Annotated in this window: 94 protein-coding genes and 1 riboswitch (1 of these 95 running past the window's edge); of the genes, 53 read left to right on the top strand and 41 right to left on the bottom strand. The window is 40.6% G+C overall.

What is annotated here, in order from left to right:
* A protein-coding gene (locus ACWICE_RS19090; protein WP_454299018.1) for a family 20 glycosylhydrolase crosses the window boundary here: on the top strand, positions 1 to 734 show its 3' end. 1,753 nt of this gene lie to the left of the window's left edge; the window shows 734 of its 2,487 coding nt (coding positions 1,754-2,487); its start codon lies off the left edge, out of view; its stop codon occupies positions 732 to 734.
* A 68-nt stretch (positions 735 to 802) separates the two neighbouring features.
* Here ACWICE_RS19090 and ACWICE_RS19085 read toward each other — a convergent pair whose 3' ends face one another.
* A complete protein-coding gene (locus ACWICE_RS19085) occupies positions 803 to 1,570 on the bottom strand; it encodes a class I SAM-dependent methyltransferase (protein ID WP_093101115.1) in 768 nt (255 codons plus the stop codon).
* Positions 1,571 to 1,658: 88 nt separating this feature from the next.
* Here ACWICE_RS19085 and ACWICE_RS19080 point away from each other — a divergent pair, with 88 nt between their 5' ends.
* Positions 1,659 to 2,531: a LysR family transcriptional regulator gene (locus ACWICE_RS19080; RefSeq protein ID WP_093101113.1), complete on the top strand. Its 873-nt coding sequence runs from the start codon at positions 1,659 to 1,661 to the stop codon at positions 2,529 to 2,531.
* A 50-nt stretch (positions 2,532 to 2,581) separates the two neighbouring features.
* Here the strand turns inward: ACWICE_RS19080 and ACWICE_RS19075 are convergent, their stop codons facing one another.
* The 4 genes from ACWICE_RS19075 to ACWICE_RS19060 all read right to left on the bottom strand — a co-directional run bounded on the left by ACWICE_RS19075 (position 2,582) and on the right by ACWICE_RS19060 (position 6,773).
* Positions 2,582 to 3,301 (bottom strand): hypothetical protein, encoded by a 720-nt coding sequence (locus ACWICE_RS19075; RefSeq protein ID WP_139185534.1) that lies wholly within the window; start codon positions 3,299 to 3,301, stop codon positions 2,582 to 2,584.
* A 142-nt stretch (positions 3,302 to 3,443) separates the two neighbouring features.
* Entirely contained in the window at positions 3,444 to 3,932 is a 489-nt protein-coding gene (gene ribH / locus ACWICE_RS19070) for a 6,7-dimethyl-8-ribityllumazine synthase (protein ID WP_093101110.1), read from the bottom strand.
* A gap of 155 nt (positions 3,933 to 4,087) precedes the next feature.
* A complete protein-coding gene (locus ACWICE_RS19065) occupies positions 4,088 to 4,765 on the bottom strand; it encodes a tetratricopeptide repeat protein (protein WP_093101109.1) in 678 nt (225 codons plus the stop codon).
* Positions 4,766 to 4,847: 82 nt separating this feature from the next.
* Positions 4,848 to 6,773, bottom strand: coding sequence for a polysaccharide biosynthesis protein (locus ACWICE_RS19060; RefSeq protein ID WP_093101107.1), 1,926 nt, complete (start codon positions 6,771 to 6,773; stop codon positions 4,848 to 4,850).
* A 129-nt stretch (positions 6,774 to 6,902) separates the two neighbouring features.
* On the opposite strand from ACWICE_RS19060, the gene ACWICE_RS19055 reads away from it, so the two are divergent.
* Positions 6,903 to 8,114 carry an alanine dehydrogenase gene (locus ACWICE_RS19055; RefSeq protein ID WP_093101106.1) on the top strand — a complete coding sequence of 404 codons (1,212 nt, stop codon included), beginning with the start codon at positions 6,903 to 6,905 and terminating at the stop codon, positions 8,112 to 8,114.
* 3 nt (positions 8,115 to 8,117) lie between these two features.
* Positions 8,118 to 8,984, top strand: a complete 867-nt coding sequence (locus tag ACWICE_RS19050) for an alpha/beta hydrolase (protein WP_093101104.1) — start codon at positions 8,118 to 8,120, stop codon at positions 8,982 to 8,984.
* 9 nt (positions 8,985 to 8,993) lie between these two features.
* Here the strand turns inward: ACWICE_RS19050 and ACWICE_RS19045 are convergent, their stop codons facing one another.
* The 6 genes from ACWICE_RS19045 to porX form a co-directional block, all read right to left on the bottom strand.
* Entirely contained in the window at positions 8,994 to 10,040 is a 1,047-nt protein-coding gene (locus ACWICE_RS19045; protein WP_093101103.1) for an ABC transporter ATP-binding protein, read from the bottom strand.
* 60 nt (positions 10,041 to 10,100) lie between these two features.
* Positions 10,101 to 10,910, bottom strand: coding sequence for an outer membrane beta-barrel protein (locus tag ACWICE_RS19040; RefSeq protein ID WP_093101101.1), 810 nt, complete (start codon positions 10,908 to 10,910; stop codon positions 10,101 to 10,103).
* 1 nt (position 10,911) lies between these two features.
* The gene (locus ACWICE_RS19035; protein WP_454299017.1) at positions 10,912 to 11,673 is read right to left on the bottom strand and encodes a hypothetical protein; all 762 of its coding nucleotides are present in this window, start codon (positions 11,671 to 11,673) and stop codon (positions 10,912 to 10,914) included.
* On the bottom strand, positions 11,670 to 12,218 hold the full coding sequence (locus ACWICE_RS19030) for an RNA polymerase sigma factor (RefSeq protein ID WP_093101098.1): 549 nt from the start codon (positions 12,216 to 12,218) through the stop codon (positions 11,670 to 11,672). The genes ACWICE_RS19035 and ACWICE_RS19030 overlap by 4 nt, the downstream gene beginning before the upstream one ends.
* Positions 12,219 to 12,281: 63 nt before the next feature.
* Positions 12,282 to 12,692, bottom strand: a complete 411-nt coding sequence (gene tsaE, locus ACWICE_RS19025; protein ID WP_093101096.1) for a tRNA (adenosine(37)-N6)-threonylcarbamoyltransferase complex ATPase subunit type 1 TsaE — start codon at positions 12,690 to 12,692, stop codon at positions 12,282 to 12,284.
* 13 nt (positions 12,693 to 12,705) lie between these two features.
* On the bottom strand, positions 12,706 to 14,259 hold the full coding sequence (gene porX / locus ACWICE_RS19020) for a T9SS response regulator signal transducer PorX (RefSeq protein ID WP_093101095.1): 1,554 nt from the start codon (positions 14,257 to 14,259) through the stop codon (positions 12,706 to 12,708).
* A 655-nt stretch (positions 14,260 to 14,914) separates the two neighbouring features.
* On the opposite strand from porX, the gene ACWICE_RS19015 reads away from it, so the two are divergent.
* From ACWICE_RS19015 to ACWICE_RS18985, 7 genes are all read left to right on the top strand, one after another.
* Positions 14,915 to 16,177, top strand: coding sequence for an HD domain-containing protein (locus tag ACWICE_RS19015; RefSeq protein ID WP_454299016.1), 1,263 nt, complete (start codon positions 14,915 to 14,917; stop codon positions 16,175 to 16,177).
* Positions 16,178 to 16,198: 21 nt separating this feature from the next.
* On the top strand, positions 16,199 to 17,236 hold the full coding sequence (gene lpxD / locus ACWICE_RS19010; RefSeq protein ID WP_185213897.1) for a UDP-3-O-(3-hydroxymyristoyl)glucosamine N-acyltransferase: 1,038 nt from the start codon (positions 16,199 to 16,201) through the stop codon (positions 17,234 to 17,236).
* Between the two features lie 40 nt (positions 17,237 to 17,276).
* Positions 17,277 to 18,671: a bifunctional UDP-3-O-[3-hydroxymyristoyl] N-acetylglucosamine deacetylase/3-hydroxyacyl-ACP dehydratase gene (locus ACWICE_RS19005; RefSeq protein ID WP_185213898.1), complete on the top strand. Its 1,395-nt coding sequence runs from the start codon at positions 17,277 to 17,279 to the stop codon at positions 18,669 to 18,671.
* Between the two features lie 10 nt (positions 18,672 to 18,681).
* Positions 18,682 to 19,476, top strand: coding sequence for an acyl-ACP--UDP-N-acetylglucosamine O-acyltransferase (lpxA, locus tag ACWICE_RS19000; RefSeq protein WP_185213899.1), 795 nt, complete (start codon positions 18,682 to 18,684; stop codon positions 19,474 to 19,476).
* A 19-nt stretch (positions 19,477 to 19,495) separates the two neighbouring features.
* The gene (locus ACWICE_RS18995; protein ID WP_454299015.1) at positions 19,496 to 20,116 is read left to right on the top strand and encodes an ABC transporter ATP-binding protein; all 621 of its coding nucleotides are present in this window, start codon (positions 19,496 to 19,498) and stop codon (positions 20,114 to 20,116) included.
* Positions 20,117 to 20,185: 69 nt separating this feature from the next.
* Positions 20,186 to 20,746 (top strand): elongation factor P, encoded by a 561-nt coding sequence (gene efp / locus ACWICE_RS18990; protein ID WP_185213901.1) that lies wholly within the window; start codon positions 20,186 to 20,188, stop codon positions 20,744 to 20,746.
* Between the two features lie 71 nt (positions 20,747 to 20,817).
* Positions 20,818 to 21,387: a 5-formyltetrahydrofolate cyclo-ligase gene (locus ACWICE_RS18985; RefSeq protein WP_454299014.1), complete on the top strand. Its 570-nt coding sequence runs from the start codon at positions 20,818 to 20,820 to the stop codon at positions 21,385 to 21,387.
* A gap of 300 nt (positions 21,388 to 21,687) precedes the next feature.
* Here the strand turns inward: ACWICE_RS18985 and ACWICE_RS18980 are convergent, their stop codons facing one another.
* A complete protein-coding gene (locus ACWICE_RS18980; protein ID WP_185213903.1) occupies positions 21,688 to 22,983 on the bottom strand; it encodes an HAD-IB family phosphatase in 1,296 nt (431 codons plus the stop codon).
* Positions 22,984 to 23,006: 23 nt separating this feature from the next.
* Positions 23,007 to 23,972, bottom strand: coding sequence for an NAD-dependent epimerase/dehydratase family protein (locus ACWICE_RS18975; protein ID WP_454299013.1), 966 nt, complete (start codon positions 23,970 to 23,972; stop codon positions 23,007 to 23,009).
* A 111-nt stretch (positions 23,973 to 24,083) separates the two neighbouring features.
* Between ACWICE_RS18975 and ACWICE_RS18970 the strand changes: the two genes are divergently transcribed.
* From ACWICE_RS18970 to cydB, 4 genes are all read left to right on the top strand, one after another.
* The gene (locus tag ACWICE_RS18970; RefSeq protein WP_454299012.1) at positions 24,084 to 25,271 is read left to right on the top strand and encodes a formimidoylglutamase; all 1,188 of its coding nucleotides are present in this window, start codon (positions 24,084 to 24,086) and stop codon (positions 25,269 to 25,271) included.
* 26 nt (positions 25,272 to 25,297) lie between these two features.
* Complete coding sequence (locus tag ACWICE_RS18965) at positions 25,298 to 26,620, top strand: DNA recombination protein RmuC (RefSeq protein ID WP_454299011.1); 1,323 nt, start codon at positions 25,298 to 25,300, stop codon at positions 26,618 to 26,620.
* A 151-nt stretch (positions 26,621 to 26,771) separates the two neighbouring features.
* Entirely contained in the window at positions 26,772 to 28,112 is a 1,341-nt protein-coding gene (locus tag ACWICE_RS18960; protein ID WP_185217358.1) for a cytochrome ubiquinol oxidase subunit I, read from the top strand.
* A 3-nt stretch (positions 28,113 to 28,115) separates the two neighbouring features.
* Positions 28,116 to 29,186, top strand: coding sequence for a cytochrome d ubiquinol oxidase subunit II (gene cydB, locus ACWICE_RS18955; protein ID WP_454299010.1), 1,071 nt, complete (start codon positions 28,116 to 28,118; stop codon positions 29,184 to 29,186).
* 106 nt (positions 29,187 to 29,292) lie between these two features.
* Here cydB and ggt read toward each other — a convergent pair whose 3' ends face one another.
* Positions 29,293 to 30,987 carry a gamma-glutamyltransferase gene (gene ggt, locus ACWICE_RS18950; RefSeq protein WP_454299009.1) on the bottom strand — a complete coding sequence of 565 codons (1,695 nt, stop codon included), beginning with the start codon at positions 30,985 to 30,987 and terminating at the stop codon, positions 29,293 to 29,295.
* A gap of 64 nt (positions 30,988 to 31,051) precedes the next feature.
* On the opposite strand from ggt, the gene ACWICE_RS18945 reads away from it, so the two are divergent.
* Positions 31,052 to 31,807, top strand: coding sequence for an endonuclease/exonuclease/phosphatase family protein (locus ACWICE_RS18945; protein WP_454299008.1), 756 nt, complete (start codon positions 31,052 to 31,054; stop codon positions 31,805 to 31,807).
* 130 nt (positions 31,808 to 31,937) lie between these two features.
* Here the strand turns inward: ACWICE_RS18945 and ACWICE_RS18940 are convergent, their stop codons facing one another.
* From ACWICE_RS18940 to ACWICE_RS18930, 3 genes are all read right to left on the bottom strand, one after another.
* Positions 31,938 to 32,267 carry a nucleotide pyrophosphohydrolase gene (locus tag ACWICE_RS18940; RefSeq protein WP_185217354.1) on the bottom strand — a complete coding sequence of 110 codons (330 nt, stop codon included), beginning with the start codon at positions 32,265 to 32,267 and terminating at the stop codon, positions 31,938 to 31,940.
* 12 nt (positions 32,268 to 32,279) lie between these two features.
* Positions 32,280 to 32,738, bottom strand: coding sequence for a D-aminoacyl-tRNA deacylase (gene dtd, locus ACWICE_RS18935; RefSeq protein WP_454299007.1), 459 nt, complete (start codon positions 32,736 to 32,738; stop codon positions 32,280 to 32,282).
* A 126-nt stretch (positions 32,739 to 32,864) separates the two neighbouring features.
* Entirely contained in the window at positions 32,865 to 35,318 is a 2,454-nt protein-coding gene (locus ACWICE_RS18930; protein WP_454299006.1) for a TonB-dependent receptor, read from the bottom strand.
* A gap of 355 nt (positions 35,319 to 35,673) precedes the next feature.
* On the opposite strand from ACWICE_RS18930, the gene ACWICE_RS18925 reads away from it, so the two are divergent.
* The 3 genes from ACWICE_RS18925 to ACWICE_RS18915 are packed head-to-tail and all read left to right on the top strand — an operon-like array spanning position 35,674 to position 38,644.
* Positions 35,674 to 36,837 carry an amidohydrolase family protein gene (locus tag ACWICE_RS18925; RefSeq protein ID WP_185213914.1) on the top strand — a complete coding sequence of 388 codons (1,164 nt, stop codon included), beginning with the start codon at positions 35,674 to 35,676 and terminating at the stop codon, positions 36,835 to 36,837.
* 35 nt (positions 36,838 to 36,872) lie between these two features.
* Positions 36,873 to 37,154 (top strand): acylphosphatase, encoded by a 282-nt coding sequence (locus tag ACWICE_RS18920; protein ID WP_185213915.1) that lies wholly within the window; start codon positions 36,873 to 36,875, stop codon positions 37,152 to 37,154.
* 2 nt (positions 37,155 to 37,156) lie between these two features.
* Complete coding sequence (locus ACWICE_RS18915; RefSeq protein ID WP_254529019.1) at positions 37,157 to 38,644, top strand: lipopolysaccharide biosynthesis protein; 1,488 nt, start codon at positions 37,157 to 37,159, stop codon at positions 38,642 to 38,644.
* 33 nt (positions 38,645 to 38,677) lie between these two features.
* On the opposite strand, the gene dusB is transcribed toward ACWICE_RS18915, so the two are convergent.
* The 5 genes from dusB to trmD all read right to left on the bottom strand — a co-directional run bounded on the left by dusB (position 38,678) and on the right by trmD (position 43,493).
* The gene (gene dusB, locus ACWICE_RS18910; protein WP_185213916.1) at positions 38,678 to 39,673 is read right to left on the bottom strand and encodes a tRNA dihydrouridine synthase DusB; all 996 of its coding nucleotides are present in this window, start codon (positions 39,671 to 39,673) and stop codon (positions 38,678 to 38,680) included.
* A 113-nt stretch (positions 39,674 to 39,786) separates the two neighbouring features.
* Positions 39,787 to 40,569: an indole-3-glycerol phosphate synthase TrpC gene (gene trpC, locus ACWICE_RS18905; protein ID WP_254529021.1), complete on the bottom strand. Its 783-nt coding sequence runs from the start codon at positions 40,567 to 40,569 to the stop codon at positions 39,787 to 39,789.
* A gap of 21 nt (positions 40,570 to 40,590) precedes the next feature.
* The gene (locus tag ACWICE_RS18900; protein ID WP_454299005.1) at positions 40,591 to 41,169 is read right to left on the bottom strand and encodes an anthranilate synthase component II; all 579 of its coding nucleotides are present in this window, start codon (positions 41,167 to 41,169) and stop codon (positions 40,591 to 40,593) included.
* A gap of 1 nt (position 41,170) precedes the next feature.
* Positions 41,171 to 42,574: an anthranilate synthase component I family protein gene (locus ACWICE_RS18895; RefSeq protein WP_454299004.1), complete on the bottom strand. Its 1,404-nt coding sequence runs from the start codon at positions 42,572 to 42,574 to the stop codon at positions 41,171 to 41,173.
* A gap of 241 nt (positions 42,575 to 42,815) precedes the next feature.
* Entirely contained in the window at positions 42,816 to 43,493 is a 678-nt protein-coding gene (trmD, locus tag ACWICE_RS18890; protein WP_185213920.1) for a tRNA (guanosine(37)-N1)-methyltransferase TrmD, read from the bottom strand.
* A gap of 401 nt (positions 43,494 to 43,894) precedes the next feature.
* Here trmD and ACWICE_RS18885 point away from each other — a divergent pair, with 401 nt between their 5' ends.
* The 7 genes from ACWICE_RS18885 (at position 43,895) to ACWICE_RS18855 (ending at position 60,005) form a co-directional block, all read left to right on the top strand.
* Entirely contained in the window at positions 43,895 to 47,065 is a 3,171-nt protein-coding gene (locus ACWICE_RS18885) for a SusC/RagA family TonB-linked outer membrane protein (protein ID WP_185213921.1), read from the top strand.
* A 13-nt stretch (positions 47,066 to 47,078) separates the two neighbouring features.
* A complete protein-coding gene (locus ACWICE_RS18880) occupies positions 47,079 to 48,527 on the top strand; it encodes a SusD/RagB family nutrient-binding outer membrane lipoprotein (protein ID WP_454299003.1) in 1,449 nt (482 codons plus the stop codon).
* A gap of 1,001 nt (positions 48,528 to 49,528) precedes the next feature.
* Entirely contained in the window at positions 49,529 to 52,690 is a 3,162-nt protein-coding gene (locus tag ACWICE_RS18875; protein ID WP_214656437.1) for a SusC/RagA family TonB-linked outer membrane protein, read from the top strand.
* 14 nt (positions 52,691 to 52,704) lie between these two features.
* Positions 52,705 to 54,216, top strand: coding sequence for a RagB/SusD family nutrient uptake outer membrane protein (locus ACWICE_RS18870; RefSeq protein WP_454299002.1), 1,512 nt, complete (start codon positions 52,705 to 52,707; stop codon positions 54,214 to 54,216).
* A 639-nt stretch (positions 54,217 to 54,855) separates the two neighbouring features.
* A complete protein-coding gene (locus tag ACWICE_RS18865; protein ID WP_454299001.1) occupies positions 54,856 to 58,002 on the top strand; it encodes a SusC/RagA family TonB-linked outer membrane protein in 3,147 nt (1,048 codons plus the stop codon).
* Between the two features lie 10 nt (positions 58,003 to 58,012).
* A complete protein-coding gene (locus ACWICE_RS18860; protein WP_454299000.1) occupies positions 58,013 to 59,488 on the top strand; it encodes a SusD/RagB family nutrient-binding outer membrane lipoprotein in 1,476 nt (491 codons plus the stop codon).
* 10 nt (positions 59,489 to 59,498) lie between these two features.
* Complete coding sequence (locus ACWICE_RS18855) at positions 59,499 to 60,005, top strand: hypothetical protein (protein ID WP_185213927.1); 507 nt, start codon at positions 59,499 to 59,501, stop codon at positions 60,003 to 60,005.
* A gap of 78 nt (positions 60,006 to 60,083) precedes the next feature.
* Here ACWICE_RS18855 and ACWICE_RS18850 read toward each other — a convergent pair whose 3' ends face one another.
* Positions 60,084 to 61,145, bottom strand: coding sequence for an Mrp/NBP35 family ATP-binding protein (locus tag ACWICE_RS18850; protein WP_454298999.1), 1,062 nt, complete (start codon positions 61,143 to 61,145; stop codon positions 60,084 to 60,086).
* A 113-nt stretch (positions 61,146 to 61,258) separates the two neighbouring features.
* On the opposite strand from ACWICE_RS18850, the gene ACWICE_RS18845 reads away from it, so the two are divergent.
* Both ACWICE_RS18845 and ACWICE_RS18840 read left to right on the top strand, forming a co-directional pair.
* Positions 61,259 to 63,337: a transglycosylase domain-containing protein gene (locus ACWICE_RS18845; protein WP_454298998.1), complete on the top strand. Its 2,079-nt coding sequence runs from the start codon at positions 61,259 to 61,261 to the stop codon at positions 63,335 to 63,337.
* A 2-nt stretch (positions 63,338 to 63,339) separates the two neighbouring features.
* Entirely contained in the window at positions 63,340 to 63,891 is a 552-nt protein-coding gene (locus ACWICE_RS18840) for a phosphoribosyltransferase (RefSeq protein ID WP_185213930.1), read from the top strand.
* Here the strand turns inward: ACWICE_RS18840 and ACWICE_RS18835 are convergent.
* Positions 63,884 to 64,450: a DNA-3-methyladenine glycosylase I gene (locus ACWICE_RS18835; protein WP_185213931.1), complete on the bottom strand. Its 567-nt coding sequence runs from the start codon at positions 64,448 to 64,450 to the stop codon at positions 63,884 to 63,886. The genes ACWICE_RS18840 and ACWICE_RS18835 overlap by 8 nt on opposite strands.
* 71 nt (positions 64,451 to 64,521) lie before the next feature.
* Here ACWICE_RS18835 and ACWICE_RS18830 point away from each other — a divergent pair, with 71 nt between their 5' ends.
* The 3 genes from ACWICE_RS18830 to ACWICE_RS18820 all read left to right on the top strand — a co-directional run bounded on the left by ACWICE_RS18830 (position 64,522) and on the right by ACWICE_RS18820 (position 67,397).
* Positions 64,522 to 65,472: a DUF4271 domain-containing protein gene (locus ACWICE_RS18830; RefSeq protein WP_313260408.1), complete on the top strand. Its 951-nt coding sequence runs from the start codon at positions 64,522 to 64,524 to the stop codon at positions 65,470 to 65,472.
* 10 nt (positions 65,473 to 65,482) lie between these two features.
* Positions 65,483 to 66,250, top strand: coding sequence for a uroporphyrinogen-III synthase (locus ACWICE_RS18825; RefSeq protein ID WP_185213933.1), 768 nt, complete (start codon positions 65,483 to 65,485; stop codon positions 66,248 to 66,250).
* Positions 66,251 to 66,527: 277 nt separating this feature from the next.
* Positions 66,528 to 67,397, top strand: coding sequence for a cupin-like domain-containing protein (locus ACWICE_RS18820; protein WP_093101040.1), 870 nt, complete (start codon positions 66,528 to 66,530; stop codon positions 67,395 to 67,397).
* Between the two features lie 68 nt (positions 67,398 to 67,465).
* On the opposite strand, the gene ACWICE_RS18815 is transcribed toward ACWICE_RS18820, so the two are convergent.
* From ACWICE_RS18815 to ACWICE_RS18790, 6 genes are all read right to left on the bottom strand, one after another.
* Positions 67,466 to 68,383, bottom strand: a complete 918-nt coding sequence (locus tag ACWICE_RS18815) for a molybdate ABC transporter substrate-binding protein (RefSeq protein WP_454298997.1) — start codon at positions 68,381 to 68,383, stop codon at positions 67,466 to 67,468.
* 33 nt (positions 68,384 to 68,416) lie between these two features.
* Positions 68,417 to 68,890 carry a DsrE family protein gene (locus ACWICE_RS18810; protein WP_185213935.1) on the bottom strand — a complete coding sequence of 158 codons (474 nt, stop codon included), beginning with the start codon at positions 68,888 to 68,890 and terminating at the stop codon, positions 68,417 to 68,419.
* Between the two features lie 5 nt (positions 68,891 to 68,895).
* Positions 68,896 to 69,939, bottom strand: coding sequence for a c-type cytochrome (locus ACWICE_RS18805; RefSeq protein ID WP_454298996.1), 1,044 nt, complete (start codon positions 69,937 to 69,939; stop codon positions 68,896 to 68,898).
* 72 nt (positions 69,940 to 70,011) lie between these two features.
* Positions 70,012 to 70,911: a LysR substrate-binding domain-containing protein gene (locus ACWICE_RS18800; RefSeq protein ID WP_185213937.1), complete on the bottom strand. Its 900-nt coding sequence runs from the start codon at positions 70,909 to 70,911 to the stop codon at positions 70,012 to 70,014.
* Positions 70,912 to 70,943: 32 nt separating this feature from the next.
* Positions 70,944 to 73,841 carry a PD-(D/E)XK nuclease family protein gene (locus ACWICE_RS18795; RefSeq protein WP_454298995.1) on the bottom strand — a complete coding sequence of 966 codons (2,898 nt, stop codon included), beginning with the start codon at positions 73,839 to 73,841 and terminating at the stop codon, positions 70,944 to 70,946.
* A gap of 9 nt (positions 73,842 to 73,850) precedes the next feature.
* Positions 73,851 to 77,222 (bottom strand): UvrD-helicase domain-containing protein, encoded by a 3,372-nt coding sequence (locus ACWICE_RS18790; protein ID WP_454298994.1) that lies wholly within the window; start codon positions 77,220 to 77,222, stop codon positions 73,851 to 73,853.
* 211 nt (positions 77,223 to 77,433) lie between these two features.
* On the opposite strand from ACWICE_RS18790, the gene ACWICE_RS18785 reads away from it, so the two are divergent.
* The 4 genes from ACWICE_RS18785 (at position 77,434) to ACWICE_RS18770 (ending at position 83,256) form a co-directional block, all read left to right on the top strand.
* Entirely contained in the window at positions 77,434 to 77,970 is a 537-nt protein-coding gene (locus tag ACWICE_RS18785; protein WP_454298993.1) for a 30S ribosomal protein S16, read from the top strand.
* A 134-nt stretch (positions 77,971 to 78,104) separates the two neighbouring features.
* Entirely contained in the window at positions 78,105 to 78,632 is a 528-nt protein-coding gene (gene rimM / locus ACWICE_RS18780; protein WP_185213941.1) for a ribosome maturation factor RimM, read from the top strand.
* A 179-nt stretch (positions 78,633 to 78,811) separates the two neighbouring features.
* Positions 78,812 to 78,912, top strand: a riboswitch (SAM riboswitch).
* Positions 78,913 to 78,959: 47 nt separating this feature from the next.
* Positions 78,960 to 79,916: a methylenetetrahydrofolate reductase gene (locus ACWICE_RS18775; RefSeq protein ID WP_185213942.1), complete on the top strand. Its 957-nt coding sequence runs from the start codon at positions 78,960 to 78,962 to the stop codon at positions 79,914 to 79,916.
* Between the two features lie 331 nt (positions 79,917 to 80,247).
* The gene (locus ACWICE_RS18770) at positions 80,248 to 83,256 is read left to right on the top strand and encodes a glycosyltransferase family 117 protein (protein ID WP_454298992.1); all 3,009 of its coding nucleotides are present in this window, start codon (positions 80,248 to 80,250) and stop codon (positions 83,254 to 83,256) included.
* Between the two features lie 65 nt (positions 83,257 to 83,321).
* Here ACWICE_RS18770 and ACWICE_RS18765 read toward each other — a convergent pair whose 3' ends face one another.
* The gene (locus tag ACWICE_RS18765) at positions 83,322 to 84,992 is read right to left on the bottom strand and encodes a glutamine--tRNA ligase/YqeY domain fusion protein (RefSeq protein ID WP_185217333.1); all 1,671 of its coding nucleotides are present in this window, start codon (positions 84,990 to 84,992) and stop codon (positions 83,322 to 83,324) included.
* A gap of 93 nt (positions 84,993 to 85,085) precedes the next feature.
* Here ACWICE_RS18765 and ACWICE_RS18760 point away from each other — a divergent pair, with 93 nt between their 5' ends.
* A complete protein-coding gene (locus ACWICE_RS18760) occupies positions 85,086 to 86,360 on the top strand; it encodes an FAD-dependent oxidoreductase (protein WP_454298991.1) in 1,275 nt (424 codons plus the stop codon).
* Positions 86,361 to 86,444: 84 nt separating this feature from the next.
* On the opposite strand, the gene ACWICE_RS18755 is transcribed toward ACWICE_RS18760, so the two are convergent.
* The 3 genes from ACWICE_RS18755 to ACWICE_RS18745 all read right to left on the bottom strand — a co-directional run bounded on the left by ACWICE_RS18755 (position 86,445) and on the right by ACWICE_RS18745 (position 89,199).
* Complete coding sequence (locus ACWICE_RS18755; RefSeq protein WP_313260392.1) at positions 86,445 to 87,092, bottom strand: carbonic anhydrase; 648 nt, start codon at positions 87,090 to 87,092, stop codon at positions 86,445 to 86,447.
* Between the two features lie 72 nt (positions 87,093 to 87,164).
* Positions 87,165 to 88,745: a SulP family inorganic anion transporter gene (locus ACWICE_RS18750; protein WP_185213947.1), complete on the bottom strand. Its 1,581-nt coding sequence runs from the start codon at positions 88,743 to 88,745 to the stop codon at positions 87,165 to 87,167.
* A 109-nt stretch (positions 88,746 to 88,854) separates the two neighbouring features.
* Positions 88,855 to 89,199 (bottom strand): hypothetical protein, encoded by a 345-nt coding sequence (locus ACWICE_RS18745; RefSeq protein ID WP_237219504.1) that lies wholly within the window; start codon positions 89,197 to 89,199, stop codon positions 88,855 to 88,857.
* A gap of 207 nt (positions 89,200 to 89,406) precedes the next feature.
* Between ACWICE_RS18745 and ACWICE_RS18740 the strand changes: the two genes are divergently transcribed.
* From ACWICE_RS18740 to ACWICE_RS18730, 3 genes are all read left to right on the top strand, one after another.
* Positions 89,407 to 90,954: a helicase HerA-like domain-containing protein gene (locus ACWICE_RS18740; protein WP_454298990.1), complete on the top strand. Its 1,548-nt coding sequence runs from the start codon at positions 89,407 to 89,409 to the stop codon at positions 90,952 to 90,954.
* Positions 90,955 to 91,010: 56 nt separating this feature from the next.
* Positions 91,011 to 91,922, top strand: coding sequence for a nucleotidyltransferase family protein (locus ACWICE_RS18735; protein ID WP_454298989.1), 912 nt, complete (start codon positions 91,011 to 91,013; stop codon positions 91,920 to 91,922).
* Between the two features lie 90 nt (positions 91,923 to 92,012).
* Positions 92,013 to 92,699 (top strand): TIGR02117 family protein, encoded by a 687-nt coding sequence (locus tag ACWICE_RS18730; protein ID WP_454298988.1) that lies wholly within the window; start codon positions 92,013 to 92,015, stop codon positions 92,697 to 92,699.
* A gap of 52 nt (positions 92,700 to 92,751) precedes the next feature.
* Here ACWICE_RS18730 and ACWICE_RS18725 read toward each other — a convergent pair whose 3' ends face one another.
* Positions 92,752 to 93,309 (bottom strand): thioredoxin family protein, encoded by a 558-nt coding sequence (locus tag ACWICE_RS18725; RefSeq protein WP_185213950.1) that lies wholly within the window; start codon positions 93,307 to 93,309, stop codon positions 92,752 to 92,754.
* 192 nt (positions 93,310 to 93,501) lie between these two features.
* On the opposite strand from ACWICE_RS18725, the gene dnaK reads away from it, so the two are divergent.
* Both dnaK and ACWICE_RS18715 read left to right on the top strand, forming a co-directional pair.
* Positions 93,502 to 95,421, top strand: a complete 1,920-nt coding sequence (gene dnaK / locus ACWICE_RS18720) for a molecular chaperone DnaK (protein ID WP_454298987.1) — start codon at positions 93,502 to 93,504, stop codon at positions 95,419 to 95,421.
* Positions 95,422 to 95,603: 182 nt separating this feature from the next.
* Positions 95,604 to 95,960, top strand: coding sequence for an MmcQ/YjbR family DNA-binding protein (locus ACWICE_RS18715; RefSeq protein WP_254529058.1), 357 nt, complete (start codon positions 95,604 to 95,606; stop codon positions 95,958 to 95,960).
* Here ACWICE_RS18715 and ACWICE_RS18710 read toward each other — a convergent pair.
* The 3 genes from ACWICE_RS18710 to ACWICE_RS18700 are packed head-to-tail and all read right to left on the bottom strand — an operon-like array spanning position 95,957 to position 97,981.
* Positions 95,957 to 96,640: a LytR/AlgR family response regulator transcription factor gene (locus tag ACWICE_RS18710; RefSeq protein ID WP_454298986.1), complete on the bottom strand. Its 684-nt coding sequence runs from the start codon at positions 96,638 to 96,640 to the stop codon at positions 95,957 to 95,959. The genes ACWICE_RS18715 and ACWICE_RS18710 overlap by 4 nt on opposite strands.
* Positions 96,633 to 97,703, bottom strand: coding sequence for a sensor histidine kinase (locus ACWICE_RS18705; protein WP_454298985.1), 1,071 nt, complete (start codon positions 97,701 to 97,703; stop codon positions 96,633 to 96,635). Before ACWICE_RS18705 ends, ACWICE_RS18710 begins: the two co-directional genes overlap by 8 nt.
* A 35-nt stretch (positions 97,704 to 97,738) precedes the next feature.
* Complete coding sequence (locus ACWICE_RS18700) at positions 97,739 to 97,981, bottom strand: hypothetical protein (protein ID WP_454298984.1); 243 nt, start codon at positions 97,979 to 97,981, stop codon at positions 97,739 to 97,741.
* 240 nt (positions 97,982 to 98,221) lie between these two features.
* Between ACWICE_RS18700 and ACWICE_RS18695 the strand changes: the two genes are divergently transcribed.
* Both ACWICE_RS18695 and ACWICE_RS18690 read left to right on the top strand, forming a co-directional pair.
* Positions 98,222 to 99,352, top strand: a complete 1,131-nt coding sequence (locus tag ACWICE_RS18695; RefSeq protein WP_454298983.1) for a PCMD domain-containing protein — start codon at positions 98,222 to 98,224, stop codon at positions 99,350 to 99,352.
* A 35-nt stretch (positions 99,353 to 99,387) separates the two neighbouring features.
* On the top strand, positions 99,388 to 100,119 hold the full coding sequence (locus tag ACWICE_RS18690) for a porin family protein (RefSeq protein ID WP_454298982.1): 732 nt from the start codon (positions 99,388 to 99,390) through the stop codon (positions 100,117 to 100,119).
* 112 nt (positions 100,120 to 100,231) lie between these two features.
* Here the strand turns inward: ACWICE_RS18690 and ACWICE_RS18685 are convergent, their stop codons facing one another.
* A complete protein-coding gene (locus tag ACWICE_RS18685) occupies positions 100,232 to 101,194 on the bottom strand; it encodes an isopenicillin N synthase family dioxygenase (protein ID WP_454298981.1) in 963 nt (320 codons plus the stop codon).
* Between the two features lie 268 nt (positions 101,195 to 101,462).
* Here ACWICE_RS18685 and ACWICE_RS18680 point away from each other — a divergent pair, with 268 nt between their 5' ends.
* The 10 genes from ACWICE_RS18680 to ACWICE_RS18635 all read left to right on the top strand — a co-directional run bounded on the left by ACWICE_RS18680 (position 101,463) and on the right by ACWICE_RS18635 (position 112,965).
* Entirely contained in the window at positions 101,463 to 101,909 is a 447-nt protein-coding gene (locus ACWICE_RS18680; RefSeq protein ID WP_185213959.1) for a MarR family winged helix-turn-helix transcriptional regulator, read from the top strand.
* 22 nt (positions 101,910 to 101,931) lie between these two features.
* Positions 101,932 to 104,358, top strand: a complete 2,427-nt coding sequence (locus ACWICE_RS18675; RefSeq protein WP_185213960.1) for a 3-hydroxyacyl-CoA dehydrogenase/enoyl-CoA hydratase family protein — start codon at positions 101,932 to 101,934, stop codon at positions 104,356 to 104,358.
* A 137-nt stretch (positions 104,359 to 104,495) separates the two neighbouring features.
* Positions 104,496 to 104,852 carry a four helix bundle protein gene (locus ACWICE_RS18670; protein ID WP_313260377.1) on the top strand — a complete coding sequence of 119 codons (357 nt, stop codon included), beginning with the start codon at positions 104,496 to 104,498 and terminating at the stop codon, positions 104,850 to 104,852.
* 37 nt (positions 104,853 to 104,889) lie between these two features.
* A complete protein-coding gene (locus ACWICE_RS18665) occupies positions 104,890 to 106,062 on the top strand; it encodes an acetyl-CoA C-acyltransferase (protein WP_185213962.1) in 1,173 nt (390 codons plus the stop codon).
* A gap of 71 nt (positions 106,063 to 106,133) precedes the next feature.
* Positions 106,134 to 107,927, top strand: a complete 1,794-nt coding sequence (locus ACWICE_RS18660; RefSeq protein ID WP_454298980.1) for an acyl-CoA dehydrogenase family protein — start codon at positions 106,134 to 106,136, stop codon at positions 107,925 to 107,927.
* Positions 107,928 to 108,042: 115 nt separating this feature from the next.
* Complete coding sequence (locus ACWICE_RS18655) at positions 108,043 to 109,476, top strand: phytoene desaturase family protein (protein ID WP_454298979.1); 1,434 nt, start codon at positions 108,043 to 108,045, stop codon at positions 109,474 to 109,476.
* A 2-nt stretch (positions 109,477 to 109,478) separates the two neighbouring features.
* Positions 109,479 to 110,399 (top strand): TIGR01777 family oxidoreductase, encoded by a 921-nt coding sequence (locus ACWICE_RS18650; RefSeq protein ID WP_454298978.1) that lies wholly within the window; start codon positions 109,479 to 109,481, stop codon positions 110,397 to 110,399.
* 7 nt (positions 110,400 to 110,406) lie between these two features.
* A complete protein-coding gene (locus tag ACWICE_RS18645; protein ID WP_185213966.1) occupies positions 110,407 to 111,660 on the top strand; it encodes a YeiH family protein in 1,254 nt (417 codons plus the stop codon).
* Positions 111,661 to 111,796: 136 nt separating this feature from the next.
* Complete coding sequence (locus tag ACWICE_RS18640; protein WP_454298977.1) at positions 111,797 to 112,333, top strand: RNA polymerase sigma factor; 537 nt, start codon at positions 111,797 to 111,799, stop codon at positions 112,331 to 112,333.
* A gap of 50 nt (positions 112,334 to 112,383) precedes the next feature.
* Complete coding sequence (locus ACWICE_RS18635) at positions 112,384 to 112,965, top strand: energy transducer TonB (protein WP_185213968.1); 582 nt, start codon at positions 112,384 to 112,386, stop codon at positions 112,963 to 112,965.
* Positions 112,966 to 113,022: 57 nt separating this feature from the next.
* On the opposite strand, the gene ACWICE_RS18630 is transcribed toward ACWICE_RS18635, so the two are convergent.
* Both ACWICE_RS18630 and pepT read right to left on the bottom strand, forming a co-directional pair.
* A complete protein-coding gene (locus ACWICE_RS18630; RefSeq protein WP_185213969.1) occupies positions 113,023 to 113,589 on the bottom strand; it encodes a nitroreductase family protein in 567 nt (188 codons plus the stop codon).
* A 31-nt stretch (positions 113,590 to 113,620) separates the two neighbouring features.
* A complete protein-coding gene (gene pepT, locus ACWICE_RS18625) occupies positions 113,621 to 114,874 on the bottom strand; it encodes a peptidase T (RefSeq protein WP_454298976.1) in 1,254 nt (417 codons plus the stop codon).
* Between the last annotated feature and the right edge of the window lie 469 nt (positions 114,875 to 115,343).

Here is a 115,343-nt window from a genome sequence, read left to right as displayed (position 1 = left end):
GAGGTCATGAAGACCTGGTCTATAAATTGGCCAATGCAGGATACAAGACCATCTTCATCAGTGCTGCAAACCTCTACTTGGATATGGTTTGGGATCGCGACTTCAGTGAACCCGGATTAAAATGGGCTGCTATTTCCGATCTTTATCATTCCTTCTCGCTATTACCCGAAAACTTTTTCTCCAATATGGAAATTACAGAGCCGGGCAAGAAATTGGAACCGAAATACCTGGCATCCAAAGTTCGTTTGACCGAAAAAGGAAAATCTAATCTATTAGGCATTAAAGCCGCTCTTTGGGCAGAAACCGTATTGACCCCAGAACGTATGGACTATATGTTGTTCCCAAGGTTGTATGCCTTGTCTGAGCGTGCTTGGGCGCCTAAAAGAGCTTGGGAAGAAGATTCAAAGTTTGATAAAAATGCCTTTGCTCAAAGCTACTCCGAATTTGTCAATAAAGTAGGTAAAAAGGAACTTCCAAAACTTGAACTGATTGCCGATGGTTTCAATTATAGATTGCCGTCTGTAGGCGTTATCCAAAAAGGAAACAAACTACAAGCAAATATAGAATATCCTGGCTTTACTATCTTTTATACCACCGATGGGACAGAACCCAAAGTGGGATCGCAAAGATTCCCTAAAGAAGGTATAAACATCAAAAAAGGAGATAAAGTCAATTTAGCCGTGGTAGACGATAAAGGTAGAGTAGGAAGGGTATCAACCTACATAGCCCAATAAAACACCTCCCAATAAGCAGAACATCCAAGGCTATGATTCCCATAACCTTGGAAGTTCCCTTTTCTTATCTAAAAAAGCCTTTCCACTGTCTCACATCTCAAATCACACATCTCATATCTATCCCCTTTAAACCCCAAAAAAGAAGCAAAGCATAAATGCTTATGCAATATATCCACTTTTTTGAAGCCTACTTTCTCCAATAAGTGCAGTTGATAAAGCAAAGGTCTAGGCGAATCCTCTTTTTCTATATAACTAAATACATGTTCTTGATAGTCTTTGTCCTTCAATCCCACTAAAAACTCGCCATAGCGATCAGTAAACATGAACTTTTGGATCTCAGGACTATTTTGCTCCACCATATCAAAGATCCAGATGCTTCCACCTTCATTTAGCAATCCATATAATTTCTTGAAGGCGTTTTCCCAATCTTGATCGTCCCGTAAATGATGCACAACCATAGTGGCGATGACTACATCATATTTCCCTTCAGGTAAATCTACAGACCTAAAATCTCCCTTAAATACTTGAACATCGCCTTCCGTTAATTCTTGAACCCTTTGTTTTGCCCTATCCAACATCGGTTGACTTAAGTCTACTAAATCCACATTCACCTTGTTGTTGCTTTTCATTAAGGTCTTGATGGCGTAGTTGCCTGCACCACAGCCGATGTCCAATATATTTTTCAGATTTGGATAGATATCCCGGATACCGTCAGTAATCAATTCCATGTTCAATACCGCATCGATGGTATTTGCCTGACTGGTTTCCAAATTGGCAAAGCGCTCCACATCGGCGTCAAAGCGCTGTTCTATTTCTTCTAATGTTGATTTTTCCATAATCTATTTTTTCTATATCCAAATTTATTGGATTCAGTTATACCTAAAAAATACTATTTTTATCATGGTATAATACTTATTAGGTATCATGGAACTACGACATCTGCTCTATTTCAAGACCCTTGCAGAGGAACTTCATTTTGGCAATGCAGCCAAAAAGCTCTTTATTTCACAGCCACCGCTGAGCAGACAGATCAAAGAACTCGAGAATGAACTGCAGGTCGATCTCTTTCACAGGAACAATAAAAAGGTTGAACTTACCGAAGCAGGGCAATATTTCTATTCCCAAATCAATGAACTGATCGATCACTTGGAACAAGTTAAAAATACGACCCGATTGATACATGAACAGGTCTCAGGCGAACTGCGTTTAGGCTATATCAGTTCGACACCAAAAGGACTTATCGCAAGAATCTTAGAAGACCTGAAACATAGTTTTCCAAATCTGCAGGTCAATCTTATAGAAGCATCTAGCCAATCTCAAATAAAAGCTTTGGAAAATGGAAGGTTAGATCTTGCCATTATTCGAAGCAGCATCCCCAATCCAATTATTGTCAAGAAGCTGCTTTTCAAAGATGAATTATGTTTAGTAGGGCATAAGGATAGTTTCGGTCAACAATCCATGGATCAAATCAGTAAAATGGATTATATCTCTTTCAATCAAGACTATGCGCCAGAATATTCAAGGCTTAGCGAAGAGTTTTGCAATACAATAGGCTTTGAACCCAAAATAAAACATCAATGCAATAATATGAATGCTATCCTTGAACTGGTGAGATTGAAGGTAGGCTATGCCATTGCGCCATTAAGTATGGTGAAGGATATCCCAGATTTCTCAATAATTAGTTCATCCGGTTTGAAGAAGAAGTTGGATAGTAACGTGTATTTAGCCTTTCATCAAGATAATTCCAGAACTGGTTTGATCCAGATCATGGAAAGGATCATGAAGATTCAAAAATAAAGGCCATTCAAAATATTGAATGGCCTTTTTATTTCTTAAGGATTTTAGACTTAGAATGCTTTAAACTTCTCTGGTTCCATTTCGGTAAAGGAAGCTACCTTTTGATAGGTAATGCTATCCGAAGATCCCTTAAAGGTTGTCGGCAGGATCAGACCATTACCGATATCCTTATAGCCATTTACCAAATAGCTCTTGTTATCAATATCCAAGCGTTTCACCAAACCAGACTCCTCGCTTACATAGAAACTACCCGAATTACCTAAGAAATTCGAAAAGTCCAACTTCTGTAGCTTCTCCGCATTGATGATCTTGCTACTGGTCTGCGAACTGATATTGGAAGCCATAATGGTGATCGGTAAGGAAAGTACCTTCAAGTCAATATTGTATTGCGCGATCAAATCAGGCAGTAATTCTTTAAAGGTTTGCAGGGCCATTTCAGCTCCATTTTCATCATAAACATGATTTAATTTTTGGTTCTGAACATTTAACAGAGCAACTACGTTCTCATTGTTCAAAGTACCTTCAAAACGAACATTTCCTGTTTGTTTATCCAATAAGAATTTTCTGTTTCCGCTGATTGAAGGGTATTTGCTATTCCCAGATACGGTAAACATGATATATTTTGTGGTTTCCCATTTGTTTTTACCACCTACTGCATTCCAGATTTTATCTACAATGCCATTGGACTGCGCCAAGAGGATTGCTGGAGAAATAGTGATGGCAGCAAATATTAAATAGATATAGAAAACTATATTCTTCTTTTGTTTCATAATACTGAATTTTGTGATAATATGAGAGGAATTCACTACGTGCATAAAGCTGCAACCCCAGAATCAAATTGGGAATGATTGGGTTGCTTTGTCCGTATGTGTATTTTGTTTCATAACCTCCTAGATATCAAAAACAATACCATTAATGGTTTTTATGGATTAGGCCCATTTGGATTGCCGTTATGGCAGCTTCTTCACCTTTATTTCCGTGCTTGCCACCAGCTCTATCCAAAGCCTGTTCTTGGTTGTCTGTAGTTAATACGCCAAAAATTACCGGTTTATTATATTTGATCCCCACTTGTGCAATACCATTTGCTACGGCATCACAAATAAAGTCAAAATGTCTCGTTTCACCTTGGATAACACAACCTAGGGTAATTACCGCATCCAATTCTTTATTTCGCAAAGCAATGTCACTTCCTGAAATCAATTCATAGCTTCCAGGTACCTCAATTAGCTCAATATTCTCTTCCTTCGCGCCATTCTCTAATAACCCTTTGTATGCGCCATTCAATAAAGCTCCAGTGATTTGAGCATTCCATTGAGATACAACAATTGCAAATTTTAGATGCTCAGCATTGCCCACCTGTAAATGGGAAAAATCAGATAGATTTTTTAAAGTACTCGACATAGATATAAATTAAAATAAAAAGGCTACCATAGGTAGCCCTCAAAGTTAATTAAAATATTTTTGGTATTCGGCCAATGCTTATTGACCTCCTGGTATTAATTCCTTTAATTAATAGTACTCCAGTCTAAATACTAAATACTTAGTACTTAATACTATTACTGTTGTTTTGCTTGAACGCGAGCGATAAAGCTATCTACTGTTGTAGATTCTGCGCTTTCAGGATACTCATCTCTGATTTTTTGGTAAGAAGCCTCAGCGTTTTTGTAATCCTGTAGTTCCTCGTATACCAAACCTAATTTCTTTAAGAAAATTGGAGTTGTATATGCATTAGCACTTTTTTCAGCTGCTTTTTTGTAATAGTTGGCAGCCTTGTCATAGATTTTCTCTTCTGAATAAGCATCACCTAAAAGACCGATCACCAATGGATCCAATACTTGACTACCAGTCTCTGTATATTGCTCTAGGTATTTGATCGCTTCTTTAAAGTTCTTCTGACGTAAGTATAGACCACCTAAGTATGCATTCGCTACGTTTGCAGATTTAGTGTTAGAATATTCGTCAGCAATTTCTTTGAAACCTGGGAATGAACCGTCGCCATCGATTGCCTTTTTCTGAAGCGAATCAATAGTAGCGTAATATTCCGCTTGGTACATTTGGTTAGCAGCTTTCTCTGCTCTTGGTGCTAAATATAATTTTTGGTATCCAAAATATAGAAGGATCAATACGACGATACCTGCTACAATAAAGATGATACTCTTTTCATTTTCTTGGAAAAATGATTTCTTCGGCCCTGATTTTACCGCTGAAGAACCGTTTTGTTTATTTTGTGACATTCTTAGTTTTAATAGATTACGGAACGCAAAAATACACTTTTAAAGAATACTTGCAATAATTTAGGAAAAATATTTAAAGGCATTAGGGGTTCACGTTGACCATTGTTTCCTTATCCAATTGTTCGTAAATGGAATTCTGGCTTTTGAATTCGGGAACCATGACTTTCATTTGCCTTACAATATTTAGGTTGTTGTTGCTGTCCAATTGTTTGGAAAGCATGTGTATTTCATTTTTTACTAACTCAAAGTCGTTCTCACGGACCTTTGCAATCATGATTTTTTCATGATGGGTAGGCATCGTGTTTTCAAGATCGTTCAATAGCTCCTCATAGAGCTTTTCACCCGGCCTTAACCCCGTGAATTTAATGTCTATATCCTTGAAAGGGGTTAAGCCTGATAAACGGATCATCTTTTTGGCCAAATCGACAATCTTTACCGATTTTCCCATGTCAAAAACAAAGATCTCACCGCCATTACCCATATTTCCTGCTTCAATTACCAATTGACAAGCCTCAGGAATGGTCATGAAATACCTGGTGATATCAGGATGGGTCACCGTTACTGGTCCACCTTTCTCTATTTGGTCCTTGAATCTTGGAATCACTGAACCGTTCGATCCCAGAACATTTCCAAAACGTGTCGTGATAAACCTAGTCCCTTTAATGCCATTCACCGAGGTCAGGAAGTTGTTCAGGGATTGGACATATTTTTCAGCAATCCTTTTGGTGGCACCCATCACATTCGTTGGGTTAACCGCCTTGTCTGTTGAAACAAAAACAAATTTCTGGACATCAAACTCTACTGCCAGATTGGACAATAAGTAGGTTCCAAAAACATTTGTTTTCACACCTTCACTGGGATGGTTTTCCATCATAGGGACATGTTTATAGGCCGCAGCATGATAAACGTAATGCGGTTTAAAAGTCTCGAAGAGCAAACGCATACGTTCCTCGCTTCGGATATCAGCAATATAGGTATGGTAAATTTGGTTCTTGAACTGATCTTGAAGGTCCAATTGCAGATTGTGCAAAGGAGATTCCGCCTGATCACAAAGAATGATCATCTGCGGTTCATACTTGCCCAACTGCTTTGAGATTTCACTTCCTATAGATCCAGCTGCACCAGTAACCAAAACACGCTTACCACGTAATTGATCCATCAGCTTCTCGTTGGAAATCTGGATCGGAGCGCGCTCTAGCAGGTCCTCGATTTTGATCTGTTTGATCTGCGCCGGAGATAGATCACCATTGATAATCCTATTTACCGGAGGTAGGGTCAATACCGTAATATTATGCTCCAATGCTTGATCGATGATATTGTTCTTGATGTCAATATCAATATTGGAAGAAGCAATGATCAATTCATCCACACCGAATTTATCAACCGCCCTGGTAAAATCCTTCGATCCATAGATCTTCAGTCCATCAATGGACTTGCCAATTTTTTCATCATTATCGTCTATATAGGCTACAATGGTCTTTTCAGAACGAAAGTCATGTTCAAAGGTTCTCTTCACAGCTATCCCTAAATCACCGGCACCATATACGATAGCATTCTTTCGGCCATTCCTAGTGGATTTGGTGTATTGAAAGAAGATCTTGATACAGGTACGATAGGTTGTAAGGCCTGTAAATGCAAACAAAGCATAGATGATAATCAGGTTTGTGGGGATTTTGATATGTATTTGTAACGCAATGAAGATCAACTTCGCCAAAAACATGATGATCGACGTGAAGACAATCGTCGATAGAATTCGGATAGAATCTACCGCCGATGTATACCTTACGATACCACTATATAACTTAAATACCAAGAAGGAAATGGCAGTTAAAGTCATGCAAAATAAGAACTCAATTGAGAAATCAGTTTTTGAGAAAGAATCGACGTTGAAGTTGTTGTATAGGGTAAATGCAAGTAGAAAGGCACAAGCTGAAACGGCTATGTCAAACATAAAAATAATCCATCTCGGAACTATCTTGATGTGATTCAACGGCTTAATTATTTTCATCGTAACGGGTTAGTTTGTAAACTTAAGATTATTAAAGTTTATTATTTTAATTTTAACCAAATATAGTCGTTTAAGCTTTATTTGTTGAAATATTATTGCGTATTTTTAACTTGCATTATATTTACGTAAATGATAAATGTATCTAAATTAGCTCAAGAAGGAGTACTACAACCTAAGGAAGCTTTGCTTTCGAAAGACAGAAAAAAAGGCAGTTTAACTATCGGTATCCCTAAAGAAAATACCTTCCAAGAAAATAGAATTGCACTGACGCCACTCTCTGTTGGGTTGTTGGTAGAAAATGGTCATGAAATCATTATTGAAACTGGAGCGGGTGATGCCTCCAATTTCCAAGACCATCATTATAGCGAGCAAGGAGCCCGTATCGTATACGATAAAAAAGAAGTCTATAAAGCAGACTTAATCATTAAGATTTCCAGTCCTACCTTGAAAGAGGTGGAACTGATGAAGAACAGGCAGGTTTTGTTCAGTTCCCAACAACCTTCCTTGATGAAGATTGAAGTCCTGAAAGCCTTAATGAAAAAACAGATCACCGCGCTTTCCTTCGAATATTTACAAGATGAGGGTGGACATCTATCTGTTGTCCGTGCCATGAGTGAAATCGTCGGAGCGACTTCCGTATTGATCGCCGCTGAATACCTTTCCAATGTTTTTGATGGCAAGGGCTTGATGTTAGGAGGGGTTACTGGTGTTCCGCCAACAGAAATGGTCATTATTGGAGCTGGTACCGTTGGGGAGTTTGCTGCAAGGACTGCCATTGCACTTGGTGCACAGGTCAAGGTCTTTGACAGCTCGGTATATAGGTTGAGACGTCTACAGAGCAATGTAGGCAGCCGCGTCTTCACTTCCGTAGTCCAACCGATTGTCCTCAATAAAGCTGTTCGAACCTGTGATGTGGTGATTGGAGCAGTAAGAGCAAGGAACGGTCGCACACCATGTTTGATTTCTGAGGACACCGTTTCCAAGATGAAACCTAATTCTGTTCTGATAGACGTAAGTATTGATCAAGGTGGGGTAATTGAAACCTCTGAAGTGACCAATCATGATAAACCTACCTTCAGGAAATATGATGTCATCCACTATTGTGTTCCCAATATTGCATCTAGAGTTGCTAGGACCGCCACTTATGCCCTGACCAATATCTTCACTCCGATCTTGATCGAGATTGGCGAGGCAGGAGGAATGAACAATATGATCTGGGCTAATCAAGGCATACGAAGTGCCATCTATTTATATCACGGAAATCTAACTAACAAAGACATGAGCGAGAAGTTCCAGTTGCCTTGCAAGGACCTGAACCTGATCGTCATGGCGAACTTATAAACGATGAGAAAATACCTAATCCTTTTTATTTTAAGCATGATTGCATGGCATACCAAAGCCCAAGATACTGGGCAAATGAGATATTTGTATGGAAACGAGGAAATTCCAAAGTCTAAATTAATAGTTGATTCCCTCGACGAATTGGATAAACCTAAATTATACGTCCATAAAGCCAATCAAAAAAAAGAGGATCTGGTATTCTTGGTAATTCCAGGTGGTGGATATGCCGGTGTGGCCATCAACCACGAAGGTCATGATGTAGCAAAAAGGCTAAACGACTTGGGCTACTCTGCCTATGTGCTTTTTTATAGGCTTCCAAAAGTGGAAACTATGGAAGACAAACGTTTTGGACCACTTCAAGACGCCCAATATGCCATGGCACAGATCAGAGCGGAAAACCCGAATAAAAAGGTTGTAGTCATTGGCTTCTCCGCAGGAGGACATTTAGCAGCTACACTTTCCAACCTTTATGACCGACCCCAAACGGAATTTCTTGAACAAGCAAATTTGAAACCTGATTTCTCGGTGCTGTGTTACCCCGTTATCTCCATGGATTCTACCATCACCCATCAAGGTTCCAAAAACAACCTGCTAGGTCCTGATTTTACGGCTGAAGATGTTGAACTGTTCTCCATGGAAAAGCAAGTGGATAAAAACAACCAACCTACTTTCCTGATGAGTGCCAAGGATGATAAGGTCGTGCCTATTGAAAATAGTTACAGGTACCAAGATTCTTTAGGACTTTATAATATTCCAAATCCGATCTTTACCTACGAAGAAGGAGGGCATGGATTCGGATTGGTCAATAAAACCGATAATAGAGATTGGTTTGCAGCCATGATGGAATGGTTGCAGAACGTAAATCGATAAAAGATATTTCTATTGAAATTGATGATAGGAAGATACGAGGATATTGATTCTCGTATTTTTTTTGATTTCAACTTTTGGAAATTGAACCATGTGCAAGGTTAATTCGTCATTTCCGAGAATAACCTCATTATAGAAGCCTCTGAATTTAATATCCTTGATCCAGAACTTTCCGTCCGCATTGATTTCATAGCTGACGTTTTCCTGCAGGATAGAAATTAATGAGCGGGTTTCTATATCCAAGATTTTGGCAGCGACGGGGGTCAATACATTGCTCTTCGCCAATAATCTAGCTGTATAGGGTGTGTTTGGCGTAGCATATAAAACCGATGGATTCCCGTAATCGGCTATTTCTCCTGCTTTCATCACCAATAGAAAGTCTGCCATGGCCAATACTTCCGCTGGATCATGTGAAACCAAAATAACGGTCAAGCCTGTGTTTTTGACAATATTTTGGATATCCTGTTGCAATTCATCCCTAAAGGCAGCATCTACTTGGTTGAAGGGCTCATCCATTAATAATACCTCTGGATCATTGATCAATGCTCTGGAAATAGCGACACGTTGCTTTTCGCCTCCACTTAAATCGGCAACTCTTTTTTGTGCCAGATGATCGATGCGCAATTGTTCCAGGACTTCCTGTGTTCTCCTAGCTTTCAGCTCCAGGTTGGTGTTGGAGAGTTGGGAGGCCACATTATCCCATACCTTGGCGTAAAGGTTTAAATCATCAAATCCTTGGGAGACTAATTTCATGGCATCATGTCCCGGGATCAATTTGTCTTTTCGGGTGGGAACCAGCCAACCTCTATATCTAATCTCTCCCGTATGGGGTTCCAATAGGCCGTAAATCAACTTCAGCAAGGTGCTTTTGCCACTTCCTGATTCGCCGATGATCGCCGTAATCTTGCCTTCCTCAATACCAAAATTTACCTGATTTACCGCAGTCACGATAAGGTTGCCTTCAAAAACTGCAGACACATTTTCCCCATGGATTAAGGGAAGGTTAGGTTTTTGAACATCAGAAAAAATATATTGACAAGAGTTAGATTGTTGCGCCATAAAAAATGTCGGATCTTTTGAACCCGACACAAAAATACAGTTTACGAATCGTTTTTACTATTAAAAACCTAGAGTCAATCCAAAAGCAATGTTTTTAACACCCTCTTGGGCTGGGCTCTTTTCAAAAAGATTATTCATATAATACTTGGCAAATAAGCCAAAATCGTCATAGCCAATGCGGATAAATGGACCATATTGAAATGTCTGCAAGTTATAGGTATCCTTGAACTTCTGCTTTCCATTGTCATCGCTCTTCAAGCGTTGTGTTCCTTTCAGTAATATGCCTGTCATTGCTCCAAAAGCAAGTTTTACCCTTTTTCCATTGTTCAGTTGTCTACTTCTCAATTCAAATGAAAGCGGAAGTCGCAAGTAAGTGGAAGTAAAAACATTTTTCGAATAGTTTGCATCATCATCCAAAGGCTCGTAGGTCAATGGCGTCACATTTTCCAGCAGCAGGACATTTTGTTTCAGGCGCCAATAATTCCATTCAAAACCAGCAGAAAGGTAAACCTTAAAGTTATCATTGAACCTTAAACCAAACTGTGCGATATCAAAGCCAAAATTAGAAGCCTTTTTATAGCTCAAGAATTGATTTTGCTCAGACAGTGTAAAACTACCGTCGTCTGAAAGCCTTGAAAATCCCCAATCTATCCTTGTAAAGGTTAAACCACCATACGCTCTAGGGTATTGGATCTCTTTGCTGTCCTTTTCCCCATTGTCCTTGTCTTCCTTGCCAAGGGTAAAAGAGAAATCATGGCTACTGCTATTGGTGCTGTCTTTCTTCTCTTTTTCGTTGTTTTCTTGAGCAGATGCAGAAAAGCTAATCAAGCCTAATGCAAGGATGAGTGTTGGAAAAAGTCTAATTTTCATGTTATCTTCTGGTTTTTGCAATGCTGTTAAATAAATCTACCGTAATGGTCCCTTCCTCGTCCGAACTGAATTTTACAGCCTTATTCGAAGGGTTCAAGTTCTCGGATAGCGTGTTCAGGATATTCGTGAATATGGTTTGTTTTTTCTTAGGTTCTTTTTTTGCCTCGGCATACATGACCTCTTCATGTTCGATTATATTGACCAAGGGTTGGATAGGTGCTACTTCTACTGCAACTAGGTCTGCCGGTTTCTCGTCAATATCATCCATATCTATTGTGGTCACTACATTCAAAGCAGGAGTAGGTAATATGATATTTTCTCGCTCTGGGTTTTCAACCTTTGCTATGACCAGGTTTTTCGCTGGCCTTCTTGGAGTTTGATCAAGAAGAACCTCATTATTCTGGTTTTCTGCTTTTGATGCTACTGGTGTAGGTGCTTCAGCTATCTCTTTTTCGACTGGAATTGGGGCCTGTGCAATTGCTTTGGTCATGACTTCTTCCATCGGATCCTCATGTTGCGCTAGGGTTGGAGTGCTTTCAACCGATGTGTTCTCCTGGAACAGGTACATTTTTATGGAAAATCCTAAAGCTAAGACCAGGCAGGCTGCAATCATCCAAATGTAAACATTGTTTTTCTTTCTCAATGGAACGATTTTTTCCTCATCAAGTTTGGCTTCAATGCCTTGCCAGATGGATGCTTCCGGTATTATTTCTTGATCCCGGAGACCATCTGAAAACAATTTGTCTATTTCTTGATCTTTCATATTCCTAATTCCTCCATTTTTTGAATGCGCTCTTTCAGCCAAACTCTTGCTCTTGAAAGTTGAGATTTCGAACTGCCTTCGCTGATGTCCAGCATATCCGCTATCTCCTTATGGTTGTAGCCTTCGATGGCATACAGGTTGAAAACCGTACGGTAGCCCATGGGTAGCTTTTTGATCAATGCCAATAAATCCTTGTAGTCCAAATGATTTAATGAAAAAGTCCCAGCTTGTTCCAATTCCTTCCCGCTAAGTTCATCCGTTGAAAGAAAATGCACCTTGTTCTTGCGGTGACTTTCAATCGCTGTATTGACCATGACCCGGCGAATCCATCCTTCCAAAGAACCTTTGCCCTCATAGAGCTCACATTTATTGAAAACCTTAATGAAACCGTTCTGTAAAATATCAGCTGCTTCATCTTGATTCTTGGCGTACCTTAAACATAAAGCATACATTTTCGGTGAAAAGTATTGGTACAGTTCCGATTGAGCTTGTCTCTCTCTGGACTTGCACCTCTCCCATATATGTATAACTTTATTAGGCTCCAATTTGTGATCTGGTTTGTTGTAAAGACGCCCTTCAGCCTAGAAGGGTTGCAACGGAAATAAAAATTATTTCAAAAAGATAGTTCTGCTCTGATCTTCAGTAACTTCTATTTTAACGATCGCGGCATCTTCCGGAATCAGATTCGGGATTTTCTCCGGCCATTCGATAAAACAATAGTCCCCGGAATAGAAATATTCCTCATAACCTAGATCATAAGCCTCTTGTTCGCTTTTCAATCGATAGAAATCAAAATGATAGATTGGACCATTCTCCGTGTGATACTCGTTGACAATAGAGAAGGTGGGACTTGATGTGCTGTCTTCTACATTTAAGTAGGCACAGATCGCTTTAATAAAAGTCGTTTTTCCGGCTCCCATAGGTGCTTGAAAAACAAATACTCTTTTTTCACCTGCGTTTTCAATGAGCCATGCTGCTGCAGCCGCTAAGCCTTCTGTGTTCGCAACTCTATATTCCATTTTTACTGCTTTATTATTTTGGACTGTAGGTGATGAATGGAATGATCATTTCTTCCAAGGATATCCCCCCATGCTGGAAGGTGCCATTGAAATAATGTACAAACTGATTATAATTGTTTGGATAGACAAAATAGGTGTCTTCCTTGGCAAAAACATAGGTGGAGCTCATGTGAACACGTGGTAACTGAGCTTCCAGTGGGTTTTTGATCACAAAAACATCTTTGTCAATATAGTTTAGGTTCTTGCCCTGCTTATACCTTAAGTTCGTGTTAGTATTCCTGTCTCCAATGATCTTGCTAGGTTTCTTGACACGGATAGTGCCATGGTCTGTTGTGATGATGACCCGAACATTCTTTTGGGCAAGCCATTTCAGAACATCCAATAATGGGGAGTGCTCAAACCAAGATAAGGTCAAGGAACGGTATGCCGCTTCATCATTAGCCAACTCCCTGATCATGGCCATATCCGTTCGGGCATGAGATAACATGTCCACAAAGTTATAGACCAGTACGTTCAGGTCATTATGCATATACTTGTTGATGTTTTCCAAGACATCCTTGCCTTGTCCCATCGTTATGACCTTGGTATAGCTGTGTCGGATATCTTTTCGATAGACCCTTTTAATTTGGTCCGCCAAGAATAAATCCTCGTAGAGGTTCTTGCCGCCTTCATCATCATCGTTCTGCCATTCTTTTGGAAAGCGCTTTTCCATCTCTAGAGGGGTCAGACCACTAAAAATGGCATTCCTGGCATATTGAGTTGCGGTAGGTAAGATGCTGTAATAGCTATCCTCTTCCTCCACGCGGTAATAATCAGTCATCACTTCATTGATGACTTTCCATTGATCGTACCTTAAGTTGTCGATCAAAAAGAAAAAGGTAGGCTTTTCGGCTTCCATTTTTGGGAATACCTTCTTCTTAAAAAGTTGATGGGATAGGGTTGGTCCATTTTCTGGATTCTTTATCCAGCTGAGATATTCTTTTTCAATGAATTTGGAGAAGAGTAGATTGGCTTCAGATTTCTGCATGGTCAAGATCTCATGCATCCCTGCATCTTCCAACTTTTCTAAAGAGAGTTCCCAGTAAAGTAGTTTTTTATAAGCATCCACCCACTGCTGGAAATTGAGGTTGTCGTTCATGCGCATCCCCAATTCGCGGAAATCTTGTTGGTACGCCATTGAAGTCCGTTCAGAAACCAACCGTTTGTTTTCGGTGAACTTCTTGATGGTCAATAAGATTTGTTTTGGGTTGACCGGTTTGATCAGGTAATCATCGATTTTGGCACCTATGGCATCTTCCATTAAATGCTCTTCCTCGTTCTTGGTTACCAATACGGTTGGTATCGAAGGGTTGATGGCTTTCAGCTTGTCCAAGGTTTCCAGACCGGTTAATCCAGGCATGTTTTCATCGAGAAAGACCAGGTCAAAGGGTTCGTTTTGAAAAGCCTCAACAGCATCAGAGCCGTTATTAACGGTTTTTACCTTATAATCTTTCTGTTCTAACAACAAGATATGTGGTTTCAAGAACTCAATCTCATCATCAGCCCAAAGTATATGTATTTTCTGCATGTATCAATCCTTAGAAAAGCTAATTTACAGCTTTTAAAGGGATTTGCTGTTGTTTTTTCGTTATTAATATTAGCGAATCGGTCTGTGAGGAAGGATGCATGCCGGGTTTTATCTGTATTTGAGAGGCTATCCTAAAGGCGTGATTTTTTGGATTATATTTTGACCTCATTCGAGACACATTCGGAATTTTCCGAATGTGTCTCGAATGAGGTCAAAGCCAGGTCCGAAGGATGTGGTCAGAAAAATCTCGAAATCCAACCAAGATTCAGGGAAATGAAGAGGATAAAGCAGGTAATAAAGGGTGAAAAAAATAGGTCTTGTGACAAAGCAAGCATTTGTAATGATAATTAATGAAAGTAGGGATTTAATATCCTGAAATTAGGATGGTAAATTCCTTGTTAAGCTTTGATTATCTTAGAGTTGGAGAAGGAAATAGCAGGATATTTAGGGATTATTTAATGGAATTTAACTAGGAATGTCCTTGTGAAATAAGGATCCTTGTAATGGAATCTAGGTATTTACTGAAAAATTGACCCTTTTTGGATTTTTTTTAACATTTATTAAGTACCATGTATGTATCTTTGCCCGTATCTTAGCCATAATATACTGGATAGTACAAGTGGGTGAGGCTAGATTTTAATCACTATTTAGGCATTTGAACAAGAAGAAAATAATAAATGATCCTGTTTACGGTTTTGTTACGATCCCGTCGGGGTTTATTTATGACCTGATTCAACATCCATACTTGCAGCGGTTGCGTTATATCAAGCAGGTGAGCATGACTCATTTGGTTTATCCGGGAGCTTTGCATACTCGTTTTCAGCATGTTGTAGGCGCTATGCACTTGATGAGCTTGGCCATCGAGACCTTAAGAGGAAAGGATGTGTCGATTTCGGAAAAGGAAGAGGAAGCTGCTCTGGCTGCCATTCTTCTGCACGATGTTGGGCATGGACCTTTTTCACATTCGCTTGAGCATACCTTAGTTGAAGGTGTGTCACATGAGTTGATTTCAGCTCTATTGATGGACAAGTTGAATGAAGAGTTTTCAGGACGATTAGATTTAGCTATAACCATTTTCAACGATCAATACCACCGAAAATTCTTGCATCAATTAGTATCTAGCCAACTGGATACCGATAGAATGGACTACTTGAACCGAGATAGTTTCTTTACAGGAGTTTCTGAAGGCGTGATTTCTTTTGATAGGATTATCAAAATGCTGAACGTAAAGGATGATGAGTTGGTGGTGGAGGCGAAAGGGATCTATTCGGTAGAAAAGTTTTTGATAGCGAGGAGATTGATGTATTGGCAGGTATACTTGCACAAAACAGTCATCACTGCCGAACAGATGTTGATCAAAGCGCTGGCAAGAGCCAAAGAACTGAGCAATAAAGGAGTAAAATTGTTTGCTACTCCAGCATTGGATCATTTCCTGAACAACAAGATTGATAAAGAGACTTTTCTTTCAAACGAGTCGCATTTAGAATGGTTTACTCGTTTAGATGACACGGATATTTTATCAGCGATCAAGGTTTGGGCAGACCATGACGATCAGATACTGAGTATGTTATGTTCTAAACTTCTCCGCAGAGAATTGTTCCGCACGGAATTAAGCAATACGCCGTTCTCTGAAGAATATGTGTCGGAATTGAAGGGAAGGTTGAAGGAAAGATTTGATGTGAATCAAGACGATTTAGATTATTTGTTGTATCAACAGGTTATTGGAAATAATGCTTATGATTCATCGGAGAGCAAAATATGTGTGATGATGAAAGATGGGCAATTATTGGATATAGCTGAAGCTTCAGATCTATCAAATATTGAATCATTATCTAGAAGAGTGGAGAAATTTGCCATTACCTATCCTAAGGAGGTAGGACAGGTTTCTTCTGATCAACAAATGATAGTTAACATATAATTAAAATACAAGTATTACTTAATGCAATTTACCGCGGAACAAATAGCGACCTTATTAAAAGGACAGGTAGAGGGGAATCCTGAAACCTTAGTCGATCAGTTATCCAAAATTGAGGAGGCTGGTCCTAAGAGCTTGACTTTTTTGGCGAATCCGAAGTACGAACACTTTATATACGATACAGATGCAGGGATCATCGTGATCAATGAGGATCTAGCCTTGCAGAAAACAGTGAAGGCCACTCTTATCCGAGTTAAGAATGCATATACTGCTTTTACGGAATTGTTGAAGCTGTACGATGAGATGAGGAATGAAAGAAGTGGAATCGATGAGCAGGTTTTTATCCATGAAAGTTCAAGCATAGGTCAAAATCCATATATAGGAGCTTTCAGCTATATCGGAAAGAATGTAGTGATTGGTAACCAAGTGAAGATCTATCCTCAAGTTTATATTGCTGATGATGTAAAGATTGGAGATCATAGTGTTTTACTGCCGGGGGTAAAGGTTTATAAAGATTGCATCATTGGAAACCGGGTCATCATCCATGCTGGATCAGTCATAGGGAGTGATGGTTTTGGATTTGCACCCAAAGAAGATGGGTCTTATGAGAAGATCCCTCAGATTGGGAATGTCATTATAGAAGATGATGTAGAGATTGGTGCGAATACGGTTATCGATAGAGCAACCTTAGGTTCTACCCGCATATTGAAAGGTGTGAAATTGGACAACTTGATTCAGATTGCCCATAATGTGGAGGTAGGGTCAAATACGGTTATCGCTGCGCAGACAGGGATTTCAGGAAGCACAAAGATTGGCGAGAATGTGGTATTAGGGGGTCAGGTAGGTGTGGTTGGTCATATCAGCATTGCTAAGGGCAGTCAGGTTCAGGCCCAATCTGGAATTAACCGATCGATATTGGAAGAGAATAAGAAATGGGGTGGGAGCCCAGCATTTCCATACAGCAATGAGCTGCGTTCGCAGGTGCTTTATTCCAAGCTTCCAGAGCTTGAAAAACGCATTGCGGAGTTAGAAAAGCAATTAAATGAAAAAAATAATAGCTAACTTTACAAGATAATTTTTTTGCAAAATACTAATGTTAGATATGAATGTAAAACAGAGAACCATTAAATCTGACGTCCATTTTTCGGGCGTGGGTCTTCATACTGGTAAACAAGTGAATGTGACTTTGAAACCAGCTGCAGAAAACCACTGGTACAAATTCAAACGAGTAGATTTAGAGGGTCAACCAATTGTAAGTGTAGATGTTGATAATGTGAGCAACACTGCGCGGGGAACTACAATTTCTCAAAACGGCGCTTCTGTAAGTACCATCGAACATTTGATGGCAGCATTGGTAGGCTTGCAATTAGATAACATATTGATTGAGATCGATGCTCCTGAGGTGCCGATCTTGGACGGAAGTTCGGCTATCTTTATCGAAAAGATCCAAGAGGTTGGATTTCAAGATCAGGATGCAGACCGTGATTTCTTTGAAGTAACTGATAATATTCACTATACCGATCCAGAGAACAAGGTAGAGATTGTTGCGATGCCAGTTGATGGCTACCGCATCACCTGTATGATTGACTTTAATTCCCCAGTATTGGGCAGTCAACATGCTTCTATCAGTGATTTGGATGAATTCAGCAAGGAGATTGCTGGATCCCGTACATTTTGTTTCTTACATGAATTAGAGGCATTGGTAAGCCAAAACTTGATTAAAGGTGGCGATTTGTCCAATGCGATCGTTATAGTAGATAAGGAAGTATCGGAAGGTGAATTGGACAAATTGCAGGATCTTTTCCATAAACGTGTTGAGGTGGCACAAGAGGGTATCTTGAACAATATATCCTTGCGATACCAAAATGAGCCAGCTAGACATAAGCTGTTGGACATGATCGGTGATTTGGCTTTAGTAGGGAAACCTATAAAAGGACATATTATGGCAGCGCGTCCTGGACATGCGGCCAACGTAGCATTTGCCAAACGTATAAAAGGGCAGATCAAGCGTGAAAAGAACAAAAAGAATGTAAAAGTTTATGACCCGAATACGCCTCCGGTTTACGATACGGTTCAAATCATGAATATTTTACCACATCGTCAGCCATTCTTGATGATCGACAAGATCTTGGAACTGTCGCAGACCCACGTGGTAGGATTGAAGAACGTAACGATGAACGAGGATCTTTTCATGGGTCATTTTCCAGGCGCACCATTATTTCCAGGGGTATTGCAAATTGAAGCAATGGCCCAAACAGGAGGGATCTTGGTGTTGAATACTGTCCCAGACCCAGAAAACTGGTTGACCTTGTTCCTGAAGATCGAGAATGCGAGATTCAAGAACCAAGTAGTGCCAGGGGATACCGTAATTTTCACTTGTGAGTTATTGGAGCCAATCCGTAGAGGAATTGCGAGGATGAAAGGAGTTGGTATGGTAGGTGACAAGGTGGTAAGTGAAGCAGAATTAATGGCCCAGATAGTAAAGGTCAAAGGATAATTAAATAAGAATGATTCAACCATTATCATATATACATCCTGAGGCAAAGATTGCACAGAATGTGGTTATTGAGCCGTTCTCTACCATCCATAAGGATGTGGAGATAGGCGAGGGAACTTGGATAGGCTCGAATGTAACCATTATGAATGGTGCACGAATTGGGAAAAATTGCAGGATTTTTCCTGGAGCTGTTATCTCTGGGGAACCTCAGGATTTAAAGTTTGAAGGTGAGATCACGACGGCTGAGATTGGCGACAATACGACCATCCGTGAGTGTGTGACCATCAATAGAGGAACAAAGGACAGATACCGTACCGTAATCGGAAAGAACTGTTTGATTCAAGCATACAGCCATATCGCCCATGATTGTTTTGTAGGAGATAACTGTATCTTTTCAAATTCAAGTACCTTGGCTGGACACATTACCGTAGGTGATTATGTCGTTTTGGCGGGTATGGTTGCCGTACATCAGTTCTGTAAGATCGGGTCACATGCCTTTGTTACGGGTGGTACCTTGGTCAGAAAGGATGTCCCACCTTATATAAAAGCTGCAAGGGAGCCTATTTCCTATGCTGGTATCAATTCTGTGGGATTGAGAAGAAGAGGCTATACCAACGAACAGATCAATGAGATCCAAGGGATCTATAGGGTACTTTTTGTGCAGCACAGTAATTTAGGTAAGGCATTGGATATTGTCGAGGCAGAATTTAAGGCTACTGAAATACGGGATGAGATCCTTGGTTTTGTAAGAGCATCTAACCGAGGAGTTGTCAAAGGATTTGGTCAAGGCCGATCTGGAATATAAATTTAAACAATACGACTATTTGAATATAATTTTACAAGATATTGGTAGGAGGTATAATAGGGAATGGATTTTCAGACATCTCGATTATACCTTTTCTTTTGGAAAGAGCTATGCTATCCTCGGTCCGAATGGATCGGGGAAATCTACCCTCATCAAAGTGATCACCGGCGCACTAACGGCAAGCGAAGGAACACTAAAGTTTGAAGAAGGAGGTCAGGAACAGCAAATAGAGCAGGTTTTTCAAAAGATAAGCCTTGCTGCGCCCTATGTTGAGTTGATCGAGGAATTTTCGTTGAATGAGATGTTGGAATTTCATTTCAAGTTCAAGGATTACCTTCCGGGTTATGATATGGCTCGTATCAAAGATACCTTAGGCTTTGCGAAAAATACCTTTGAAAAAGACATCCGACATTTTTCATCGGGAATGAAACAGAGGGTTAAATTGATTTTGGCTTGTTGTTCTCAAAGTAAATTGCTATTCTTGGATGAACCTACAAGCAATCTAGATAAAGAGGGAGAACAATGGTACCTGAACTTGATCGAAAAGACCAAGTCCGATCGTATCCTTGTAATCGGATCCAATCAAGAGCATGAATATAACTTCTGTGAGGAGCAATTGCAGATCATGAGCTATAAGTAAGGAAGGACTGGTCTTTCATTGGAAACATGGAAGAGATTTTATATTTTTGCGAAAGAAATTATTAAAAATATGGCAAAAGCTTCAGACGTTAAGAGTGGAAATATACTTCGTTTCAATGGGGAATTAGTATCGGTAGAGGAATACATCCACCGTACCCCAGGAAACTTGCGTGCATTCTATCAAGCAAGAATGCGTAATGTTAAGACTGGAAAATTAGTAGAATACAGATTTAGAACAGATGAAGAGGTGGAAATTGCTCGAGTAGAGACCAATGACTACCAATATTTATATGAGGACGGGGAATTTTTCGTGGTGATGGATAACGAGACCTACGAGCAATTCAATATTCCAAAAGTTCTTTTTGGTGATTCAGCCCGTTTCTTAAAAGAAGGAATGAACGTTATCGTGGCATTTGAGAGTGAAGAGGCTATTATGGCCCAAACTCCTGCAAGTGTGGAATTGGAAATTACGTATACAGAGCCTGCAGTGAAAGGTGATACCTCGACGAACGCATTGAAAAATGCTACTGTAGAGACTGGCGTAGAGATCCGTGTTCCTCTGTTCATTAATCAAGGAGATAGAGTAAAAGTGGATACACGTACCGGTGATTACATGGAACGTGTAAAATAAGATCTTAGGTTTAGGTTGATTATTCGGTCTTGTTAGCTCCCATGCTTCAAGGCCGTTTTTTTTATCCAAGCATGAAAAAAGCAGATTTAAGGACAACATATAAACAAAAGCGGAATGAACTGACCGCGGCCGAAGTGGCTGAGCTGGATCAGTTGATCTTCCAGGAATTGACCTCTTACGATTGGTCCAAGATAACCTACTTGCATTGTTACCTGGCCATCGCTAAATTCAAGGAATATGATACGATCAAGTTTATCCATTGGATTTGGGAGCATTATCCCCATACCCAAATCGTAATTTCAAAATCTGATTTTGAAACCCATCAATTAAAACATTTCATCTTTAATTCGGACACCCAGCTCATCCATAATGCTTGGGGGATTCCAGAGCCAGAAGGGGCAATAGAAATTGAAACCGGAAAAATTGAAGCTGTTTTGGCCCCCCTGTTGGTCGTGGATCATTTTGGGAATCGGATAGGCTATGGTAAAGGCTTTTATGATCGTTTTTTTGCCAGCTGTAATGCTTCGGTCCTAAGGACAGGGATTTCCTACTTTCCTCCAGTGGATTTAATCGAAGATATTGGGGAATGGGATGTTCCTATAGAGTTGGTTTTTACTCCGGGAAAAACTTATTGTTTTTAAGAAGCTTTTATTTTCTCTAATAGAAAAAATAGCAACATAAATACAATTTTATAATACGCAACAGCGTTAAAAATAATAATAGATAGCAAAAATTAATTTGAGCCTAGGCTTGAATGGAAAATATGGAGATGGAACTCCTAGGCATTTTCAGTCTGTTGTTTCCTGAAAATAAAAGAAAGTTTGTCTAAAAAGCTAAATAAACAATTTTCGTTATTTACTCCCTGTAATGCTATTGTCGGCATTCGGTTTTGGCAAACCCAAAACATTAGTTTATCCATGCTTTTTAGACAAAAACTTTCTTTACTTGTATAAAATCCTAAATTTTATGGTGTTATCGACCTGCTTCAATTGCCTAAGCATTTGTTTATCGTAAGCAGCATCGATATCTGTAACCGCATAACCTATTTCACCTCTAGTCATCAAGAATTGAGAAAAGATGTTGATATTATTTTCCGCGTAGATCTTGTTGATCTGCGCCATGATACCAGGGACGTTCTTATGGATGTGCAGTAGACGGTGCGCCCTTGTTAAGCCCGGTAGGGTTAGGTTAGGGAAATTCCTGCTTTGATCTGTATCACCATTGTTGATGAAGTCAGCCATACGGCGAGGGATAAATTCCGCATTTCGTTTTTTGTTCTTTTTGTCATCAAAAACCACAATTCCTTTTTCAGTACAGATAGCTTTTGAGATATGTCCCTTCACATCGCCTAGATAGCCGATGGTCTTTAATTTATCTGCTCTTGATAGTACATCATCTGCTATGGTTTCTCCGTTACCCAATAATAGCATGCCAACGTCCTTCACATATTTCTCTTCCAATGTCTCCTTGACACGGATGGAGAATCCATCTCTTTTCAAGATATGCGCAGCAATTTCAGGGACATCACCTACAATAAGACATAAGATTCTGTTCTTTGGGTAGGAGATAGCTCTAGGGAGGTCATTCACATATAGGAATTCGTCAAAACTTGGTGCGATATGATCCGCTTTATCAGTTACCGATTGCCTAGAAATGTTCTCGGTAAAGGCATAGAACTTTTCGATCAAGCCTGATTCTTTTAATTGGAAGTCTGAATACCCATCACCGATTCCAAAGATCCGACCTTCGATATTGAGCTGTTTTAAGAGCTTAACCTTTCCTCCTTCATCCGATAGGGGGTTGGCTTCATCATAACCGATGATATTCCCATCAGCGTCAAATTTGAAGGTATTGGCGTAGATGTTTTCTTTTTTGATATGGTACGGACTGACTACAGGGGTAATAAATTCCTTGAACCCACCGGAAACGATCCAAGCGGTGTCTGAATTCTCCCTAAAGAAGTCTTTGTTTCTACTGAAAGATTTGGAAACTTTCTTTTTTAGATGAGCGATCAGTTTGTCCAAATGTTGGCGATTAGCCTGCAATAAACTTACACGTCCAGCCAAGCTTTCACGGAAAGAAATCTTGCCTTCCATAGCCAAATTGGTGAAGCGCTCGATTTCGTTGTAAATTTTCTCTTGGTCAGGATGGTTTTCTAAGGATATCCTTGCTAATTCGTCTAGGGCTTCGACTTGGGTGAAAGTGCTATCGAAGTCTATGATGTAATAGTTTTTCACTGTATGTTTTGTTTAGATTGTTGCTATAAATAATAGGCTTCACATACTTCTCTTAGGGTTTGATCCAGAGGTTTAAATGTATAGCCCAACGTTTCCTTTATTTTGGAATTGTCGTATTGTAATTTACTGTTTGCTGCGCGAGCAGACTCTTTGGTCAGGGCAGGTTTCTTCCCACTGATCGCAGCACCTAATTTTGCTAAACGCCATGCTACGGAAAGCATCAGCGAGTTTGCCTTGATGTGTGGTGCGGGCTTGTTCATCAATTCACTGATCTTGGTCAGCAAGTCTTGGTTACTGATATTCTCAGCATTGAGGATAAACCTTTGGCCGGAAATATCGGAATTCATCAGGAGGATCATGATCTTTGCCACATCGGAAACATCGACGATTCCGACAGAACCCAAAGGATAGATCTTGTTACCTTTATTTACCATGTTGAAAATGGCACGGGAGCCTTTTTCGCCCCAGCCAATACCCATGATAACGGAAGGATTGACAATTACGGCGTCCAGACCTTCGGCGACCCCTCTCCAGACTTCCATCTCGCTTTCGTACTTCGCCAAAGAATATTTGGAGATCTTAGGGTTAAATTCCCATTTGTCATTTTCGGTTACCGGAAGTCCTTTTTTGCTGAATCCCAAAGCGGCAATCGAACTGACGTGGAGCAATCTTTTTTGGTGTTCCAGGCAGAGATTGACAATGTGTTTGGTACCCTCAACGTTTGTGTCAATGACCTCAGCGGCATCTTCCTTTTGGTAAGAAACCTTGGCTGCACAGTGATAAACTTGATCGACTTTAGGGATAATGTCTTCGAGGGCGAAATAATCTGTTATTTCAGCATCCACCCATTGGATGAGTGATGAGGACTTTAAGGGGTCAGGAATAATGGAGGTCGATCTTTTCAAAGCAATCACACTATGCCCCTCATCAATGAGGTACTGCAATAACGTAGACCCTAAAAAACCTGTTCCGCCTGTTACTAATATCACTTCCTAACTTATTGTTGAAAAATTATGTAGTTCAAAAGTAAGTTAATAAATGCATATTTGCTAAATACAATAGGATAAACTCAATAAAATTTGAGGAATTAGACAATCAATATGACTTTAGCTGATTTTTTATCACCCATCTCCCTAAAAGAATTAGGTCTTCCAACAGAATATTACAACTCACAATTCGGTCATTCCATCGAAAAATATACGGATGTATTTCCGCAATGGGATGAGGAAACGGGCTATCCGCAGATTGCTATTTTTGGTGTAGAAGAGGGACGGTCAGCAGTCAACAACAACGGTACGCAAAAAGCACCGGACATGGTCCGCAAGCATCTTTACGATCTCTATCAAGGGGATTACAGCGTGAAGATCGCCGACCTGGGGAATATTAGAGCAGGAGCAACGGTAAAGGACACCTACGTGGCCGTAAAATTGGTAATGGAAGAATTGATGAAAAAAGATATCCTTCCTATACTGATTGGCGGCGGACAGGATCTGACCTATGCGCAGTATACTTCGTATGAGAATCTGGAGCAACGTGTAGATGTTGCGGTCATCGATTCTAGGTTTGATCTGGATCAGGAGAATGCCGAGGATATGCCTTTGAATTCACAGACCTATCTCAACCATTTAATCTTACATCAGCCAGATTATTTGTTCAATCTTAGCAATATTGGTTTTCAGACCTATCTAGTGAGCAAAGAGTCGATCAATATGTATGATAAATTGTTTTTCAATGCGATGCGATTGGGAAGCTTTTCGGGCAAGCTGGACCAAGCAGAGCCTATTATCCGTTCGGCGGATATGGTCAGTTTTGACATTGGTGCCATTCGCGCTTCAGAAGCTTGCGGAAATGCAAATGCAGGGCCTAATGGATTATATGGTGATGAAGCCTGTCAACTGTCAAGATATGCTGGCATGTCCGATAAATGCAGTTCTTTTGGAATCTATGAATACAACCCGACCTTTGATCCCATGGGCCAGACCGGCATGCTGATCGCCCAAATGATCTGGTGTTTCATCGATGGGTTCTATAGCCGTAAAAAGGATGCTCCGATGTATCCTAAATCTAATTATATCATCTACAGAACCACTTTGGAAGCAGAGGATTATGAGTTGGTTTTTGTGAAGAGCAAAAAGTCTGACCGTTGGTGGATGCAAGTTCCATACTTTGGCTCCAAATCTGTCAATGAACGTTTTTACCTAGTGCCATGCCGTTATGAGGATTATCAAATGGCAGTTGCTGGTGAAATGCCGGATCTATGGTGGAAAACCCATCAGAAACTACAGTAATCATATAGTTTATCAATCTGAATAGCGTGGAAGTCGTCTATCTTGTTTCCCTTATCGTCCTTGTTGCTATCTGTGCCTTTCTTATTTGGCGCAACGCAAGGGCTGTGTCTAGGGAAGAGCATAATAGGCTGCAGGATGCTACCAAAGACCTCCAATTGGAATTTGCCAAAATTCAGGAGCGTGAAAAGATCTTGATTGCCGATCGAGACCGCCTGTCCAGTGAACTGCGGGAAGAAAACTTGGCGAGACAAACTGTAGAGCGGAGTTTGGAAGGGACGAATGCTTACCTACAGGCCCAACAGGAGAAATTTGCTGAGCAAAGGCTGGAAATGGAAAACATGAAAGCCCAGTTCAACAATGAGTTTCAGGTCATGGCCAATAAGATTTTGGAAGAAAAATCTTTCAAGTTTACGCAGTTGAACCAGCAAAATATTTCGCAGGTATTGGATCCCTTAAAAGAGAAGATCAAAACCTTTGAGGAGAAGGTGGAGAAGTCCTATCAGCAGGAATCGGCTGAGCGCAATGTTCTGAAGGGCGTAGTGGAACAATTGATGCAACAGAGCGTACAGATCAAGGATGAGGCAAATAACTTGGCCAGGGCGCTGAAAGGGGACAATAAGAAGCAAGGGAATTGGGGCGAGGTTATTTTAGAGCGAGTATTGGAACGTTCGGGTCTGATCAAGGACCAAGAATATAAACTTCAGGCTTCTGTTCAGGAGGCGGATGGCAGAAGGTTTCAACCAGATGCCGTGATTTATTTACCTGATGAGAAGCATTTGATTGTCGATGCCAAATTATCATTGGTAGCCTATGAACGAGCTGTAAATGCAGATACCGAGGAGGATCGGTTAATATTTGTTAAACAGCATGTACAATCCATCGAGAACCATGTTAGGGAACTATCGGCCAAGGATTACCATTCGCTATATGGCATACAATCGCCAGATTTTGTTTTGCTGTTCATCCCAATTGAGTCTTCCTTAAGCCTAGCGGTAAACTTTAAACCAGAACTCTTCAGTGAGGCATGGGATAGACGCGTGGTGATCGTGAGCCCTTCGACACTATTGGCCACGTTAAGGACAATCGCCAGTGTTTGGAAACAGGAAAGGCAGAACAGGAATGTTCTGGAGATCGCTAAGGAAGCAGGTTTGTTGTATGATAAGTTTGTTGGTTTCCTGAATGATATGGATCAGCTTCAGGGGATGCTCCAAAAAGCCGCAGACAAGCATGATGAGGCCATGAAGAAGCTCAGTTCAGGCTCTGGAAATGTGATTCGGAAAATAGAACAGTTAAAGACACTTGGCGCTAAGGCCAATAAACAGATAGGGGATAAATACCTCGAAGATTAACGTCAATGGAATCCTGTTGACGTATTCAGCTAAGAAATTTTCATCAAAAAGACTTAATTCAGGCAAATATGGTATTTTATTAATATTTGTTTGATTTGCAGTTGTAATGCCTTAATTTTAAGGAAAGTTCGACCACAAAACAGATTGTCTAATGGAAGATATGATCCTCTACAACCGCCTGCAATTCGCATTTACCATTACCTTTCACTACCTCTTTCCGCAATTGACCATGGGTCTTTCACTCATGATTGTTTATTTCAAATGGAGATTTCTTAGGACCAATAACATCATCTATAATGATGCTTCCAAGTTTTGGATGAAGATCTTTGCGCTGAATTTTGCGATGGGGGTGGTTACTGGGATTCCGATGGAGTTTCAGTTCGGGACAAATTGGGCGAAGTTTTCGGAGTTGACTGGTGGGATAATTGGCCAGACCTTGGCAATGGAAGGGATGTTCTCCTTTTTCTTGGAGTCCTCCTTTCTTGGGATGTTTATTTTTGGGGAGAAACTCTTGGGACATAAACTCCATTTCGTAGCAGGTTTGATGGTTTTTATCGGTTCGTGGGCCTCAGGTTACTTGATATTGGCGACCCATTCCTGGATGCAGCATCCGGTCGGCTATGAGATTTTGGAAAACGGAAAGTTTGTGCTCAACAACTTTTCTGCGCTATTTACCAATCCTTGGCTGTTACCTTCTTACCTGCACAATCAAGCTGGTTCATTGGTGACATCCGCATTCTTTGTGTCGGCAGTAGGAGCGTTTTACCTGCTGAGCAATCTACATGCGGATTATGGAAAGGTCTTTTTAAAGACAGGCGTTGTTTTTGGTTTGATAGCCTCGATTGCTGTGGCTTTTCCCACCGGTGATATGTTGGCCAAGAATGTGGTAAAGCATCAGCCAGCTACCTTTGCTGCCATGGAAGGTATCTTTGAGACCGAAACTGGCGGTTCTGAGATAATATTGATCGGGCAACCGGATATGGAGAACAAAAAACTTGATAATAAGATCGCCGTGCCGAAGGTTTTGAGTTTCCTGACCCATCAACGTTGGGACGCCACCATTCAAGGGCTCAATGAATTTGATGAAGATATCCATCCGACAAACGTTCCTGGACTATATTACAGTTATCATATCATGGCTGGTCTAGGGACCATCTTTATTGGAATCATGATGATTGCTGCATTCCTGCTGTGGCGGAAAAAGCTATTTCAAACGAAATGGGTATTATGGATATTGATGTTCATGATTCCATTTCCTTATATCGCCAATACGGCAGGGTGGTACACTGCGGAATTGGGCAGACAGCCTTGGTTGGTCTTCAACCTGATGCGGATGGTCGATGGAGTTTCTCCTACGGTTTCTTCAGGAAACACCCTGTTTACCTTATTGGGGTTTGTAGGGCTGTATATTTTATTGGGTCTGTTGTTCTTGATGCTGGTATTGAAGATCATCAGAAAAGGTCCTGAAACTAATTTAGCACTAAAATCATAGCTTATGGAAATGTTTTGGTTTATCATTTTGGTCTTTATGTTGGGCATGTACGTGGTGCTGGATGGATATGATTTTGGAGCTGGTATTGTTCATTTATTATTTGCAAAAACCGATGAGGAGCGGGCAGCCATCCGCAATGCAATCGGTCCTTTTTGGGATGCCAATGAGGTTTGGTTGATTGCATCGGGAGGTGTTCTGTTTTTCGCATTTCCTACTTTATATGCTTCGGCTTTCAGTGGGTTCTATTTGCCATTGATGCTGGTATTATGGTTTTTGATCTTTAGGGCCGTTGGTTTGGAGCTTCGTGGACAGATCCACAATAAATTGTGGGAAAGGTTTTGGGAGAAGGCATTTGGCATGGCGAGTCTGTTCCTGGCCCTGTTCTTTGGGGCTGCACTGGGAAACGTGGTGCGTGGAGTGAACCTTGGCATGGTGGAGAATGGTGTGTCCACACAAGAACCCCATTATTTCTTCCTGCAATTATGGAATCCCACATTAGACCCTATGTCTGATGTTCACGGAATTATTGACTGGTTTACGATTTTATTGGGTATTGTTTCTGTATTTACGCTTACCATTCATGGCGCCAACTGGATTATTCTCAAAACCTCTACTGGCTTGAACCAAAGGTTGAAAGGCATCATTTTCAAATTGAATATTGCCCTTGCTTTTTTAGTGGTCCTAACAGCAGGGTTATGGCAATATGTAAAACCATTTCCACTCAATAACCTAATCGGACATTCCTGGTTATGGATTTTTCCTGTAATCGCTGGAGTAGGTTTGATTGGTCAGTTCTGGATCAAGAAATTTAAGAAAGATGGTATGGGATTTCTTTTCTCTACCTTATTTATCCTAGGGAGCTTTGCAACGACCGTTGCTTCACTCTTCCCAAATGTACTGCCATCAACCAATTCTGTCAATCCATCCCTAACGGTCTACAATGTCGCCGGCCATGAATACGGCCTATCCGTGGGTCTATATTGGTTCGTGATTGCCTTCCTGCTGGTAGTTATCTACTTTATCATCCAATTTAGGGTATTTAAAGGCAAGCTGGATGATGTGGGGTATCATTAGGCTTTTAAAGTATTTAGTAGTTAGTATTTAGTATTTAGTATTTAGTATTTAGACATTGTAGGGCGTCCTATTGTCTAAATACTAAATACTTTATACTAAATACTCTCTAGTATCCCCTCGCTTGGTCATCGCCTCTATGGTCGGCTCCGGTTTGGAGTTTTCCGTTTTTGAGGATAACGATGTTTTCTACGCGGCCGATAGCACCTCTTTTATTGATTTTGTAACCGTCTTCTTCAAGGCTTTGACGAGTTTTGTCGTTGATTGCTTTTTCTTCAACGTCGATTACGTCGGGTTGCCATTGGTGGTGGAAACGGGCTGCTGAAACGGATTCTTGTGCAGTCATGTCGAATTCCAATACGTTTAAGATGGTTTGGAATACCGAAGTGATGATCGTGGATCCACCTGGCGTACCAACCACCATTTTCAGTTTTCCATCTTCTTCGATGATGGTTGGTGTCATGGCGCTAAGCATTCTTTTTCCGGGTTCGATGGAGTTTGCTTTACCACCTAGAAGGCCGTACATATTTGGTGAACCTGGTTTTACGGAGAAGTCATCCATTTCATTGTTCAAAAGAAATCCTGCACCATCTACCCAAACACATGATCCGTAAGAACCGTTGATGGTTGTGGTCAAGGAAACGGCATTGCCATTCTTGTCAACGATGCTGTAGTGGGTAGTCTCTTCAGATTCGTAACCTGGGAACTTGGCAGCTTTTACCTGATCGCTAGGGGTAGCTTTATCCAAGTTTACCTTAGCCATACGGTCCTGGTTGAACTTGGCGTCGGTCAGGTTTGCGATCGGTACGCGGTAAAAGTCAGGGTCACCTAAGTGGGTAGCTCTGTCTGCATACACACGGCGTTCAGCCTCGACCATTGCACGTACGGTACTGTCATGCTGGAATCCCCATTTTGCAAGCGGGTATTTCTCAACGGACTGCAATAGTGCCATTAATGCCACACCACCGCTAGAAGGAGGAGGCATAGAAATCACTTTATAGTTTTTGTACTTGCCTACAATAGGGTCTCTCCAGCTTGCCTGATAATCTTCAAGGTCCTTTAAGCTGATGATACCATTGCCACGTTTCATTTCTGCAACGATGTATTCGGCAGTTTGTCCCTTATAGAAGCCATCACGTCCTTGTTCTGCAATTCGCTTCAAGGTTTCAGCCAATTCAGTTTGTACGAATAGGTCGCCTTCTTTCCATTCCGTGTCGCGGATGATTGCAGCACCATTAGGATTGAATTTTTGGAAGCGGGCTTTGTAGCGGTTGAATTCGCCAGCCTGTTGTTTGGTGATCGGGAAGCCTTTTGTAGCTAGGTCGATGGCCGGTTGAACTAAGTCTTTCCAAGCGATAGTGCCATATTTTTTGTAGGCAGCATCCATCCCTGCGACAGATCCCGGTACACCAGAGGCCAATTGTCCGTAAAGACTTAGGTCGGTAATAGGGTTTCCATCTTTGTCCAAGTACATGTCTCTGGAAGCTTTCTGAGGTGCTTTTTCACGGAAGTCAAGGGATGATACCGAACCATCTCTTCCACGAAATACCATAAATCCACCGCCCCCAAGGTTTCCAGCGTTAGGGTAGACTACTGCTAGAGCAAATTTTACAGCAATTGCTGCATCAACAGCATTTCCGCCCTTTTTTAAGATCTCTACTCCCACCTCTGAAGCAATCGGGTGAGCCGTCACAACTGCTCCATTTTCATACTCGGTTTGGTTGGAAGCAGTCTGTTGATTAACTGAGCAAGAGCCCAGAAAAAAGACGATTAAGAATAAATAAATCAAATTAGGTTTTTTCATGTCGCTAAGATAATAAATTGGTATTATTAGATGAATTATATTAACTTCAATCAAATTTTTAATTATGCGAATACTGAGCCTGATCCTATTGCTTTTTGTGTCCATGCAACTGAAAGCGCAAACCGTAAAAATCCTGACCTACAATATTCACCATGCCAATCCACCTTCCACTCCTGGGAAAATTGATATTGAAGCTATCGCAAAGGTTATCAATGATGCGAATGCAGATATTATCGGTATCCAGGAAGTTGATATCAACGTCTCACGTTCGGAAATGGTGAACCAGGCAGAGAAACTGGCAGAACTTACGGGAACTGAATATTTCTTCTCTAAAGGAATCGACCTGGAGAAAGGCTATTATGGCATTTTGATCTTGAGTAAACATAAGATCGTAGGTAAAAGGAGATATGATCTTCCTATGCCGGTGACAAGTGAAAATCGTTCTTTGGCGATTGTAGATGTAAAGTTGCCTGGAGGAAAGGTCGTTTCATTGGCAAATACGCATCTGGACCTGAAGGAAGAGAACAGGATCGCACAAGCGGAATTCATTAATGAACTTGGTGAGCTATATAAAAAACCGTTGATCTTAGTTGGGGATTTGAATGCAAAACCGGAGTCTAAACCGATTCAGATCCTTGAAAAATATTTTGTTAGAAATACGACATCCAATCAGCCTACTTCTCCGAATGTTAATACAAAGAATGAAATCGATTATATCATGGTGCTAAAGAATCAGGATTTTAATTGGAAAAAGTATCAAGTGATCAAAGAAGAGTATGCTTCAGATCATTTGCCTTTGTATGCGGAGATTGAGTTCTAGGTAATAGACAACAGACACAAGACATAAGAAATTTCAACTTCGAAACTACGGCTTGGACTCCCTAATAGAATCGGCCAACCCTATATAGGGATGGACAAAGGTCTTGTGTCTTATGTCTATAGTCTTATGTCTATTGCTTCAATTTCTCATTATTTTTATGGCGATCTGCATCGCGCATATTTTTCTTGTCAAGGTTTTTTTCTAGTGCAGAGGTCAGGTCTATTCCGGTCTGATTCGCTAGGCAGATCAGAACGAAGAGTACATCGGCCATTTCATCTGCTAGGTTGACTTCCTCATCTGATTTTTTAAAAGACTGTTCACCGTACTTTCTGGCCATGATGCGGGCTACCTCGCCAACTTCTTCCATTAACATGGCCGTATTGGTCAGTTCGTTGAAGTAACGAACTCCAGTGGTACTGATCCATTTGTCTACAATTTCCTGAGCTTCTTTGATTGTCATATTAGTATGTGTTTAGAAGTTGTCTTTGTCTTTAGTATTCATGATAATGGTAACTGGACCATCGTTTCGGAGGTCGATTTTCATATCAGCGCCGAAAATCCCCATTTGTACTTCCTTTCCCAGAAGGCCTGATAGATACTTTCCCATTTCCTCATACATAGGTTTTGCCTTGTCGGGCTTGCCGGCGCGGATAAAGGAAGGGCGATTCCCTTTCTTGGTCTGAGCAAATAAGGTGAATTGGGAGATCAATAGGATGTTGCCTTGGATATCCTGAACGGATTTGTTCATTAAGCCTTGTTCGTCTGAAAATATCCTCAGATTGACTATTTTCTGTCCCAACCATTGAAGGTCTTCTTTTGAATCCTCTTCTTCTACACCCAAAAGAACGAGTAAACCATCTTCAATTTGTCCTGTAATCTGTTCGTCTACCGTACAGGATGCATGTGTCACTCTTTGAATTACTGCTCGCATGGCTTAAAAGTATTATTTAATTCGTTATTGGCAAAATCAATTGGGCAATCGGGTTTCAAAACGCCCAAAAAGCGAAAATGCCCTTCCGAATGAACGAAAGGACATCTTCTGTGGGGTTTGGTACTATTAAAATCTAATATTTAATCCTAGCATGGCATTAGTTTCAGCCTGCGGATAGTAGAAATTGAAATAATCTCTCTTTCCTACAGATTCCATAATCATGATATATGTATAACCTGAGGTTGCATACTTTTCGTTGAAGATATTGTTGATCATCAGGTTTAGGTCGACGTTTTTAAGGCCAAATACCGAGAATGAATAGATAGCCTGGAAATTGTTGACGAAGGATGGAGCGATGCTTCTGTTCACTTCGGAGGTATTGTCTAGGTAAATCCTCGAGATGTATTTGCTCAAAAAGCTGAAACTTAATGATTCAATCGGTTTATAGGTGAAATTATTAGATAAGACCGCAGTTGGTGATTTTGCAATATCCGTAGTTTCATGCGTGATCAAATCATACTTTACAAAATCGAAATCGTCACTATAAACAGGGATGTTTTCTACAAAGTTTTTAATCTTGTTTTGCGATAAAGCTGCGGTAGCTGACCAAATGAATTTAGGATGGATTCTCCAACTTCCATCAAGCTCAAATCCCATTCGATAGCTTTTGTCCACATTTATCCTTACCGCTGAACCCACATCGTTCAATGCTCCGGTTGGTATCAACTGGTCTTTGTAAAGCATGGCATATAGGTTTGCTCCTATATTGATGTTTTCGTCTCTGTAGCGGTATCCAGCCTCAATATCCTGCATCTTCTCTGTCTTCGGAATTGCACCTATTGGGTTTTCTACGTAATCGTTTCTAGTAGGCTCTTTGCTCGCAAAGGCGTAAGAAGCGTATAGGTTGGAATTGCCGCTCAAGAAATATGTAACGCCTGCTTTGGGGTTGATAAAGTTGTGGGTGTCCTCAAACGTGAAGTCCTTTATCTTATCATCATCACCTTTTCCGTTATAAACAATGTTCCTGTACTGGACATCCAGATTGAAAAGGAAGTTTTCTACTCTATAATCTGCCTTTGCGTAAAAGTTGAAGTCATTTTTATTGGCATGGCTAAAGTAGTATCTGTCATTGAGTTTATCCTCTGGGACTTGATCTGCCCAAATTACTTCTCCATAGTGATCGCCTTTGTATTGGTTGTAAGCACCACCGAAAGTGAAGTTCAGGTTGTTGGATGGCTTATAGAGCAGGGAATAGGTCAAGCCATAGAAATGATTGTCCAACCACCTTCTCCTTATCAAATCGGTATCATTAATTGTATTGCCGTTAGCCACTACTGGATCAATTCCATAATGGTCTAGTCCATCCAATGGTCTGAATTCTTCATAATATCCTGCACCGCGGGTATAGTGAAGCGCCGTATTGAAGGTCATTTTTTCAGAAGGACGGTAGGAGTAATTCAGATGGGCATGCGTCTGCGTATAGTTGTCCGTCTGGTTGTCGTAAGTATAGTAGTTGTATTTTCGATCTCCATTTAAGAATCTCTCACGCTCTTTGTCGAACAACCAAAGGTTATCGGCATACTCCTCAATCCTTTCTTTATTGCCAGTGAATAATGGTTCGGCAAGGCCATACCAAGCTTGGTAAGTTTTTTCCTTACCTGAGAACACAGTGGCTTTCAAGGTATGTTTATCAGTATACATTCCTGCATCAACATAAAAAGATTTTAAATTGGAGGAAGCTCTATCTACATAGCCATCCGAAGAGATCCTAGATAACCTAGCATTAAATGCGAATTTATTGCTGATCAGTCCTGACCCAGCTTTTAGGGTGTTTTTCCAAGAATTATAGGAACCAAAGGAGTTGTTGAACTCTAGGTAGGGCTTTGTTTCCAGGGCGTCGGTCTGGAAGTTTAAAGAGGCTCCAAAAGCAGCAGGGCCATTGGTCGATGTTCCGATACCACGTTGAATCTGGATGCTCTCTGTACTTGAGGCAAAATCAGGAAGGTTTACAAAGAAGGATCCCATGCTTTCGGGGTTGTTCAATGGGACACCATTCAAAGTGACATTGATACGTTCATTGTCGGATCCACGGATAGTCATATTTGTATATCCGATTCCAGCACCGGCATCAGAACCTATAACGACGCCAGGGGTTTGGTCCAGGAGATATGGAATATCCTGTCCGAGGTTGTTTTTCTTGATGTCTTCCTTATTGATGGTTTTAAAAGTAGTCGCGGAATTTTCTTTCGCACGTGTTGCTGTTACATAAACTTCCTCGAATTCATACACGTTGTCTTTTAATTGAATGGAAAAATTAGCTTGATTTTTCGGATTTATTCTTAAAATCTCGGATTTATAACCAATAAAAGAAATTTTTAAGTCATGAAAGCCTGTGCTTAGATTGTCAAAAACGACAATTCCGTCTTTATTGGTGGATTTGGATTGTCCGTCGATGGACACAGTTGCGGCATCTGCAGGTGCTCCAGATTTGTCTAAAACCCTAACAGTGAAGTTTTGTTGAGCAAAGCTCGCAAGTACTAGCAAACATAAGGCTAAAGTTGCCCAAAGCTTGTTAAACATAATAAAAAAAATGTTTTAAAGAGTTAAACTTTCTTGCTGTAAGGGGTCACAACAAGTTCTATTTAACCGCCCTTTCCCTACGCTGGCATTATCCAGATCAGGTATGTATTTCTTGTAATCACTTGAAATACAGGGTATAATCTCAGCCTTTGTTCGTGTTTTTCAACAAGGCACCCCTATTCGATAGCGCAAAGCTAGCCTTTTGGATAAATAAAACAAAATTTAAATATTATTGTAACAAATTCGTAATTATTATTTTATTAGTTAAACTGATAGTATTTTTTTGTAAATTGCCTGCATTGCCATCAATGGGCAAATTACGCTAACTTTAAAAAAACGGAACTATTAATTTCTTATGAAGTATTACGCTGCTGATGTTGTGTTTCCTGTTGCCGGGCCTGCTATTAAAAAGGGGGTAGTCGCGATGGATGATCAAGGGATTGTGAAAGGTGTTTTCAATCCAGGTGAAATAGATGAAAATTTAGTGGAACAATTCAAAGGAGCTTTAATTCCTGGATTTGTAAATGCTCATTGTCATCTAGAACTTTCCCATTTATTAGGTGTTGTGCCTAGAAGTACAGGATTACCTAACTTTCTTTCTAATGTAATCAACGAACGCGGAAATCATGAAAGCAAGTTGGAAGCGGCCATGGAAGAAGCTGACAAAATGATGTATGAAAACGGAATCCAAGCTGTCGGCGACCACGTGAACTCAGCAGTTACCGCTAAGATCAAGGAAAATAGCCCTATCAAATACCATACGTTTGTTGAAGTAATGGCAACCAATAAGGAAGATGTTGTTACAAGAATCGACAATGCTAAGGAAATTGAGTTCCATTTTGATTACAAACATTCCTCAATCACCCCTCACGCGCCTTATTCTGGTTCTAAATTCTTATTTAAGACCTTGAAAAAAGCAATCAGCGAAGATAATATCATCAGTATCCACAATCAGGAAAGTGATGAAGAAAACAAGCTTTTCCGTTATAAAAAAGGCGAGTTCTTGGAGTTTTTCAAGAAGATGGACATGGTGATGGAAGATTTTAGAGCCCAAGCTAGAAACTCCCTGCAATCATTTTTGCCCTATATCCCTAGCAAGAATAAATTGATCCTAGTGCACAATACATATACTTCGATTAAGGACCTGGATTTTGTGGATAGAATGGGTAGATCGGTTTATTTCTGTTTCTGTCCAAAAGCCAACCTATATATTGAAGATAGAATTCCTAAAATCGACAATTTTTTGTTGGGAGGCCATGACATCGTGATTGGTACCGATAGTTTAGCGTCAAACGATACATTGGATATTTTAGAGGAATTAAAGGTTATCCACCAAGAGTTTCCGGATTTGGACTTCAATGAGACTATCAAATGGGCTACGTTGAACGGTGCTAAAGCATTGAACCTAGAAAGTGAATTAGGGTCTTTGGAAGTAGGCAAGAAACCGGGCTTGGTGTTATTGGAAGGAATGGATACATTCAAGCTGAACCCGAAAGTTAAGGTTAGAAGAATTAGATAGTTTCTAATTCTATTTCTTCTTTTACCTTTGTATTCATGAAACATTGGAATATTAAGGTTCAAGGTAAAGTTCAGGGAGTCTTTTTCAGGGCTTCGACAAAAGCTGTTGCTGATCAATTGAAGGTAAAAGGTTTTGTGATGAACGAACCTGATGGATCTGTTTATATAGAAGCTGAGGGCGATGTTTTCGCCCTAGAGTCATTAATAGACTTTTGTCAGGAGGGGCCTGAACATGCTGAAGTTGCCCATGTGGAATATGAAGAGTCCGATGAAATCAAGGGATTCCGCAATTTCGAAGTCGTTAAGAAAATCAAATAAGCGTGTCGGTAGTTAAGAAATTTGTCAGCGATACGATGATCTATGGTCTCTCGACCATCTTGTCCCGAATGCTTGGGTTCTTGATGACCCCTTTCTTTACAGGGAAGTTTCGCACCTCCGTATACGGAGTTTTTACCAATCTTTTTTCATATGCTTCCCTGCTGAATGCTGTCATAGCATTTGGAATGGAAACGACTTTTTTCCGTTATCTGCAAAAGGAGGACGCTGATAAAGATCGTGTATTCGACAATAGTTTCTTGATTACCCTATTTACCACAGCAATTTTCCTTTTGTCTGTGTTCACTTTTACAGAGCCCATTGCCCATTTTTTAAGTGAGGGAGAAAATGTACCTGATTATATTCTGTACGTCAAGTTCTTTGCGCTGATCATTGCTGCCGATGCGATCGCAGTAGTGCCTTTTGCCAAACTGAGAGCAGGTGGGAGGCCAATTCGATATGGTTTGGTAAAACTGATCAACATCTTGGTCTTTATCACTGTCAATTTTACCTTGTTGGCATGGTTGCCAGAATGGAACAAGAACTCGGAATTTTTCAGGGAATTCAGTGCAGGTTGGTTTCGTGAAGGTTGGTTAGGTAATGTTTTTATTGCCAATTTAATGGCCAGTCTGGTTACTTTGCTATTATTGATTCCGCAGATTGCTGGATTTAGATTCCGACTGGACAATAAGCTGATCAAGAGTATGCTGAGCTATTCTTTCCCGATCTTGATTGCCAATATCTCCTTTATTATCAATGAAAATCTGGATAAGATCATGTTCCCGCGGTTGGTGCCAGGAGAGCAAGGGGAAATGGACCTTGGTGTTTATGGGGCGGTAGCAAAAATTGCCGTTTTCTTAAACCTGTTTGTCACTGCATTTAGATTGGGCGCAGAACCATTCTTCTTTTCTTATGCTAAGAACGAGAATGCGAGGAAGACCTATGCCATGATTATGGAGTATTTCGTCATTGCGATGGTCATCGTGATGATTGGTTTATGTGCCAACCTTGACTGGTTAAAAGCCTTTATACGGGGGTCCAAATTAGAGCCCGAAGCCTATTGGTCAGGACTGTTTATCGTTCCGATCTTGCTCTTCAATTATGTGCTTTTGGGAGTGTACATGAACCTGTCCATCTGGTACAAACTATCCGATCAGACCCGATATGGCCTGTATATATCTGGAGTAGGGGCGATTATTACCATTATTTTGAACCTCATTCTGATTCCTCGCTATTCCTATGTAGGAGCCGCATTGTCTACCACTAGTGCCTATGTGGTGATGGTTGGACTTTCCTATTTCTGGGGACAGCAGAACTATAGTATTCCCTATAACAGCAAGAAGATCCTAGCTTACCTTTTTATGGGACTGATTGTCTCTTGGTTTGCTTATTTTGGACATTTCTGGATAGGCAATCTATTGTTTATCCTGTTTTTGGGGGCTGTGTTCTACTTAGAAAAAAACACCTTGTTCAAGATCCTGAAAAGGCGATAAGCAAAATATGGAGTCAAAAAAAGTCGCTTATTCCTAAGCGACTTCCTCTGCAAAATTAAATCTTATTTCTTCCAGTACTTCCAGGATTTCATTGACATCCTGTAGGCTGACTAGTTTCATTCTATAATCCTTGAAATTAGGAATTCCTTTGAAATAGTTGGCATAATGCCTCCTCATTTCAAAAATTCCGGTTTTCTCGCCCTTCCATTCAATGGACTTGGTCAGGTGGGTATGGCAGATATCGACACGTTCCGATACCGTAGGGCCGTCTAGGCGTTCTCCAGTATTGAAAAAGTGCTTGATTTCCCTAAAGATCCAAGGGTAGCCGATGGATGCTCTGCCAATCATAATGCCGTCAACTTCAAATTCCTGTCTCCAAGCAGCAGCTTTCTCCACAGAGTCAACATCCCCGTTTCCAAAAATTGGGATTTGAATCCTTGGGTTCCTTTTCACGTCCTTGATCATCGACCAGTCTGCCTGACCTTTATACATCTGCGCCCTGGTGCGACCATGGATAGCCAATGCCTTGATACCGATGTCTTGCAGGCGTTCAGCAACCTCATACACATTTTTGGTGTTGTCGTCCCATCCCAATCTCGTCTTGACGGTAACAGGAAGGTGGGTAGCATCTACAACAGCCTTGGTCATCGCGACCATTTTGTCGATGTCCTGCAATAGGCTTGCACCAGCACCACGACAAGCTACATTCTTAACCGGACAACCATAGTTGATATCAATTAAGTTTGGATTAGCTGCCGTGCAGATTTCAGCCGATTGACGCATGTGTTCAATATCCGAACCGAAGATCTGTATGCCTATAGGTCTTTCATATTCAAAGATGTCCAGTTTCTGGCGAGACTTAGCGGCATCACGTATCAGGCCCTCGGAGGAGATAAACTCAGTATACATCATGTCCACACCGTTCTGTTTACACACGTAACGGAATGGAGGATCACTGACATCTTCCATAGGAGCCAACAACAATGGAAACTCACCTAAATCAATATGTTCGCCTATCTTTACCGACATTATTTGTTGAAATTTTTACAAAGGTAAACAAAAATAGACAATAGATAAGAGGCACAAGATTTTAGACATTCTAATGACCACCCTTCTTTTGTATATTATTAGAGGTTCAGTGTCTAGATTTTGTTTACAAATTCCACTATGGCCTCCATCGGATCCTTTGTTTTCATGAAGTTTTCACCGATCAAGAAGGCGTTGAATCCCGCCTTTTTAAGGGCTTTGATGGTCTCAGGGTCTGAAATCCCACTTTCGGATACTTTGATAAATTGATCCGGGATTTTATTGACCAAATCATAAGAGTGCTCCAATGAAACACTGAAATCCTTCAGGTTTCTATTGTTTACCCCTATGGCATCAATGCTGTCAAAAATACTCCTTTGGAGCTCCTCCTCATTGTGCACTTCCAGCAATACATTTAATCCCAATGATTTGGCGTATTCCGAAAGACTTTTGATTTCCTGACGATCCAAGCATGCCGCAATCAGCAAGATAATGTCTGCTCCGTATGCCTTCGCTTCTGCGATTTGGTATTCATCCACGATAAATTCCTTACGCAATAACGGAATTTCTAACACCTCACGTGCTGCGGTCAGGTCTTCCAATGAACCCTGGAAAAAATCCTTGTCCGTCAGGACAGAGATGGCCGAAGCTCCCGCTTTTTGATAGCCAGATACTACTTCCTGTACTGTGGAGGTGCCATTGATCAAGCCTTTTGAAGGTGATGCCCTTTTGTATTCAGCAATGATCCCCGTTCTGTTTGGGTCCAAGATGCTTTCCCTCAGGTTATGGCATTCCCGAGAAAAGAGCGGCATGGCCTGTAAATCTGAAATGCTCAGCAATGCTTTGGCCGCTGCTACTTCCTCTTTCTTTCTGGCTACTATTTTATCTAATATGGTCATGTTATTCTTCTTTTATGGGAATTAATTCTTGCCCTTGATCCAATTGGCGATCAATGTTTTTCCATTATCGGTCAAGATGGACTCCGGGTGGAACTGCATGCCTTTTACATCATATTTCGTATGGCTCAGGGCCATAATTACACCGTTCGAGTCTACCGCAGTAACCTTTAGGTCCTCGTTTAGACTGTCAGGATCCACTGCCCAAGAATGGTAACGGCCGATTTTAGAATCTTCTGGGAAATTCTCGAAAAGAGGTTCAGATGGGTCTGTCACCTGTATACTGGTAGCTACCCCATGCAGTGGTTTAGGCATATTGTAGAGCTTGCCACCAAATACCTCCGCAATTGCCTGTTGTCCTAGGCATATTCCAAGGATACTTTTGGTTGGCGCATATTTACGGATGACATCCAATAACAGACCGGCTTCCTCAGGAATGCCTGGACCTGGCGATAACAAGATCTTGTCGTATTTCTCGATATCCTCGAGTTCAAACTTGTCATTTCTAACGACTTCATAGCGCTCGTTCAATTCTTGAAGGAGGTGCACCAGGTTATAGGTGAAGGAGTCGTAGTTGTCGATTACTAATATTGGCTTGCTCATTTTATAAGGTTTCCGCTAATTCTAAAGCCCTGCGAAGAGCTGATATCTTATTATTTACTTCTTGTAATTCTTTTTCGGGATCTGAATCCAATACAATTCCAGCTCCAGCTTGATAATGCAGTACATTCTGCTTGCTCAGGAAGGAACGGATCATGATGGTATGGTTGAAATCCCCATTAAAGCCCATAAAACCAATAGCACCTGAATAAAAAGACCTTTGAAGGCCTTCATAACGGTCGATCAGGGTAATGGCCATATGTTTAGGGGCGCCAGATAGGGTTCCTGCCGGGAAGGTGTCACCAACCACATCAAAAGGATTGGTGTTTGGGTTCAACGTTCCGCTTACCTTGGACACTAAATGGATAACATGGGAATAGTATTGCGCCTCCTTGTACGATTTAACCTGTACATGATGGCAGTGCCTGCTTAAGTCGTTTCTGGCTAGGTCAACCAGCATGACATGCTCAGCACTTTCTTTCGGGTCATTTTTCAATTCTTCCGCAATCTTTTCATCGAGGTCCATATTCCCCGTCCGCTTGAATGTTCCGGCAATAGGGTAGATGGTTGCCTGATCATTCTTGATCGTTAGCTGGGCCTCTGGGGATGAACCGAAGAGCTTAAAATCTCCATAATCAAAATAGAATAGATAAGGAGAAGGGTTGATCGAACGTAGTGCTCTATAGACATTGAATTCATCTCCCGAAAATGGAGTTTCAAATGCCCTTGAAGGAACGATCTGAAAAACATCACCTCTCTGTATATGTTCCTTCATTTTATTGACCAAGGCCTTGAAGTCTTCGTCCTTCATGTTTGAAGATTCCTCACCTTTTACTTGGAAGGTATATTCAGGGAAGTTCTTGTTCTGGATCAGGAATTGAAGCCTGTCTAAATCAGAAGGTTCGTTTTCCAATAGGTTTTCAAACACATGCAATTGGTTCCTGAAATGGTCAATTGCGATGACGTATTTGTAGATATGGTATTGCAGCGTCGGAATTTTCCGTCTGTTGTTTTCTTTGGCCGTTAGTTCAATGTCCTCATAGAATTCCACGGCCTCAAAGCTGAAATATCCGAAAAGGCCATTGGAAATCACATTTACATCAGGAACTGGATCTGCTTCAAAAGATTTCCTGAATTTTGAAACCTCTTCCCTCAGGTTAAGATCCTTCGCGTTCTTTACGGTTTTCTTCTGGTTCGGAAGGCTGATGCTCAGTTCGTTATTTTCCAAGATGATGCTGGCAATCGGTTGGCAACAGATATAGCTGATGTTGTTGTCCCGGCTATGGTACTCCGAACTTTCCAAGAGCAGGCTGTTGGGGAAAGTGTCGCGCAGTCTAAGGTAGATGCTTACCGGTGTAGTCGTGTCCGCTAAGATCTTCTTATGGTTAGTTTTGAATTTAAAGTTCATATAAGTGTTTAATAGTTTTCAAAAATAAAAAAAGCCCGACGAAATACGTCGGGCTACCATTCAGTGGTTTTGGTTGATTATGAAAATTTTTATCTAAAATATACCACCTTCCCGACTTATATAGTCAGAAGCCACCAACGGTTAGTATATTGAATTACAGTCATCATTGCATCACAAAATTAATAGAAAAATTGAATATTCAAACTTTATTTGTGAAAAAAGCAAAGATTAGGCAGGATTTTTAGTCATTTAGCAAATCCGGTCTTCTTTGTTTCGTTCGTATAAGTTGTTGTTCATGACGCCATTCTGTGATTTTGGCTTCATGTCCACTCAATAGAATATCAGGTACTTTATGGCCATTCCAGTCTACCGGTCGGGTATAGATTGGCGCATCCAATAGGCCATCTTGGAAGGAGTCGGAGAGGGCAGAGGTTTCGTCGGATAGCACACCTGGAATGATCCTGACGATAGAATCTACCAATATGGCTGCCGGTAATTCCCCACCTGACAGTACATAGTCACCGATGGATATTTCGCGGGTCACGTAAATGTCCCTGATCCGTTGGTCAATCCCTTTATAGTGCCCACATAATATCATGATATTCTTGGCTGAGCTAAGCCCATTGGCGATCCCTTGGTTTAAGGTCTCCCCATCTGGAGTCATATAGATGATCTCGTCATATTCGCGCTCAGATTTTAGTTTCTCTATACACGCTGCAAAGGGCGCAATTTGCATGACCATTCCGGATCCACCACCATAAGGATAATCGTCCACTGATTTCTGTTTGTTCACGGAATAATCTCTCAAATTATGAACATGGATGGAGCACAACCCTTTTTTTTGCGCACGCTGAAGAATAGAGTGGGCAAAAGGGCTGTCCAATAATTGTGGTAATACGGTGATGATGTCAAAACGCATACGCAAATGTACATGATTATTGGGTAAAATGGGTTTAAAAATGCATTTAGGAAAAACGAATAAGTTTTGGTTAACAATTTCTTATTGTAAAATTAATTTAACCTGATATTTTACATGAAATTAATTTTTATTACACAGGTGTATTTTATTTAATGATTAATAGTGAAATATTTTTCAATAATCATAAAAAATGATTAAAATCACTCCTTTTCAATTAACCAAGAACGGCATAAAATATAATTTTAATAGTGTTTTAAGTTTAATTTCGAAAATTTCAAAAAATAAATGCCCTTTTTTTGCATCCCCAACAGCATATAAATAGATTTGGCGCTAGTTTAACAATACTAACTTTTTGCCAAGAAAAATTAGAATCCAATTTTTATTAACTAAAAACAAGAAACATGAAACAAAGATTACTCAGTGTTCTGTTGCTGTGTACTATGCTAATTGGCGTCGTGCATGCACAAGATCGGCAAGTGAGTGGTAAAGTGACAGCGGCATCTGACGGCAGCCCTATTGCAGGCGCTTCAGTTAGAGTTGTAGATCTTAATTCCGCTACACAAACTGATGAATTTGGAAATTATTCAATTTCCGTACCAGCGAATGGCAAATTAACCTTTTCCTACATCGGTTATGAATCCCAAACCATTACCGTTGGCTCCCAAACAACTATTAATGTGCGTTTAGTTGGTGGAGAAAATGACCTGGAAGAAGTCGTAGTAACTGCTCTAGGTATTGAAAGAACTAGAAAATCAATCGGTTACTCGGTTCAACAAGTAAAAGGAGAGGACCTTACACAGGCTAGACAAGCAGATTTAAACACTGCTCTAGCGGGTAAAGTTTCCGGTATCCAAATCAGAACTGGTTCTGGTGCTAAATTCGGTACTGCAGCTATCCGTATCCGTGGTATTAATAACTTGACAGGTGGTAACCCAATCTACGTTGTGGATGGTGTGATCACAGGTCCTGAATATGTTAACAACGACGATATCGAAAGCCTATCCGTTTTGAAAGGCCCTGCGGCAACTGCGCTATACGGTCAACGTGGTGCAGAAGGTGCGGTCGTGATCAAAACCAAATCGGGTAAAGCAACTCCTGGAATCGGTATTGAAGTAAACCAAGCCACTTCATTTGAAAATGTTTATGGCTTACCAGCATATCAAAACGAATATGGTGGTGGTTACAACCAAGAATTCTCTACGTTTAAATACAATCCTGCTATTCATGCTGATTATTTGAAAGCCTTAGATGGTGCTCAATATTACAACTTCTCGGCGGATGAAAGTTGGGGTCATAAGTTGGACGGATCGATGATCGCGCCTTGGTACGCTTGGGATCCAACCCACCCTAAATTCGGTCAATTAGCCGCTTTCTCACCTCAGCCAGACAACGTAAAGAGCTTCTTTGAAACTGGTGTTACGGCGAGTACAAACGTTGCGGTTTCGAAAAGAACGGATGATCTAAATTCAAGACTTTCCTATACCAATTTGAGCAGAACTGGGGTTATGCCTAATTCTAAACAAGGTAAACACTGGTTAGGTGCTAATGCAGCTTTGAATTTAAGCGATAAATTAACGGTTAGCACGAACCTCAACTTTATTTTTGAAAACCGTTTCAACACTCCTATCGACGGATATAGCTCAGGTCCGCAAAGTTCATTCAACCAATGGTTTGCAAGAAACTTGAACATGGATGATCTTAAAGATTACCAAAGACCTGATGGTACGTACAGAAGTTGGAACATGATTTCTCCAACCAATACAGACCCTAAGTACTGGGACAACCCGTATACACATGTGTACAAAAACATTTCGAATGATATCAGAAAAAGATTGTACGGAAACGTAAGTGCAGTTTATAAATTCAATGAAAACTGGAAAGCTTCTGCAATCGCTCGTGGTAACTTCTTTAACGGTGAGCAAAACTCTAGAATTGCTTCCAACACACTTAGCCAAGACGAGTACTACCAATACTTGAACAATCAACAAGAATTGAACTTCGTAGGTAGTATTGATTATACAACTAAGGTTCAAGATTTTGATATTGCAGCTGCTGTTTTCGTAGAAAACAGAAGAAACAAACGTACATATACTGATGCACGTACTGCAGGTGGTCTAGCTGTTCCTGATCTGTATACCCTTTCAGCGTCCAAAAACAGACCTACCCTGAACTCTTTCTTAAGCGATTATAAAGTAAACTCCCTATACGGATATATTACATTAGGTTTCAGAGACTTCTTATTCTTAGAAGCTAATGCTAGAAATGACTGGTCTTCAAGTTTGCCTAAGAAAAATAACTCCTACTTATACGGAGGTGTTTCTGGATCATTCTTGTTCTCTGAATTTATTGAGTCAGATTGGTTCAGCTATGGTAAATTAAGAGCTTCCATCGCTCGCGTTGGTACGGATACTGATCCATTCAGGGTTGCACAAACTTATTCCATCGGAAATCCTTATGGCTCTAGTCCTTTATTGACAGTGCCTAACCAATTGGTGAATACAGAACTTAAACCTACGCTATCTTCATCTATCGAAGTAGGTACGGAATTAAGATTCTTCCATGACCGTTTGACTTTTGATTACAACTACTACACACGTTCATCAAAAGACCAAATTATTCCTTTGACGGTAACTTCAGCATCTGGATATGCGACTACAGCGATCAACGCTGGTCAAATTGACAACTGGGGTCATGAGTTCTCATTAGGTGGTACACCGATTAAAAATGATAATTTCTCCTGGAACTTGAATGCAAACATTGGTATCAACAAAAACAAAGTTGTTGAACTGTACGAAGACCCAGTAAATAATATCGTTGTAAACAACCTAAGGGTTACAGTGGATGGTACCAGAAATGCATTTGGTTTCGTAGGTGCTCCAGTTATTGCGGTTAATGCCCGTAAAGGTGACGCATTCGGTATGTTGACAGGTTCAGGTTTCAAAAGAAATGAAAAAGGCGAAAAAATCGTTGGAGCTGACGGGTTTTATGTACCTACTTCAGGCGACGTCGATCTAGGTTCTATCCTTCCTGATTTCACAGGTGGTTTAACTTCACAGTTCAACTACAAAGGAATTACTGCAGGTTTCTCGCTAGACTTTCAAAAAGGTGGTAAATACATGTCTATTTCTTCCATGTTCGGTAATGGTTCTGGATTGTACGAAGAAACAGCAGGTGTGAACGATAAAGGAAATCCTAAACGTGACCCAGTTGATCAAGGTGGTGGTGTTCTCCTTGATGGTGTGAAAGAAGATGGAACTCCAAATGATGTGTATGTTGATGTTCAGCAATTATATCAAGACAAATTGAACTCAGGTAACATTTGGGAAAACTGGGTATATGATGCTTCATATATCAAAATGCGTGAAATCAACATCGGTTATACTTTCCCTGACAGAATGTTTGGTAAAACTCCATTCAAGAAAGTTTCATTAACCCTGATTGCACAAAATCCATTCTTGATTTATGCTAAAAACAGAAACTTTGACCCTTCCATCTTAGAAGGCTCATGGTTCGAAGGTGGTCAGTTGCCTAACACAAGGACATTTGGTTTTAATCTAAGGTTTAGCCTGTAAATCTATTAAGTTTATGAAAAAGAAATTTTTAAATACAATACTTGGATTTGTTTTGATTGGTCTTTCAGTTTCTTGTACCAAAGATTTTGAAGAGATTAACAAAGATCCAAATAATCCAGCCGATCCTAATACCGAGCTGTTGATAAGTAATGTGATCCGTCAAATTGGTAACCAAGGAAACGGTATCGCTGGTTGGGCAAAGGATATATATCCCCAGTATATGGCCGAGATTCAATATACCAATGAGTCTAGGTTCCAAAATAAGTTCTATGATTTTTCAGCTTATTACAATGGGCCATTATTGGATGCACAAACCATCCTTAATTTAAACTCTGATCCAGCAACTGCAAACTTACCTTATGTTCAAAAAGGTGGTAGCACGGATAACCAAATTGGGGTATCTCGAATTTTGAAAGCTTTCTTTTATCTGCACATGACAGACAGATGGGGAATGTTGCCGTACTCTGAAGCCTTAAAAGGTAAAGAAGTATTGACACCTAAATACGATACACAAAAGGATATCTACACTTCTTTGTTGAAAGAATTGAAAGAAGCTGCTGCGCAATTAAAGACTGGTGAAGCATTAAATGGTGATATCCTTTTCCAAGGGAATGTTTCTAAATGGGTAAAATGGGCCAACTCTTTACGTATGGTTGCTGCTATTCACTTAGCAGATGTTGATCCAAATTTAGCTAAAGCGGAGTTTGCTAGTGCTTATGCTGCAGGAGCAATCGCTAGTAATGCTGACAACGCTGTTTTTGCTTATCTGAACGATGCCAATAACCAAAACCCGCTTTATAACAACTACTTCGTTGGTAAAAGAACGGATTATGCGGTAAGTGAAAAAATGATCGAAACGTTGGAAGACTTAGCTGATCCTCGTCTGCCAGTTTATGCAGAAAAAGTGGTTCAAGGGGGTGGTTATAAAGGTATGCCTTATGGTTTGGCCAATGCGGATGATGATTTGAACCAAGAAACTGTTTCGTTGATCGGTAAAAAATTCACTGCTCAAAACTATGGTTTGCCAATCACAACTTATGCACAAATTCAGTTTATGTTAGCTGAGGCTGCTTATCGCGGTTGGGGGACTGGAGACGCTGCTACTTTTTACAAAAAAGGTATCGATGCATCCATGCAACAACAAGGGGTAACTGCGCCAGCATCCTACTTTACGCAAAGTGGTGTAGCTTATAGTGCAGCAAATGGTTTGAAGTTGATCATTACCCAAAAATGGTTGGCTAACTACCAAGCAAATGGTTATGAAAGCTGGGTGGACTGGAGAAGAACTAGATTCCCAGAGTTACATCCTGGTCCGGCTCCTTTGTCAATCGACAAAAAGATCCCTGTTCGTCAGGCATACCCGAATACGGAAGCAGGCTTGAATGGTAAAAACTATGAAGCAGCTGTTGCCGCACAAGGTCCAGATGAATTGAACACCAGACTTTGGTGGGATACCAAATAATAATATTACCTATGAAGGGGCCGTCCAATTTGTTGGCGGTTCCTTTATTTACAAGTTCTTAAGATATATCGAGTAGATGTCTAGGATGTTCCGATCGAAATTGAATAAGTAACTAAATAATATTGTGTTTGTAATAGGCGGTTAATGCTTAGCCCTAAGATAAACTGCCTTTATTAATCGGGGTTGAACAGTGTTCAATCCCGTTTTTTTTCTCCGCTTAGCTTCCTAAAAGCTGCTTTTCAAGGTTTTGTGAAATGAATTATACTTTTGTTCTTTAATCGTATGTAATATTTCTCTTAAGGAAATATTGTGGATTTAAAGGTTTTAAACCCATTTTTGTGTTCAAACACCCATTTTGACCAAGAAATTAAAGAGATAATCTTAAAGTAACATGCATTTTACATTTTTTATGTAATAGATATATTTTGACGAATTATTGAATTTCAATAAAGACCGTGTTGTGAGAAGTGTTTTAGGGATAAATCGAAATTATATTCTGATTAACGAACATGATTATGACTGATGTTTTGAAATTCTGTCCATGCAGTGATGAATGTTTCGTTATTGTTCTCTAGATATTGCTGGTTAGCAATGCATATCAAATTTTACTTCTTCTTAAAACTTGTTTAAACATCTAAATACGCTAATATTTTACCAAATTTTCAATCTTGAATTATAAATATCAGTAATTCAGCAGGATAAGGGAATAATAATCTCGTTAATATTAAAATTATTTTATTCAAATCAGTCAAATAACTATTAAATAACTGCTAATTATTATAAATTTTAACGTAGAATCTTATAATAGTTGACAATTCAACTTTTCTGTTACCTATTTGATAAAAATAATAGGTTACAGGAATTTATTTGTGAAATATTTAAGGTAAGTCTATATTTGTCGACTGTTTAACAAATTTTAACAGACTCTGTTTTAAAACTTTTAATTAATAGCAAAATTTATGAAACACAAATTACTCAGCTTAATTTTTGTGTTAACCTGCATGATTAGTGTAGCGTTCGCACAAGATCGTCAAGTGAGTGGTAAGGTAACTTCGGTTACTGACGGAGCACCATTAAGTGGTGTATCAGTAGCGCTAGTGGGAACTAGTATTGCTACTCAGACAGACGCAGATGGAGGTTACACGATTACTGTAGCGGACGGTAAGACGGTATTGAACTTCTCATTTGTAGGATATACTTCTAAAAGAGTAGATGTTGCTAACCAAACAACTGCCAATGTACAATTAGTAGAAGATGAAATGTCTTTGGATGAAGTTGTCGTTGTAGGTTATGGTAGCACAACCAAAGAAGCTTTTACAGGTTCTGCAAAAAAGGTTGATGGTACGAAATTGCAACAAAAGAACACTTCAAACGTATCGCAGGCAATCGCTGGTGAGGTAGCTGGTCTTCAAGTGACCAATACTACAGGTCAGCCAGGTACTGCTTCAACAGTACGTATCCGTGGTTTTGGTTCGGTTAACGGTAACCGTGACCCATTGTACGTGGTGGATGGTGTGCCTTTCTCAGGTAACATTACTTCCATCAATAATGCAGATATCGATAATGTAACGGTATTGAAAGATGCTGCTGCAACTGCTATCTATGGTTCTAGAGGTGCCAACGGGGTAATCGTAATCACCACTAAAACAGGTAGAGGTCAGAGCTCATTTATTGAAGCTGATGTTAACTTCGGTACAAACATGTCTTTATTGCCTCGTTATGATGTGATCAAATCTCCTGAAGATTATATCGGGTTAAGCTGGGAAGCTATGTACAACGAAGGTGTATTGGCTGGTGAAGACGGTGCTGCTTATGCTAACGAGTACTTATTCTCAGATAGAGGTATCAATCCATTGAACAACCTTTGGAACGTAAGTTCAGTGTCTGATCTAATCGATCCTGTAACTAGAAAGGTTAAAAACAATGTAACTAGAAAGTTTGATCCTGAAAACTGGGAAGATCATGCTTTCCAAAATGCAGCTAGAACTGACCTTAACGTTAGGTTCGGTGGTGCAACAGATAAAACAAACTACTTTACCTCATTCGGATACTTAGGTGACAAAGGTTACTCAATCAACTCTGATTTCGAAAGATTTACAGGTCGTTTGAGCTTAGACCATAAAGTGACCAACTGGTTGACAGTGGGTATGAACACCAACTACTCGAAAGTAGAAAGAAATACAGGTGGTCAATCGGAAGACTCAGGAAGTATTTTCTGGTTCGTTGACAACATCCCTTCTATCTATCCTTTGTTTGAGCGTGATGAAAACGGAAACAAAATCGATGATAACATCTTCGGTGGTTATGTATACGATTATGGAACGAACTCAGGCCGTAAATTTGGTTCATTAACCAATGCGATCGCTGATGCAACTTATGACATCAAACGTCACAAACGTAATGAATTGAACGGTAGAGCTTATGTTAACTTCAATATCATTGATGGTTTGACATTTGAAAACTCCTTAGGTATCCAATACTATAACAATATCTACAATGACCGTGCAAACAAATTCTACGGAAGTTCGGCATCTCAAAACGGTTCATTGTACCAAAGTCGTACAGAGCTTAACTACTTCAACTTATTGAACTTATTGCGCTATAGAAAAGATTTCGGTGATCACTCATTGGAAGCATTGGTAGCACATGAGGCTGTTAAGTGGGAAAGCAATATCTTGAATGCCTCTGGTTACAACTTAGTGGACAACAACATCCTTGATTTCAATAACGTAATCGTTTCTAACCCAGTTAAATCGTACACGGAAGCTTACGCTTTGGAAAGTTACTTCGGACAGGTTAACTACGATTACAAAAATAAATACTACTTATCCGGAACAGTTAGAAGAGATGGTTCTTCAAGGTTCAAGAAAGATAAATGGGGAACTTTTGGTTCATTAGGTGCTGGTTGGATTGTATCTAACGAAGACTTCATGCAAGACCAAGATATTTTCAATTTCTTGAAATATAAAGTTTCTTACGGTGTTCTTGGTGAGCAAGCTGGTGTTGGTTACTACCCAGGTTACGACTTGTACAGTGTAGATAACTTGAACAACAACCCTGCATTCTCATTCGTAACTAAAGGTAACGAGGACTTGACTTGGGAAACTTCCAAAATGTTCCAAACTGGTATCGAGTTCGAATTAGGTAACTATATCTCTGGTACAATTGAGTACTATGTGAAAAATACCGACAACTTAATCTTCGATAGAGGTGTTGGTCCATCAATCGGTTACCCTACAATCAAAGTAAACGACGGCCAGTTAAGAAACCAAGGTATCGAATTTGATTTAGTAGGTCACATCCTTAAAGGTCAAGATTACTATTTAGATCTAGGTATCAACGGTGAGAGTTTCAAAAACAAAATCACTAAAATGCCTATCGAACCTTCCACCAACTTACCTAAGGAAATTGATATCCAAGGTGTTTATGGATGGTCTAAAGATCACTCTCTATACGATTTCTACATGAGAGATTTCGTTGGTGTAGATGCTGAAACTGGTGAGAGCCAATTCAAGGTGTTCTATACGGACAACAATGCAAACGGTCAGTTTGACACTGGTGAGCAGATCACTTCATTGGCTTTGTTCGACAACCCAGAAAATAAAGAGATCAAAGAAGGAACTACAACAGTATACTCTGAAGCAACTCAACATTATGTTGGTAAATCTGCTATCCCTAAATTAAGAGGTGCAGTGAACTTGAGAGCAGGTTACAAAGGTTTCGATTTAAGCGTACAGATGTTGTATAGCTTAGGTGGATATGCTTATGACGGTGCTTATGCAATCTTGATGAACAATGATGTGATCGGTGGTAACAACTGGCACACGGATATGTTCAACAGATGGCAACAGCCTGGTGATATCACCAACGTTCCAAGATTGAATAATGACAATGATGTTGGTGTAAACTCTTCATCAACTAGATTCTTGACATCTGCAAATTACTTGATGTTGAACAACGTAAGATTAGGTTACAACTTCAAAACTAATGTGTTAGATGCTATCGGTGCAAAAGCATTAGGAATCTGGGTTTCTGCAGATAACTTGGCTATCGCTTCAGCGAGAAAAGGATTCAATCCTTCAACTCACCAAGCTGGTTCATCAAGTATGTACAGATACTCTCCTTTATCAACTGTAAGTGCAGGTTTAAGAGTTAAATTTTAATAGTTAGATAAACAATGAAAAAGTCATTAAATATAGTGTTGATTTCATCCCTGTTGTTTACTGCTTCTTGTAGTAAAGACTTCTTGGATGAAAAACCAACAGAAGAACTTTCAACCGAACAGTTGGAAGAAGCTGCAAAACAAGACCCTGCTTTGTTAAAAGGTAATATTGCAGGTCTTTATTCAACCATGTACAATTTATTCTCTGCGCAAGGTGCCGCTGAAGAGAGCCATGACGACTTTGGTCAAAAAGGTTATGACATCTATACAGACATGTTGTGTTCTGATATGGTATTGGCTGGAAGAAACTATGGCTGGTATGATCAAATCGCGCGTTACATCACGACAACTGATTATACTAAATTAGAAGCTAGCCACGCTTGGAAATATTACTACAAAATCATTTTCGCTGCCAATACTGTTATTGATGCTTTGGGTGGTACAGATGTGGAAATTCCTGCTGAAGATATCGAACAAAGACATATTATGGGTCAGGCTAAGGCGATGAGAGCTTATTCATATTTCTACCTAGCAAACTTATATGCTAAAGAGTATGGTACTGGTTCTGAAATGATCTTACCGATCTATACTTCTACTGATCAGCCTAACCAACCTTTGTCAAGCACCAAGGATGTTTATGACCTGATTGTTTCTGACCTGAATACGTCTATTGCTTACTTAGACAACTTCAACAGAACAAGTAAAGATCAGATCAACAAATACGTAGCAAAAGGTTTGTTAGCTTATGCATTAGGTGCTAGAGGCACACAAGCTGATTGGCAACAAGTGGTTACTTTGACCAATGATATCTTGGCCAATGGAGGATTCCCTTTAACTACAAAACGTGAATCTGCTGCTATCCTAAATGAAAATGGTATTGTAACAAACCCTGAGTCTGGTTTCAACAATGTAAATACTCCAAGTTGGATGTGGGGTGTTGACTTGACCTTAGCGAGTAACCTTGACTTGGTTTCTTGGTGGGGACAGGTAGATTACTTTACCTATAGCTATGCAGCTGCAGGTGACCCTAAAACTATCGATAAAGGTCTTTACGACAAAATTCCTGCTGATGACGTGAGAAAATCTCAATTCAACGCTAAAAACTTAATGCCAATGAACAAATTCTTTGCACCAGAGCGTAAAGCAATGGGTCAAAGAAATGTGGTTACGGATTATATCTATATGCGTGTGGATGAGATGCAGATCTTGAACGCTGAAGCTTATGCGAACTTGAACAATGCCGCTTCTGCTGCTGAGTCTTTGAAAAAAGTAGTGAGCCTAAGAAAAGCAGATGTAACCTATATTTCTAACCTTTCTGGCCAAGCTTTGAAAAATGAAATCTATTTACAGACTCGTATCGAGTTCTGGGGTGAAGGAAAAAGTTACCTAGCGATGAAACGTAATAAAGCGACCATCACTAGAGGTTCAAACCACCTTTCTTTCCCTGGTCAATCTTATAGATACAATGATGAGAAATTGACTTTCCCAATCCCTCAAGTGGAAATTCAAAATAACCCTCAAATTTAATAGACTAATTTTTAATTGCTATATAAGCCTTCAGGATTTCCTGAAGGCTTTTTTTATTTCCGAAAATCCTATCCCCCAGACAGCGCTTTTCCCTCTTCGATGATCTTAAGGATATGGGTCAATTCCGCCCTGATTTTCATCTCCTCCTGATCAGGTTTTATTCGAGACATATTCGAGACATATTCGGGAATCATTCGGAAATCTCCCCAGTATTTTCCGAAGATTTTCTGAACAGGAACTGAGTAAGGATTGACGCATGTAGCCAAAGTTCCGAATGTGTCTCGAATAAGACTAGGTTGAATTTGGCAGTTCTTGAAATTAATAGATACAAAACTTGTTTTTCACCCTAGCTGTTTTTCATTATTCCCATTTCTGCTCAATAACTATCGGAATTTATACTAAAGCGCAATAATTGAAGGTTAAAATTAATCTAAACAATAGATATTGGTTGAGGTTTCAAGTTTATTTTTCGGATAATTTCCTTAAAATTAACAAATACTACCTAATGTTCTTGATTATATTAAAAATATTAACGAAATTTAGAATATATAGTTAATAAAGTTATTTCGAGCCAATTTCAAGTTAATATTTAAACAAATATTAAGTATATATAAACTTTTATTACTAAACAATTAATTTATGAAACAAAGACTACTCAAATTTATTTTTGTGTTCATATGCCTGTGCGGAACAGCGTATGCGCAAGATCGAGAGGTTACTGGGAGGGTAACTTCAGCGAGTGATGGAACGCCATTGGCAGGAGTGTCGGTAAGTGTGGTTGGTACTTCTGTAGCAACCCAGACTTCAAGTGACGGTACCTACAACATTTCAGCCAATGCAGATGCATCATTGCGGTTTTCCTATGTAGGTTATCAGAGCCAAACGGTGAAGGTTGCCGGCCGAACCAGTATTAACATGGTGCTGAATGCGGGCGATGAAGCCATCGAAGAAGTATTGGTGACCGCACAGGGTATTGAGCGAACAGCCAAATCCATTGGTTATGCAACCCAGAAGGTCGGTGGGGAAGACCTAGTTCAGCGATCGGAAACCAATGTTTTGAATTCATTGCAAGGAAAGGTTGCAGGGGTGACGATCGGAAGTGCTTCTGGTCAGCCAGGTTCTTCGACCAATATCAATATCCGTGGTATTACTTCCTTTGGTGGTAATAACCAACCATTGATTGTTGTCGACGGGATTATTTTCAGTAATGATACCGATAACAGCCAGAATACCTTGTTTGGTTCTCAACCATCCAATCGTTTGAATGATATTCCACCGGACAATATCGAGTCGATCAACATCCTGAAAGGGCCTGCTGCCTCTGCACTATATGGTTCAAGAGCGTCAGCAGGGGTCTTGATGATCACGACGAAATCGGGTAAAGGCTTGGGCGGTAAGACCGAGGTAACCTTAAACTCTTCCATGAACTTCCAAAATGTGGGTTATCTCCCGAAATTTCAGGACATGTATGGACAGGGTTCACAGAACATCTATAATAACCAATCTACACTTTCATGGGGACCAAGATTTGGATCCGTGGATGAAGTAATCCAAGGGGGTACAGGATTAACGGTGCCTTATAGAGCGTATCCAAACAATATTAAAGATTTTTATAAAACAGGATCTTTTTATCAAAATTCATTGAACCTTGCTGGGGGCGATGAAAAGTCCAATTTTGTTGCAGGTGTGTCAAGTACCATTCAGAAAGGTATTGTTCCGGAAAGTAAGTACAACAGACATACTGCCAATATTGGTGGAAGCAGGAACCTGGAAAATGGAATTAAGATCAGTGGTACTATCAATTATGCTAAAACTAGCCAGCGCGGAGCGACCATGGGAAATGGTGGTAGTGCTTTTGGACAGATTACCCGTATCCCTATTTCCTATGATCTGCACGGTACACCTATATTAAGCCCTGCTGGTCAAAGACAGTATTTCTTGCCAACGCAAAACAGTCCTTTATGGAGTATACAGAATGAGTTTTTCCAATCCGAAGTAGACCGTGCCTATGGTAACTTGGTTGTGGGCTATGATTTCACAGATTGGTTGAGTGCTTCCTATCGGGTTACTGCTGATACCTATTTTGACCAGAGGTCGCAGATCCAAAGGCCGGGTGCTGCCCGTGCACCACTTGGTACCATCGATGAAGACACGAGGTTCAGAAGTGAACTAAATGGAGATTTGATGATCACGGCCAAAAAAGATGATATTTTTATGGAAGGCCTGGATGCAAACCTGCTTTTAGGTCAAAACATCAATAGTCGTTCTTATCGATATTCAGGGGTAATCGGTAGTTCATTGGCTATTCCAATGTTTGACAATGTGAGCAATGCCTCTGTATTTACTTCGTCTTATGCAGGAAAAACCTTGCGTAGATTGATCGGTTATTATGGTCAGTTGAGCTTAGGATATAATGATTACCTATTCTTGGAATTGACCGGAAGGGCGGATCAATCTTCGACGCTTCCTGAAAAGAACAACACCTATTTTTATCCATCTGCCTCTTTGAGCTTTGTCCCTACAACCGCCTTTGAAAATTTACGAGGAGAAATCTTATCCTATTGGAAAATCAGGGGTAATGTGGCAAGGGTAGGCCGTGATGCCGATCCTTATCTGTTGAGTTCCGTTTATGGTCCAGCAGGATATGGTAACAATACAGCCAATATCACTTTCCCATTATCTGTTGGGGGTAGCAGTATTACAGGGTTTCAGATTGGAAGTACAATAGGGAACCCTGAATTAAAGCCTGAATTCGTGACTTCCTATGAAGTGGGAACTCAATTGGGCTTGTTCAATAATAGAATAGACTTGGATTTTACTTATTTCAGTACCAGAAGTGCGAGCCAGATTTTTGATGTAGCGGTGTCAAATTCATCGGGATACAATTCCTTTACCTCGAATATCGGTGAAATGACAAATAGGGGTATTGAGGTTTTGCTAGGGGGATACCCAGTTCGAAAAGACAATTTTAGCTGGCATATCAACTTCAATTTTACCAAGATCAGAAATAATGTCGTAGCCATTTTTGGCAAGGAGCCAGTCGGCGGTGATGAAGTCACCAGTACGGTAATTCCGGGTATCAATAGTTTTATCGGTATTGCACCATCCATTGCTGAAGGGTATCCTTATGGTGTCATCGTTGGTGCGCAGCATGCCCGTAACGATGCGGGTCAGTTCCTGATCAATCCTGTAACCGGTGGATTTGCGCCTGCAATAGGAAATAGAGTGATCGCCAGTCCGCAAAAAGATTACACCTTAGGATTTACTAACACCATCAATTATAAAGGCTTAAGCTTAATGGCTCTTTTTGATATCCAAAAGGGTGGTCAGATTTTCTCTTTCTCGCAAGTGGATATGCGCAGCGGTGGTATGGTAGATATTACAGCCGTAGACAGGGATAAGCCAAGGATCCTTCCTGGCGTTATCGAAATCAAGGATGCAGATGGAAACGTGACGGGATATAGACCAAATGATATTCAGATATCTTCACAAGCCTATTGGCAGGGCCTAGGCGGTATTGGTTCAGAGGCTGCGGTGTTTGATGCCACCTCTTACCGTTTACGAGAGGTTTCCTTGAATTATACCTTGCCAAACTCCTTATTGCAGAAAACTCCATTTGGACAGATATCCGTAGGGGTAAGCGGTAGAAATCTTTGGATGTTTGCACCGGGTTTCCCTGGTGATCCTGAGATGAATACACAAGGTGCCGGTAATGTTCAAGGTATGGACCTGAACGGAGCGCCAACCGCCAGAAATTATGGATTTAATCTAAGAGTTACCTTCTAAAAATTGAACAATGAAAATCATAAAAAATAATATACGGAAAATATCGGTTTTTGTTCTGTCGCTTTCCTTAGTCGGCTGTAGCAATTTCCTTGATGTCAATGATACACCAAATAACCCATTGAAAGTGCCTGCAGCGACTTTGCTGCCGACGGCGCTTGCAGGTACTGCATTTGCCAATTCCAATGAATTGAACAGGTTTGCTTCTACGATCATGAGTGTTACTGCTGGAGCTTCTGGAAGCCCTGCTGGTTGGGATCGCTATATTACGAGCGGCGATGATTTTGGTAACCAATGGTCTTATGAACTGTATGGTGGCGCCATGGTCAACTATCGTAAACTGATCGATGTGGCTAATCAAGATAATGGCCCTGCCTATTCGGGTGTTGCCAAGATCATGTTGGCCCTTACTTTTGCCATGACCACCGATGTCTGGGGCGATGTACCCTATTATGAGGCTTTGATTGGTGATCAGGGTAAAACCACACCGGTGTTAACCCCACAAAAGGATATCTATTTGGGCAATGTTGAAGGTTCCTTAGGAAACCTATTTGACTTGGTTCGCTCCGGTCTTGCAGACCTCGAAAAGGAGAGCCCATTAAGTCCTCGAGTGGATGATATCGTGTATGGCGGAAATATGGAAAGTTGGAAGCGTGCAGGAAACTCCTTGTTGTTGAAATTAGCCATGCAGATCAGTGCTGTAGAGCCGGCACAATCTAAGGCAATCCTGCAGGAGATCATCAGCAAGAATTATTATATCAATAGTAATTCGGCAAACCTAGCGGTAAACTTTGGTGGACAGGTTGGAAGTCAGGCTCCCATTTGGACGTTGACCCATAACTCCCTATTCCAAAATGACCTGTTGATCAGTACCCGTTTCGTGACCTTATTGACCGATAAGAAGGATCCACGTCTTGAAAGGTTTGTGACCAAACCTACCGGTGAATATGTGACCCTAGATAATGGTTTTGCAGGTACAGCACCTCCATTCAATGACAGGTCTAAATATAATGTCTATGTAACTGGGCAAAGTGGTGAGGGACCAACCCGTTTGATCACCTATGCACAGACCTCCTTTATCATAGCAGAAGCTATTGTTCGCCATGGGATTGCTGGGGATGCCCAGGCTATGTACCAACAGGGAATTCGTGCTTCGATGTCGGATGCAGGGGTAACATCCGCTGTAATTGATAAGTATTTTGTTGATAATCCTGCAGAAGTGACCTTGACAGGAACCGCTGCCCAAAGGATCGAGAAAATCATTACCCAAAAGTATATTTCCCTGTTCTCAAACGGATTGGAACAATGGAACGATTGGAGAAGGACCGGTTATCCTGTCTTGGCAGAACATCAAAATGCAGCAGGTATTGATGGAACCAGACCGGTGCGCGCAGTTTATATATTTGCAGAACAGCAACGTAATCCGAACTTTCCACAGGGAAGTGATGTGCCAAATTCGAATGTAAAAGTATGGTGGGACGCTAATTAAACTATAATCGATGAAAAATATAATCAATACTATCATAATTGCTCTTTTTGTCACGCTTTTTTCAGCTTGCAAAAAAGAGTATACAGACCTATATAAAGATAATAGGCCTGATATTCCGGTTACCTATGAAGGTGCCACAACCTATGGGTTTAACCCTTACATCACGCAGCCGCTTAGCAAGAATGAGATCAGTTTTACGTTGACCATTCCATCAGGTTCTGGGAGGACAATTAAGGAAATTTCTAAGGTGCTGGGTGGAACGACAGCGGTTAATGCTGGAGGGGTGAGAGCGGGAACCTATATTGCTGCTCCCATTCCGGGAAATGGAACTAGGGCGGTCTTCAATACATCCATTGCTGCTTTTAAGGCCAGTAGCGCAGCCAATAGAACATTAGTTGAAAGATTTGAGACAAATGCTACGGCTACTCAATTACAGATTGCTTTTATGTTCCTGTTGAAACTGGACAATGACCAGGAAATTATCCCTGTTCAAGCGCAGGTTTGGTTGACAAAATAATGTATTCTTTACCAAACATAGATTAAAAAGAGAAAGGGGCAACATCTGTTGCCCCTTTCAAATTTCTATGATTTATCCTTATGCTTGGGCAGCTAGGATACTTAGTTCCTGTGCAACACGTCCTGCAATGTCTGCAAATGCCTTTGCCACAGGTTCATCCTGATCTAAGGCGATTGGGAAGCCATTATCTCCAGCATCGGCCACAGATTTAACCAATGGAATCTCCCCTAAAAACGGGACTTGGTTGTCTGCTGCTAGTCGCTTGCCACCGTCTTTTCCAAAAATATAGTATTTGTTGTCCGGAAGTTCCGCAGGTGTAAAGTAGGACATGTTTTCAATAACACCAATGATAGGCACTTTTACGCCTTCCATCTGGTACATGGCCATCCCTTTGATCGCATCAGCCAAGGCTACTTGCTGAGGTGTTGTTACAATCACCGCTCCTGCAATAGGATAACTTTGTGCCGTAGTGATATGGATGTCTCCAGTGCCTGGAGGCATGTCCACGATCAGGTAATCCAGTTCTCCCCAATCCGTGTCGCCAAACAATTGTTTGATTGCCGAAGTTGCCATCGGACCTCTCCATGGAATAGGTTGGTTCGGGTCGGTAAAGAAACCAATGGACAGAAGCTTTAACCCGTACCTTTCGACAGGTACGATCCTGTTTTTACCATCTGGACCTTGAGAGGACTGCGGTTTTGCACCTTCCACACCAAACATCAATGGAACCGAAGGGCCATAGATATCGGCATCCAATAATCCGGTTTTTGCACCGGTATTTGCTAGGGCCAAGGCCAAGTTTGCTGCGACGGTGGATTTTCCTACGCCACCCTTTCCAGAGGAAACCAAGATGATGTTCTTGATGTTTTTCAATTGAGCGGTATCAACAGCGCGAACCCTCGCCGTCATGTTGATTTCAACTTCTACTTCCTTGGAAACAAATAAGGCAATGGCGTTTCGGCAGGCATGTTCAATATGTCCCTTTAGTGGACAGGCAGGTGTGGTGAGTACCACATCAAATTTTATTTTATTCGGTAATATTTCAATGTTTTCGATCATGTTGAGGGTTACCAAGTCCTTTTTTAGATCTGGTTCTTCCACATGACCTAAAGCATGTAAAATCTGTTCTTTAGTAATCATGGATTTAAATTAATTTAACAAAGCTAAAGAAAGAAGCTCAATATCTTGTCATAATGATGTTTTTAATGATTTTTGCATATTTTTACCATAATCTTCGGTTTTCACATTAATATATGTTAGACGTAAAAAATATCAAGATTCCCGATTTCAGTTTCGTTAAGAAGAGATGGTTCATTATAACTGCAGCAAGCATTTTAGCCGTGTTGTTAATAGGTTTTATATGGGCGATGTCTGTGCGTGGGGATATGCTGAACAAGGCTGTAGCCAAGGTGCAGAAGAAATTGAAGGATGATTATGCATTGAATTTTGAAGTCCAAAAGTATGAATTTGCAGGTCTGACCACCGTAGATTTTCAACGGGTAAAGCTGATTCCAGATAGTGCAGAACAACTGGCCGCAATCGATGAGTTCAAAGTGTCTGTTAAATTATTCCCCCTACTTTCAGGAACGGTACAGCTGGATGAATTAGACCTTAAAAACGCGGATATTACCTTGGTCAAACATGATAGTGCTGCCAATTATGATTTCCTGTTCCGCAAGAAGTCTGAAGTAGACAGTACAAAAGAGGTGACCGAAACCAAGACCCTGGCCGAAACCATTGATAATCTTTTGAAGAGAGCTTTTCAGGCCGTTCCGAATAATTTAAATTTAGAAAATGTAAGCCTTTCCTTTCAAGATTCTTCTTCTACCCAGGTGGTGAAAATTCCTGAAGGGAAGATAGACGATGGTGACTATGATATCGATGTGTTCCTCAATGAACAGGAAGCAAAATGGAATTTTAAAGGAAATATCAATTCAAGCCGCCAGACGGCCAATGTAACCATATCATCGGATAATAAAGATGCACAGATACCCTTTATTGGGAGGCGTTTTGGCTTGAATGTGAGCTTTGATGAACTGAGTTTCCATCTGGATAATGTGGCTCGAAAGGGTAAGGAAAGTTTGGAGATGCTAGGTGGGGTCAGTGCCAAGAATTTAAGGGTGAACCACCATCGACTATCCGAAGAAACCATTGTTTTGCCGGGAGGTTCTGCAGATGGGGGATTCCTTGTCTCTGAAAATACGATCGAATTGGTCCAAGGTACCAAAGTGGAGGTGAAGGATTTTTCCTTTCAGCCAAAACTGAAGTTTACGCGTAAACCGAAGAAGATATTGGAGATGGCCGTGCATACCGGTATGTTCAAGGCCCAAAATTTCTTTGATGCACTTCCAGCGGGATTGTTTGAGAACCTAGATGGTATTCAAGTGGAAGGTGACATACAATATGACATGGATTTCAATGTGGATCTTGACAATCCGGATGAGCTGAAGTTTGCCTCCAAGATCGATGATAAAAACCTAAAGGTCAAGAAATGGGGGAAAGCTGATATTGCTGCCCTAAATGGTCCATTTGTCTATGAGGCCTATGAGGATACCCTTAAGATGAGGGATATAAAATTGGATGTTTCCAATCCTAATTTCACTCCTTTGGATCAGATTGCTTCGATCTTGAAGAAAACAGTGTTGAATACGGAGGATCCGTTTTTCTATAAACATAATGGTTTTGAACTGGAGGCTTTCCAGCTTTCCATCGTGACCAACATCAAGGAGAGAAAATTTAAACGTGGAGCCAGTACAATCTCCATGCAGCTGATCAAGAACCTGTACCTGAACCGGAACAAGACCATGATGCGGAAGTTTGAAGAAATCCTGCTGGTCTGGCTCATGGAGCAATCCAAGCAGGTCAGCAAAGACCGCTTATTGGAAGTATACCTGAATATCATCGAATGGGGTAAAAACGTATATGGCATCGCAGAAGCTTCAAAATATTATTTTGGCAAGAAGCCTTCAGAACTGACCATCGGGGAGAGCTTGTACCTGTCTAGCATTATTCCTAGACCGAAAACTGGTCTTTCATCCTTCGATTATACTGGCCACTTGAAACCTTGGGTGATGAAGCATTTCAATACCTATGGCTATATCATGAATAAAATGAACCAGTTGGAAGGGGAGAACGTTCCTGGAAATTATGGATTCTATCAAGTGGAACTACAGCCTAACCTACGTCCGCCAAGGCCTAAGGGAGTGCCAGATTCCATGATGAACCATGATGATATCAAGGATATGGTAGATGAAATCGATAGGGAAGAGCAGATCCGCAAATCCTTATTGGAGAAACTTTTTGGTAAAGGCAGTTCAAAACAAAACGATTAATCATGAAGAATATATTTATCGACGATTTGGAATTTGAGCTCATGATTGATTATGAGCAAATCCAGAAAAGGATCCGCCTGATTGGAATTGATATCAACCTGAGGTATGAAGACCAACATCCTGTATTTGTCGGCGTATTGAATGGCTGCTTCATGTTTATGGCAGACCTGATGAAGCAGGTGCATATTCCCTGTGAAATGTCTTTCGTGAAGCTGGCATCCTATGCTGGGACCGATCAAGGCGAAATACATGAGCTGATAGGAGTGGGCATGTCGCTGGAAGGCAGGCATATCGTAATCGTGGAGGACGTGGTGGATTCGGGCCGTTCTCTGGTCCATACCATTGAAGCATTGGAGCGATTAGGGGTGGCCAGCATATCCGTTGCGACCTTGCTGTTAAAGCCCGATTGCCTATTGTACTCCTTCGACAATATCATGTATGTGGGCTTTGAAATCGAGAAAGAATTTGTTGTAGGCTACGGACTGGACTATAACGGGCAATGCCGTAACCTTCAAAATATCTATAAAAATATCCCCCGTACCGGTGCTATCTAAAGCTGCATGTGGTTAGGTGATCATTCACCATGCCAACGGCCTGCATATAGGCGTAACAGGTGGTGGACCCAAAGAACTTTATGCCTCGTTTCTTAAGGTCTTTAGCGATGCGGTCTGAAAGCTCCGTCGTTGCGACAGCATCCTTTAATGATTCCAGTTTGTTGATGATAGGTTTCTGGTCTGGAAGAAAGCTATAGAGATAGTTGTAAAAGCTCCCAAATTCCTTTTGGATATCCATAAAAGCTTTTGCGTTATGGATCGTACTGTTTATTTTCAAGCGGTTTCTGATAATGCCGGGATCCTGCAATAGCCTTTCCACATCTTCCTCTGTATATTTCGCTATCTTCTTGTAATCAAAATTGGAGAAAGCCTTTTTGTAGCCCTCTCTTTTTCTCAGGATCGTAATCCAGCTAAGACCAGCCTGTGCAGACTCCAAGATCAGGAATTCAAACAATACTTTGTCGTCTTTTACTGGTTTTCCCCACTCTTTGTCATGGTATTCTTGGTACAATTCATCCGTGCCGCACCAGCCGCATCTTACAATTTCTTTTTTACTCATATTTTCAATTTCTAAAGCAATTATTTTGTCCTAACTTTACGCCTTTCATGAAGCACATCAACAGATTTTATATGATATGGGTTTTAATTTTTAGCAGCATTTTCTTTGCTCCTAAAAGTTATGGCCAAATATTGCCTGTTGACTCTCTGCTGTTAGTGGATTCCGTTGCTATCAAAGACTCTCTTGCACGAGTGGCCATCTTTGAGTCCTTGGACAACAACCTTAAAAATAGTCAAATTATTCTTTTTCCTGATAAGGGAATCAATTATTTAAAAGTAGCGTATGATTCTACGCTAAAAAGGGGAAATCAAGATCTTTATTTCGGGATTGAAGAAGTTGGGAAGCACCATAAACAGTCTGCCTTGCAGGACGGGATAGAGAAGAGCAATAGGCCTGCATGGGTCCTGTTGATCGTATTCCTTTTGTTCTTGATGTTAGGAGTGCTACGGATTGTATTTCCGGTAGAGCTTAAGATTATAGTCGATGCCTATTACAAAGAGCGGTTATTGCTTCAGGTCAGTAAGGAAGATAACCTAGCGACCTCTTGGCCATATATCTTTTTGTATGCCGTTTTCAGTTTGTCCTTGGGTTTGTTTGTCGTGGTGATCATGTCAAGCTTCGGCGACAAAAATTATCTTACTTTTGAAAACTTCCTGAAGAACTCCGGATTCATCGCTTTGCTGTTTATTGCAAAGATCCTGATCATCCGCTTTGTATCATTTGTATTTCAATTAGAAAAAATTGTAAGGGAATATATTGCAATTCTTTACTTAGTTTATTTTAATAGCATGTTTTTCCTAATGCCCTTTTTGTTGGCTGTAGTGTTTATTCCTGCATATTATTTTCAAACTATCTCAATAATTTACATTTGTATTGTAATTATTTTATTCTCGTATAGGTTTATTAGGACTGCTTTTCACCTGTTCGGTCATTTCAAATTTTCTATTTTTTATTTAATTCTTTATCTTTGCAGTCTCGAATTAGCACCAATTTTGATATTAGTGAGGTCACTAAGTAATTAAGAAAGAGTATATGCAGATTGATGTAGAAAGATCCAAAAAAGTAAAGAGCATTTTAGTTACTTTACCAAAGCCTGAAAACGATAAATCTCCCTACTTCACACTAGCCGAGAAGTATAATTTAAAATTAGACTTCAGAGGGTTCATCCATGTTGAAGGCGTCTCTGCAAAAGATGTCAGAAAAGAGAAGGTTAATTTTGCAGATTTTTCTGCAGTCATTTTCACCAGTAAAAATGCAGTAGATCATTTCTTTAGGGTATGTGAGGAAATGCGATTTGAAGTTTCTGCGGAACTTAAATATTTCTGTATTTCTGAAACCATTGCCTTGTACCTTCAGAAATACATTCAATATCGTAAGCGCAAGATTTTCTTCGGAAAGCAAACCGCTCAGGATCTTGAGGATGTCCTGAAAAAGCACAACAAAGAGAAATTCCTATTTCCTTGTTCAGACGTTGCCAATGAGGAAACTCAACGCTGGTTGCAAGAGAATGGATATGATTTCACACCAGCTGTGCTGTTCAAAACAGTGATATCGGACATCAAGGACTTAAAAGATGTGTTTTACGATATCATCGTGTTCTTCAGTCCTTCCAGTGTACAGTCCTTGTATGAAAACTTCCCTGATTTCGTACAGAACAATACCCGTGTCGCTGCATTTGGCGCTACTACTCAACAGGCATTATTGGAACATGGTTTGATCCTGGATATTCCAGCACCGACACCGAATGCTCCAAGTATGACAATGGCCATTGAGCAGTACATCAAACAAGTTAATAAGTAGGCAATCGCCCAAAATAATATTTAGGCTGTCCTGAGAAGGATAGCCTTTTTTTATGGTTTCCCGTAATGGGTCAAGAATCCTTCTATTTATCCCAGCTATTTGATCGTAAACCGATTATCAAGAAACACTTACAAATTTGATGTTTATCATTTTTTGATAAATATATTCTCCCTACATTACCAAAAAATAGTCATAAATATTCCCTTCATCTGGGTTGGGTATATTTATTGTAGAAATATTTTTTTTATGTTTGCATTAACTCAAAAATGGGAATATTGTGAAATTAAAACCTGTTAATAGTATATCTGGAATAGCTCCTAAAGACTTTGTTAGGGACTATCTGAATAAGAGTCAGCCTGTTATCATCAAGGACTTTATCAGTAAGGATAGCCCTTGTTGGAATAAGTGGAGCTACGACTATTTCAAGGAAATAGCGGGTAACGAAAAAATCGACGTTTATGGTCGGGAAGAGGAGTCACAAAACCATGCAGCAAGTCCTCCGGTTGGAAAGATGACCTTTGGAGAGTACTTGGATATGATCCGTAAAGAACCTACTGAGCTTCGTCTATTCTTGTTTAACCTTATGAAAATAAGACCTGAACTGAAAAAAGACGTCATATTCAATGATGTTACAGGTGGCAAGGTAATCCAGTGGTTACCTTATATGTTCTTCGGTGGTGAAGGTTCTGCAACTAGGAACCACTTTGATATTGACATGTCCCATGTATTCATCTCGCAATTCCAAGGTGCAAAGCGTATCTGGTTATTCCCGAACAACCAGTCTGACCTTATGTATAAATTGCCTTATAATTTCCATAGCATTGCCAACCTGAAAAAGAGCGATGTAAAAGATTATCCAGGCTTAGAATTTTTAGATGGTTATGAAGCGGTAATCAATCCAGGTGAGACCTTGTACATGCCTGCTGGATGGTGGCATTATATCCAATATGAAACTGAGGGATATTCTATCTCTGTCCGCGCTTTGGCGAATTCATTGAGCGAGAAACTGAAGGGTGCGAGAAACCTTTTCGTAACACGCCACTTTGATGACACCATGCGTAAGATCTTTAAAGATAAATGGCTTGATTATAAAATCGACACCGCAACCAAAAGAGCGAACAAAGCTATCAGAAAATATAAGAAATAAGCGAATAGCTATAAAAAGAGAAGGGTTCCAAACATTGATTGGAACCCTTCTCTTTTTAATTAAACAAACTATGGTGTTTCAAATCCATATTTCTTATAGATCGCTTTTGCTTCATCAGATTTCATAAAATCAACAAAATCTTTTGCTGCTTGGGCTCTTGGAGCGTTCTTCATCTCGGCGATCATGTATGTTGCTTTGATATTCTGGTCATTTGGTATTTCAACCATCTCTACAGGATGATCTAATAGCTTTTGATATACGACCTCCGAATACCAAACAGGAGCAGCATCAACCTCTTTGTAAAGGATTTTCATAGGGCTTTCCCTGTGGTGAATCTTGGTTAGGTAGGTTGATCCATCAGCTACTTTATCCTTCATGATGGTTTTCTCCAATTGGTCGCCACCCAACTTTTTATAAACTGAAACAATCTGTCTTCCTATACCTTCCCATGCAGGGTTAGGCATGGCAATCTTCACATCTTTCTTAGCTAAATCTTGGACCGTTTTTACAGTTTTAGGATTTCCTTGTGGAACCATGATCGCTAATTTATTGTAAGCATAGACTTCTGTTCTAGAGAAGTGACTTTGCATGCTGTCGATCCTGTTTTTGCCAGCTGCATAAACATCGGGTTTATGGGTAATCCTCATATTTCCTATGGTAATCGATCCACCTTCTATTTGTTTGGCCAAGATGCCCGGAGGCAAGGTTTCCACAAAGATCCTTTCATATTTGGGATGTTTCTTTTTGAAGGCGTCCAATAGATCATCCATGACCATAAATTGGTTTCCTGCAAAAAACACCACTAACTGCGGGTCTACGATATCACCAAACAGATCCGGAACATTGTCTATACCTGGAACGGTGAAATCAACTGCCGACTTTGGCGGCGTATTCCATGGTGGATCATACTGAAAAGGGTCTTGGGCAAATGCTTTGTTCATCAACAATATAACAGCAAGTAATAATATTCGTTTTAAATTCTTCATATATTCAATATTTCTACAATGGATTAACGTGTATTATGGTTTTACGATTACCCAGCCTTCTGAAGCACGGATGACCAATTCACCATTGCCACTCGGTACATAGCCGATAAAATCATATAATTGTTCTTTTTTCAGTTTTCTCTCCTGCAGAGAGTTTGTGCACTGAGCCACCGTAACTCCTTTATCGATCAGTTCTTTCAATGCTTCTTCATAGCCTGAGTCTTTTAACATCACTTCAGTACCGCCAGAGAAAGTTATCAACTCCACTTCAATCTTGTCCTTTAACCGTGGGTCATTCAAGACGTTCTTGATGTTCCTAAAGGCCTTTTTAACAACATCAGGATTGTTGCTGTCTAATTGATAGATGGCTTTATAGTGTTTATTGTGGGTTTCCGCTCCAACAAACTTGGCGTTTTCAATCAATTTGTTGTCAATTGATTTGCTTTGTGCCTTTACTAGGCTGCTAGTCATTAAAAATAGACTGCAAATAATAATTATATTTCTCATGCTTTTTAAAAATTAAAAGGTCCGTATTTATGTTGTTCTTCAGGTATTTTATCAGCGAAAGGTGGATAAGGGCTGTCCTTAGGTTTCTTGCTCAGATCAGGATAGTCGTTTTCTTTATTCACTTTGGAAGGCCTTTCAAAGGAATTGATGAAGGCCGCTACATCATATGCTTCCTCATCCGATAGGATAGGAGCATCAGCACTTGCTCCCAAAGGCATATTGCCCTTGATGAATTTAGCTGCGGTCAACATTCTACCCATGCCTGCGCCATCATTGAAGGAATCAGAACCCCAAAGTGGAGGGTATAAATAACCTTCCTCTGGTTCATCAGCTTTTTTAGGTAATCCCAGGCCGTTAGCTTGGTGACAGCTTACACATTGTGTCTTGAATACCGACTCCCCATGTTGAAGATCAGCCTTGCGGTCAGGAGTCTCTAGCTTCACGAAGCCTTGACCTTCTATCCTGCCTCCAACTTTAACATCTTTACTCAAGTGTTTGATATAACTCACGATGGCAATCATTTCCTTGCTTTCTGAGGGCAGTTTCTTGCCGTTCATGCTCCTTTCAAAGCAGCCATTGATTCTTTCCTCTATTGTTGCAACTTTGCCCTCACGGCCGCTATAAATAGGGAATAAGGCGCTTAAGCCGATGTAGGGTGCTGCATATTCCTTTGTTCCGCCATTAAGGTGACAGCTGCCACAGGCAAGATTATTGCCTGAGAACACATCGCCATGCTTGTTGTTGGGACCAAGGTATTTGGGCGTTTCTTTGATTAGCTTTTCCCCATAGGCCGCCATTTTCCCTTCCTCAGAATCAGGATAGGGTGCCATTTTAAAGTCTTTGATCAGGTTCACGGAATTGGTCGCCACGCTATCCTGCTTTTTGTCAGCAGCTAGTTTGGCCTTAAATATATTGGTGTTGAACCCCAATGCTTGCATGAGGACAACGAATACGATGAAAATAAATAAGCCTGCCACGATTTTGGTCTGTTTGGCAATCTTATTTACTTCCTTGAGAAGGTTTTGTGGTTTGTTTAAATCGTTTTCCATATGAACAAACTTAAGCTTGTTAATGGAGTAGCTAAAACGGTAAAATGTTATGGGCTATAACCTCAGGTTATCTTACTTTGTAAGTGATTGATTGATAAAGCGTATAAACTGTTTTGGAAGCCCTGACAGCTCCCCGTGAAGATGAACTAAATATAACTCTCTGTTGATTTCGAAGCCCTCAACTTCTATTTGTTTTAGAATTCCATTCTCCAATTCATTCTGAACGGCGTATTTGGATAGAATCCCAATGGCATTACTATATCGTATATATTGTTTAATTGATTCTGAACTCGACATCTGTACCCGATTCACCAGATCTCTGGCATTGATATCATTTTCACTAAACTTCTGGAATACGATGTCATTCGTTCCAGAGCCAGGCTCCCTGAAGATAAATTCCTGTTTTTTGAGCTCATCCAAGCAGATTGGCGATTGTTTAAATAGGGGATGGGTGGTTCTGGCAACCCAAATCAACTGGTCGTCCAGGATCTTGTTGTATTTCAGGGATTGGTCTTCAGCTATACCTTCCACAAAGCCCAATCCTATCTTCCTTTCATAGAGCCAGCGATCCACCTGAGCCGTATTGCCCGTAAACAGCTTGATATTGATCAGCGGGTTCTGTTCAGAAAACTTGGCAATTAGCTTCGGTAAGATATATTGAGCAAGGGTTGTGCTTGCTCCAATAACCAAATTTCCACGGATTTGATTGTTGAGCAGCCCCAGTTTATAATCAGCCAATTCATATTCATGGATGATGACCTTCACCGATTCCATTAAGGTTGCACCAGCCTCAGTCAACAGGATTCTGCTGCCATTACGCAAAAAAAGCGCCTGACCAATGGTATTCTCCAGTTCTTGAATGTGTTTGGAAACTGCAGGTTGACTGATATTTAGTTCTCTAGATGCTTTGGTAAAGCTTAAATCCCTCGCGGCATGATAAAAAACCTTGATTCTAAAATTGACTTCTAACATGGATATTCTTGCAAAATAAAGTTTTACCGCACCTAAGCTTCCTCTTCGGCCTTTTCTGCAACACTGTACTTATAAAACAAAGTGTACGGGTCTGAAGGATAAACTACAGCATCTGGATTATGTTTGAATGGTATCTCAGGATTGAACAGTTCCTCTAATGTTTCTATCAAGAAACCTTTAAATACCTTCTTCTGATCCTCCAAGATCAGGTCTTCAAAAACCAAACTACCACTTCTGTTCCTAAATAAGGTGCCATCTTCCCGCATACGTCTTGCAACATATAGATGTGGCTCCAATCCTTTCAGTCCTGAAACCTGTTCATAGACATAAGCGTAAAATAAGGTCTGCAATAAGGCTTTGTTTTCGGTGTTTTCGGCAAATACTTTATCCAAATTACCAAAAATAACTTGATCTGCCCCAGTTTTATAGTCCACAATCCGAAGTTTATGCTGTCCATTCTTCGTAATCACCTCATCCACACGGTCAATGATCCCATATAGATTGATCCTCTCAGGGGTTCCATCGATGTTGATCTCAAAGTCCAAATGGTAATCCACATCATTTTCCAACTCCACGATCTTGATCGATTCATATTGCTCCATATCATATTGCAGGTACATCTTGATGTATTCAGAAGATATTTTATGCATGATACGCTGCAAACTGTTCAAGTCTTCCAAGGCATGTAATTCCGATTCATATTGCCTGCCTATTTCCTGAATTACGATTGTGTCCACATTTTCAAGCGCTTTCTCCAATTCCGAAGTAGGAACAAAATCTTTATGGTCTAATATAGCCGTTAGAAGATGTTCCATACAGTTATGGATGACTGTCCCCAGTTTATTCATTTCAAATTCCTGAGATATGCTCGGTGGTTCTTTGATCTCAGCCACATATTTCAGGAAAAACTGCAACGGTGACATCAGGTAAGTAGTAAATGCCGATGCTGAAAGCGGTTTCTTATTGATGATATAACTCTCATAAAGCTTGTTCCAAATAGCTCCTTTTTTCTCGATGACCAATTCCTGAGGTTGATTTGGAAATAATAAAGGTTGTTGTTGGATATGGTTGATGAAATTAAATTTAGTTTCAAACATCAACTGCTTGATGAACCTACTTTCCTCGCCCGTACTGCTTTCATCCACGATTCCATTGTAGAATAGGTGTATATCATCGCTGTATTGGAAATGTCTATAAAATAAATAAGCAGAAAGAGCATCCTGGTTTTCTAAGACCGGAAGTCCGTATGCCTTACGTAAGTTATTCGGCAGAAAGGTGGGAGAGCTTGAGGTTTTCGGGAGAATTCCTTCATTGACCCCTAAAACATACACATGGTCAAAATTCAAACATCTGCTTTCTAGCAGACCCATGATCTGCAATCCATGAAGCTGATCCCCTTCAATCGCTGAATTGATCGGAGATAATGCTTTCTTGATCAGACCAACTTGGAATAGGACACTCAAGTTGCCCAGCTTTTCAAAACCCAGGTGCATCTGATTCAAAACCTTTTTGGTTTCGATCAAAAGATTGGATTCGATCAGTTTAGTCCTTCCTTCCAAGGCTAGACTGCTCAAAAGATCGTCGATAATATGGATCATTTGAGGGATAAGCTCTTCCGGATTATTTAATTTCCTGAAGAAATGTGGAAGCGCTGAACTACTTACGTCAATCTCAGCAATTGGAATTTCAAAAAGCTGCCTCTTGGCAGAATCCCGCTGTATATCTTGCCTCTGTTTTCTACTAACCCTGGTCATCGGATGGCTCAGGAAGGTCTCCAATAGCTGGTAGGGTATTTTTTCCTTTTTCTGTTGAGTGATCAATACTTGCACCTCTGCCCATAGATCCAGCAATCCATAGATAGCTGATTGGATCAAGGGATAACCCGTGGTAATATTGATGTCCATAATGGGTAGACTTTGCAGCAAGGGCACCAACAGACTTTCATCTGCCAATAGAATAGCGGCCGTTTCATTTTTGAAATCTATGTCTTTTAATGCCAGAACATCATGCAGCAATTTAGCCTCACTGTTTTTTCCAAGGCTTTTGTATAGGTTGACATCCGTATTCCGGTTGGCAATAAGATTTGGAGACTCTCCCAATGCATTGACTAGGCCGGTATTAAATAAGTTCCGACGAAGGAATAAACCTGCTTCCTGAATTTTATCATCCAGATAATGCGCATCCGCATCGAAGTAAAACAAGGCCAAGCCCTCTTCTTGCCACTTTTTGAACAATTGTGCTTCAGCTCTGTTCAAGGCATTGAATCCTACAAAAAGGACCTTCTTGTGCTCTCTGATAAAGTCTTGGTTCTCGGCTTTACCTTCGGCCAATTCCCGATATAGAATAGGGTAGTTGGTCTGCTTCTCGTTTTTTAATTTCTCCTGAAATGCTTTATACAGTTTTGGTAATCGCTTCCATAGTGCCAAAAAGCGCTGCTGAACAGCTGTATGCCCTTTCATGCTAAAGGATTTCCAAAACTGCTTGATGAAAGACTGTTGCTCTTCCGTGAAATGTTGAAAATGAAGGTCTATTTCAGTGCTGTCGAACAACTCCATATAGATCTGGTCTACCGGTACCAAATCATAATCGATCTGCCCAAAATCACTCAGGATGATCTCCGCAATAGGGTAGAACTCCTCCAGAGTCTCCGGATCACGACCTTCCTTGGTCAATAATTCGTTGTGCAGTTCAAAAAGGTAGAAGAACTGACTTAATGCCGTTGCCTGCAGATTGCTGCTTGATTGGGCAAAAAACTCTTGAATGGTAAAGAACTGTGGTGACCAAATGGCCTTTCCATATACATCTACCAAATGTTTTTTCAGATAGGTAATAGGCCTCTTGTTATTGAATACAATGGCAATATCTGATATATCTTGGCCAAACTTAGCCTGAATGTCTTCTGCAACGAGTCTTAAAAATGCTTTTTCCATGTTCTTTCCTTATTTCACCTCCACTAATTCTTTCGATTTAGCGTAGTATAGATAGCCTTTGATATGGCCGTAACCTACATTGCTCAATGCATTCATATATCTTCCTACCTGCGTTTTATGATTGATATAATCTCCTTGTGTAAATTTAAAGTCCAATACGATGGTTTCCTGATCATTGGTAAACACCTTGTCTGGTCTTTGGGTACTGCCATCCTCCAGGATGATGCTGGATTCATTCCACACCTTATAATTACCCGTCAGCCATTGGTTAATGATTGGATGGTTCCAGATCTGTTGTATTTCTTCCAAGAGAAGGTCCTTCTCTTCCCTGGCCAAAATACCTTCCTCAATATATTGGTTTACCAGTTTGTCGATTTCCGATTCATCCTTTACCAGCGAGACGATCTCATGCGCCAATACCCCATATTGTGCAGCCTTTTCCATCATCAAAATGGTGTTGATATTCCTTGAGGTCGATTTTTCCAAAGCGGTTTCTAGAGCTAAAGATTGTGGATAATCCTTCAGTTCAATTTTTATGCTCGCTTCAGTTTCCTTCTTCTTGTTTGACTGCTCAGAGGCTAATGGCTCATCCAAAAGGGTAAATTCATTGTTCTCTAATCGGAATGGAGAATTGCTGGCAGTTAGCACCTGAATCAAAAGGTCTGAAATAAAATCATTCTTGACCTCAGAACCCAGTATCTCACCAGTTTTCTTGTCAACCTCATCCTTAAATTGTGGTGCAGTAATATAGAGATGGCTTTTTGCCCTTGTGGTTGCTACATAAAAAGTATTTAGGGCATCCATATAGTTAAACAGCATCTCTTCAAAATATTGTTTGTAAAAGATCGACTTACCTAAGGTTTGGGTATATTTTACAGGAATTTTTCCGAGTTCTGAAAAGGGAGAATCCATTACATCTATCCAAAAATCACCATTGGTCAGACCATCTAATTTCCAGGAAGAGAATGGAATCATCACCACCTCATAGGCCAATCCCTTAGATTTATGAATCGTGCTAACCTCTATCGCATCGACCTTGCCACTTGATGGCAGTACAGCCCTTTCGCCATCTTCATCCCAATATTCCAGGAACTGTATGATTCCACGTTCCCCTTGTGTGGAGAAAGCTGTAGCGATATCCTTGAAGGCTAAAAGGTATGGTAAATGAATACTTCCTTCATTCCCTAATTGATAAACATCGATCAGTTTTTCTACCAGATGGACCAATGGCATTTTCTGCAATTGACTCCATGAGTCTATCAATGTAAGCGGAAGAACATCCGACAGTTCCTTGATATTGTTGTCCTTGAACTTCAGCCATACCGATTCCTCGAAGTTGGATTTACCCTGCGCCAATTGGAAAAGATAAGCCATGTTGGCAAGGTGTAAAACGTGTTTCTCCGATTGAAAAACCAATGACCTTAAGGTTTCAATGATCAGATTGACGGCATGGTTCGATATTAGACTTAGGGCGTCTCCAGAGATGACCTCAAAGTTCAGGTTCTCGGTGTTTTTGAAGCGCATCAGTTCTTGGATGACCAATTTTGCCTGCGCATTGCTCCTGACCAGAATCCCAATATCCGCTGGCTTATATTTTCCAGTCCTGATCCATTCGGCAATCTTGGAACAAAGGGCCTCTACCGAAGCCTCCATCACTTGATTGTTCCGCGCTCGACCATCACTGACTGGGAAAAAGGAGATTTCAATATTTCCCATGGGTTTGCCGGTCTGAAGCTTTCTTTCAGGGATCAGTTGCCTGCTGTTTTGATAAGCTTTTTCAAGTAAGCTATTGTTGCCCGTAGCATTCCACCAAGTCATGCCTTCCTCGCCCAAACTTTCGCCAACTTTCTCGTTCAAAACTTGCTGTAATAGACTAGGGATCTTTTCGTATAGGTAGTTATTGAAATTAATGATATTCGGAAGGCTGCGGAAATTTGTGTCCAAGGTTCCGTTATCAATAAATTCATTTATCTGATTTTCGTTCAGGTGGAAATTCTGCGAAACCTGCTGGTCGATCTGTTGCAAAAGGATTCGCCAGTCCCCGTTTCGCCAACGATAAATACTCTGTTTCACATCGCCTACCACTAAATGTTCTGCAATCTTGCCCGTAGCATCAGCAAGAGCATTTAGGAGCAATGGGCTATAGTTTTTCCATTGTATTCGTGAAGTGTCCTGAAACTCATCAAACAGGAAGTAATTGTATCGGTTGCCAATCTTTTCCCAGATAAAGGTCGGGTCACTGTGTTCATCCAAGCCCAATTTGTTCAATAGTATCTGTGCATCCGAGATCAATTGTGCAGAGTTTTCCTTTCTCCATTGACTCAGCAGGTCACTCATTTCTTTGAGCAACCTCAGGAAATACAGGTTGGTCTGTACGGCTTGATAAGCAATATAATTTGCAAAATGCTGCTGTAAGGATAGGATGGCATCCAATGCTGGACGGATGCCCTGCATATATTCATACCTAACCTCCTTTTTGTCGTCGATATAATGCTCTTCATTATCCAACAAAACCAAAAACTTGTCAAATATCTTTTCCTGGATATCAGAGGTAGAAATCTTTTTGGGGTCTATGTTGATCTTGCTGGCTGCTACCAGTTTGTTCCTGGATTTTCCCTTCATTTCTGAATCATCAACGCCCAATCGGCGATATTCAGCTTTGAAAGTTTCAATCCCTTGAACCAAGGCATCCAAAAAGGCATTGGTCTTTTCATCAATTTCTTTGTTGAGCAGGTTGAATATCCTGTCTGTATCAGCAGAAATCATAAAACTGTCAAACTCCTGGAAGTTCTCCGAGAAAATCAACCCTGCCAAACCCATTAACTGCTGTCGGTAATTCCAGTTCTCATTCTTCCCGATCTTCTGTTCGGCATAATTGATGATCCATTCCAACAGGTCCGGTCTTTCATCCAACAGTTCGTTCAGCATAACGGTCAGGTCACGCTTCACTTTGTTGGTGTTCATCTCGATGGCATAGCCAGAATCGAGGTTCAGTTCGTAGGTAAAACTACGGATCACCTTTTGCGAAAAACCATCAATGGTACTTACCGAGAAATGGCTGTAATCATGCAGAATCCTCCTGTAGATCCGATTGGCTTTTTCCTGAATGCTTACAGGGTCCCATTGCGTATTCTGCTGCAATAATTGCTGTCTGTACTGCTCAATGTCATCTGCTGTACTGCCGATTGCCAAGCCATGAAGGACTGACATAATACGGCCTTTCATTTCGGCCGTGGCCTTGTTGGTGAAGGTAACGGCAAGGATTTCCCGATAGCTGCTTTCTTTTGATAGCAACAGGGTCAGGTAATGTACGGTGAGAGAAAATGTTTTTCCAGATCCAGCGGAAGCTTTTACAATCCTTAAAGGAGCAATTCTTTGCATAAGATGTCAATGGTTTGAAGTATCTGAATATCGGTATTATTGGGAGATTACTCAAATCTTTTTCAAGATTATAGCTCGGAAGGAGTACATATTTTACAGGTAAAACAGCTTTAAATTCTCTATTGTATTAATTGATAATACTTTGTATCTTTGCGTCCCCTCCTGCATGAAGCAACGGGGGATATGTTGAATACATAAATAAAGAAAAAACATGGCAACTAAAATCAGATTGCAGAGACACGGTAAAAAAGGAAAACCTTTTTACCACGTAGTAGTAGCAGACGGCCGTTCACCACGTGATGGTAAGTTCATCGAGCGTTTAGGTTCTTACAACCCAAACACTAACCCAGCAACTATCGTTTTGGATTTCGAAAAAGCGTTAGACTGGATGAACAAAGGTGCCCAACCTACTGACACAGTTCGCGCTATCCTTTCTTACAAAGGTGTTTTATACAAAAAACACTTACAAGGCGGTGTGAAAAAAGGAGCTTTTGATGAAGCTAAAGCTGAAGAACTTTTCACTAAATGGGCTGAAGGTAAAGATGCTCAAATCGAAGGAAAGAAATCAGGCTTAGCGAAATCTAAGGATGAAACTAAGAAAGCTGCTTTAGCTGCTGAAGCTAAGAAAAAAGAAGACAGAGCTGCTGCTATCGCTGCTAAAAACGCTCCTGTTGCTGAAGAAACAGCTACAGAAGAAGCAGAAGAAGCTGCTGATGCTACTGAAAACATTGAAGAAACTGAAGGATAATCTCTTCATAAAGTATTCAAAATGGCCGGATCATTCTATGAACCGGCTTTTTTGTTCCCATTTTATCTTGTTTTTACATCCCTAAAATCCCAACAGAAAAAGAATTCCGTATTTTTGGAAATTAATTTGTGAATATGACGAAAGATCAATGTTTTTATATCGGTTATGTCAGTAAAACCCGAGGATTGAAGGGTGAACTGCAACTGTTTTTTGAATTTGATAACTATATGGACCTTGATCTGGATGTAGTTTTCTTGGAGATGGACAAGAAATTGGTGCCATTCTTTGTAGAAAAGGTCAAGTTTCACAATAACAGCACAGCTTATGTCAATTTTGAAGATGTTGACCATATTGACAAAGCCCAACCTTTATTGAGAAAGCAGATCTACCTGCCAAACGATAAAATGCCGGAACGCGATCCCGATGATTTTACCTATCATGATCTAGTAGGTTATACCGCTATTGAGGAAGATGAAGGCGAATTGGGCGAAATTACCCATGTCCAAGAGATGCCACAGCAATTTATCGCAACCGTAGATATCGATGGCCGAGACGCCATGTTTCCCCTAAACGAGGACTTCATCGTCGGCATAGACCCCGAGGAAAAGATTATCGTTCTGAACCTACCTGAGGGTTTGATCGATATGTACCTAGAAGATTAATAAGATATTTTGAAAAGAGAATGGGCGTGTCAATCACGCCCATTTTTTATGATGATACCTTCTTCCATTCATTTATATGTCCCGTCCATCCAACCCTGATTCCTTCTGATTCAATGCCATCCGCAAAGTTTTTTCTTGAAACATTTTGAGATTACCTTGCTATTGACGATATTAGCCCTCGCTTATAGAGAAAGGCAGAGGGACTAGACCCGCTGAAGCCTTAGCAACCTGACACCAGTCAAGGTGCTACATTCTACCCCCAAAATGGGAAAGATAAGCCAAAGAATCAGTGTTCACTGTGTTCTCTCTAAGCCTTAATATATTTTTATGAAAATCGTAGATCACATCAAGAACGCGAAAGGCAAGACCTTATATTCTTTTGAGCTGTTACCTCCTGCTAAGGGGCAGGGTATCCAAAGTATCTTCCAAACGATGGATGAACTGATGGAATTCAAACCTCCCTTTATCGATGTGACGTACCACCGTGAGGACTACCTGTACAAACAACATGCTAACGGATTGTTGGAAAGGGTGTCCTATAGAAAAAGACCCGGTACGGTAGCCATCTGTGCTGCCATCATGAGTAAATATAAAGTCGATGCGGTTCCGCATCTGATCTGCGGTGGTTTCACCAAAGAAGAAACTGAAAACGCACTTATCGACCTGAATTTCTTAGGTATCGATAATGTATTGGTGCTGAGAGGTGATGCCAGAAAAGGAGATGCCGACTTTATTCCGACCGCTGGAGGACATGCTTATGCAACCGACCTATTGAGACAAGTGGTGGATATGAACGAAGGTTCTTACCTACATGAAGATATAGGCTCATCCGAAAAGACTAATTTCTGTATCGGGGTTGCCGGATACCCCGAGAAGCATTTTGAATCACCTAATTTCAACACCGATTTTAAATGGTTGAAGAAAAAGGTGGAAATGGGAGCTGAATTTATCGTTACCCAAATGTTTTTTAATGTAGAAAAATATAAGGAATTTGTGACGAAGTGTAGGGAAAATGATATTCATGTTCCTATTATTCCAGGACTTAAGCCGTTAACAACCAAAAAGCAATTGATTACCCTTCCTCGGATTTTCCACTTAGATATTCCAGAGGACCTGAGTGATGCCGTGGAATCCTGTAAAACCAATGCGGATGTTAGGCGAGTTGGCGAAGAATGGCTAGTACAGCAATGTAAGGAACTAATAGACTTTGGAGTACCAGTACTGCATTTCTACACCATGAGTAATCCTGGACCTACTAAAAATATCGTTGAAAAATTAGTGTAATTAAATTGACTAACTCTAAAATAAGAACAAAGGGCGAATGATTTCATTCGCCTTTTGTCGTTTATCATGAGGAGAGTTTTTTAACTAATATTCCAGTCTCATACGAGACAGCTTCGAGACAGCTTCGAGAATGCCTTGGATAAAATTTTATTCATTTTGCGAGTTTTCGGAATGTGGGTAAAACAAATCCAAATAAAGCTCCTGAAAATCCAGTAATGATAAGGCCTTTTTGGAAGAAGGAGAGCAGGCGTATTCCATGTTAAATAATGTTAATCACAAATGTGGGAGATAATTCTTTACTAAATTTAAATCACATTTATTACCTACTATTATGAACTATAGCAAAATCAACAATCTTCTCGGCTGGCTATGTGCAGTTATTGCGTTTGTATTGTATGCATTCACTGTGGATCAATCCATCAGTTGGTGGGATACCGGTGAGTTTATTGCAGCATCAGATAAGCTAGAAATTGTTCATCAACCTGGGGCACCCTTGTTTCTCTTGCTGCAGAACCTGTTTTCAAACCTTGCTTTTGGAAATAAGGAACATGTTGCACTTTGGATGAATTTAGGTTCGGCATTTTGTTCAGCCTTGACCATTATGTTTTTGTTTTGGACCATTACAGCCTTGGCAAGAAAACTGCTTTTAGGAAAGTCAGAAGGGAATAGCCTTCTAAATATGCAGATTTTCGCTGCTGGAGCGGTAGGGGCGTTGGCATATGCCTTTACAGATTCTTTTTGGTATTCTGCTGTGGAGTCAGAGGTCTATGCCATGTCATCACTTTGTACGGCCATTGTATTTTGGTTGGCGTTGAAGTGGGAGAGTAGGGCAGATGAACCGGATTCCAATAAATGGCTATTGCTGATTGCCTATGTGATGGGACTGTCCATCGGAGTTCATCTGTTGAATTTATTGACGATTCCTGCCTTAGCACTCCTGATCTATTTCAGGAAGTCAAAGCACGTGACCTGGAAAGGTGCAGTAAAATCCTTTGCTTGGGGAGTTCTCGCCTTAGCCTTTATTCTTTGGGGAGTGATCCAATATTCCGTAAAGATAGCAGCAGGATTTGATCTCTTCTTCGTTAATTCATTGGGGATGCCATTTGGTTCAGGCATTGTTCTGTTTGTCCTGCTCTTAGTTTCAGCAGCGGTTTTCGGAATTATGTATTCGATCAGAAAGAACAAGCCTATCTTAAATCTCTTGATTTTAGGTACTTGTTTGGTCTTTTTCGGGTTCACCTCCTTTAGCATGATAATAATCCGTGCCCAAACGAATATTACACTGAACAATAATGATCCTGATAATGCATATTCCTTTTTGGGCTATTTGAGCAGGGAACAATATCAATCTGAGCCTTTGTTCAAGGGACCGACCTTCAATTCAAAAATAACGGATGTTAATGAATCCTTAGGCTATAGAAAGGATACCGAGCAATATGAGCAATTTGAAAATGTCAAAGGCTATAAATACGACAAGGAAGTATTGTTTCCAAGGTTGTACAGCCAAAAGCATACTGAATTCTATAAACAATATTTGAATCTGAAAGATGGGGAAGATCCAACCTTTTTGGATAATATGAAGTTCTTTTTCAATTATCAGGTAGGTCATATGTATTCCCGTTATTTCATGTGGAATTTCGTGGGCAGGCAGAATGATACACCTAGTCAAGGGGAATTGACCGCTGGGAATTGGATCTCAGGGATTAATTTTTTGGATGAACTGCGTTTGCCGGGAATGGATGCCATTTCTGATCGTATGAAAGAAGATCCAAGTAGGAATACCTACTTCTTCCTTCCACTACTGCTCGGGATTGCTGGCTTGATCTGGCAAGCGAAGCGAAGCCAAAGGGACACCAGCATTGTTGGTCTGTTGTTCTTCTTTACTGGCTTAGCTATTGTGCTCTATTTAAATCAAACACCGCTGCAACCACGTGAGCGTGATTATTCCTATGCAGGTTCGTTTTATGTATTTGCTATATGGATCGGTTTGGGTGTTCTGGGTTTGATCGAATTTATGCAAAAAAGGACCAAACTTTCCATAAAGACAATTACGTATTCTGCCGTTGGATTTGCAATGCTTGCTGGCCCTGTATTGTTGGTCAAGGAGAATTGGGATGACCATGACCGTTCTGGTCGTCATATGACGAGGGAAGTTGCCTTGAATACCTTGAACTCCTGTGAGCCCAATGCCATATTGTTCACCTATGCTGATAATGATACTTTCCCATTATGGTATCTACAGGAAGTAGAGGGGATCAGGACAGATGTCAGGGTGTTGAATTATGGCTACCTTGGCTCGGATTGGTATGTAAAGCAGGCGATGGAGGATGTCAATCAATCCAAAGCTTTGCCGATTGCATTCGACTTTAATAAAGTTAAAAAGGGAGTTCGGGATGTGATTCAGGTGGTTGACCTAGGAATAGAAGGCTATACAGATGTAGATCAATTGCTGGACGTGATGCTTTCGGACGATAATAGGAACAAACTTGAAACCAGTGATGGTCGTTTTGTAAATGTGATGCCGACGAAAAAGCTCCAACTTAAAATAGATAAGGAGAAGGCCCTGAACAATGCCAATATTCCAGCGGAATGGCAGCAGTTTATCCCAGAGCATATGCAATGGGAGCTCAAGGAAAATCTGGTTACCCGAGCAGATCTTAGTTTGATGTCCATTTTGGTCAACAACAATTGGGAAAGGCCAATTTACTTTGTCTCATTAAGTGCGCCGGCAATCTCCATGGGCATGGATAAATACCTTGCTTCAGAGGGCTTGGTCAGCAAGCTGATGCCTGTAGATATGGGGCAATCTTCAAAGGGCAACGGACTGATCAATGCAGATAAGATTTACGACAATGCCATTCATAAATTTGAATGGTCCAATATCAATAAGTTGGAGCATTTCGATGTTGATTCCAACCAATACTATGAGGGATGGATCTACCCCAATATCTATACAGATGGAATGCAAGCCTTGGTTAATCAAGGAAAGTTGAAGGAGGCAAGGGAATTGGCCCTGCAAGCCTATGATTTTCAACCGAAGGAGACCAAAAGCATGCGACAGACCTACTACAATACTGTACTTGTGGATACCTTGCTGAAGGTAAAGGAAGTCGATAGAGCAAAGATTTTGGCGGGTAGGCAATTGGAGGCCATTAAGGAAAATTTGGACTATCAATTGGCAATCTTTCAAAAGGCAAATAGGGGTTATGATTCCATTTCCATACAGTTGGGATTGGCGGCTTTAGACCAGTATGTTCCGATCTTGAAAGAATTGGGAGATGAACAGTTGATGGCTGAAGCTTCCCGACTTGACAAGAAATATAAGGCCGTTTGGTTGTAAAACTATCGAGTCATAAAAAAAGGACAAGTAATTTACTTGTCCTTTTTTTATGGCTTAAAACCAGATTATTTTTTAGACTCTTTAGCCCAAGAGTCTTTCAATGTTACTGTTCTGTTGAAGACAAGTTTATCTTCAGTTGTATTCTTGCTATCTAGGTTAAAATAACCTAAGCGGATAAATTGATATCCTTTTCCAAGCTCAGCATTTGCCAGATCAGGTTCAGCATAGGCTTTTTCAATGATCTGTAGGCTATTTGGATTGATAGATGCTTTGAAGTCTTCGGCAGCAGCAGGATTCTCATCTTGGAACAGACGGTCATAAAGACGTACTTCCACTTCTTTAGCATGTGGTACAGAAACCCAGTGAATGGTTCCTTTTACCTTCATGCCTGATGTATCCTCGCCAGATTTTGAATTAGGAACATATTCACAGTACACTTCCGTAATATTACCGTTTTCATCTTTTTTGAAATCAGTACAGGTTACGATATATCCGTGTTTCAAGCGTACGGAAAGACCAGGGCCTAATCTAAAGAATTTCTTAGGTGCATCTTCCATAAAGTCGTCACGCTCGATCCATAGTTCTTTAGAAAATGGGATAACCCTGCTTCCTTCTCCACCTTCAACTTCTGGGTTGTTTTCGCCATGTAGCTCTTCAACCTTCCCATCAGGATAATTTGTGATGATTAATTTAATTGGATCCAATACAGCCATTCTGCGCCAAGCTGTTTTGTTCAGGTCCTCACGGATACAGAATTCCAATAGGCTGACATCGATCATGTTTTCACGCTTTTGGATACCGATGCGTTCGCAGAAATTACGGATACTTTCAGGGGTATATCCACGTCTACGTAGACCTGAAATGGTAGGCATCCTTGGATCGTCCCAACCTTCAACGAACTTTTCGTTTACCAATTGAAGCAATTTACGCTTACTCATCACCGTGTAGTTCAGGTTTAAACGAGCAAACTCATATTGTTTAGATGGGAAGATCTCCAAACTGTTGATCAACCAATCGTATAATGGGCGGTGCGGAATAAATTCCAAGGTACATACCGAGTGGGTTATCTTTTCGATGGAATCAGATTGTCCATGAGCAAAATCATACATTGGATAGATGCACCATTTGTCACCGGTACGGTGGTGGTGTGCATGTTTGATACGATAAATGATCGGATCGCGCATGTGCATATTAGGGCTCGCCAAGTCTACCTTGGCACGCAATACTTTTTCGCCATCTTTATATTTACCATCGCGCATCTCTTCGAAAAGTTTTAGGTTTTCTTCGATAGAGCGGCTGCGGTATACGGTCGGAGTCCCTGGAACGGTCGGAGTTCCCTTAGATGCAGCGATTTCTTCTGAAGTGCTGTCGTCTACATAAGCCAATTCCTTTTTGATCAATTCGACTGCAAAGTCGTAAAGTGTATCAAAGTAATCTGAGGTGTATAATTCCTCGGCCCACTGGAATCCTAACCATTGAATATCTTTTTTGATGCTATCTACGTATTCCACATCCTCTGTTACAGGGTTGGTGTCGTCGAAACGTAGGTTTGTTTTGCCATTGTACTTCTGCGCTAAAGAAAAATTTAGACAGATTGACTTAGCATGCCCAATATGAAGATAGCCGTTTGGCTCAGGAGGGAAACGGGTCAATACACGCCCATCATTTTTCCCATTACGAAGATCCTCTTCGATAATCTCTTCAATAAAATTCAATGATTTTTCTTCTTCTACCATGTAGCAAAGTTAGCTATTTCAACGATATAATGGATAATAGCATAACGAATACTTGTTTGATTTTGCTTATTTTCGATTTAAAATTATGGAACTATGAATTTGAGAGTCCTAACCTTTCTTTGTTTGCTATTTCCTTGTCTGGTTTGTGCGCAAAAAAAGGCAAAACCAAAGATGTTCGTTTATGGATCGGACATTACTGCCCTGTCTGCTGCAATACAGGCTGCCAGATCGAATGTTCCGACCGTCATGCTGATGGACAGGCCGATTTTGGCAGAGGAAATCACTTCCGAGGTCCTTCAGATTGAAGGCAATAAAAACTTGGATGGTGGAATATGGATGGGCATACTGATGGAAATGGCAATCAGCAAGACCCGTGATGATTCCTTGGCTCAGGTGGTCAAAAAGGATTTTAATCCACAATTGGCAAGGAATGCCATTGACAAGTATATGCGTGAATTGCCAAACCTGACCGTCATTAAGGAACAGAGCATATCTAAAGTAACCCGAAATAAAAGAAATTGGGAAATTATCCTTTCCAATAGACAGAAATTTGAAGTGCTGTCGGTGGTAGATGCCAGTGAAGATGCAGGCCTGGTTAAGGCATCTGGCCTTAAATTGGACTCGGCATTGCAAGGTGGATATACTAAAGCCAAGGATATGGGGCTGGCAATCAGCAGGACCAGTTTGGCCGTAGGAGAATTGGATAGGGTTTCCTCTGTGGTCTTCCTGAAAGATTTGTTGGACTTTGAAAAAGAAAACCTGTTTGATATCGGGCGATTGAGATCCATGGCTAAATCGCCGGATAACATTGGATTCAGATCTTCCTTTGGGCAGGCCATTGGTGCTACAGCAGGCTATACAGCTTTCTTCAAGACCGATAGCAAGAAAATCGATATCCGTAAGCTACAAGCAGAGCTTTTGGCTTTCAAGGCCAGATTGATCCCGTACCAGGATGTGGAAGTTAAAGACCCTCATTTTGCTGCCATCCAAAAATGTTATTTGACTGGTTTCTTTTTGGGAAAGGAAGTCGAGGGGAAATACATCTTTGATGGTGACCAAATCGTCAAATTTAAGGATGTTAAAGCTGTCCTAAATGATATTTATACCCGTAGTCAGTTATGGTTTTTGGATAATTACCGTGAGGATGAGATGACGTGGAAAGATTTATTGGGCATGATCAAATTCATTGCCTTTAAGGGAGATGAAGTAGATAGACAGATCGCCAAGGATTGGAAAACCAAATTGAAGTTTGAGGGGGAGTTTTCTCCAGAGAATAAAGTGACTAGGGATCAATTTGCTGTCGTGGCCGATCTTTTTTCCAGTTCATTTGCAAAAGCCATCAATTTAGATGGAAGCTTTGTCAAATAGGGAAGATATTGATATATAAAAAAGGCCCTTCAACAATTTGTTGAAGGGCTTTTTCTAATCTATGGTAATAGTCCTAGGGGCATTTTATACATATGCGAAAACAGTTCCCATACCTTCATTATTGGTAAAGGTGGTATCCAAGTTGATCAATTGACCGGTTCCGATATTGATCACCATTCCATGGATTGCTAAATCGGCACCATTCTTCCATGCATTTTGGACGATAGAGGTAGAGGTCAAGTTGAATACTTGCTCCTTTACGTTCAATTCTACCAGTTTGTTTGCTTTTTCTTCTTGATCTTCAATAGAATCAATCTCCGCAGCGTGCAAACGGTAAACATCTTTGATATGGCACAACCAGTTGTCGATGATGCCGTATTGTTGAGAACTCAATGAAGCGGCAACACCACCACAGCCATAATGGCCAGCAACGATGATATGTTTTACTTTCAATACATTGACCGCATAGTCTAATACTGCTAACATGCTCATGTCTGAATGGACACACATATTGGCGATATTACGGTGTACAAATACTTCACCGGGTTTCTTTCCCGTCAATTCATTCGCAGGAACACGACTATCAGCGCATCCAATCCATAAGATTTCTGGACTTTGGCCTTTAGAAAGTTGTTGAAATCTGCCTGATGAATCTTTCGCTACGAAGTCCATCCAGTCTTTGTTTCCTTCTAAAATCTGAGTAAATCCTGTTTCTAATTCTTTTTGTCCCATTATTATGTGATTTTATTTATTTGTAAGGTCTAATGAAAGACCTTACAAGTTTCTGCAATTATTTTAAATTAATTAAACTACTTTTTTAAGTTTTTGTTTTTTGGCGATGCCGTTTCTTTTGTACGTAACATCGTTCAACTCAATTTCCAGGCCTTTGCTAATGGCATTTTGCTCGAAATCCTTAATGACATCGATGACATCCTTGTCAATAAACTTACTTTTTTGACCATCAATGATGATGGATTTTACACTCTTCGGAAGATTGTAAAGTTTTTGTTGAATCGGTGCTTTGTTCAAGAAAGTTACCTCTTCTGCCAAAGTGATGACAGCTGTTTCGTTCTCTGAATGATCGGTAGATTTGATGTTCAGGTGGTATGCATTGTGCATGTTTGCACGCAGGATATAGAAAGTCGCCACCAAGATACCAATTCCTACACCGGTCAATAGATCGGTGAACACTACAGCAACAACCGTAACTACGAAAGGAATAAATTGATCCAAGCCTTTTACCAACATTTGCTTGAACAAGGCTGGTTTTGCCAGTTTATAACCTGTATGCAATAGAATTGCTGCCAAACCTGCCAAAGGGATCAAGTTGATCATACTAGGGATGGCCAATAAAGCTAACAATAACCAAACACCATGCAAGATTGACGATTGTCTGGTCTTACCACCTGCATTCGCATTTGCTGATGAACGTACGATTACTGAAGTCATCGGTAAACCACCCAAGAAACCACTTGTAATATTACCAATACCCTGAGCGATCAGCTCGCGGTTTGTTGGTGAATTACGTTTCAAAGGATCCAGTTTATCTACGGCTTCAATACTCAACAAGGTTTCTAAACTTGCGATGATCGCAATGGTAAAGGCCACAATCCATACTTCTTTATTGAAGATCTGGGTGAAATCCGGGAAAATGAAAAGTCCTTGGAATTCAGCAAATGAGGATACCACTGGGATATTCACAAAATGTCCTTGGCTCAATGCGAATGAAGTTCCTTGGAAGGCAAAACCTAAGCCTACACCTAATAATACGACGATTAGCGGTGCAGGGATTTTGTTCAACTTCTTGATATTTGGCCAAAAGATCAATACGGCCAATGAAAGGAAACAAATAATGGTGGCACCCCAATTGACATTTGAGATCACTGTGTTTGTAAAGGCAGTAATTCCGCCACCATTTTCAAAATCGAATGCATTAGTTTCCGATAATCCAAATGCTAAAGGGATCTGTTTCAATATAATGGTGATACCGATTGCGGCCAACATGCCCAATATGACAGATGATGGAAAGTAGTTTCCAATCATTCCTGCCTTAATGATCCCTAGGATCAATTGGATGGCACCTGCAATAAGTACGGCCAAAATAAAGGTTTCATAAGCGCCTAATTGTTCAATGGCACCTAAAACAATAACTGTTAATCCTGCTGCTGGACCACTCACAGACAAGGGTGATCCTGAAATCGATGCTACTACAATACCACCGATGATACCGGTCAATATACCGGCAAATAGAGGCGCTCCAGACGCCATTGCAATTCCCAGACATAATGGCAAAGCCACTAAAAATACTACAATACTAGCTGGGAAATCATATTTTAAGTCCCTTTTTGATAATTTCAAAAAAGCGGACGTACGTGTACCAAACATAAACCTACGTTTTAAATTTTTAATTCAATAAATGATAATTTGATTCAGTATTCCTATTAAGACGTCGATCTAATGAGGTCAGAACAGGGTATACCCTTAGGATATTGAATTAACAATTAGGAGGTGGAGTGGGTACGGAGGCATGGTAGGCACAGATACTCTTCTCGTTTTTCAGGTAGTGTTTAATACCAGCGCTATTTTCTACGGTTGGGTTGAAAAGCATGAAATCAATGTCACCTGGTCTAAAGATCTTGATACCTGTTTCGTGCAGGTCCTCATTGTTGCTATTAGTCCCTTTCGCGGTGTTCTCAATTTCAAGCTGCATGACTACTTGTAAGACTGTACCTTTATCCAGTACATCCACAAACATAGGGGTAATAGAAATCAGCATCTTCGTGAAGAAGATAAAGAAGCAAAGTTTTGCTGCCAATATTCTATATGCCTTTGTAAACATGTGGGTCTTAATAATCATTTCTGCAACAAAAATAAAATTAAATTTTAAAATAGTTTCTTTTTTGAAATTTTATTATGAAAAAATTACAAAAGTCGCCTCTTTAATCTGAATTCTTAATATTGTGTTAACATAATTTTGTTTAAAATCTTAATTTGAATAATTATATCTTTATTTATTATTTCAATTAGCATTTTAAGGCTATAACTTATGAAAGAACAATTTATTGAAAAGATAACTGCCTCCTATAATCCTAAGGGGCCATTTATACAATTAGGTTCTGGTATCCTTGATGGTGAGATTGTAACAGCAGCTAAGGTAAACCTCGCTTTAAAGATGATGAACCGACATGGTCTGATTGCAGGAGCGACCGGAACGGGTAAGACCCGGACCCTGCAATTGACTGCGGAACAACTATCGGATGCCGGTGTGCCGGTTTTCATGTTGGATGTAAAGGGGGATTTATCGGGATTAGCTGAACCTGGAAAAACCAATGATGCCTTGATAGAGCGTGGAAACGCTGTTGGGATCCCTTTTGAACCCGCAAGTTTCCCTATAGAACTGTTTTCTCTTTCCGGAAAATTAGGTGCTCCAATGCGAGTTACTGTCGAGGATTTTGGTCCGGTGCTACTTGCCCGTATCTTGGACCTGAACGATACCCAAGCTGGGGTATTGAGTGCTATATTCAAATATGCGGATGATACGCAGTTGCCTATCGTCGATTTTCCGGATCTTAAAAAGTTGCTGAGTTACCTTTCTGATGGGCCCGGCGCTGAGGAAATCAAGAATGATTATGGTAAGATCTCGACAGCAAGTGCCAATACGATCTTAAGGAAAATTGTCGCCATCGAACAACAGGGGCTTGCCCATATCTTTGGTGAAAAAGAATTTGATATACAGGACCTGTTTGGAAAAGTGGATGGAAAAGGGGTAATTACCTTATTGAACATTTCCGATATCCAAGACCAACCTTTGTTATTTTCCACATTTTTATTGAGCCTTTTGGCCCAATTATTTAAGAAATTACCTGAAGTTGGGGATTTAGATAAACCTAAATTGGTGTTTTTCTTTGATGAGGCACACTTATTGTTTAATGGAGCATCGAAGGCTTTCTTGACGCAGATCGAGCAGATCGTTCGATTGATCCGTTCAAAAGGGGTAGGGGTGTTCTTCTGTACACAGGCGGCAACGGATATTCCTGAATCTGTTTTAGGACAATTAGGGAACAGGGTCCAACATGCTTTAAGAGCATTTACCCCGAACGATGTCGATAACTTAAGGAAAACGGTGAAAACTTATCCTACATCGGAGTTTTACGAGATCGATAAGGTCTTGACCTCATTAGGGACAGGGCAGGCTTTGGTAACTGTATTGAATGATAAAGGTATTCCGACAGAGGTGGTTGCAACGCATTTAGTGCCCGCAAGAGCCGTAATGGGTCCATGTAGCCCTCAGTTGTATGAGGAATTGGTTCAAAATTCGGATTACCGTTCGAAATATCAAGAACGAGTGGAAAGACAGACTGCATCAGAAATCATTGAGGAGCGCATGAAGTCTTTTGAAGCAAAGAAAGAGGCCGAGGCGGCACAGAAAGAAGCGGAGAAAGCAGCAGGGAAAACGAGGTCTTCTGGATCTAGGAGACAAACACCATTGGAAGCCGCACAGACGCAGGCGAGCAGGACATTGGCGAGAGAGGGCGCGAAATTATTAGGGAAGATTGCCAATGGCATCCTAAACTCTATCTTCAAAAAGAGATAATATTTAAAACATTATATTTGCAAACGAAAATCGAGTACTAAACAAAAAATTACATTATGGGAAAACCAACTTTGGTGGTTCTAGCAGCGGGAATGGCTAGCCGTTATGGTTCATTAAAACAAGTGGATGGTTTTGGTCCACATGGGGAAACAATTATTGATTATTCCATTTTTGATGCGATCCGTGCCGGTTTTGGAAAAGTAGTTTTCATTATCCGTGAAGAATTTGAAGCCGTGATGCGTGAAAAATTTGACGCCAAGCTTGCAGGTAAGATCGAGGTAGCTTATGCTTTTCAAGATTTTAACTTGAGGAAATTCGGAATCGATAAAGATATTGAACGTGCTAAACCTTGGGGTACAGCTCATGCTGTGATGAGTGCGAAGGATGAAGTTGATGGACCTTTCTGTGTAATCAATGCTGATGATTTTTATGGTTATGATGCCTTTAAGAAAATGGCTGATTTCCTAAGCAATGAGGCGGATGATAAGCACATGTCTTTGATGGGATTTGCATTGGGCAATACCATGTCAGACTATGGCTATGTTTCTCGTGGTGTATGTGAGGTGACTCCTGAAGGCCATATGGCTTCCGTTACGGAAAGAACGAACATCTATTATGATAGCGCTGAAGGCGACAAGAAAATCGTCTTCGAAGAGAACGGAGTAAAAAATGAATTGCCAGCGGATGCGCGTGTATCGATGAACTTCTGGGGCTTTACTCCTAAAATCTTTGAAGTGGCGATGGAGATGTTCCCTAAGTTTGTTGAAGAAAATGGTGATAATCCTAAATCAGAATTTTTTATCCCTTCTGTTCCTGATTACATGGTAAAAAAAGGACAGGCTGACTTTAAAGTAATTCCAACGTCTTCGAAATGGTTTGGTGTTACTTATATGGAAGATAAACCAATCGTACAGGATAGTATCTCAAAATTGGTAGCTGATGGAGAATACCCTCAGAAATTATTTTAATACCAAGTTTTAAAAATATATCGAATGGCAGGCATAGTCCTGCCATTTGTTTTTCCACAATATTGATATCTTTATTTCTTTAATCGATCTATGATGAAGAAAGTTATGATGGCCCTTCTCTATGTGTTTATTGGATTAATAGTGTTTGCAGGTCTATACTTTGCGGCAGATTCTGTCTTGTCAAGGATTTCTGCCGATAAGCCCGATAAAGAGGGAAAACCTAAAAATATCACGGTTTATGTGCTATCCAATGATGTACATACCGATATCGTGCTTCCCATTCGGAATGAATTACAGGACTGGACAGAGGTTTTTCCCATTGAAAACAATAAAGGAAAAGATTTGAATCAACAATATGTTTCTATTGGTTGGGGTGATAAAGGCTTTTACCTGAATACCCCTGAGTGGAAGGACCTGACCTTAAAGACTGCTTTGGTAGCTGGTTTGGGTATTGGTGAAACTGCCCTGCATGTCACTTACTATAAACGGATGGAAGAAAATGACCTTTGCTATAAAGTTCATATCGATAGCAATCAGTATAATGTCCTGAAAAGTTATATCCTGAATTCCTTGGATATCGGGGAGGATGGTAAACCTATTTTGATTGAGACGAATGCGCAATATGGTCCTGATGATGCATTCTATGAGGCTAAGGGAGCTTACAGTTTGTTTTATTCCTGTAATACTTGGTCTAATGCTGCTTTGAAAAAGGCAAATATGCCATCTGGAGTTTGGACGGTTTTTGATAAGGGGATTTTAAGGCATTATAGGGATTAAGGTTATATTGGAATATATCTGAATAAAAAAAAGCTGCATTTGCAGCTTTTTTTTATTCAGATAATAATTTTGTCAATTCTTTTTGGATTTCGGCCCCTTTATCTTCATTATACCATCTTTGGATGTTTTCTTTGATTTCTTCCATGGGTTTTCCTTCCGCTCTTTCAGTTTCGAAGATTTCCTGTAGTGCATCTGGACGTGGTCCCCATACCACTTTATCATGTCCTACATCATTACGGATGATCAATTTCGGGATTGATTTTCCGCCATTGGTCAAGTAATCGTCGATTAAAAAAGGTTCAGTGTCGCGAAGTTGAATATCAAGATCGATAAAAGGATTGTCCTTTACGATTTTATAGATCTGAGCAACGGAGTGCCCTGCATCCCCACACCAAGGTTCTGTGATTAAGATCCAGTGTTGTGGATCTTTGATGTTTTCAATGCATACTTTCATTTCTGCTGATGGTTCAAATTTTTTCAACCATCTGTTCATTCTGGACCAATTGAGTTTAGCGTAACTTAAATAGTCAGGGTTTGATGAGTATGCTTCGTGTTTTTCGGTATTGTTTAAGATATCCTCGAAGTAACTCTGGTATTCGTCAAAAGTCATGTTGGATTAATTTTTCCAAAAATACATATTATTCCAATATTTGAGAAAAAATGACAGAATGTCACGCTCAAATGACAATTCCTTGCAGATTTTTCCGACTTTGGAATGACAAAGTCAGATAAAACTGTTTGGCATAAGCGTTGTTAATAGAGAATAAGTAATCATTAAACATTAAAGAAAACACAACAAGATATGTCAAAAATTATAGGAATCGACTTAGGAACTACCAACTCATGTGTAGCCGTTATGGAAGGTAATGAGCCGGTAGTTATTGCAAATAACGAAGGAAAGCGTACTACACCTTCTGTTGTTGCATTCGTAGCAGGCGGGGAACGCAAGGTTGGAGATCCAGCAAAACGTCAAGCCATCACTAATCCACAGAACACGATCTACTCGATCAAGCGTTTTATGGGGGTTACATACAATGAGGCAAAAGGCGAAATCGACAAAGTTCCTTATAAAGTAGTAAAAGGCGACAATGATACACCACGTGTGGAGATTGGCGACCGTAAATATACTCCTCAAGAAATCTCAGCAATGATCCTTCAAAAAATGAAGAAAACTGCAGAAGATTACTTAGGACAAGAAGTAACTCGTGCCGTAATTACAGTACCTGCTTATTTTAATGACGCACAACGTCAGGCAACGAAAGAAGCTGGTGAAATCGCAGGCTTGAAAGTAGAACGTATCATCAACGAACCTACTGCCGCAGCATTAGCATATGGTCTTGAGAAAGCAGACAAAGACATGAAAATCGTAGTTTTTGACTGTGGTGGTGGTACTCATGACGTTTCAGTATTGGAATTAGGTGACGGTGTGTTTGAAGTAAAATCTACTGATGGTGATACGCACTTAGGTGGTGATGACTTTGATAACGCTATCATTAACTGGTTAGCTGACGAGTTTGCAGACGAAAACGGTGGATTGGACTTGAGAAAAGACCCAATGGCATTGCAACGTTTGAAAGATGCTGCTGAGAAAGCGAAAATCGAGTTGTCAAGCACAACTTCTACAGAGATCAACTTACCATATATCACTGCAGATGGATCTGGTCCTAAGCACTTAGTTCGTTCTTTATCACGTGCTAAATTCGAAAGCTTAGTAGGTCCACTTATCGAACGTACTATCGAGCCTTGCCGTACAGCATTGAAAAATGCAGGATTCAATACTTCAGATATCGACGAAGTAATCCTTGTAGGTGGTTCTACTCGTATCCCAGCAATCCAAGATGCTGTTAAGAAATTCTTCGGAAAAGAGCCTTCAAAAGGTGTTAACCCTGATGAGGTAGTAGCATTAGGTGCTGCAATCCAAGGTGGTGTATTGACAGGTGAAGTAAAAGACGTGTTGTTATTAGACGTAACTCCACTTTCTTTAGGTATTGAAACCATGGGTGGTGTAATGACCAAATTAATTGAGGCCAACACAACTATCCCTACGCGTAAATCGGAAGTTTTCTCTACCGCTTCGGATAATCAACCATCTGTTGAGATCCATGTATTACAAGGTGAGAGACCAATGGCTGCTCAGAACCGTACGTTAGGACGTTTCCAATTGACAGACATTCCTCCTGCACCTCGTGGAATCCCTCAAATTGAAGTAGTATTTGATATCGATGCTAACGGTATTATCAAAGTGTCAGCAATCGACAACGCTACAGGTAAAGAGCAAAACATCCGTATCGAAGCTTCTTCAGGTCTATCTGACGAAGAGGTTAAGAAAATGAAACAAGAAGCTGAAGCCAATGCAGAAGCTGATAAAAAAGTAAAAGAGGAAGTAGATAAATTGAACTCTGCTGATGCCTTGATCTTCTCAACTGAAAAACAATTGAAAGAATATGGCGATAAAATCTCTGCAGATAAAAAAGGTCCTATCGAATCTGGTCTAGAGAAGTTGAAAAAAGCACATGCTGACAAAAACTTCGCAGATATCGAGACTGCATCTACTGAATTGAATGCTGCATGGAGTGCTGCATCTGAAGAAATGTACGCTGCATCGCAACAAGGAGCCGGTCAACAACAAGCTCAAGGTGATGCTGGTCAAGCAAACAATGGCGGAAACCAAGGTGGTGGCGCTGATGACGTGCAAGACGTAGATTTCGAAGAGGTTAAATAAAACATTAAGTTTACCCCCTTATATTGAAAAGGAGTTGCCTGGAAATGGGCAACTCCTTTTTTAGTATTTAGTAATGAGTATTTAGTATTTAGACCTTGGGGCTGTTTAATTATGGATATAAATCATTATTTTGTTTATCTAAATACTAAATACTAAATACTAAATACTAAATACTACAACTCATGAACATCGAAGAACTTCGGGATTATTGCATCGCAAAAAAGGAAAGTACAGAGGAAACACCATTTGGTCCAGACACTTTAGTGTTTAAGGTATTGGGGAAAGTCTTTCTTCTGGTAGGATTAGACCAGGTGGACCAACTTTCTTTTAATGTGAAATGTGATCCTGAGTATGCCGTTGAATTAAGGGAGAAATATGAACATACTGTCTTGCCTGGTTACCATATGAACAAAAAGCATTGGAATACGGTACATGCTAACAGGCAGTTGAACGACCAAAAACTCTTTGAGTTAATAGACCATAGTTATGAGCTGATTGTTCAAGGCTTACCGAAGAAGGAACGTGAGAAACTATCTTAAAGTTTAAACTTTTCCTTTACCTCTTCTAAATAGCTTCCGCCAATGGGAATTTCCATATCCTCTATCCAGATAGAATGTCTGTCTAGCTTACTGATTTTGTTCGAGTTGATAATATAGGAACGATGGACCTGCAAAAAAGAATCATCTGCCCACTCCGATAGAAATTCTTTGATGGTCATCCTTGCCAATACCTCACGGCCTTCTAGAATGAACCGAATATAATTGCCAACGGCTTGAAGGGCCAAGACCTCTTTCAAATCAATCTTTATCATTTGATACCCGTCCTTCACGAATAAGCTTGGGTTATTGTCTATCACACCTTTTAGTTCCAATAATTCCTTAGCCCTAATCACTGCCTTTTCAAAGCGGTCAAATGTGTAGGGTTTTAGGAGATAATCCAATGCCTCCAGTTCAAAACCAGATAGGGCATATTCAGAATAGGCGGTTGAGAAAATCACGAGTGGTTTTTCTTCCAGGCCCTTGAATAGGTCAATTCCATTAATGTCTGGCATGCGCACATCTAAGAACAGCAATTGAACCTCATTATGTTGCAGATATTCCTTTGCCTCAAGACTATTCAGGAACTGTTTTTCCAGATTTAGATAAGGAATTTGTTCGGCGTATCTCCTGATGATATCCAGTGCTATCGGTTCATCATCTATGGCAATGGCTTTAATCATTTTCGTTCATTTTGGATGCTATCTCCGAATGAGGGACTTCATCGAGGTCAATCGTCAGAAAAACAAAATACTCCTGTTGGTTTTGTTCCATAACCAGCATATAGCGGTCAGGGTAGGTCAGGTCCAGCCTAGACCTTACATTTTCCAGCCCGATTCCTGATTTCATTCTTTCCAGGTCGGTTCCGGTGCTTTTGTGAATGCTGTTGTAAACGGAAAATTTCAACTGTCCATCGACCACATCTGCATTCACCTTGATCCAGGAAGGTTTGCTCATACTGATGCCATGTTTGAAAGCATTTTCAACAAAGGGAATCAGGAGCATCGGTGCAATGTACAAGCTGTCCAAGCTATCTATGATTTCATGTTCAATCTTGACGTTAGGAACACTCTCAGTCCTTAAGCTCTGAATAGCGATATATTCTTTTAAGTAACTTAAATCTCTGGAAAGAGGGATTTGATCCTGTTGGTTTTCAAAGATCAGGAAACGCATCATTTGGCTCAGCCGTTGAACCGAATCTGCAGTGCGGCTTGCATTCTCCTGCAGGGCAATTCCATAGATGCTGTTCATGACATTGAACAGAAAGTGCGGGTTTACCTGAGATTGCATCAGTTTATATTCCGCTGCGGTCTTGCCCAAGTCCTTTCTCAAGAAGTCGATGGTCTTTTTGTCAGCTCGGTACCTGAAAAAGTAAAAGTAGGTCGCCAAGATCACAACAGAAGCAAATAAGGCACCTACAAATATGATTTTGTCACTATATCGTCCATGTATAAGTTGGACAAGGATCAGGAAAGGGATAAAAATAAGGATTGCACTCAATATGCTGATCAAGATGTACTCCACTTTGGTGATCTTCTTTTTGACCAATAGCTCCAATAGCGAAAAGTTATTTAAGGCATATAGCAGGTAGCCAAAAGGAGCATAGAGGAATAAAATGGCCAAATGTCGGTGTATGGACATGGAAATCACAAAGAAAATCAATGACATGCCGATAATAAAGAGGAATTCAGTAATGAATCTCCTGAAGGTCATTTTGTGGTTTGATCTAGTGCTGCTTAAATTCATAATCGAGTTATAAAATTATAAAAAAGAAAATAGTATTAGCCTAAAGCGGTTTTTTCTTGAGGATAATTGAAAGGAAGAATCGGAAAGCCTAGAAAATCGGGATCCTGGTTCATCAAGGTTTCCTGAAAGTGATCAATGAGATGAATAGTTCCATGTGGATACTCCTCCTGCAAGTTGAAGTATGATTCAATGGGATGTAGGAGTTGATCTTGCACCTGGTTTTGGTAGTTCGTTTCGAATATGCTGGTCAAGAATCGGATTAGATAATAAAACATCATAACTTTCAATTTTCTGCCTTTGTTTATTCCTGACACAATAATATTGAAGAATTTGATGGCCCCTAAATTTTTGTGATGAACCTATGGAAGGAAATGATGAATCATGTTTTTAATGTAAAAAAGCTGAATCAAAAGAGAATATGATTGGCAGAAATAATCGAAACGGGTCAAATAATTCTATCTTTGCCAATCATTTGGAGATCTACCCATTTGAATATCTACTATAAGTAAGTTAAAAACATGCCGCAATCAAAATTTATTTGGGCCCTTTTGGGGGTCGTGTTCTTTATTTCTAGCTGTATTAAAGACGAGGCGAAAAACATGGAAGCTGATATCACACAAGTCTCCATCGCCGATAGTTTGATTAATGTCAAACCTATCATCAACAACAGAAACGTTGTTATCTATGTCAAACCAGGGAAAGTGGATTTGAAAGAATTCGCCCTTGATTTTGACTTAACGCCTGGAGCAACTTCGGTTCCTGCCTCAGGTTCGGTCCAAGATTTTTCTGCCCCTGTATTTTATGAGGTCACTTCTGAAGATGGACAGTACAAAAAACAATATTCCGTGACTTTACTGGAGTCCTCCGTTCCTGAAATGTTTGATTTCGAACTGTTCAAACATGACGAGAAGAAAAACTGGATTTATTTCTATGAAGAGGTAGAGGGCGTTCAGCAAGAGTTATGGGCTTCCGGAAACTCGGGCTTTGCCTTGACAGCCGGTTCTAATCCTACCGAAAAAGCTTATCCAACCCAAGCTACCGATGATCCAAAATTTGTGAAATCAGGAAAATATGCAGCTTACCTGGAGACTAAATCCACTGGTTTCTTAGGTTCTTTGGTGAAGAAGCCTATTGCGGCTGGTAATCTGTTCATTGGCTCCATGTTTACCAAAAGTATCATAGACATCCAGACACGTTTTGGCCTCCCATTCAATAAAATCCCTGTTTCCATGACCGGTTATTATAAATATGAACCCGGTAAAAAGGTAATCGATATGAATGGTAAAGAAGTCAATGTTACGGATGAATGTGACATCTATGCTGTATTATTTGATCGCGTTGCGTTGATGCAAGCTACTGCAAACGATAAAGAGGATGCAGGAAGAACCTGGCTGAACGACAAAGATGTGTTGAATAGCCCGCATATCATAGCCCTTGCTCAATTGAAGGAAACTTCTGCAACAAAAGGAGATGGCTTAGTGAAGTTCGATCTGCCATTTGTATTCAAGAAAGAATATAGCCAGTTAGATGCCGACGCGTACCGTTATAGCATTGCCGTAGTGCTTTCTTCCAGCAAGAATGGAGCAATATTCCAAGGTGCTGTTGGAAGTAAGTTAATTGTAGATGAAGTGAAAATCAATGTAAGATAATGAGATTAATTAAAATCGAGATAAAATACGTTCTAATGAGTGTATTTGGTTTGTTTTTTGCCCTGAACCTAAACGCACAGGCTTTAGAAAAAGGGAAATTTAGAGTAGATGCTGAAGTAGGGACTAAGATCGGTGGAGCTTCTCCGTTGGGATTGCCCGTAGAAATTCGCAAGATCAATGGTTTCAAACCAGCTTTGCCTTTTTTCGTAGGGGTTAAAGTGGCCTATGGCATCGATGACAAATGGGGCGTTCGCTCAGGACTGATCTTTGAAGGTAAAGGGATGAAGACTGAAGCAACGGTTAAAGGATATAAAACATCTTTTAATGCTGATGAAGATCCATCACAAAATGTTAGGGGCTATTATTACGGTGATATCACGACCAATGTGGAGAATCTTTACTTCACCATTCCTGTCATGGCGACCTATCAATTAAATCCAAGTTGGAGCCTTCAGACCGGACCTTATGTTTCCATGGCTGTACAACGTAAATTCTACGGTATGGCAACAGATGGCTATATCCGTGATGAAGAACCAACAGGAGAAAAGGTAGGGATCGTAGATGCCGCTTATGATTTCAAAAGCCAGATCAGAAAAGTAGATGTTGGAATGAGCGTAGCAGGAAAATATGACTTCGCAAAACGCTACTATGCTACTGCCCAATTTGATTACGGTTTCAATAGCATCATGAAAACTGGCTTTGAAAGCATCAGTTTCAATATGCACAATATCTTTATGAATATTGGTGTAGGTGTGAGGGTTTTTTAGGAGAGATTAATAGATATGAGATATGAGATTTGAGATAGAAAACGGTCAACTCTTTTTAGGTATGACCATTTCTAATATCTCAATACTCATATCTCAATACTCATATCTTTTCTTACATTTTAAGGCCAATCTCTCTCAATCGTTCATCCAAATATTCGCCGGCGGTATAATCTTCGTAAGCTTTTGGATGTTCTGCATCGATACATGAATCTAATGAAGCCAAGTTCATGCTTGATTTAGGATGCAAGAAGAAAGGAACCGAATATCTTGATGTCTTCATCAGCTCTCTAGGAGGGTTTACGACACGGTGGGTAGTCGATTTTAATTTGTTGTTGGTCAATCTTTGCAACATATCACCCACATTTACAACAATGTCCTCACCTTTAGCCTTGATAGCAAACCATTCTCCATCTTTGGTCAACACCTCTAATCCATCTGCGCTAGCACCGATCAATAAGGTAATCAGGTTGATGTCCTCATGAGCTCCCGCACGCACAGCGTCCGCTGGAATAGCATCAGGGTTTTCGATTGGGAAGTAATGGATGGCACGTAAAATAGAGTTACCATTGATCACGAATTTTTCAAAGTAATCTTCAGGTAGTTCCAAATAAGTTGCAATGGCTTTTAGCAAATTACGGCCAGCATCCTCCAGTTTTTTATAGATTTCTGCTGTTACAGCATTGAATCTAGGTAGTTCTTTCACCTCTGGGTTATCTGGAAAATACACTTTCGAATATTCCTCACCTACGATGGTCTGTCCTCTTTGCCAAAATTCCTTCAAGTCTGGCGTTTTAGAGTCCTTCGCTTTTTCCTTCCCTTTGGAAGTATATCCACGCTGTCCTGCCAGTTCAGGGAATTCATATTTGTCCTTGATTTCCGAAGGTTGGTCAAAGAATTCCTTGACCACTTTATATAGCTCATCGATCAGTTCGTGTGAAAGGCCATGGTTGGCGATGGTGACGAATCCCGTTTCGTTGAATGCCTTGCCAATATCCGCCACAAATTGTTCGCGTTGTTCAGCACTGCCCTCAGTATAGTGCGTCAAGTCTAATCTTGGAATATTTACTAATGCCATGTCTGTTTTGTTTGATGCAAAGTTAATGTAATAATAATATTGAAGAGTAAAAAGTGTTTATAACCTATTTTGTAATATTTGTAATACCTTGAGTTACAGTTTTTAAAAGTTATCAACATTTCTCATTTTTAGTTCCAGATTCCCGAATATGAATTTTAATAATCTATTTGTGTCAAGTATTTATTAAAAAATCACAAAACAGTTTGATTTATCAATTGTAAAATTTAAATTTGTTATGCTTGCATAATAAATGTTAGAAAACCCGAATATGAGCCAAGACAATACCATCGACTATTTTTTAAAGACGGCATGGCAAACAGTTGCCAACAAGTACAATGTAATCGCCTCTCAGCATGGTTTCACTCAAGCTGCTGGATATATTTTGATCAATATCCATAAGGAAGGTACGCCAGTGTCTCAGATCGCAAATTCTACCGGTGTCAAGACCACCTCCTTATCTCGCGTACTAAACAATTTGGAGTCTCTGGGCTTTATTTATAGAGAGACCAGTGATACCGACAAACGTTCTGTAAAGGTATACCTCACAGAGCTGGGACAAGAGAAGAGAAAGGTAGCCAAGGACGTAGTTCGGGAGTTCAACGAACATTTAAACACATCTTTCTCCGAAAAGGAAAAAGCTACCCTTGTCAAGTTTTTAAAGAAAATAAATGAAGTAGCCACAAACTACTCTCCAGTAATACAAATTGAACCATAGGAAATTAGAAAATATACGTGATATGAATAGAAATATTAAAAAAGTAGCTGTATTGGGATCCGGAGTAATGGGTTCTCGAATTGCTTGCCACTTTGCTAATATAGGTTTAGAGGTATTGCTTTTGGACATTGTTCCTAAAGAGCTGTTGCCAGCAGAAGAAGCAAAAGGCTTAACATTGGAAAGCCCTGCTGTCCGAAATCGTATTGTGAACCAATCTTTGGATACGGCAATCAAGTCAAACCCTGCACCTTTATATAGCAAATCCTTTGCTACGCGTATTTCAACAGGAAACTTTGATGATGATATGAGCAAGATCGCTCAGGCAGATTGGGTAATCGAGGTAGTTGTTGAGCGTTTGGATATCAAAAAATCAGTTTTTGATAAAGTAGAGCAGTTCCGCAAACCAGGGACATTGATTACAACCAATACTTCTGGTATTCCGATCCATCTGATGGAAGAAGGCCGTTCTCAAGACTTCAAAGAGAACTTCTGTGGTACCCACTTCTTCAATCCGCCACGCTATCTCCCTTTATTGGAAATTATCCCAACAAAGGATACCAAAAAAGAAGTTGTAGACTTCCTGGTAGCTTATGGAGATAAAATGCTAGGTAAAACTGTAGTGTTATGTAAAGATACTCCAGCCTTTATCGGCAATAGAATTGGCGTTTACTCCATGTTGGCCGTAACACACCTTATCGAAAAATTAGGACTTACCGTTGAGGAAGTCGATAAATATACCGGGCCTGCAATGGGGCACCCTAAATCGGCAACTTTCCGTACTGCGGATGTTGTTGGCTTGGATACCCTAGTGAATGTAGCCAAAGGGCTGGAACAGAATGCACCTAACGATGAAGCGAAAGGAGTTTTTATACTCCCTGAGTTTATCAGCAAAATGGTGGAAAATAAATGGTTGGGCGAAAAGACCAAAAAAGGTTTCTATGAAAAGGTAAAAGATGACAAAGGTAATTCTGAAATCCTTTCCCTTAACTTGAAGGACCTGACCTATGGTCCACAGCAAAAAGTAAAGTCTTCCACATTGGAAGCGACTAAACCCGTTGAAGATATCCGTAAGCGCATGAAAGTTTACGAGCAGGGTACAGACAAGGCCGCAGAGCTTTTCAGAGCGATGCATTATCCTTTGTTTGAATATGTTTCTAACCGCGTGCCTGAAATCACGGATGATTTCTTCCGTATCGATGATGCCATGCGTGCCGGATTCGGATGGGAGATCGGTCCGTTTGAGGTATGGGATGCACTCGGCGTAAAAGAAACCCTAGAAAAGATCAAAAAAGAAGAAAAACGTCTTCCTGGACAATCTGGCGAAGTTGCCCAATGGGTAAAAGATATGCTGGATGCAGGATTTGATAGTTTCTATAAAGTAGAAAATGGAGTCCGTCATTATTATGACATCGCTTCTAAATCCTACAAACCGATCCCTGGAACAGAAGAGTTGATCGTATTAGACCACATCCGTGAGGCTAAGACCATTTGGAAAAACTCTGGCGTTTCCATCATCGACCTAGGCGATGGAATCATCAACTGTGAATTCCATACCAAAATGAACACTATCGGTGGCGATGTCATCCAAGGCTTGAACAAAGCAATTGACCTAGCGGAAAAAGAATACCGCGGATTGGTCATTTCCAATGATGGCAAGAACTTCTCTGCGGGTGCCAATATCGGTATGATCTTTATGATGGCGGTTGAGCAGGATTACGATGAGTTGAACATGGCCGTTAAGATGTTTCAAGATACTTCAATGCGTTTGAGATACTCCGCAATTCCAGTAGTTGCAGCACCATTCCAACTAGCATTGGGTGGTGGATGTGAATTCTCGATGCATGCCGACTTTGTTCAGCTACATGCCGAAACGTACATGGGCCTGGTTGAGTTTGGTGTAGGCGTGATCCCAGGTGGCGGTGGTTCCAAGGAATTTGCCCTAAGAGCATCTGATGATTACCGTCCGGATCAAATCGATCAGAATTTCATGAAAGATCGCTTCTTGACCATCGGCCAAGCAAAAGTATCTACCTCTGCAGTGGAAGCCTTTGAATTGGGCTATCTACAAGAAGGTAAATATGCCATCACGATGAACCGTGCCCGCCTGTTAGCCGATGCCAAAGCCAAAGCGCTGGAATTAGCAAACGCAGGCTATGTTCAACCAGCACACCGCAAGAACATCAAAGTACTAGGAAACCAAGGTCTCGGAATCGTATATGTTGGTGCATCCTCAATGGAAGCAGGACACTACATCTCCGAACACGACAAACTGATTTCCGAAAAACTAGGCTGGGTGATGTGTGGCGGAGATCTATCCGCACCAACCGAAGTCGACGAGCAATACCTTCTAGACATGGAACGCAAAGCCTTCTTAGAGCTCTGCGCAACCCGCAAAACCCTAGAAAGAATCCAAGCGATGTTGACGACGGGAAAACCACTTAGAAATTAGTATTTAGTATTAAGTATTTAGTATTTAGACAAGGCCGAGATACTTAATTTAAGGTTAACAAATTGATAAAATGTCGTTTATCCTTATTTTAATAAATGTTGAATACCTTTTTTAGTACTAATACTTAATACTAAGAAATGCATAATTATAAAGAATTGAAGCTCTGGGTGAAGGCGATTGAATTGGTTTCAGATGTTTATAAAATAACTTCTGATTTTCCAGATAGAGAGAAATATAACTTAGTGAATCAAATTCAACGGGCAGCAATTTCAATTCCTTCAAATATTGCTGAAGGAGCAGGGAGAAATTCCAATAAGTCATTTGTTCAATTTTTGGCAATAGCCCATGGTTCGACTTATGAATTGGAAACACAGTTAATAATATCAAAAAATTTAGGTTATTTATTAGATAGCGATTTAGACAGATTAATTAACAAACTATATGAAGTCCAAAAAATGAGTTTTGTTCTTCAGAGGAAATTGAAGCAGCTCTAGGTCTAACTACTAAATACTAACTACTAAATACTAAAACATGGAAGCATACATTGTAGCAGGATTTCGTACAGCAGTTGGGAAAGCTCCTAGAGGGGGATTTCGATTTATGCGTGCGGATGATTTGGCGGCGGATGTGATTAAGCATTTAATGGCATCGGTTCCAAATGTAAATAAAGAAGATATTGACGATGTAATCGTTGGAAATGCAATGCCGGAGGCGGAGCAAGGTCTTAATATTGGGCGTTTTATCTCCCTGATGGGCTTGGATACCGATAAGGTTCCTGGGTTGACGGTCAACCGGTACTGCGCCTCGGGATTGGAAACCATTGCTACGGCAGTGGCGAAGATCAAGACTGGAATGGCGGATATGATCATTGCAGGTGGAGTAGAGGTAATGTCGGGAATGCCATTTGGTGGCTGGAAGATCGTACCGAACGCCGTGGTCGCTAAAGAGCATCCGGATTGGTACTGGGGAATGGGACTTACGGCGGAAGCAGTTGCAACAGACTATAAGGTGTCAAGGGAAGATCAAGATAAATTTGCCCTGAAGTCAAATGAAAAGGCAGTTGCCGCGATCAAAGCCGGTAAGTTTAAAGATGAAATCGTTCCGATCAAGGTGAAAGACAACTTTGTGAAGGACGGCAAGATCACTACAAAAGAATATGTGGTTGATACAGATGAAGGTCCACGCGCTGATACCTCTTTGGAGGCATTAGCTAAGTTAAGACCGGTATTTGACGCCAAAGGATCCGTGACTGCGGGTAACTCCTCACAGACTTCGGATGGTGCAGCCTTTGTATTGGTGGTTTCTGAGAAGAAAATGAAGGAATTGAACCTGACGCCGATCGCTAAACTGGTATCGTTTGCCGTTGCTGGTGTGCCACCACGTATCATGGGTATTGGGCCCATCTATGCAATTCCAAAGGCATTGAAACAGGCTGGTTTGAAACAAGAGGATATTGACCTTTTTGAATTGAACGAAGCATTCGCTTCTCAATCGCTGGCCGTAATCCGTGAACTGGGATTGGATGAAGAAAAGGTGAATGTTAATGGTGGAGCTATTGCATTGGGTCACCCACTGGGATGTACCGGAGCTAAATTGACCGTTCAGGTGCTGCATGAACTGAAACGCAGAGGCAAGAAATATGGTATGGTTACCATGTGTGTGGGAACAGGACAAGGAGCTGCAGGTATTTTTGAACTGCTGTAGACAAAATAAACTAACAAAATATAAAACAGAAGAAGGTGCTTGTTCACTTATTCTAAATCAAAAAGAATATCATGAGCGAAGAAGTAAAAAATAAAGCAATCAAAGGTGGTGAGTTTGTCATTCGTGAAACTCCGTACACTGATATTTTCATTCCTGAAGAGTTTGATGAGGAAGCGAAAATGATCCGTCAAACCTGTATTGATTTCTTGGATACAGAGGTTCTCAATAAATTGGAAAGAATCGATGCCCAAGAAGAAGGATTGATGCAGAGCCTAATGGACAAATCTGGAGAACTGGGTATGTTGGGCGTATCGATTCCAGAGCAATACGGTGGTTTCGGTAAGAATTTCAATACGTCCATGTTAGTGGCTGATGCTGTTGGAGGAGGTTTCTCCTTTGCCGTGGCCTTATCTGCCCATACAGGGATCGGAACCTTACCAATCCTGTATTACGGGAATGATGCGCAGAAAGATAAATATATCCCTAAACTGGCAACAGGAGAGTGGAAAGCTGCTTATTGTTTGACAGAACCTAACTCAGGTTCCGATGCAAACTCTGGCCGTACCTCAGCGAAGTTGAATGCTGAAGGAACCCATTACCTGATCAATGGACAAAAGATGTGGATCACCAATGGTGGATTCGCAGATGTATTCATCGTTTTTGCCAAGATTGATGATGATAAAAACTTAACGGCATTTATCGTAGAAAAGGATTTCGGTGGTATCACCATGAATCCTGAAGAGCATAAATTGGGGATCAAGGGGTCTTCAACCCGTCAGATCTTCTTCAATGACTGTCCTGTTCCAGTAGAGAACATGCTTTCTGATAGAGAGAACGGATTCAAGATTGCGGTGAATATCCTAAACATTGGTCGTATCAAGCTTGGAGCAGCCACCATCGGTTCTTCACGTGCCGTATTGACCACTGCAATCAATTATGCCAATGAACGTGTACAGTTCAACTTGCCAATTTCAAAATTCGGTGCCATCCGCTATAAATTGGCAGAAATGGCTACCCGTCTATTCGCGAATGAATCGGCTGCATACCGTGCCGGACAGAATATCGATGATGCCTATGAAGCATTGGTCGCATCTGGAATGGACGAAGCAAAAGCAAAATTAAAATCTGTTGAGCTGTTTGCCATTGAATGTGCGATCATCAAGGTATGGTGTTCAGAGATGTTGGATTATGTGGTGGACGAAGGTGTTCAGATCTATGGAGGTATGGGTTATTCCGCTGAAGCTCCTATGGAAAGAGCTTACCGCGACTCCCGTATCAACAGAATCTTTGAAGGTACGAACGAAGTCAACAGACTATTGGTGGTGGATATGTTGTTGAAGCGCGCGATGAAAGGTGAGTTAGACTTAATGGGACCTGCTCAAGCTGTGGCAGGAGAACTGATGTCTATACCTGACTTTGGTCCTGAAGATGAAACTCCTTTTGCTGCAGAAAAGAAAATCGTTGCCAACTTGAAGAAAGCGGGATTAATGATTGCTGGTGCTGCGGTTCAAAAACTGATGATGTCCTTGTCCAAAGAACAAGAAATCCTGATGAATATTGCTGATATTATCGGCTATGTATATGTTGCAGAATCGGTATTGTTGCGTGCAGAAAAACTGCAGCATACGCAACCGGGAGAGCATGCAGGCTATGCAGCTGATATGGCTAAAGTATATCTATATGGAGCGATTGACAAAGTCAATGCTGCCGGTAAAGAAGCGTTAAATTCCTTTGCAGAAGGGGATGAGCTGAACATGATGTTGGTAGGTCTTCGTCGCTTTACAAAAGCACAACCGTTCAATGTCAAAGAAGCTCGCCAGAGAATTGCGAAGAAATTGATTGAAGAAAATAAATACTGTTTCTAAGTATTAAAGGTTGATTATGATTAAAGCCCCAGCAATGGGGCTTTTTCTTTTTTATAGCCCCTCATTTTAGCAATTCACATTGCTTTATCTTAACTTTAAGATTCATACCGATGATTTGAAAAGTTACGATGCCATCATTATAGGATCCGGACCCAATGGACTTGCTGCCGCCATCACCCTACAAAGACAAGGGTTAAGCACCTTGCTTGTAGAAGGTGCCGATACAGTAGGAGGCGGGATGCGAACCAAAGAACTTACCCTTCCAGGTTTCAAGCACGATGTCTGTTCGGCAATCCATCCCATGGCCCTTGGATCACCTTTTATGCGCTCATTGCCGCTAGAGGATTTCGGCTTGGCTTTCAAAATCGCGGATTTTCAGGTTTCCCAACCCTTAGACTCTGGTCGAGCCGTTGTGTTACATCAGGACATGAAGCTGATGCAGCAGGAGCTAGGGCAAGATTATAATGCTTATCAAACACTATTATCACCATTTGTCAAAAATTGGGACTCCCTTTCAAAAGATCTTCTCGGACCATTAAGGTTTCCTGACAATCCCTTGTTGATGGCCAGGTTCGGTTTATCAGGATTACGCAGTGCGCACGTCATTGCCGATCGATTCCAGACCGTTGAGGCTAAAGCCTTATGGTCGGGCTTGGTGGCCCATGGCATCTTACCCTTCAATAAATTGAGTACCGCAGCAATTGGGATGGTGTTAGGGACGTTGGGGCATCAAGTTGGCTGGCCAATTCCAGTCGGTGGATCCCAAGCAATTGCTGATTCCATGTTGGCTTATTACGAATCACTGGGAGGAGAACTGCAGCTCAATTTTTGGCTCGAAGATGTACGTGATCTACCAAAACATAAGGTGCTGATCCTTGACCTCACACCACTGCAGATATTAAAGATTAAAGGCTTAGATCTTCTGGAGGGCTATAGGAAGCAATTGGAAGCCTATCGTTATGGCATGGGGGTCTTTAAAATGGATTGGGCATTATCAGATCCTACTCCCTTTACTGATGGTAGAAGCCAGTTTGCCGCTACGGTACATATTGGGAATACCTATGCAGAAATTGCAAAAAACGAATTGGATACCTATAATGGCAAATTAGTGGACAGGCCATTTGTCTTATTCGCGCAGCCAAGCAAATTTGATCCGACCCGATCACCGGAAGGAAAACATACAGCTTGGGCATACTGTCATGTCCCCCATGGTTCATTTGCAGACCGCAGTGAAGCTATCGAGAATCAGATTGAAAGGTTTGCTCCGGGTTTTAGGGATACCGTCCTGGCAAGGTCATCTATGAATACCGGGCAGCTGGAACAATACAATCCAAATTACATCGGTGGAGATATCAATGCTGGTCAGATGGATATTATGCAGCTGTTCACTAGGCCAACCAAATCCTTGACACCTTACCGCACTTCCAATCCCAATGTTTATATCGGTTCTTCTTCAACGCCACCTGCAGGTGGTGTTCACGGGATGTGTGGGTACCATGCTGCTCGAATTGCATTGAAGGACCATTACCACATCAAAATAAAAATTTAATTATGGCAAAGATCGTATTGGCGGGAGGCACCGGGAATTTAGGCAATTTATTGATCAGTATGTTTAGAGAACAGGACCATGAAATCATCGTGCTGAGTCGGAAGCGTATGGTCAAGCACCATCCAAAGCTAGACTTTGTATATTGGGATGGCGAAAACCTTGATTCCTGGCAGAAAGAACTGGAAGGTGCCGATGTGCTCATCAACCTTTGTGGACTTTCCATCAATAGAAGATTTACCAAGAAAAACAAAGCGTTGCTCCGCAGCTCGAGGTTGGGTCCAACCAAGTTGTTAGGTGAAGCGGTATCCCAATTGGAAAATCCGGTAAAACTCTGGATCAATTTTTCGGGCGTTTCCATTTTCAATGGCGGCACATCTCTAAAAGATGAAACTTCAAAGGAATATTCCAATGATTTCCTAGGTTCCTTGGCGCAGGATTGGGAAAAAACCTTCTTAGCTGCCCATACGCCAAATACCGAAAAACTGATCTTGAGAATGAGTCCGATCCTAACCAAGAAGTCAGGTATGTTTGCTGAGCTATACCCATTGGCAAAGATGGGCTTGGCTGGACAGGTAGGAGATGGAAAGCAAATGATTGCTTGGATCCATGAAGCCGATTTTGTGGGAATGATCGATTGGATCATCAAATCAGACCATCGAACCGATATTTACCATGCCTGCAGTCCTAATCCGGTAAGCAATGCCGAGTTTATGCAAAAACTAAGACAAGCATCAGGCGTTTCGTTTGGTTTGCCCCTGCCAACCTTCATGGCCAAGATGGGAGCATTCGTAAAAGGAGTGGACTCTTCACTCCTGTTGGAAAGCGTTCCGGTAACAACTTTATTAACTTTAAAAAATGGCTTTCAGTTTAATTTTCCCTATCTTCAGCCCGCATTTGATCAATTAATTAAATCATCAACTTAAACATTTTATGTCTGCCAAAACATTTGAACTCTCTGAGGATTGGGTAGTTGTTATCTTGGGATTCGGAATCATTGGGCTTGCCCTGCTTGGTTTCGTCGTACCTGTTCCATCTTTCGGCTGGTCAAACTCTACTGAACTCACTTCAAAAGTACTTTCTGGATCCAATTTAGGCGCAATGGGCCTGCAATTCATCTTAGTCTACGTAACGGCTATTTTAGGAGCCCTCTTGCTCAAGAAAAGCCTCAAGGCATTGCTGATAGTATTTCCGATTATCTATGTCCTGACCCTTTTTGCCTTGGTATTGGCTGGAAATTCAGGTGTTAAGAGTTTCAATCTAGAGGCAGTGATATTCAGTTTGGCTATCGGCTTGATCATCAGCAACTTCTTCAAGTTGCCCGATTGGTTCAAAGCAGCCCTGAATACCGAGATGTATGTCAAGATCGGATTGGTTCTTTTGGGTACAACGGTCATATTTGGCGATATCTTAAAAGCGGGTTCATTAGGCCTTATCCAGGCTCTGGTTGTAGTCGTGTCCGTTTGGTACTTTGCATTCTGGATCTGTAAGAAATTCAAGATCGATAAAGAAATGTCCCTGATGCTTTCCAGTGCAGTTTCGATCTGTGGGGTATCCGCTGCGATCGCAACTTCGGGAGCAATCGAAGGTGACAATAAAAAACTATCTTATATCATCTCATTGGTGTTGGTGACTGCCGTGCCGATGATGATCTTTATGCCTTATCTAGCTGAACTTATGGGGCTATCCCAAGAGGTTACAGGAGCTTGGTTAGGTGGTAGTATCGATACGAGTGGAGCAGTTGCCGCTTCTGGAACCCTAGTGGGTGAGGAGGCGCTAAAGATCAGTACCATCGTGAAATTCTCGCAGAATGTACTGTTGGGTATTGCGGCATTCTTCATCAGTATCTACTGGACCTATTCCAAATCAGTAGATGATAAAACCAAAAGAGAAAAACCAACCTTGAAATTGATCTGGGAGAGGTTCCCGAAATTCGTGGTTGGCTTTGTATTTGTTTCCTTGATGTTCTCCTTTGTGGTTTCACCCGAAACCACAGCATCCATCAAAGATAGTTTAAAGAGTGTTCAAGGACTTTGGTTTGCCATTGCTTTTACCTCTATCGGTCTGGAAACAAACTTTAAAGATCTGTTTAAACAGGACAATAAGAAACCTCTGTATGCTTTCTTGATTGCTCAAACTTTCAATATCATTGTAACCCTGGTCTTAGCCATCGCCTTGTTTGGTTAGTCCTTGAAATCCACAATATACAAGCCTCAATCATCGTGATTTGAGGCTTTTTTATTTCTGTTTATCCATGGGAATATTTAAAATAATTTGTGCAAATTCAGGTCTGAAATCATCATATACATGAAGAGAAAATAGCATGGACGAAAAACAGTTGTTGCAATACTATAAAGAAACAGGCAGTTTGGATGCGCTAGGCAAGCTATATGCTCCATACATGTCCTTGTTATATGGTGTTTGCTATAAGTATCTTCAGGATGCCGAGCAAAGCCAAGACGCGGTCATGCAGATTTTCGATGAGCTAATAAATAAGTTGCGCGTGTATGAGGTGGATAATTTCAAGAGTTGGGTTTATGTATATGCGCGCAATTTTTGCTTAATGCAGCTAAGGAAAAACAAGCAGATTACGAAGGTTGACATCGAGGAAAACCTCTATGAATCGGAGAAGATGCTCAACCATGGTGATGAGAAGAAATGGGGGGAGCAAGACTTTGAAAAATTGGAATCCTGTATCGCGGGCCTGAACCAAGAACAGGAGCTTTGCATCCGAATGTTTTATCTGGAACAGAAATGTTATAAAGATATCGCCGAACAGACGGGACATGATATAGCCAAAGTAAAGAGCTATATACAGAACGGCAGGCGGAATCTTAAAATTTGTATGGAGAAAAAGTAATGGAAAATAATTATCAATTAACGCGGATTCACAATTACGTCATGGGACTCATGAGTAAGGAAGAGATGTACGAGATGGAACGTGAAGCCTTGAACGATCCTTTTTTACAGGATGCTATCGATGGATATAAACTCCAACAAGGGGTAGATTCCCATCAGTTGAGCATTTTGCAGCAACGATTGGCCAAGAAAATCGAAGCCAAAGCGGAGGATAAAAAGAGAAGATTCTATAACTGGCAAAGGTTGACGGTTGGGATGGCTGCTGCGGTTTTATTCTTGGTGGCATCCTCACTGATCCTATTTAAATATATCACCCATCAGAAAACAGAACGTAATAATGAAGTTATTTTGATGGAACATGAGATGCATGTGCAGTCTATGCTCATGGAAAATGCCGATGCAGTACCAATTGGAGGCTGGGAAAAATTCAATGAAGAACTGAATTCCGAATTAAGGGACATTCATGACAGGGGGAATGTGCAGGTAACTTTTGATGTAACCGATGGGAAACCTCAAAATATCCGAGTGACCTCCTCTAGCAATAAAAATTTAGATGCGATTATCTCGACGTTTATTGAACAAAAAGTAAGATGGACTGGTGAAAATGGGGGCGTGGCAATAGCGGTTGAATAATATAGTAATGGGTATAAGTAAAAGGTCAAGGATATTTTCCTTGACCTTTTTTATTGCTTATTCTTCCCAACGGATCTTATCCTCGATCGGGCTTCTAACCGGCTCTCTCGGTTCTGATTCATGGTGTCCCATGTAGAAGAATCCGATACAACGTTGATTTTCCTTCAGGTTCAAGAATGGACCGATATGATTGATCAATCCAGGAGTAGCCCAATATCCACCGATACCGATAGATGCTGCTGCCAACCACATATTCTCTACTGCACAAGCCGTAGCAGCTAATTCTTCCCATTCAGGAAGATCACCAGAATAATCGACGATAATAGCTAAAGCAGCCTTAGATTGGGTCGCTTTTTTGGCCATATTCTGTTCAGTAGCCTCTGTATATTTTTCAGCTGGCGTTACCGACTTGTAGATTCTTGCTAATTCATCACCCAAACGGATCAAACCTTCGTTGCGGAAGACCACAAATCTCCAAGGTTGTGTGCGTTTATGCGTAGGAGCTGCATTTGCCGCTTCCAAAATAGTCAATAATTCCTCGCGGGTAACCTCTTGATCTGTATAGTTCGCCTGGAATACCGCTCTTCTGTACTCTATGTTCTTTAATACTTCGTTCTGTAGCATATGGTCTAAATTTCTAGTTTTATTGTTTTTATTATGAAAGTTCTTCCCAAAGGGCTGCGATGTGTAAGATGGTCAATACGGCCTTTTGCATGTCCTGGATCGAAACCCATTCCTGCTTGCCATGGAAGGCATGACCACCAGCAAAGATATTAGGACAAGGCAGCCCCATAAAGGATAACCTAGACCCATCTGTACCACCACGGATACTTCTTTTTTCTACCTTCATTCCTGCGCGTTCGATCCCCATCATGGCGATCTCTACCACTTTCGTATCCTTATCCAATACCTCTTTCATGTTGCGGTATTGCTCGCTAACTTGAAATGAATAGCTTGCTCCTGGATATTTGGACAAGACTTCCTTAACGATTGTTTCCAATTCAGCCTCGTGTTCCGCTAATTTTTTGGTGTCGTGGTCACGGATGATAAAGTTCAAGGTCGCCTCCTCTACTGTACCTTCCATATTGGTCGGATGTACAAACCCTTGCTTAGCATGGGTTGTTTCTGGAGATAAACGATCCTTAGGAAGGCTATCTACAATGTCTGCAGCAACCTTGATCGCATTGATCATTTTTCCTTTTGCATAACCAGGGTGAATGGAAATTCCATCAATCTTGATCTTCACGCCATCAGCAGAGAAGGTTTCATCTTCCAAGGTTCCTGCTCTTTCCCCATCCATGGTGTAGGCATATTCAGCACCCAATTTCTTCAAATCAACATGGTCTACTCCACGTCCGATTTCTTCATCAGGGGTAAATAAAATCTTGATATCGCCATGCTTAATTTCAGGGTTGCTCATCAAGATGCGGGCAGCATCCATAATTTCTGCCACTCCAGCTTTATCATCGGCACCTAACAGGGTTTTTCCACTGGCAGTTACGATATCATTTCCGATTTGTTCCTTCAGATCAGGGTGATCGGCCATGCGGATCACGATTTTTTCATCATCGGGAAGAACAAGGTCTTGACCTTGGTAATTCTGGTGGACCAAAGGCTTAACATTGGTTCCGGAAGAATCTGGAGAAGTGTCTACATGTGAACAGAAACAGATAACAGGCACCTGTTTGTCGGTGTTCGAAGGGATAGTGGCATAAACATAGCCTAAATCATCCAAATGAGCGTCTTCAATGCCCATAGCTTTTAATTCTTCGACCAATATCCTGCTTAAGTCTTTCTGTTTTTCTGTAGAAGGTACTGTACTTGATTGCGCGTCAGATTGGGTGTCAACCTGAACATATTTGATAAAATTTTCAGCAACCTGAAAATCATGAATCTGATTAATTTCCATTTAACAAAACTACAAATTTATTACCCTCTTAACTAAAATCACTGCCATTAAATCGTAATATATGGCTGTATGCATGCGAGTTTACTTTTCTAAAATTTTAAATTTTCTTTAGAGATCATTTTGACCTTATTCGAGACACATTCGGAATTTTCGCAATATGCCTCGAATAATGGTAAAAGGAGTCTCGAAGGGATGTTCCTGAAAAATTTTAAAGATATCCTTTCCATTGTCAACCTGAGAAGTGAAAATTTGCGCAGAATTTATTGGAAGGTTATGACAGCAAGTTGGCAATGAAAATCAATTAGCTCTTTTATTTTTTTAAATATAGAACCCCTTTTTGGTTTCCATTATTTTAGCTGCCATGGCACGTTAGCCTGGAAGTCGCGCAAAAACGATGTTCGATTAATCGAACATCGTTTTTGCATTAGCCCTATATTGTTTACCATCCATGCTAAAATAATTCTGCCCT

It is taken from the genome of Sphingobacterium sp. NPDC055346, assembly GCF_053645235.1.
This window is presented reverse-complemented; position numbering and strand designations above follow the sequence as displayed.

Excerpts from the sequence above, each read along its gene's own strand:
- ACWICE_RS18860 (WP_454299000.1), top strand. The coding sequence starts at position 58,013 with ATGAAAATCATAAAAAATAATATACGGAAAATATCGGTTTTTGTTCTG.
- ACWICE_RS19080 (WP_093101113.1), top strand. The coding sequence starts at position 1,659 with ATGGAACTACGACATCTGCTCTATTTCAAGACCCTTGCAGAGGAACTT.
- ACWICE_RS18735 (WP_454298989.1), top strand. The coding sequence starts at position 91,011 with ATGGGAAAACCAACTTTGGTGGTTCTAGCAGCGGGAATGGCTAGCCGT.
- ACWICE_RS18815 (WP_454298997.1), bottom strand. The coding sequence starts at position 68,383 with ATGAAGAATTTAAAACGAATATTATTACTTGCTGTTATATTGTTGATG.
- ACWICE_RS18760 (WP_454298991.1), top strand. The coding sequence starts at position 85,086 with ATGAATTTGAGAGTCCTAACCTTTCTTTGTTTGCTATTTCCTTGTCTG.
- lpxA (WP_185213899.1), top strand. The coding sequence starts at position 18,682 with ATGATTCAACCATTATCATATATACATCCTGAGGCAAAGATTGCACAG.
- ACWICE_RS18740 (WP_454298990.1), top strand. The coding sequence starts at position 89,407 with ATGAAAGAACAATTTATTGAAAAGATAACTGCCTCCTATAATCCTAAG.
- ACWICE_RS19075 (WP_139185534.1), bottom strand. The coding sequence starts at position 3,301 with ATGAAACAAAAGAAGAATATAGTTTTCTATATCTATTTAATATTTGCT.
- ACWICE_RS18845 (WP_454298998.1), top strand. The coding sequence starts at position 61,259 with ATGTTAGACGTAAAAAATATCAAGATTCCCGATTTCAGTTTCGTTAAG.
- ACWICE_RS18645 (WP_185213966.1), top strand. The coding sequence starts at position 110,407 with ATGTCTGCCAAAACATTTGAACTCTCTGAGGATTGGGTAGTTGTTATC.
- ACWICE_RS18765 (WP_185217333.1), bottom strand. The coding sequence starts at position 84,992 with ATGGTAGAAGAAGAAAAATCATTGAATTTTATTGAAGAGATTATCGAA.
- tsaE (WP_093101096.1), bottom strand. The coding sequence starts at position 12,692 with ATGGAATATAGAGTTGCGAACACAGAAGGCTTAGCGGCTGCAGCAGCA.
- ACWICE_RS18875 (WP_214656437.1), top strand. The coding sequence starts at position 49,529 with ATGATTAGTGTAGCGTTCGCACAAGATCGTCAAGTGAGTGGTAAGGTA.
- ACWICE_RS18635 (WP_185213968.1), top strand. The coding sequence starts at position 112,384 with ATGAGTAAGGAAGAGATGTACGAGATGGAACGTGAAGCCTTGAACGAT.
- ACWICE_RS18725 (WP_185213950.1), bottom strand. The coding sequence starts at position 93,309 with ATGACTTTTGACGAATACCAGAGTTACTTCGAGGATATCTTAAACAAT.
- ACWICE_RS18805 (WP_454298996.1), bottom strand. The coding sequence starts at position 69,939 with ATGGAAAACGATTTAAACAAACCACAAAACCTTCTCAAGGAAGTAAAT.
- rimM (WP_185213941.1), top strand. The coding sequence starts at position 78,105 with ATGACGAAAGATCAATGTTTTTATATCGGTTATGTCAGTAAAACCCGA.
- efp (WP_185213901.1), top strand. The coding sequence starts at position 20,186 with ATGGCAAAAGCTTCAGACGTTAAGAGTGGAAATATACTTCGTTTCAAT.
- ACWICE_RS18705 (WP_454298985.1), bottom strand. The coding sequence starts at position 97,703 with ATGAATTTAAGCAGCACTAGATCAAACCACAAAATGACCTTCAGGAGA.
- ACWICE_RS18865 (WP_454299001.1), top strand. The coding sequence starts at position 54,856 with ATGAAACAAAGACTACTCAAATTTATTTTTGTGTTCATATGCCTGTGC.
- ggt (WP_454299009.1), bottom strand. The coding sequence starts at position 30,987 with ATGAAAAAACCTAATTTGATTTATTTATTCTTAATCGTCTTTTTTCTG.
- ACWICE_RS18650 (WP_454298978.1), top strand. The coding sequence starts at position 109,479 with ATGGCAAAGATCGTATTGGCGGGAGGCACCGGGAATTTAGGCAATTTA.
- ACWICE_RS18925 (WP_185213914.1), top strand. The coding sequence starts at position 35,674 with ATGAAGTATTACGCTGCTGATGTTGTGTTTCCTGTTGCCGGGCCTGCT.
- pepT (WP_454298976.1), bottom strand. The coding sequence starts at position 114,874 with ATGGAAATTAATCAGATTCATGATTTTCAGGTTGCTGAAAATTTTATC.
- ACWICE_RS18640 (WP_454298977.1), top strand. The coding sequence starts at position 111,797 with ATGGACGAAAAACAGTTGTTGCAATACTATAAAGAAACAGGCAGTTTG.
- ACWICE_RS18945 (WP_454299008.1), top strand. The coding sequence starts at position 31,052 with ATGCGAATACTGAGCCTGATCCTATTGCTTTTTGTGTCCATGCAACTG.
- ACWICE_RS18895 (WP_454299004.1), bottom strand. The coding sequence starts at position 42,574 with ATGAACTTTAAATTCAAAACTAACCATAAGAAGATCTTAGCGGACACG.
- ACWICE_RS18885 (WP_185213921.1), top strand. The coding sequence starts at position 43,895 with ATGAAACAAAGATTACTCAGTGTTCTGTTGCTGTGTACTATGCTAATT.
- trmD (WP_185213920.1), bottom strand. The coding sequence starts at position 43,493 with ATGCGTTTTGACATCATCACCGTATTACCACAATTATTGGACAGCCCT.
- ACWICE_RS18880 (WP_454299003.1), top strand. The coding sequence starts at position 47,079 with ATGAAAAAGAAATTTTTAAATACAATACTTGGATTTGTTTTGATTGGT.
- ACWICE_RS19040 (WP_093101101.1), bottom strand. The coding sequence starts at position 10,910 with ATGAAAATTAGACTTTTTCCAACACTCATCCTTGCATTAGGCTTGATT.
- ACWICE_RS18940 (WP_185217354.1), bottom strand. The coding sequence starts at position 32,267 with ATGACAATCAAAGAAGCTCAGGAAATTGTAGACAAATGGATCAGTACC.
- ACWICE_RS18835 (WP_185213931.1), bottom strand. The coding sequence starts at position 64,450 with ATGAGTAAAAAAGAAATTGTAAGATGCGGCTGGTGCGGCACGGATGAA.
- ACWICE_RS18700 (WP_454298984.1), bottom strand. The coding sequence starts at position 97,981 with ATGATGTTTTATTATCTAATCCGATTCTTGACCAGCATATTCGAAACG.
- ACWICE_RS18870 (WP_454299002.1), top strand. The coding sequence starts at position 52,705 with ATGAAAAAGTCATTAAATATAGTGTTGATTTCATCCCTGTTGTTTACT.
- ACWICE_RS18670 (WP_313260377.1), top strand. The coding sequence starts at position 104,496 with ATGCATAATTATAAAGAATTGAAGCTCTGGGTGAAGGCGATTGAATTG.
- ACWICE_RS18855 (WP_185213927.1), top strand. The coding sequence starts at position 59,499 with ATGAAAAATATAATCAATACTATCATAATTGCTCTTTTTGTCACGCTT.
- ACWICE_RS18900 (WP_454299005.1), bottom strand. The coding sequence starts at position 41,169 with ATGAGCAAGCCAATATTAGTAATCGACAACTACGACTCCTTCACCTAT.
- ACWICE_RS18660 (WP_454298980.1), top strand. The coding sequence starts at position 106,134 with ATGAGCGAAGAAGTAAAAAATAAAGCAATCAAAGGTGGTGAGTTTGTC.
- ACWICE_RS18750 (WP_185213947.1), bottom strand. The coding sequence starts at position 88,745 with ATGTTTGGTACACGTACGTCCGCTTTTTTGAAATTATCAAAAAGGGAC.
- cydB (WP_454299010.1), top strand. The coding sequence starts at position 28,116 with ATGGAAATGTTTTGGTTTATCATTTTGGTCTTTATGTTGGGCATGTAC.
- ACWICE_RS18830 (WP_313260408.1), top strand. The coding sequence starts at position 64,522 with ATGATATGGGTTTTAATTTTTAGCAGCATTTTCTTTGCTCCTAAAAGT.
- ACWICE_RS18960 (WP_185217358.1), top strand. The coding sequence starts at position 26,772 with ATGGAAGATATGATCCTCTACAACCGCCTGCAATTCGCATTTACCATT.
- ACWICE_RS18630 (WP_185213969.1), bottom strand. The coding sequence starts at position 113,589 with ATGCTACAGAACGAAGTATTAAAGAACATAGAGTACAGAAGAGCGGTA.
- lpxD (WP_185213897.1), top strand. The coding sequence starts at position 16,199 with ATGCAATTTACCGCGGAACAAATAGCGACCTTATTAAAAGGACAGGTA.
- trpC (WP_254529021.1), bottom strand. The coding sequence starts at position 40,569 with ATGACCATATTAGATAAAATAGTAGCCAGAAAGAAAGAGGAAGTAGCA.
- ACWICE_RS18745 (WP_237219504.1), bottom strand. The coding sequence starts at position 89,199 with ATGTTTACAAAGGCATATAGAATATTGGCAGCAAAACTTTGCTTCTTT.
- ACWICE_RS18930 (WP_454299006.1), bottom strand. The coding sequence starts at position 35,318 with ATGTTTAACAAGCTTTGGGCAACTTTAGCCTTATGTTTGCTAGTACTT.
- ribH (WP_093101110.1), bottom strand. The coding sequence starts at position 3,932 with ATGTCGAGTACTTTAAAAAATCTATCTGATTTTTCCCATTTACAGGTG.
- ACWICE_RS18785 (WP_454298993.1), top strand. The coding sequence starts at position 77,434 with ATGGCAACTAAAATCAGATTGCAGAGACACGGTAAAAAAGGAAAACCT.
- ACWICE_RS18675 (WP_185213960.1), top strand. The coding sequence starts at position 101,932 with ATGAATAGAAATATTAAAAAAGTAGCTGTATTGGGATCCGGAGTAATG.
- ACWICE_RS18920 (WP_185213915.1), top strand. The coding sequence starts at position 36,873 with ATGAAACATTGGAATATTAAGGTTCAAGGTAAAGTTCAGGGAGTCTTT.
- ACWICE_RS19055 (WP_093101106.1), top strand. The coding sequence starts at position 6,903 with ATGATAAATGTATCTAAATTAGCTCAAGAAGGAGTACTACAACCTAAG.
- ACWICE_RS19005 (WP_185213898.1), top strand. The coding sequence starts at position 17,277 with ATGAATGTAAAACAGAGAACCATTAAATCTGACGTCCATTTTTCGGGC.
- ACWICE_RS19050 (WP_093101104.1), top strand. The coding sequence starts at position 8,118 with ATGAGAAAATACCTAATCCTTTTTATTTTAAGCATGATTGCATGGCAT.
- ACWICE_RS18840 (WP_185213930.1), top strand. The coding sequence starts at position 63,340 with ATGAAGAATATATTTATCGACGATTTGGAATTTGAGCTCATGATTGAT.
- ACWICE_RS19035 (WP_454299017.1), bottom strand. The coding sequence starts at position 11,673 with ATGAAAGATCAAGAAATAGACAAATTGTTTTCAGATGGTCTCCGGGAT.
- dusB (WP_185213916.1), bottom strand. The coding sequence starts at position 39,673 with ATGTCGGTAAAGATAGGCGAACATATTGATTTAGGTGAGTTTCCATTG.
- ACWICE_RS18810 (WP_185213935.1), bottom strand. The coding sequence starts at position 68,890 with ATGAGAAATATAATTATTATTTGCAGTCTATTTTTAATGACTAGCAGC.
- ACWICE_RS18790 (WP_454298994.1), bottom strand. The coding sequence starts at position 77,222 with ATGCAAAGAATTGCTCCTTTAAGGATTGTAAAAGCTTCCGCTGGATCT.
- dtd (WP_454299007.1), bottom strand. The coding sequence starts at position 32,738 with ATGCGAGCAGTAATTCAAAGAGTGACACATGCATCCTGTACGGTAGAC.
- ACWICE_RS18770 (WP_454298992.1), top strand. The coding sequence starts at position 80,248 with ATGAACTATAGCAAAATCAACAATCTTCTCGGCTGGCTATGTGCAGTT.
- porX (WP_093101095.1), bottom strand. The coding sequence starts at position 14,259 with ATGCAGAAAATACATATACTTTGGGCTGATGATGAGATTGAGTTCTTG.
- ACWICE_RS18970 (WP_454299012.1), top strand. The coding sequence starts at position 24,084 with ATGACTTTAGCTGATTTTTTATCACCCATCTCCCTAAAAGAATTAGGT.
- ACWICE_RS18690 (WP_454298982.1), top strand. The coding sequence starts at position 99,388 with ATGAGTGTATTTGGTTTGTTTTTTGCCCTGAACCTAAACGCACAGGCT.
- ACWICE_RS19085 (WP_093101115.1), bottom strand. The coding sequence starts at position 1,570 with ATGGAAAAATCAACATTAGAAGAAATAGAACAGCGCTTTGACGCCGAT.
- ACWICE_RS18730 (WP_454298988.1), top strand. The coding sequence starts at position 92,013 with ATGATGAAGAAAGTTATGATGGCCCTTCTCTATGTGTTTATTGGATTA.
- ACWICE_RS18795 (WP_454298995.1), bottom strand. The coding sequence starts at position 73,841 with ATGGAAAAAGCATTTTTAAGACTCGTTGCAGAAGACATTCAGGCTAAG.
- dnaK (WP_454298987.1), top strand. The coding sequence starts at position 93,502 with ATGTCAAAAATTATAGGAATCGACTTAGGAACTACCAACTCATGTGTA.
- ACWICE_RS19045 (WP_093101103.1), bottom strand. The coding sequence starts at position 10,040 with ATGGCGCAACAATCTAACTCTTGTCAATATATTTTTTCTGATGTTCAA.
- ACWICE_RS19060 (WP_093101107.1), bottom strand. The coding sequence starts at position 6,773 with ATGAAAATAATTAAGCCGTTGAATCACATCAAGATAGTTCCGAGATGG.
- ACWICE_RS18755 (WP_313260392.1), bottom strand. The coding sequence starts at position 87,092 with ATGGGACAAAAAGAATTAGAAACAGGATTTACTCAGATTTTAGAAGGA.
- ACWICE_RS18665 (WP_185213962.1), top strand. The coding sequence starts at position 104,890 with ATGGAAGCATACATTGTAGCAGGATTTCGTACAGCAGTTGGGAAAGCT.
- ACWICE_RS18715 (WP_254529058.1), top strand. The coding sequence starts at position 95,604 with ATGAACATCGAAGAACTTCGGGATTATTGCATCGCAAAAAAGGAAAGT.
- ACWICE_RS18710 (WP_454298986.1), bottom strand. The coding sequence starts at position 96,640 with ATGATTAAAGCCATTGCCATAGATGATGAACCGATAGCACTGGATATC.
- ACWICE_RS18850 (WP_454298999.1), bottom strand. The coding sequence starts at position 61,145 with ATGATTACTAAAGAACAGATTTTACATGCTTTAGGTCATGTGGAAGAA.
- ACWICE_RS18985 (WP_454299014.1), top strand. The coding sequence starts at position 20,818 with ATGAAAAAAGCAGATTTAAGGACAACATATAAACAAAAGCGGAATGAA.
- ACWICE_RS18680 (WP_185213959.1), top strand. The coding sequence starts at position 101,463 with ATGAGCCAAGACAATACCATCGACTATTTTTTAAAGACGGCATGGCAA.
- ACWICE_RS18800 (WP_185213937.1), bottom strand. The coding sequence starts at position 70,911 with ATGTTAGAAGTCAATTTTAGAATCAAGGTTTTTTATCATGCCGCGAGG.
- ACWICE_RS19065 (WP_093101109.1), bottom strand. The coding sequence starts at position 4,765 with ATGTCACAAAATAAACAAAACGGTTCTTCAGCGGTAAAATCAGGGCCG.
- ACWICE_RS18685 (WP_454298981.1), bottom strand. The coding sequence starts at position 101,194 with ATGGCATTAGTAAATATTCCAAGATTAGACTTGACGCACTATACTGAG.
- ACWICE_RS18825 (WP_185213933.1), top strand. The coding sequence starts at position 65,483 with ATGCAGATTGATGTAGAAAGATCCAAAAAAGTAAAGAGCATTTTAGTT.
- ACWICE_RS18775 (WP_185213942.1), top strand. The coding sequence starts at position 78,960 with ATGAAAATCGTAGATCACATCAAGAACGCGAAAGGCAAGACCTTATAT.
- ACWICE_RS18695 (WP_454298983.1), top strand. The coding sequence starts at position 98,222 with ATGCCGCAATCAAAATTTATTTGGGCCCTTTTGGGGGTCGTGTTCTTT.